At 40.9% G+C, this 115,343-nt stretch carries 81 protein-coding genes and 2 pseudogenes; 18 read left to right on the top strand and 65 right to left on the bottom strand.

Translation table 11 applies throughout. From position 1 onward, the window contains the following. Positions 1-87 precede the first annotated feature (87 nt). From ACYQ28_RS16355 to ACYQ28_RS16335, 5 genes are all read right to left on the bottom strand, one after another. The gene (locus ACYQ28_RS16355; protein ID WP_460051815.1) at positions 88-648 is read right to left on the bottom strand and encodes a WG repeat-containing protein; all 561 of its coding nucleotides are present in this window, start codon (positions 646-648) and stop codon (positions 88-90) included. Between the two features lie 116 nt (positions 649-764). Further along, on the bottom strand, positions 765-1,154 hold the full coding sequence (locus tag ACYQ28_RS16350) for a hypothetical protein (protein ID WP_460051814.1): 390 nt from the start codon (positions 1,152-1,154) through the stop codon (positions 765-767). A gap of 77 nt (positions 1,155-1,231) precedes the next feature. After that, a complete protein-coding gene (locus ACYQ28_RS16345) occupies positions 1,232-1,738 on the bottom strand; it encodes a hypothetical protein (RefSeq protein ID WP_460051812.1) in 507 nt (168 codons plus the stop codon). A 124-nt stretch (positions 1,739-1,862) separates the two neighbouring features. After that, complete coding sequence (locus ACYQ28_RS16340) at positions 1,863-2,105, bottom strand: hypothetical protein (protein WP_460051811.1); 243 nt, start codon at positions 2,103-2,105, stop codon at positions 1,863-1,865. A gap of 3 nt (positions 2,106-2,108) precedes the next feature. After that, positions 2,109-2,474 (bottom strand): hypothetical protein, encoded by a 366-nt coding sequence (locus ACYQ28_RS16335; RefSeq protein WP_460051809.1) that lies wholly within the window; start codon positions 2,472-2,474, stop codon positions 2,109-2,111. Between the two features lie 684 nt (positions 2,475-3,158). Between ACYQ28_RS16335 and zigA the strand changes: the two genes are divergently transcribed. The 6 genes and pseudogenes from zigA (at position 3,159) to ACYQ28_RS16305 (ending at position 9,349) form a co-directional block, all read left to right on the top strand. Further along, a complete protein-coding gene (gene zigA / locus ACYQ28_RS16330; protein ID WP_460051807.1) occupies positions 3,159-4,370 on the top strand; it encodes a zinc metallochaperone GTPase ZigA in 1,212 nt (403 codons plus the stop codon). A gap of 74 nt (positions 4,371-4,444) precedes the next feature. Then, a pseudogene (locus ACYQ28_RS16325) lies at positions 4,445-5,041 on the top strand (DUF1826 domain-containing protein). Between the two features lie 252 nt (positions 5,042-5,293). Beyond that, positions 5,294-5,743, top strand: a complete 450-nt coding sequence (locus ACYQ28_RS16320) for a Fur family transcriptional regulator (RefSeq protein ID WP_460051806.1) — start codon at positions 5,294-5,296, stop codon at positions 5,741-5,743. A gap of 73 nt (positions 5,744-5,816) precedes the next feature. Next, complete coding sequence (locus ACYQ28_RS16315; protein WP_460051804.1) at positions 5,817-6,833, top strand: CobW family GTP-binding protein; 1,017 nt, start codon at positions 5,817-5,819, stop codon at positions 6,831-6,833. 269 nt (positions 6,834-7,102) lie between these two features. Further along, complete coding sequence (locus tag ACYQ28_RS16310; RefSeq protein ID WP_460051803.1) at positions 7,103-8,086, top strand: site-specific integrase; 984 nt, start codon at positions 7,103-7,105, stop codon at positions 8,084-8,086. Between the two features lie 18 nt (positions 8,087-8,104). Continuing rightward, complete coding sequence (locus ACYQ28_RS16305; protein ID WP_460051801.1) at positions 8,105-9,349, top strand: tyrosine-type recombinase/integrase; 1,245 nt, start codon at positions 8,105-8,107, stop codon at positions 9,347-9,349. Positions 9,350-9,503: 154 nt separating this feature from the next. On the opposite strand, the gene ACYQ28_RS16300 is transcribed toward ACYQ28_RS16305, so the two are convergent. The 7 genes from ACYQ28_RS16300 to ACYQ28_RS16270 all read right to left on the bottom strand — a co-directional run bounded on the left by ACYQ28_RS16300 (position 9,504) and on the right by ACYQ28_RS16270 (position 17,388). Then, the gene (locus ACYQ28_RS16300; RefSeq protein ID WP_460051800.1) at positions 9,504-11,681 is read right to left on the bottom strand and encodes a response regulator; all 2,178 of its coding nucleotides are present in this window, start codon (positions 11,679-11,681) and stop codon (positions 9,504-9,506) included. Between the two features lie 33 nt (positions 11,682-11,714). After that, positions 11,715-11,915, bottom strand: coding sequence for a DUF2788 domain-containing protein (locus ACYQ28_RS16295; RefSeq protein ID WP_460051798.1), 201 nt, complete (start codon positions 11,913-11,915; stop codon positions 11,715-11,717). A 443-nt stretch (positions 11,916-12,358) separates the two neighbouring features. Next, positions 12,359-13,045 (bottom strand): tRNA (guanosine(18)-2'-O)-methyltransferase TrmH, encoded by a 687-nt coding sequence (gene trmH / locus ACYQ28_RS16290; protein ID WP_460051797.1) that lies wholly within the window; start codon positions 13,043-13,045, stop codon positions 12,359-12,361. A 24-nt stretch (positions 13,046-13,069) separates the two neighbouring features. Further along, positions 13,070-14,125 (bottom strand): protease SohB, encoded by a 1,056-nt coding sequence (gene sohB, locus ACYQ28_RS16285; RefSeq protein ID WP_460051795.1) that lies wholly within the window; start codon positions 14,123-14,125, stop codon positions 13,070-13,072. 16 nt (positions 14,126-14,141) lie between these two features. Then, the gene (locus tag ACYQ28_RS16280) at positions 14,142-14,795 is read right to left on the bottom strand and encodes a cation/multidrug efflux pump (RefSeq protein ID WP_460051793.1); all 654 of its coding nucleotides are present in this window, start codon (positions 14,793-14,795) and stop codon (positions 14,142-14,144) included. 10 nt (positions 14,796-14,805) lie between these two features. After that, the gene (gene nudC / locus ACYQ28_RS16275; RefSeq protein WP_460051792.1) at positions 14,806-15,675 is read right to left on the bottom strand and encodes an NAD(+) diphosphatase; all 870 of its coding nucleotides are present in this window, start codon (positions 15,673-15,675) and stop codon (positions 14,806-14,808) included. A gap of 15 nt (positions 15,676-15,690) precedes the next feature. Next, on the bottom strand, positions 15,691-17,388 hold the full coding sequence (locus ACYQ28_RS16270) for a pilus assembly protein (RefSeq protein ID WP_460051790.1): 1,698 nt from the start codon (positions 17,386-17,388) through the stop codon (positions 15,691-15,693). A 609-nt stretch (positions 17,389-17,997) separates the two neighbouring features. On the opposite strand from ACYQ28_RS16270, the gene nhaB reads away from it, so the two are divergent. After that, on the top strand, positions 17,998-19,530 hold the full coding sequence (nhaB, locus tag ACYQ28_RS16265) for a sodium/proton antiporter NhaB (RefSeq protein ID WP_460051788.1): 1,533 nt from the start codon (positions 17,998-18,000) through the stop codon (positions 19,528-19,530). A 133-nt stretch (positions 19,531-19,663) separates the two neighbouring features. Here nhaB and sthA read toward each other — a convergent pair whose 3' ends face one another. The 10 genes from sthA to ACYQ28_RS16215 all read right to left on the bottom strand — a co-directional run bounded on the left by sthA (position 19,664) and on the right by ACYQ28_RS16215 (position 30,405). After that, positions 19,664-21,067, bottom strand: coding sequence for a Si-specific NAD(P)(+) transhydrogenase (gene sthA, locus ACYQ28_RS16260; protein WP_460051787.1), 1,404 nt, complete (start codon positions 21,065-21,067; stop codon positions 19,664-19,666). A gap of 246 nt (positions 21,068-21,313) precedes the next feature. Continuing rightward, positions 21,314-21,541, bottom strand: coding sequence for a (Na+)-NQR maturation NqrM (nqrM, locus tag ACYQ28_RS16255; RefSeq protein ID WP_460051785.1), 228 nt, complete (start codon positions 21,539-21,541; stop codon positions 21,314-21,316). Between the two features lie 11 nt (positions 21,542-21,552). Continuing rightward, on the bottom strand, positions 21,553-22,620 hold the full coding sequence (locus tag ACYQ28_RS16250) for an FAD:protein FMN transferase (protein WP_460051783.1): 1,068 nt from the start codon (positions 22,618-22,620) through the stop codon (positions 21,553-21,555). Beyond that, on the bottom strand, positions 22,586-23,803 hold the full coding sequence (gene nqrF, locus ACYQ28_RS16245; protein WP_460051782.1) for an NADH:ubiquinone reductase (Na(+)-transporting) subunit F: 1,218 nt from the start codon (positions 23,801-23,803) through the stop codon (positions 22,586-22,588). Before nqrF ends, ACYQ28_RS16250 begins: the two co-directional genes overlap by 35 nt. 12 nt (positions 23,804-23,815) lie before the next feature. After that, the gene (gene nqrE, locus ACYQ28_RS16240; RefSeq protein ID WP_460051780.1) at positions 23,816-24,424 is read right to left on the bottom strand and encodes an NADH:ubiquinone reductase (Na(+)-transporting) subunit E; all 609 of its coding nucleotides are present in this window, start codon (positions 24,422-24,424) and stop codon (positions 23,816-23,818) included. Between the two features lie 2 nt (positions 24,425-24,426). Continuing rightward, positions 24,427-25,083 (bottom strand): NADH:ubiquinone reductase (Na(+)-transporting) subunit D, encoded by a 657-nt coding sequence (locus tag ACYQ28_RS16235; protein ID WP_460051779.1) that lies wholly within the window; start codon positions 25,081-25,083, stop codon positions 24,427-24,429. Positions 25,084-25,085: 2 nt separating this feature from the next. Further along, on the bottom strand, positions 25,086-25,847 hold the full coding sequence (locus ACYQ28_RS16230; RefSeq protein WP_460051778.1) for a Na(+)-translocating NADH-quinone reductase subunit C: 762 nt from the start codon (positions 25,845-25,847) through the stop codon (positions 25,086-25,088). After that, complete coding sequence (locus ACYQ28_RS16225; RefSeq protein WP_460051776.1) at positions 25,840-27,036, bottom strand: NADH:ubiquinone reductase (Na(+)-transporting) subunit B; 1,197 nt, start codon at positions 27,034-27,036, stop codon at positions 25,840-25,842. Before ACYQ28_RS16225 ends, ACYQ28_RS16230 begins: the two co-directional genes overlap by 8 nt. A gap of 4 nt (positions 27,037-27,040) precedes the next feature. Then, positions 27,041-28,384 carry a Na(+)-translocating NADH-quinone reductase subunit A gene (locus ACYQ28_RS16220; RefSeq protein ID WP_460051775.1) on the bottom strand — a complete coding sequence of 448 codons (1,344 nt, stop codon included), beginning with the start codon at positions 28,382-28,384 and terminating at the stop codon, positions 27,041-27,043. Between the two features lie 572 nt (positions 28,385-28,956). Continuing rightward, positions 28,957-30,405, bottom strand: coding sequence for a glyceraldehyde-3-phosphate dehydrogenase (locus ACYQ28_RS16215; protein WP_460051773.1), 1,449 nt, complete (start codon positions 30,403-30,405; stop codon positions 28,957-28,959). A 266-nt stretch (positions 30,406-30,671) separates the two neighbouring features. Between ACYQ28_RS16215 and mfd the strand changes: the two genes are divergently transcribed. The 5 genes from mfd to arsB all read left to right on the top strand — a co-directional run bounded on the left by mfd (position 30,672) and on the right by arsB (position 37,660). Beyond that, a complete protein-coding gene (gene mfd, locus ACYQ28_RS16210) occupies positions 30,672-34,112 on the top strand; it encodes a transcription-repair coupling factor (RefSeq protein WP_460051772.1) in 3,441 nt (1,146 codons plus the stop codon). A 437-nt stretch (positions 34,113-34,549) separates the two neighbouring features. Beyond that, positions 34,550-35,617 (top strand): CsiV family protein, encoded by a 1,068-nt coding sequence (locus tag ACYQ28_RS16205; protein WP_460051771.1) that lies wholly within the window; start codon positions 34,550-34,552, stop codon positions 35,615-35,617. 125 nt (positions 35,618-35,742) lie between these two features. After that, entirely contained in the window at positions 35,743-36,090 is a 348-nt protein-coding gene (locus tag ACYQ28_RS16200; RefSeq protein ID WP_460051769.1) for a metalloregulator ArsR/SmtB family transcription factor, read from the top strand. Between the two features lie 68 nt (positions 36,091-36,158). Beyond that, positions 36,159-36,632: an arsenate reductase ArsC gene (locus tag ACYQ28_RS16195; protein ID WP_460051768.1), complete on the top strand. Its 474-nt coding sequence runs from the start codon at positions 36,159-36,161 to the stop codon at positions 36,630-36,632. Continuing rightward, positions 36,632-37,660, top strand: a complete 1,029-nt coding sequence (arsB, locus tag ACYQ28_RS16190; RefSeq protein WP_460051766.1) for an ACR3 family arsenite efflux transporter — start codon at positions 36,632-36,634, stop codon at positions 37,658-37,660. Before ACYQ28_RS16195 ends, arsB begins: the two co-directional genes overlap by 1 nt. A gap of 115 nt (positions 37,661-37,775) precedes the next feature. Here arsB and pepN read toward each other — a convergent pair whose 3' ends face one another. The 6 genes from pepN to ACYQ28_RS16160 form a co-directional block, all read right to left on the bottom strand. After that, positions 37,776-40,436 carry an aminopeptidase N gene (gene pepN, locus ACYQ28_RS16185; protein WP_460051765.1) on the bottom strand — a complete coding sequence of 887 codons (2,661 nt, stop codon included), beginning with the start codon at positions 40,434-40,436 and terminating at the stop codon, positions 37,776-37,778. A gap of 132 nt (positions 40,437-40,568) precedes the next feature. Further along, positions 40,569-41,369, bottom strand: coding sequence for a DUF2797 domain-containing protein (locus tag ACYQ28_RS16180; protein WP_460051823.1), 801 nt, complete (start codon positions 41,367-41,369; stop codon positions 40,569-40,571). A 38-nt stretch (positions 41,370-41,407) separates the two neighbouring features. Next, positions 41,408-41,665 carry a YeaC family protein gene (locus tag ACYQ28_RS16175; protein ID WP_460051763.1) on the bottom strand — a complete coding sequence of 86 codons (258 nt, stop codon included), beginning with the start codon at positions 41,663-41,665 and terminating at the stop codon, positions 41,408-41,410. A 58-nt stretch (positions 41,666-41,723) separates the two neighbouring features. Further along, positions 41,724-42,632 carry a rhomboid family intramembrane serine protease gene (locus tag ACYQ28_RS16170; protein ID WP_460051761.1) on the bottom strand — a complete coding sequence of 303 codons (909 nt, stop codon included), beginning with the start codon at positions 42,630-42,632 and terminating at the stop codon, positions 41,724-41,726. 99 nt (positions 42,633-42,731) lie between these two features. Continuing rightward, positions 42,732-43,730, bottom strand: a complete 999-nt coding sequence (locus ACYQ28_RS16165; protein WP_460051760.1) for a metallophosphoesterase — start codon at positions 43,728-43,730, stop codon at positions 42,732-42,734. A gap of 398 nt (positions 43,731-44,128) precedes the next feature. Beyond that, the gene (locus ACYQ28_RS16160) at positions 44,129-45,040 is read right to left on the bottom strand and encodes an NAD(+) kinase (RefSeq protein ID WP_460051758.1); all 912 of its coding nucleotides are present in this window, start codon (positions 45,038-45,040) and stop codon (positions 44,129-44,131) included. A gap of 257 nt (positions 45,041-45,297) precedes the next feature. Between ACYQ28_RS16160 and ACYQ28_RS16155 the strand changes: the two genes are divergently transcribed. Next, positions 45,298-46,272, top strand: a complete 975-nt coding sequence (locus ACYQ28_RS16155; protein WP_460051757.1) for a DUF1853 family protein — start codon at positions 45,298-45,300, stop codon at positions 46,270-46,272. Here ACYQ28_RS16155 and ACYQ28_RS16150 read toward each other — a convergent pair. From ACYQ28_RS16150 to ACYQ28_RS16050, 21 genes and pseudogenes are all read right to left on the bottom strand, one after another. Then, the gene (locus ACYQ28_RS16150; RefSeq protein WP_460051756.1) at positions 46,233-47,399 is read right to left on the bottom strand and encodes a cyclic nucleotide-binding domain-containing protein; all 1,167 of its coding nucleotides are present in this window, start codon (positions 47,397-47,399) and stop codon (positions 46,233-46,235) included. The genes ACYQ28_RS16155 and ACYQ28_RS16150 overlap by 40 nt on opposite strands. Positions 47,400-47,494: 95 nt before the next feature. Next, the gene (locus ACYQ28_RS16145; protein WP_460051754.1) at positions 47,495-48,454 is read right to left on the bottom strand and encodes a 1-aminocyclopropane-1-carboxylate deaminase/D-cysteine desulfhydrase; all 960 of its coding nucleotides are present in this window, start codon (positions 48,452-48,454) and stop codon (positions 47,495-47,497) included. 879 nt (positions 48,455-49,333) lie between these two features. Further along, complete coding sequence (locus ACYQ28_RS16140) at positions 49,334-49,951, bottom strand: hypothetical protein (protein ID WP_460051753.1); 618 nt, start codon at positions 49,949-49,951, stop codon at positions 49,334-49,336. A 595-nt stretch (positions 49,952-50,546) separates the two neighbouring features. Then, on the bottom strand, positions 50,547-50,864 hold the full coding sequence (locus tag ACYQ28_RS16135; protein WP_460051751.1) for an antibiotic biosynthesis monooxygenase family protein: 318 nt from the start codon (positions 50,862-50,864) through the stop codon (positions 50,547-50,549). A 330-nt stretch (positions 50,865-51,194) separates the two neighbouring features. Then, entirely contained in the window at positions 51,195-51,698 is a 504-nt protein-coding gene (locus ACYQ28_RS16130; RefSeq protein WP_460051749.1) for a hypothetical protein, read from the bottom strand. Between the two features lie 393 nt (positions 51,699-52,091). Further along, the gene (locus ACYQ28_RS16125) at positions 52,092-52,616 is read right to left on the bottom strand and encodes a LysE family translocator (RefSeq protein WP_460051822.1); all 525 of its coding nucleotides are present in this window, start codon (positions 52,614-52,616) and stop codon (positions 52,092-52,094) included. 827 nt (positions 52,617-53,443) lie between these two features. Next, positions 53,444-53,845, bottom strand: coding sequence for a contact-dependent growth inhibition system immunity protein (locus ACYQ28_RS16120; protein WP_460051747.1), 402 nt, complete (start codon positions 53,843-53,845; stop codon positions 53,444-53,446). A 384-nt stretch (positions 53,846-54,229) separates the two neighbouring features. Then, positions 54,230-55,051, bottom strand: a complete 822-nt coding sequence (locus ACYQ28_RS16115; RefSeq protein ID WP_460051746.1) for a hypothetical protein — start codon at positions 55,049-55,051, stop codon at positions 54,230-54,232. 81 nt (positions 55,052-55,132) lie between these two features. Beyond that, on the bottom strand, positions 55,133-55,807 hold the full coding sequence (locus ACYQ28_RS16110) for a hypothetical protein (protein ID WP_460051744.1): 675 nt from the start codon (positions 55,805-55,807) through the stop codon (positions 55,133-55,135). A 186-nt stretch (positions 55,808-55,993) separates the two neighbouring features. Continuing rightward, on the bottom strand, positions 55,994-56,239 hold the full coding sequence (locus ACYQ28_RS16105) for a hypothetical protein (RefSeq protein ID WP_460051742.1): 246 nt from the start codon (positions 56,237-56,239) through the stop codon (positions 55,994-55,996). Between the two features lie 238 nt (positions 56,240-56,477). Then, positions 56,478-56,852 (bottom strand): hypothetical protein, encoded by a 375-nt coding sequence (locus tag ACYQ28_RS16100; RefSeq protein WP_460051741.1) that lies wholly within the window; start codon positions 56,850-56,852, stop codon positions 56,478-56,480. A 73-nt stretch (positions 56,853-56,925) separates the two neighbouring features. Next, positions 56,926-57,432, bottom strand: a complete 507-nt coding sequence (locus tag ACYQ28_RS16095; RefSeq protein ID WP_460051739.1) for a hypothetical protein — start codon at positions 57,430-57,432, stop codon at positions 56,926-56,928. 94 nt (positions 57,433-57,526) lie between these two features. After that, positions 57,527-58,105: a hypothetical protein gene (locus tag ACYQ28_RS16090; RefSeq protein WP_460051738.1), complete on the bottom strand. Its 579-nt coding sequence runs from the start codon at positions 58,103-58,105 to the stop codon at positions 57,527-57,529. Between the two features lie 40 nt (positions 58,106-58,145). After that, positions 58,146-59,219 (bottom strand): annotated as a pseudogene (locus ACYQ28_RS16085) (IS3 family transposase). A gap of 560 nt (positions 59,220-59,779) precedes the next feature. Next, on the bottom strand, positions 59,780-77,953 hold the full coding sequence (locus ACYQ28_RS16080; protein WP_460051736.1) for a CARDB domain-containing protein: 18,174 nt from the start codon (positions 77,951-77,953) through the stop codon (positions 59,780-59,782). Between the two features lie 348 nt (positions 77,954-78,301). Beyond that, positions 78,302-78,634 carry a hypothetical protein gene (locus ACYQ28_RS16075; protein ID WP_460051735.1) on the bottom strand — a complete coding sequence of 111 codons (333 nt, stop codon included), beginning with the start codon at positions 78,632-78,634 and terminating at the stop codon, positions 78,302-78,304. An 867-nt stretch (positions 78,635-79,501) separates the two neighbouring features. Then, positions 79,502-80,536 (bottom strand): transposase, encoded by a 1,035-nt coding sequence (locus ACYQ28_RS16070; protein ID WP_460051821.1) that lies wholly within the window; start codon positions 80,534-80,536, stop codon positions 79,502-79,504. A 159-nt stretch (positions 80,537-80,695) separates the two neighbouring features. Continuing rightward, the gene (locus ACYQ28_RS16065) at positions 80,696-80,923 is read right to left on the bottom strand and encodes a hypothetical protein (protein ID WP_460051733.1); all 228 of its coding nucleotides are present in this window, start codon (positions 80,921-80,923) and stop codon (positions 80,696-80,698) included. Between the two features lie 165 nt (positions 80,924-81,088). Next, complete coding sequence (locus ACYQ28_RS16060) at positions 81,089-81,433, bottom strand: hypothetical protein (RefSeq protein WP_460051732.1); 345 nt, start codon at positions 81,431-81,433, stop codon at positions 81,089-81,091. Between the two features lie 1,017 nt (positions 81,434-82,450). Then, positions 82,451-83,521 (bottom strand): site-specific tyrosine recombinase XerC, encoded by a 1,071-nt coding sequence (gene xerC, locus ACYQ28_RS16055; protein ID WP_460051730.1) that lies wholly within the window; start codon positions 83,519-83,521, stop codon positions 82,451-82,453. 2 nt (positions 83,522-83,523) lie between these two features. Then, positions 83,524-86,544 carry a CHC2 zinc finger domain-containing protein gene (locus ACYQ28_RS16050; protein ID WP_460051728.1) on the bottom strand — a complete coding sequence of 1,007 codons (3,021 nt, stop codon included), beginning with the start codon at positions 86,542-86,544 and terminating at the stop codon, positions 83,524-83,526. Positions 86,545-86,724: 180 nt separating this feature from the next. Between ACYQ28_RS16050 and ACYQ28_RS16045 the strand changes: the two genes are divergently transcribed. Both ACYQ28_RS16045 and ACYQ28_RS16040 read left to right on the top strand, forming a co-directional pair. Continuing rightward, on the top strand, positions 86,725-87,057 hold the full coding sequence (locus ACYQ28_RS16045) for a helix-turn-helix domain-containing protein (protein WP_460051727.1): 333 nt from the start codon (positions 86,725-86,727) through the stop codon (positions 87,055-87,057). Between the two features lie 85 nt (positions 87,058-87,142). Beyond that, positions 87,143-87,409: a SymE family type I addiction module toxin gene (locus tag ACYQ28_RS16040; RefSeq protein ID WP_460051725.1), complete on the top strand. Its 267-nt coding sequence runs from the start codon at positions 87,143-87,145 to the stop codon at positions 87,407-87,409. A 44-nt stretch (positions 87,410-87,453) separates the two neighbouring features. On the opposite strand, the gene ACYQ28_RS16035 is transcribed toward ACYQ28_RS16040, so the two are convergent. The 3 genes from ACYQ28_RS16035 to ACYQ28_RS16025 all read right to left on the bottom strand — a co-directional run bounded on the left by ACYQ28_RS16035 (position 87,454) and on the right by ACYQ28_RS16025 (position 92,970). Beyond that, on the bottom strand, positions 87,454-87,819 hold the full coding sequence (locus ACYQ28_RS16035; RefSeq protein WP_460051724.1) for a hypothetical protein: 366 nt from the start codon (positions 87,817-87,819) through the stop codon (positions 87,454-87,456). Positions 87,820-88,876: 1,057 nt separating this feature from the next. After that, positions 88,877-89,947 carry a site-specific tyrosine recombinase XerC gene (xerC, locus tag ACYQ28_RS16030; RefSeq protein WP_460051730.1) on the bottom strand — a complete coding sequence of 357 codons (1,071 nt, stop codon included), beginning with the start codon at positions 89,945-89,947 and terminating at the stop codon, positions 88,877-88,879. A 2-nt stretch (positions 89,948-89,949) separates the two neighbouring features. Then, a complete protein-coding gene (locus tag ACYQ28_RS16025) occupies positions 89,950-92,970 on the bottom strand; it encodes a CHC2 zinc finger domain-containing protein (protein WP_460051728.1) in 3,021 nt (1,006 codons plus the stop codon). Positions 92,971-93,150: 180 nt separating this feature from the next. Here ACYQ28_RS16025 and ACYQ28_RS16020 point away from each other — a divergent pair, with 180 nt between their 5' ends. Together ACYQ28_RS16020 and ACYQ28_RS16015 are read left to right on the top strand one after the other, a co-directional pair. Further along, complete coding sequence (locus tag ACYQ28_RS16020; protein WP_460051727.1) at positions 93,151-93,483, top strand: helix-turn-helix domain-containing protein; 333 nt, start codon at positions 93,151-93,153, stop codon at positions 93,481-93,483. Between the two features lie 85 nt (positions 93,484-93,568). Continuing rightward, complete coding sequence (locus tag ACYQ28_RS16015) at positions 93,569-93,835, top strand: SymE family type I addiction module toxin (protein ID WP_460051725.1); 267 nt, start codon at positions 93,569-93,571, stop codon at positions 93,833-93,835. Positions 93,836-93,879: 44 nt separating this feature from the next. Here ACYQ28_RS16015 and ACYQ28_RS16010 read toward each other — a convergent pair whose 3' ends face one another. Together ACYQ28_RS16010 and ACYQ28_RS16005 are read right to left on the bottom strand one after the other, a co-directional pair. After that, positions 93,880-94,245, bottom strand: coding sequence for a hypothetical protein (locus ACYQ28_RS16010; protein WP_460051724.1), 366 nt, complete (start codon positions 94,243-94,245; stop codon positions 93,880-93,882). 3 nt (positions 94,246-94,248) lie between these two features. Next, a complete protein-coding gene (locus tag ACYQ28_RS16005) occupies positions 94,249-104,655 on the bottom strand; it encodes an RHS repeat-associated core domain-containing protein (RefSeq protein ID WP_460051722.1) in 10,407 nt (3,468 codons plus the stop codon). Between the two features lies 1 nt (position 104,656). On the opposite strand from ACYQ28_RS16005, the gene ACYQ28_RS16000 reads away from it, so the two are divergent. Beyond that, positions 104,657-104,839, top strand: a complete 183-nt coding sequence (locus tag ACYQ28_RS16000; RefSeq protein ID WP_460051720.1) for a hypothetical protein — start codon at positions 104,657-104,659, stop codon at positions 104,837-104,839. A gap of 265 nt (positions 104,840-105,104) precedes the next feature. Here the strand turns inward: ACYQ28_RS16000 and ACYQ28_RS15995 are convergent, their stop codons facing one another. The 11 genes from ACYQ28_RS15995 to ACYQ28_RS15945 are packed head-to-tail and all read right to left on the bottom strand — an operon-like array spanning position 105,105 to position 114,506. Further along, a complete protein-coding gene (locus ACYQ28_RS15995; protein ID WP_460051719.1) occupies positions 105,105-105,536 on the bottom strand; it encodes a hypothetical protein in 432 nt (143 codons plus the stop codon). 46 nt (positions 105,537-105,582) lie between these two features. Beyond that, positions 105,583-106,011: a type II secretion system major pseudopilin GspG gene (gspG, locus tag ACYQ28_RS15990; RefSeq protein ID WP_460051717.1), complete on the bottom strand. Its 429-nt coding sequence runs from the start codon at positions 106,009-106,011 to the stop codon at positions 105,583-105,585. 10 nt (positions 106,012-106,021) lie between these two features. After that, on the bottom strand, positions 106,022-106,396 hold the full coding sequence (locus tag ACYQ28_RS15985) for a type II secretion system protein (RefSeq protein ID WP_460051716.1): 375 nt from the start codon (positions 106,394-106,396) through the stop codon (positions 106,022-106,024). Continuing rightward, positions 106,390-106,881, bottom strand: coding sequence for a type II secretion system protein (locus ACYQ28_RS15980; RefSeq protein WP_460051714.1), 492 nt, complete (start codon positions 106,879-106,881; stop codon positions 106,390-106,392). Before ACYQ28_RS15980 ends, ACYQ28_RS15985 begins: the two co-directional genes overlap by 7 nt. Continuing rightward, on the bottom strand, positions 106,859-109,192 hold the full coding sequence (locus ACYQ28_RS15975; protein WP_460051713.1) for a secretin N-terminal domain-containing protein: 2,334 nt from the start codon (positions 109,190-109,192) through the stop codon (positions 106,859-106,861). Before ACYQ28_RS15975 ends, ACYQ28_RS15980 begins: the two co-directional genes overlap by 23 nt. Next, a complete protein-coding gene (locus ACYQ28_RS15970) occupies positions 109,189-109,695 on the bottom strand; it encodes a hypothetical protein (RefSeq protein ID WP_460051712.1) in 507 nt (168 codons plus the stop codon). The genes ACYQ28_RS15975 and ACYQ28_RS15970 overlap by 4 nt, the downstream gene beginning before the upstream one ends. A gap of 5 nt (positions 109,696-109,700) precedes the next feature. Further along, positions 109,701-110,231 (bottom strand): hypothetical protein, encoded by a 531-nt coding sequence (locus ACYQ28_RS15965; RefSeq protein WP_460164730.1) that lies wholly within the window; start codon positions 110,229-110,231, stop codon positions 109,701-109,703. A 2-nt stretch (positions 110,232-110,233) separates the two neighbouring features. After that, positions 110,234-110,743, bottom strand: a complete 510-nt coding sequence (locus tag ACYQ28_RS15960) for a hypothetical protein (RefSeq protein ID WP_460051709.1) — start codon at positions 110,741-110,743, stop codon at positions 110,234-110,236. Continuing rightward, positions 110,740-111,669 carry a hypothetical protein gene (locus ACYQ28_RS15955; protein ID WP_460051708.1) on the bottom strand — a complete coding sequence of 310 codons (930 nt, stop codon included), beginning with the start codon at positions 111,667-111,669 and terminating at the stop codon, positions 110,740-110,742. Before ACYQ28_RS15955 ends, ACYQ28_RS15960 begins: the two co-directional genes overlap by 4 nt. Next, positions 111,650-113,305, bottom strand: a complete 1,656-nt coding sequence (locus tag ACYQ28_RS15950; RefSeq protein ID WP_460051706.1) for a GspE/PulE family protein — start codon at positions 113,303-113,305, stop codon at positions 111,650-111,652. Before ACYQ28_RS15950 ends, ACYQ28_RS15955 begins: the two co-directional genes overlap by 20 nt. A gap of 7 nt (positions 113,306-113,312) precedes the next feature. Further along, positions 113,313-114,506, bottom strand: a complete 1,194-nt coding sequence (locus tag ACYQ28_RS15945) for a type II secretion system F family protein (protein ID WP_460051705.1) — start codon at positions 114,504-114,506, stop codon at positions 113,313-113,315. Positions 114,507-115,343: the final 837 nt, after the last annotated feature.

The following is a 115,343-nucleotide window of genomic DNA, read 5'->3' as shown; positions in this document are numbered from 1 at the left end:
CGATAATTTTTTGTGCGGATTGACGTAATTTCTTGGATTTCTTTGAATTGATTATTGAATTGATTTTTGATGTGCTTGTTAGAAGTTTTACTTGCCAGGAACATCGGAAGCTTTGTATTTGACTGGGACAACTTCTACACCCTCCTTGTTTATATACCCCCACAAGCCACCTTCTAAGGCTTTGTGACCATCCTCAGCTGGAGTTAAAACACAGCCCTTGCAGACAAGTGCCTTGCCCTCGTGAAAGGGCCACGCCCAATCGTAACCCGGCGAAAGCACAAGCTCAAAATCGGAATTGTAATATTCGATTTTGCCGCTGTTTAATGAACGGGTCAGCCCCTCTTGAAAGTAATCTGCGCCGCTATCATAAAATATTACCGGAAGAAACCTACCATCCGGTTTTACGTAGAAGTATTGACCTGAAGTAAAAAAGCTAGCCATGCCAGTTTTACCAAAATTCAGATTACCCATATGGTCTTTGGATATTTGCAAGACATCATCTTTGTAAGAAGCGCACTTTTCGAATACCTCCCACTCAGGATATTGGTAATGTTCGGTCCTCTTCGGAATGTACCCGCACGGACCAAAGTCCTGTGCCACCACAAAGCCAGAAGAAAGCATAACGAGTATCGCGATGTATCGATTCATAGTACTTCTAATAACGTCCGCATAACGGGCAAAAATACGCAGGCTATAATAACGAGCGAAGCGAGGGAGCCTACGTTTTTTTCCCCAGCGAGCGCAGCGAGTGGTTAATGCGCTTGTTAGAGCCAATCGCCTGAAACAGCCATAGAGCCAATAAACCATGCCCACATAATGGCGGGTACTAACAAAAGATATAACCAAAATAACAGTTTAGTGCCGGAGTGGCGAAACAGGCTATAGATAATTGAAAGCATTGGCAAAAGGCAACTAACTTGGAAAGCATTAGTAAATGCAGAAATGCTCCAACCTGACGCAAAGAATAATAATGGAATACCGATTACAAGTAGGGTTAGAAAACCATGGCAACTGATAAATAATCGCTGACCTATATTTAAACTACTGATCGCTACCCAAAAGCTTACTGAACTACCAATACAAATTAATATGTAACTGGTAGCAAAGGCAATCTCGGGCAAGTTATTTAGGTGCTCTGAAATTGTAATCAGCATTCCTTGGCTCTAACGCTTTGCTTTGCGGCGCGCGTTAGCTCGTCCAGTCAAAGGCCACCTTGATTGACTTGTTAACATTAGATATATAGTAAAATGTCATTCCCTTTAATTTTGAATTTCACTTTTTTCATATCGTCGGTTAAAGTTCCGAGGTTAGTACCATCAAGACTCCATACATTTTCGGTCGCAAGCCACTCATTCAATTCTGGATCGTGGCACTTAAAATGACTATTTGGAACAACCTTACCATTAAATATAGTGGGGCCAAAATTTTTGCACTTAGGACCCCTGCGCCACCACCTTAAATCGGGCATATCTACAAGCCCCTCTCTCAACGGAACAACAAAAACAGATATTTCTGAATTATAGTTTTTAAATATTATATATCTGACGTTCCACCAACCTTCGTAACCAGCATCTTGCGTGATTATACCTCCTGGCTCTAGCGCACTAATATTAATTCGAGGAAGATTCTCTCCCGCATTCGCTGGCGGATTTAATGCGCCGCCAAAAAGACTAAGCAGAAACCCGATTCCTACGAATGAAATTATTAAAACCGCTGACCAAAGTAATTTTTTACGCATGACTTAATGATGTTAACGCCTTGCTCACTTGCACATACTGCGGAGAGCGTTTTTGTGTAAAATTGGAGTACAGCGACAAACACAAAAACGAGCGTAGTAGTATGTGTCAACGTGAAGCAACTTGTTATGACTTTTTGCTGATATAAATAATTGAAACGTCATCTTGGAGACTACCAATATCTTGCTTTGCAAGTTTAGCTATTTCTTTAGCTGTAGTTTTTGTCGAAAGTAACAATTTCATTTCTTCTAGTTTTATATACTTAAAAAGACCATCTGAGCCAAGCAGGATCGATTTGTCTGCATCCATTGGGCCAAAACCAATAGGTGTCGTGCTACCACTTCCCAATAGGGGCTTCAGGTTTTGCATAGATCATAGTTCGTAATCATATTCTCTATTAAATAACCAAGCTTCTGAGTCGCCAACACTTGCGCCTACAACGGTTGTATCATTAAGCTTTCCGACGATTGCAGTAGCTTCGCCGCAACCAGATTCGTTCGCTAGCTCTAAATCTACTTTTCGAAGAAATGACTCAAAGTCATCTGAAGAATCAAAACTGTCGATATTTGTTAGATCCTTAAAAGCTTCAACAACATAATTGCTTGCTTGTGCTGCCCCAGCCATTCCTCCCGCTCCATCGCATATACAAAACCATATAGAGTCGCCAATTTTCGTGACATATAAGGCATCATCACCTTTTAAATTTTGTTGTTCTAAATAACTACTGAATTCGAACATGGTTTAGTTATAACAGCTTAACAGATGTATTAACGACGCTTTTTGTCGAGTTTACCATCATTGTAACTCTATCTCGGGTGAGTTTTTCTGAACGCTATCTCGAAAGTTTTGTTACGTCAATATTTCAGTCAATTTGGCACAATAATCATCACTGAGAGTCACATTGTTGTGGTGCGTATCTTGTAAATATGGAGTGGAGCAGCTGTGCTCGCTCTATAAACAATCAACCATAAAATCGGAATTATTTAATAGAGGCATTTTTAAATAGTTAAAATTTAATCGCAGGATATTCTTTACTAAGATATTTATTTTTTACGATTTATTTTAATTTTGTTTGCCAAAGCAATTTTAAAAGATAATTTCTCTATTAAAATATCAGCGATAATATTCCACAGAGATTTAGCTTCTTAATTTTATCAAAATTATTTTCTATAAGTGCTCCTTGATTACACTCCCTTTTAGCACTGAAGAAATGTTCACTACCAGCACTAACACAAACTATCGCACCGATTAGTTTTGTTCGAATGTACGGTGAGATATTGCTGGTTTTGATTTTTCCATTTATGATATGTTGTAACATATCATATAAAACAATCATTAATCAAACAGATCTATTGTTTAAGCAACTTCTATTTGCGGTAATCTTAGTAATGCAAATGGATAATTCCAACAAGGGATGCATTCATGACAAATACCATTCGAAAACTACCAGTTACAGTACTTTCTGGCTTTCTTGGCGCTGGCAAAACTACTGTGTTAAGCCATGTTCTCAATAATCGAGACGGCTGTCGCGTTGCGGTGATTGTTAACGATATGAGCGAAATAAACATCGATGCTGCTACTGTACAAAATGAGGTAACGCTCAACCGCAGTGAAGAAAAACTAGTCGAGATGAGTAATGGTTGCATTTGTTGTACGTTACGAGAAGATTTGTTGTTAGAGGTTCGAAAACTTGCAAATGAAGGTCGCTTTGATTACTTATTAATTGAATCTACCGGTATTTCTGAACCGTTACCGGTGGCAGAAACGTTTACATTTGCGGATGAAGACGGTATTAGCTTGTCTGATGTAGCCACATTAGACACCATGGTTACCGTCGTAGACGCGGTCAATTTTTTAGTGGATTACGATGAAGCTAAATATTTGCAAGAAACTGATGAGCACTTGGGTGAAGATGATGAACGCAGTGTTGCAGATTTATTGGTTGATCAAGTGGAATTCGCCGATATTATTTTAGTTAGCAAAACCGATTTAGTGGACAACAATACGTTAGATCGTTTAATTGCCGTTTTAAAAACATTAAATACTGAAGCCGAAATCATTCCAATCAAGCATGGTCAGATATCAATTACCAGTATTTTGGGTACGGGTAAATTCAGTTTTGAACGTGCCCAACAAGCGCCCGGTTGGCTTAAAGAAATGCGAGGCGAACACGTGCCGGAAACCGAAGAATACGGTATTAGTAGTTTTACTTACACAGCTCGACGCCCATTTCACCCAGAGAAATTTTTTAATTTTATTCATCAAAAAGACCTACAAGGAAAGCTAATTCGCTCGAAAGGTTATTTTTGGTTGGCGACTCGTCCCGAATTTGCATGTCAATGGAGTCAAGCCGGTGGTATTGCACGCTATGGTTTTGCAGGAATGTTTTGGAAAGCAGTGCCAGAAGATCATTGGCCAGATGATGAAGAATATCGACAATCTATTAAATCTAAATGGCAAGAACCTTTTGGCGATATGCGTCAGGAGTTGGTTTTTATCGGCCAAGGTCTTAGTAAGCATCAATTTATTGAAGCTCTTGATAGCTGCTTATTAAATAACGATGAACTATTAGCCGGGCAAGAAGTGTGGCAATCACTGCCCGATCCCTTCCCTGCTTGGGGCGAAGAAGCATGATCGAATCGCACCTTCACAACCAAGTACTATCTCGTCGAGTGGTAATTAGCGATGATTTATAGGCGCTTACCGAAATATATAAAAGCGATGTTAATTTATCGGTTTGGCAACGAATACTTTGCCCAGATGCAATATCACAAAGTCAAATATTATTGACATCTGATAATGTTAAAAGCTATTCCGGTAAGCTCGCTATAAGTCAATTAGAACAGTTGCAAAAAATCATACCATCACTCATGCAATTACCAAATTTGTGTTCTGATGTTCAACTACTGGCAAATATATTCTACTGTCTTTTTGAGTTGAAAAATGTTGGCTTGCGTTTAGGAATACTATCGAAAGCAATGTGCCGAGATTGCATGTTGCTTGAGTACTCTTTCGGTTAATTCACAGTTATTTTGGCAATGGTACCCGATGGCTTCACCATCGTAACGTTCGCGTCAATATATCAATGAACAATATCAATGAAAAACATTGAATATTCAGAGCAAGCCGTTCATACATTAAGCACGGGTGACGTTGCTCTGTTAAAGGATGAGCCTTGGGAAGGAAATAAAGGTGCAGATTTTGTGCAGCGCTCACCTGCTGTAAACGCACGCCAAAAACGACTTTTATTAACGTTGGATTTTGTTTGTGTTGATTGTGTTAAAACCAGCGCGCACCAATATTAAATACTATTAAAACTTTGAGTAACTAATCTGCAATTAGCTTAGAGCTTATCATTCACTGCTTGCCACACAAGAGTTGTAATTTATAGAATCTACAATACACATCGAAAATTATCTTGGCGCAGTTAACTTTCTGAGCAATTTTTATAAATTTGAACGATAAAAATTTCTTTAGAATTTACTCAATAATTTTGCAATAATGTTATAAAATAACATTTTAAAACCTAATGAAGGCAATACCTGAGTAACATAATCATGGCTTCTATCACGCAGATTATCGACCATGCTGAAAACACCTGCCGTAAAAATGGTGCCAAGTTAACCGAAAAGCGCAAGCGAGTTTTAACAGGTTTGCTTATATCTAAAAAAGCATTATCAGCTTATGAATTGATTGATTTTATGCAAAAGGAGTTCAATGAATCTCCGCCTGCAATGTCGGTTTATCGTATTCTCGATTTCCTTGAGAGTGAAAACTTGGTGCATAAACTTCATTTAGCCAACAAGTACATTGCTTGTTCACACATTAGCTGCGCACATGAACACGAAGTACCACAATTTTTAATCTGTGATAAATGCGGTAACGTTAAAGAAATAGGCATCAAAAAATCATTAATCAACACGCTAAAACAGAATGTCGAGAAATCGGGTTATGTACTAAAAAGTCCTCAGTTGGAATTGCACTGCCTATGTCATGAATGTGCGTAAATATAAATAATTTACAAATAGAATAAGAAACTCTGATTAACTGAGAGTTTCTAGCAACACAAGGACTTCTTTCGTGACAGAGTTTAAAGCGATTCCAACAAACGTTATCACCGGATTTTTGGGTGTTGGTAAAACCACAGCTATTTTAAATTTACTGAAACAAAAACCAAACAATGAGCGTTGGGCGGTATTGGTTAACGAGTTTGGTGAAGTAGGAATTGACGGCAGTCTATTTACCGGTAATGAATCTGATAGTGAAGATGTATTTATCCGCGAGGTTCCCGGTGGATGTATGTGTTGCGCCGCGGGTTTGCCCATGCAAATAGCGCTTAATAGACTGCTTACTAAAGCGAAACCTCACCGGTTGTTGATAGAACCCACGGGCCTTGGTCACCCTGAAGAGGTTCTGACGACATTACGTTCTGAACATTACGCCGATGTTTTAGATTTACGCTCTACTATTACGCTCGTTGATGCACGTAAAATAAAAGATGAGCGCTACATCAAGCACCCTATTTTTAATCAGCAGTTATCTGTTGCCGATATTATTGTCGCTAATAAATCGGATTTATATCGGTCCGATGATATTTCAGCACTGCAACATTTTCTAAAAAATAAAGATGAACTCAATAAAATACCTTTACAGGTTGTGAGTCAGGGAAATCTACAATTGTCTTGGCTTGAGCAGCCATCAAGCTATACCAATAATGCTCACAAGCATCATCACCTACACGACGATAAAAATTTTTCAGCTCAATCCTTCGAAATACCCAGTTCGGGTTATTTAACAATTAATAACGAAGGCGAAGGCTTTTACAGCCAAGGATGGATATTTACACCACAGTGGATATTTGATTCACAAAAACTTTGGGTATTTTTACTGGGCGTAAATACAGAAAGAATTAAAGGTGTATTCATAACCAATGAAGGCATTGTCGCTTTCAATAAAGCCGACGGTGTTCTAACTTCTACCACTCTCGACGAATGTGAAGACAGTCGTATTGAGTTTATTACTAGTGATAAGGAATTATTAACAACCCTTGAGGAAAAAATTATGGAATGCGTAATAAATAATTTAGATGCAAACTGAAGATTTGATGGGCATGTATTATTTATCGAAATCTCGGATGAAATTACCAAAGAGTTGATCTGAGATCCAAAATAAAAAATACGATATTCGGTTTTTTCAGAATTTTATTCATTTACGGTTCTTGATATTGGCTACGTTTTCTTATACTGCTAAAAGCACGATGCCAGTTTGAGTTTCATTTGTGTAAGTGAAGTCTTAATTGATACCTGCTGCTGAGTTATACTCAAAACAAGCATAAAATAGAAAGCTCACGAGAAGTATTCAATGAAATGAAGCACAAGCCAACGACGCACCCAAACCACTCAAATGTTGACCAATATTTGAGTGCTGCCAACCGAGTTAACACCACCAAAAGTTATCTCAGTGCCGTGGAACACTTTGAGGTTCACTGGGGCGGTATGTTGCCTTCTACTTCTGACCAAATTGCTCAATATCTCGCCGATTTTGCGCCAACACTTTCGGTTAATACGCTAAAACAGAGACTGTCTGCCCTAGCTGTTTGGCATAAAGAACATGGCTTTCCCGACCCAACCAAAGCTCCTCACGTTAAAAAAGTGCTTAAAGGCATTAATCGAATACACGCAAAACCAGTAAAACAAGCTCGCCCACTACTGCTGGAAGAACTGCAAGCGGTTATTGAATATTTGGATGATGTTATCCAAGCCGAACGTGCCTCAAGCAATACACAACAGAGTGCTGTCTTGTTACAGGCGACGCGTAACAAAGCGCTGCTGTTGCTTGGTTTTTGGCGCGCTTTCCGCAGTGACGAGCTGGTAAATTCATTCGTTGAGCATATTAATGCGCGTGCCGGTGAAGGGATGGAAATCTATCTGCCTCATTCAAAAACGGATCATAAAAATGAGGGTAAAACCTTTAGGGTGCCAGCGTTGAAAATGCTCTGCCCGGTTGATGCGTATTTAGATTGGATTTATACCGCACAACTAAATAGTGGCCCGGTATTTAGGTCAATTGATCGCTGGGGTAAAGTCTCTGAACAAAGTCTGCATTCGGCTAGCGTCATTAATATTATTAAAAACTGTTGTGCCAATGCCAATATTGAAAATGCACATTTTTTTACCAGCCATTCATTGAGACGAGGTTTTGCAACCTGGGCTAACGAGCAAAACTGGGAAATGAAAGCGTTAATGGAATACGTAGGTTGGCGTGATATTAAATCGGCATTACGATATATTGAATTGAAAGATCCATTTGGTAATTTGTCGATCAGTAATCAGCATTTGCTAGATAATTAATTCGAAATACAACCTTATATGAAATTACCCGATCCAATACCTCTGTTCCCAACTTACGCCGAACTGAAAGAGTTTGATGCTCGGCAGTACCCAGAATTAAGGAGTTTTTTAGACTCGGGCGAACAATGGTGGCTGAAGCTTTGGCACTGGGGCGAAGAGTTTTTATTGTATATTGGCCGCAATAAATCTGAGCATACGTTCACGCGTTTTCGTAACGAGGTAGAACGTTTTTTGTTGTGGAGTTTTTTAGTAAAAAAGGCGCCTGTTGATCAATTAAGAAAAGCCGACATTTTAGAATATATAGATTTTGGCTGGCAGCCACCCACGCACTGGATTTGCTTTGCCAACTACGAAAAATTTTATTTTCATAACGGTGTATTTAAAGTTAATGCCGAATGGGCACCGTATAAATTAAAACTTCCTAAAAACTCTTCTGAGCAGCCGACAGAAAAACAAAAAGCCAAATATAAGCCATCACAACAAACTCTTTCGGCAACTTTTACCGCTTTAATTGCGTTTTATAAATATTTAATGAACGAAGAATACGCGTTTGGAAATCCCGCGCAAATCGCTAAAACGGACTGCCGATATTTTATCAAAGATGCCCAAGTCAAAGAAATTCGTCGCTTAACGCAGGAACAGTGGCAATACGTATTTGACGTTTCGTTAAAATTGGCCAATCAAAATCCAATTTACGAGCGCAGTTTATTTGTCATTTGTGCGTTAAAAACGCTGTTTTTGAGAATTTCAGAATTATCAGAACGAACTCACTGGGTTCCTATGATGAGTCATTTTTGGCAAGATGCCGATAACAATTGGTGGTTAAAGATTTTCGGTAAAGGTCGAAAACTGCGCGATGTTACTGTACCCGAGGATTTTATTGAATATTTAAAACGTTATCGAAAATATCGTGGTCTGCCGTCGCTACCCACTCACAACGAGCAAGAACCCATTGTGGAGAAAATACGCGGCCAAGGTGGCATGACGTCCCGCCAATTAATCCGAATTGTGCAGCAAATTTTTGATCAGGCATACGAGATTATGCTTGCAGAAAAAGGCGCCGACGAAGCAAGAAAGCTTAAAGAAGCCTCAACCCATTGGTTGCGTCACACAGGCGCGAGTATGGAAGTGGAACGAGGACGGTCACTCAAAGATTTATCGGAAGACTTAGGCCACGCCAGCATGGCAACCACCGATACTATTTATATTCAAACGGAAAATCGAATTCGTGCTAAAAGTGGTAAAAATCGGAGTGTTCATTAATTGCATTAACACAACCCACCCCACTCTATTTATTTCACTCGCTTAATTCTCTCTTTTATTTTACTTTTGAATGTCGAAAACCCATTAGTAAATCGATAACTATAAGTACATCTGATTAACTCATTCCTGATTTAATCAGAGGCTCCTATCGGTATTAATGGGTTTTAACCAGCCAATGGTCTAGGCATTTTTTTAATTCTTCTTTTCGTACCGGTTTTGCAACGGTGTCGTCCATACCAGACGTTAAACATAAACGATCTTGATGATCATTTTTTAAGGTGGTTAAACCAATAATAGGTGTTCGCTTTTGATCTTCCGGTGTTTCGGCATGAGCTTTGGCAACAAACTCTAAGCTGTCGGCGGCGTCATCTCGACCATTCAGATGGCAGGTAATAAACACCATATCGTAATCGCGCTGGGCCATTTTTTTCAAACCAGCCTCGGCGGTGCTGGTTAAATCGACTGAAATACCCAGCTTTTCAAATATATTGGAAATCACCAACTGGTCGACATTACTGTCTTCAATCAATAGAACTTTAATATTGATATTATCGGTAGGATCGGGTTGATTTAATAAAATTTGGGATAATGCTAAATACAACTTATCTTGCGTAAGTGGCTTTTGCAAAATACGAATAGAATCTTTTTCGTTGCTGTGTTTTAACAGTAATTTTGATTCTGCTTGTAAATGACTAACCACAATCAACTGCGGAATTAACTTTAAGCTGTTTGATGTTAAAAACTTTTGTGAAATAGGAATTGCCGTAAGACTTTCTTTTTTCGAGAAAATAATGATGGCACTGACCATGGGATCGTTGATTTCTTGAAAGAAATCACTTTGGTCTAGATCTGATATGGCATCAAACCGATCATCAACTGCTTTAAAAATAGGAACTAAGCCCCACGAGATAAGAATATCTTTAATTTCTTCTTGAACTTTACTTGGCGTATCAACCAACAAAATTCGCTCGGTATCAAATTTACTTTCAAACTGTTTAAAGAACGACTGGGAATTAACCGGGGTTAAGGGTAAATCCAACAAGAACATCAGTTTAAAGTCGTCATTAATACCGATATTCCCGCCCATTGCTAAAGCCAAATGCTCGCTCATATTTAAGCTAAAACTTCCCGCTTTGGCCCCTAAAACCTTACTCTGTCCTACTCTTGCGCTCGATGATTCATCGACAATGCATATTTGAACAATTAATTCGCTGCCGCCATTGTCTTCACAGTTGATGTTAACTTTTAAATCTGGTCCGGTACTGAGAGAAATCGATTGGTCGATAAGGCAATTAATCAGCTGCGCCGTACGCACCGAGTCGCCACGTACACGTGATGGTACATTATCACCGTAATTGATTGAAAATTCTTTACCGTTAATTTCTGCTTCAATTTCTTTTTCGTTAAAGCATTCTTCGACCAATTTTGGGAAATTAAATACGGTGTTTTCTAAAACCAATTTTTGCGACTTAATTTTCGAGTAATCAATAACGCTGTTGACTACCTGCAACTGGCGTTCACTGGATTTTTCGGCAATCGATAACAAGTAACGTTGCTTCTCGTTGATGCCGCTTTCGTGAGCAAGAACAGAAAGAGCGCCGACAGTATCGTTAAGTGCAGATCGCAATTCATCACTAAGAGAAACCAGAAATTCGTGATTAACCTGTGCCGCGGCCTGTGAATCGCGTTTTTCTATTTCTAAAGAATCGGCTCGCTGGCGTAACACATAGTTTGCTTCTAGGCGCTCCCAATAAGAGTCGCACATCATCAAGCCTTGATTGCGCAGCATCCAGAATAAAAAGATAACAATAGAACTGTGTAAAACGCCTTCAACGGTGTTGGTCGATAAACTCGCCAAAATAATAGGAACTAAACCAGAGAGAAGATAAACCGTTAGGAAACGACGATACGGTGATAAGACTCCTGTCATGCCGGAGTAAAAAACGATGGTGTACAACCACAAGAAATTGGTTTCGGTATGAAATCCGCTGGTGTAGGTGATTACGGATATGATGATTCCCCACCAAAAGGAACCTAGAATTGAGCCAAAGAAAAAAAGATTACGCCAACGTCCTGGTGCTCTGGGATAAAAAGACTCAAAGCCAAAAACCAAGTAACCCCGAAATATGGTGGTTACCAATAAGCCCGATGCTAAAAAAAATGCGATGCTTGAATTTTCTTTAAAAAAACCACCCAACCACATTGTAAAAGAAAATACCGCCAAAGTGAGCAAAAGACCACGGCGACTGTATTTTGAAATACGAGAGTCGGTCTCGTAAATAAGCTTTCGATCTTTTTGGACTTTTGATTTTGGGGTATAAAATTCGAACATGTTTTTAGTTTACATTACCGAATGGGTATTTGCTTACAGGTTAAGATACTCGACGAGCACAGTTTTAATAACAAAACCCAATAATCCAAGGCCTAGAGCCCCAAACAGAACAAACGTACCAAACTTACCCGCTTTAGATTCTTTGGCTAAATCCCACATGATGAAACCCATGAATAAAATTAACCCACCGATTCCCACATAAAGAGAAATAGTTTCGAACAGCTCTATATCCATGGATACCTCTTACATCTGTGACTTAAACGTATTCATTTTTCGATTTGATGATTATATGTGAAAACCTTTCGTGTTTCTCACATCTTTCTAACCAGAATGTTTATTACAGACCTATTAATTAGGTGTGATTTAGATTAATTCACCACAAAAACTATCAAAAAAAGCGCTTATATAAGAATGATGTATAGAAGTTTTCTCATTGAGATCAACAGCAATTATGAAGAAATTGTTTAACCTAGGCCGCCTGCACGATGGACAACTCAGCAATATGGTTAATACTTAAAAAGCAGCTGGCTACATGCCCCAAAACTGTAGTCAGTCGGGTCTTGTGCCCGGTGTTAAGGATTGTTCCTTAATGTTTCACTCCTAATGGTCTTGGCCCGACGCTCTCCCCCCAGGTCGTCGGGCTTTTTTATGCGCCTAATTCTCCGAGCTTTGAATTATCACCGGTGTTCGCGAACCGATTGATACCATGTCGATGCATTAATAATTTCTCCATCTTCTGAAGATACTGGAGGATAAGGTATACGGTTGTTGTCGCAAAACTCGGCCACTTTGGGATGTGCCCATTGGAAAAATCGTCTTACGCGGTGTTCTTCTGGTAAACGACGGGTGCCAATGATTCCGGCTTTATTGCGTTGAAGTAATGCTTCTTGAAGAATAATCGCAGTGGCGACAGAGACATTCAGTGACTCGACCATACCAATCATTGGGATTTGAATGAGTTGATCACAGAAGCCCTTAGCCTCGGCACTTAAGCCATTTTTTTCAGCACCTAATACCAATGCTGTGGGTTTGGTGTAATCAACATCACGATAATTGACCGAATTTGCACCAAGTCCTGCTGCAACAACTTGATAACCCAATTGCTTAAGTGTTGCTAATGGTTGACAGATGTCTGCGTGAGTTTCTACCTCAACCCATTTATTGCTGCCAGATGCGGTTCCGCGATAATCGCGATAGCCCATTTTGGGTGTCACCATGTGTATTTTATCAATACCCACAGAGTCACAGGTGCGAATGATAGCGGAGAGATTACGACCTTTATGGACTTCATCAGCAACAACGGTTAAATCCGGTTGCCGATTATTCAGAACGGTCAGCAGGGTGTGATAACGCTCTGGCGTCATAGAAACTGCTACTTTACCAACGAATTAAGCTTTTGGATGAGATTGAAAAAGTCGGCTGATCCACTTAACGGCGAGCTGATCGACACCAACGGAAACCGAGGAGCCAAAGCGCTCCATCATGTTTTTCTTGATAACGTAATCAACGGCAATGACATCGCAACTATCAAGATGATCAGTAATGTAAGCATCGCTGGTGCTAAGCTCATCAATTAAACCAATTTCTTTTGCTTGCGAACCGTACCAAACTTCACCGGTAGCAACTTCTGAAATATTCACGCTAGCCCGGTGGCTAGAGACAAAGTCTTTGAATAAAACATGGGTTTTATCTAAATCTTCGAGAAACTTCTCGCGACCTTTATCGGTATTTTCACCAAACATTGTCAAAGTACGTTTGTATTCACCGGCAGTGTACATTTCGAAGTCAACATCGTGTTTTTTTAAAAGTTTATGAAAGTTAGGAAGTTGAGCAACTACACCAATAGAACCAATAATTGAAAAAGGCGCAGCGATAATTTTGTCGGCAACGCACGCCATCATGTAACCGCCACTGGCTGCTACCTTATCAACGGATACGGTAAGTGGAATACCTTTTGAGCGAATTCTATCGAGCTGACTGGATGCCAAACCATAGGAGTGCACCATGCCGCCACCGCTTTCGAGCTTTAACAAAATCTCGTCCTGAGCGGTAGCTACGTGTAATACTGCGGAAACACAATGTTTAAGTTTTTCAACATCGGATGCTTTGATATCACCGTCGAAATCGAGAACAAAAAGGCGTTTTTTAGTGGGTAATTTATCGCCGGCTTTTAGGGCTTTTTTGTTGGATTTTGACTCTGCCTTAAGACGCTTTTGCTCTTCTTTAAATTCGTTTTTTACTTCTTCGGGTGACAATACGGTTGCTCGAATGGTTTCGAACATATCTTTGTATTGATCGTTAAGATTAGTGGTTTCAATTCTGCCTTTTGTGTGCGATTTATTTTTGCCGGTGAGCGATGCAACAATGGCAACAGCTACGATAACAACAATAGCGACTGTCACAATTTTCGCTATAAATAATCCATAATAAAAAAGAAATTCCAAAATAGTCTTCTCCGACCTAATTCCAAGAGTTTATTGCATTTTCTGCGGCATTATTAAACGGCCGCGCTACTAATCCGGTATGACTTAAAGAGACTTCGTACAATGCTCCATCAGCCATAGGCAAATAGGTTGCGCTTCCGTAGGTGGCATCAACACCGATGGCGTTCAAACTCAGACGCTTACACCACTGCCAAACATCAATGGTGTAATTACTTTCATATATAGGATACACGGATCGAGGTTCGGTTTGTTCTTGTTCCCAAGAGTAGTAGCGGCCACTTATGCGCTCTAGTTTAAAGGCAGGCTTAACACCAAGTGCGGCCAAAAACCCTGGCCACTTTATGATTTTTGCGTCTAATTGCCATTGATCGCCGTTAATATCAAAGTTCATTTCTTGACCTTCGGTGGTCAGTAGACGAGCTTGAAACTTCTGACTTTCGAGCTGACGAAACTCCAGGGTACCAACCGACTTTTCTGCAATAACCTGTTTGTAACTGAAAAAATCTAAGCCAACTAATGCGATAACTATGGCCAAGCCCAAAGCAGTTAAACCGATGGTGCCTTTTATCCAGCCCATAAGCCAACTGGTTTTAAACAAATAACGTAACGATAAAAATGCTACGAACAGTGCCAGACCAACTAGGATTATGGTTAATAATGTATAGAACATAGTAAGTCCATCAACGTTGTCTTTGAACAAGAAATTCGATCATTTGCCCAGCAATAGAAGTCTTAGGTGGTGTAACCGGCAATTGTTTTAACGAAAACCATTTAGCATCAATGATTTCGTCGCCATCAATGATAATTTCACCACCATTGTAGCGAGCAAAAAAACCAATCATTAATTGATTAGGAAATGGCCACGGTTGACTGCTGAAGTATTGTAACTCATCAACATCAACGCCAACCTCTTCTTTAATTTCACGCCGTGCAGCTTGCTCTAAGGTTTCACCGGACTCCACAAAACCGGCAATACAGCTATACATGTCTGATATGTATTTACCGTGTTTCGCGAGAAGAACTTCGTCATTATTTTTATGTATAAGTACAATAACGCAAGGCTGAATACGCGGGTACCAAAATCGTTTACAGCGGGAACACATTAGGGCGGGCTCTGTGGTGTGTGAGCGAGTTTTACCTGCACAAACTCCACAATATCGATGATCTTCTAGCCAATGGTACAGCTGTATTGCGCGTGACAATAAATAAAACTGTTCGCTGAATTCTTCGACAATTAACGAACGAAGTGTTAGCCAATTGAGAGCATTCTCAGAAGTGTTGTAATGATCAAGCAGCGATTTAGCAACCTTCTTGGAAAAGGCAACTAAACGAACTTCAAAATCGTCGCTACGGTTGACCAGCACGGATTGATCAATAGCAACCGTTAGAGATTGTGTAGTCACAATACCCTGCCCAACCGCAGTGTTTAGAGCATCTTCAATTTCTAATCGGCCAAACAGTACATCGCCAGGAGACTTTGCTAACACTTGCGCGTCACAAACCAGCAAATAATGAACGCTGTTGATTTGTGTTTTTTCTAACGGGCTCAAACTCACCAATCCTTTTTAACTGGCTAAGCCCAAAGAGGCCAAGCTTTCTTCAGCAATTTGCAAAATGCTGTCGTCGGTATTTTTATCAGACTGCAAAGCAGAAACATAGTATTCGAGACTGATGACACAATCGGCAAATGGCTCCAACAATTGCTGCAACACAGCAGGATGCTCGCCAGACATTAATTCAACTTCAACAAATCGATCACACAACTCGAGTACTTTTGCACAGCGAGTACGATGCATTAATGTCATACCGCCACGAATACTTTGAAGCGTTTTGCTGACATTGCGAATGTGGCCTTGATCGAATCCGGATTCGGCGAATGAACTCAGCGCTCGTTTAATAAGCACTAAACCGTTTTCAGCCTCTTGGAGGACGATTTTTTCGGCTTCGGCATATTGATTATCAGCGATGGTTAATTCGGAATCGACGGATTGATAACCCGCTTGCATTTTGTACTGCGAAACGAAATTCTCTACGCCCAATAAGGCATGAGCAACTTCTGAAAGCGCATGAATATCAAGACCTGTGGAGTCGTCTTTTAAAGTCTCGATAATTTTTGCCTGTTGCTTTAAGACAATACTCGGTTGCCCCAAGCCTACCACAGAAAGAATTTCTGCAAGCTTGGCGAGTTGCTCAACTAGCTGGTCAAATTCGTCGGTTGAATGAGAGCTGGCGCTGTTTTCTAAAATGTTTTTGGCAATGGCGATTTCTTCTTCAAATACGGCAATGACCGACTGAATGGTTTTTGCACTGGGCCCTCTGAGTAATTCTGCTTCGCGGGCCAATTGTTCGTCGTCGTAACCTAATCGAGTACAACCAAACTGTTCTAAAAATAGATCAACGTTTTTGGTTTGATCGCCATGCTTGCCAATCGCAGCCCAATATACAAGCTCTTTGGTCAAGGCAATTGGCACATTGGTCTTAACACCTTGAATATCAAATTTAACGAGTTGTTTGATCTGTTTTTCTACTTCCATTAATAGACGCTTGCGGTACTTAGATAAAGGCAAGGAACTATTAATGGCGGCATCGACGGCAAACTGTATGGAAAGCCAAAATGCAGCTATAGGTTTATGGGCATATATGCTCGATAAACGCTCTGCGGCGTTGTACATAATTTTCAGTGGTGCTTTTTGCGGTTTACCTTGCAAGATCGCCAATAATCCGACTTGGAACATGTGTCGAATACGTCCTACCAACGATGGATAATCTTGTTTTTCAACTGTACTTGATCGTAACCAACTAAAACTGCTCACATCTTTAGTAAAACGTTTAATGGAGAAAAAAAAGCTATCTGGAAGTGCTGCTTGATTGGAGATTTTTCTCAAATCATTAATAAACGGCAGCAATATTTCTGGGTGATATAGCTTGGTATTTTCTAAAAACTCTAAGTAACGAGGAAGTGTGAAAAACGCCGTTGTGATTGCTTGCAAATCATCGTCATCTAAGCTGTGCTCACCGGGAGTAATTTCTTGGGCCACAGAGAGCAAAGATTGAGCGAGCAGCTGTGGACCTTTTAGCTGTAATAGGTCTAAGGTGCCCGATATTTGATGTAAGCCTTCGACACAGGCTTGTAAACTCTCAGCATCGGCCGTATTTTCGAAAAAATCTTCAAGTTTTTTGGCAGATTGCTCGATAGTAGAGACAAGCTCTTCTCTAACTACCTTTAAAGAGCTGATTGAATTTGCCGGTAATTGATTTTCCACGAAACGATACCTTAACTATTTGTAGGGCTTTAATCTTGAGCCACGTAGGGATCAAACCTAACGTTGTTTGAGTTAAATCTTTGTTATCTCAATAACTTTAAGCAAAGTCTGACATAAATTTTCGAAAATATGTGTGGCATAAACGACGAATAGACGAAAACCTATCGACAATGTCACTTAAAATAATCAATTGCGATCGTAATTTGCTCGCAGGTATCAAGATTGCTTTCAAGATTGCATTAGTGACTTGTCGTAACGACTACAATAAACATACCTGAATAATAATTTTGTTAGCATCTATAGCCATTAAGCCAATGATTTTGGTTATAATTCATCGAAGGATCAAGATAAGATCCATACAAGTGGCATTGCCTTAATCGCCTAAGCATATACTTAAGCCATTGAAGTTGTCACTTTAAGATTAGTCGAAATGTAATTGAATTAGCTCTATTTTTTATAACTACAATAACGTGAATTGCACACGTAAAGGCTCAACTATCGAGATTTGTTTCCGGTTAGTTGGTTTTCATCATTTCACGGTTACAACTCCTGCAACTCGTACCGATGATTTTTTAAATTTAATAACTTTTTTTAAGTAAGGAAGCAGGCATGGAATTAACGCTATCCCAGGCATTTGGGAAAAACTTTCTTGGCTCGTCACCGATCTGGTACAAGCAGGCAATCATTGCTTTTTTGATTCTTAATCCATTAGTTTATTTTTTCGGCGGAGAATCCAGTGCGTTTATATGCGGCTGGTTATTGATCGCCGAGTTCATTTTCACTCTTGCAATGGCACTCAAGTGCTATCCCCTGCAACCGGGCGGCTTGCTCGCTCTCGAAGCTGTTGCGCTCGGACTAACCGACGCTCATTCCGTCTATCATGAAGTTTCTGCGAACTTACAAGTGATCTTGCTCTTGGTCTTTATGGTCGCGGGCATTTACTTCATGAAAAACCTACTGCTGTTTTTGTTCACAAAAATTCTGATTACCGTACGCTCAAAACTGGGCCTATCGCTGCTCTTTTTGTTGTCGTCAGCGTTTCTTTCAGCCTTTTTGGATGCGTTAACCGTAACCGCGGTACTTATCAGCGTTGTGGTTGGGTTTTACTCGGTCTACCACAAAGTGGCCTCTGGTAAACAAATTACACACACAGACGATCACGACCACGGCGATGACGCCACCATTGTGGATATTCACAGAGAAGATTTAGAGAGCTTCCGGTCTTTTTTACGCAGTTTAATTATGCACGGTGCCATTGGTACGGCATTAGGCGGCGTATGTACCTTGGTGGGAGAGCCACAAAACCTGTTAATTGCTGATGTAGCTGGTTGGGATTTTGCTACCTTCGCTCTTAAAATGGCGCCGGTAACTGCACCGTGTTTTGTTTTAGGTGTGTTAACTTGCGTGTTTTTAGAGAAGACCTCTATTTTGGGTTATGGCGGGAAACTTCCTGATCCAGTGCGAACAATTCTGGAAGATTTCGAGTTAAACGAAAGTAAAAAACGCAAGACCAAAGAAATTGCCGCATTAATTATTCAAGGTATTACCGCGATCTTTTTGATTGTTGCTTTGGCGATGCATTTAGCAGAAGTGGGGATTATCGGTTTAACTGTAATTGTACTGATTACCGCCTTCACAGGTATTACCGATGAACACCAAATTGGTCACGCCTTTGAAGAAGCCCTGCCATTTACAGCTTTATTGGTAGTTTTCTTTTCAGTGGTTGCCGTTATTCATGATCAACATCTGTTTTCACCCATCACTCACGCAGTCTTAAAGTTAGATGCCGATGTACAGGGACCCATGTTCTTTGTTGCCAACGGTATTCTGTCGATGATCAGTGATAATGTGTTTGTAGCGACTGTTTATATTAATGAAGTAAAAGCCGCATTGGATAACACAGATCCGAGCCAAATCACGATCACACGGGAACAATTTGATAAGCTTGCCGTGGCAATTAATACAGGTACAAACCTACCCAGTGTTGCCACACCCAATGGACAAGCAGCGTTCCTATTTTTATTGACCTCGGCGCTTGCTCCGCTGATTCGATTATCTTACGGGCGCATGGTAGTCATGGCGTTGCCCTACACCATTGTACTGTCGATTGCTGGTGTACTTTGTGTTGCTTATCTTTTGTAGCAAACTTTTGCAGAAGATTCTTGTAGGAGACTCTTGTAGGAGACTCTAACTAGCTCCCGCAAAATTTAATTGGAAGACAGAAATAAAAAAGCCCAACCAATGTTGGGCTTTTTTTGAGCTGAAAACTTGTATATTAGGTTCTCATGCGCTTAACACGGTTAATTCCGTTAAGAGCCGCCTGACGATAGGCCTCAGCCATGGTTGGGTAGTTAAACGTCGTTGAAACAAAGTAGTGAATGTTATTAGCATCACCTTTTTGTTTCATAATAGCTTGGCCAATGTGAATAATCTCGGAAGCTTCCGCTCCAAAGCAGTGGATACCAAGAATTTCGTAGGTATCTATGTGGAAGAGTATTTTCAACATACCCACATCTTCACCGGAAATTTGGCCCCGCGCGACGTGTTTAAAAAACGCTCGACCTACTTCGTAAGGGATTCGCTGCGCGGTTAATTCACGCTCGGTTTTACCTAATGAGCTGATTTCAGGTAAGGTGTAAATACCGGTTGGAACCTCAGTTGCGTAATCGGCACTTTCGCCCAACATAATTTTCGCAACCGCTCGACCTTGATCGAAAGACGCACTGGCGAGGCTTGGCCAACCGATAACGTCACCGACCGCGTAAATATTGTCGGCTTCGGTTCTGTAATCTTCATCTACGGTAAGTTGACCACGGTGATCCGCACTTAGCTCTACAGACTCAAGATTCAATAGATCGGTGTTACCAGTACGACCGTTACACCACAACAGCGCATCAGCACGTAATCGCTTGCCTGATTTCAGCGTCAGCGTTACACCGTCATCATCAGCTTTCACGCCCGCGTATTCTTCGTTATGACGTACCATAACCCCACCATCACGCAGATGATAACTAAGGGCATCGGATATTTCGTCATCCAAAAATGAGAGCAGTCTGTCACGGCTGTTGATTAGATCTACTTTTATACCCATACCCACAAAGATAGAGGCGTATTCACAACCAATCACACCCGCACCGTAAATAATTAAACTGATCGGCGAGTGTTTCATCTCAAGAACAGTGTCACTGTCGTAGATGCGTGGATGATCAAAATCAACGTCGGCTGGACGGTAAGGACGCGAGCCAGTACCGATAATAAATTTCTCAGCGGTGAATGTTTCTGTGACACCGTCTTGCAGCTTAACTTGAATGGTATGTTTGTCTATAAAATGGGCGATACCGGTAAACAGTTGAATTCGATTACGTGCATAGTGTGATGCATGCATTTCAACTTGCTTTGGGATTACGCGGTTCGCGGCTTGTAGCACTTGTGGATAGGTTAATGTCTTGTGCTCACCGATTGTTCTAAACAACGGATCGTGGTTAAAACGAATCAATTGCTTAACAACATGTCGCAACGATTTTGAAGGAATGGTGCCTTTATGAGCACAGTTACCACCAACCATAGAACGCGCTTCAATCATCGCCACGCGTTTGCCGTTTTTGGCCAAAGAAATAGCCGCGGACTCTCCTCCTGGTCCGGAGCCTATTACAATTACATCAAAGTTATAGTCACTCATAGTGATACAAAACTGCCCCTGTATTGAGTCTAACTAGGTTTATCGTTGGAGTACGGCAGTTTTTTGAGTCGATAGTAATCGAAAACCGAGTGGTCGAGTTAACAGCACACCTTGATTAGTCTCCAATACGGCTACTGATCCCTCAACTGCCTTTTAACTCGAGTTTAGAGTCGATAACACTGTTCACGGCTTTGAAAGGACAAAACCTGTTGTATTAAGCTCTCAAATTTTTATAGTTTTGTCGGATTATTTTTTTACTTCGTAGGCAAGATCTGTTTTAGCGACAGTGCCATTTTTACGCTCTTCACACTTACTTTCGTCGCCGCCACAAAAATCACAAACGTAATCTTTTTCGCCCAAAGCAGCGCCAATACCGCCACAAGAGCCAGTAATGGGTTTTCTACCCATAATTACACCAACTGACATTGCTGCAACTACAGTTAGTAGAACGAGTAACGTTACAAGAAAAGTCATGGTATTACCTTTCAGTTCATATATTGTTCAAATGTTTCGGAAGGATATTCCGCAAACTTGTCGTGTTCACGCACAATAAAAAAACAAGGAATCTGATTGTCATTACACACTTTAATAGACTTCTCATAACCCAAAACATTCAAACCAGTTGCCAGAGCATCTGCCATTGCACTGGATTTATGTAACACGGTTATAGATGCCAGATTGTGAGTAATGGGCTTACCTGTACGTGGATCTATTGTGTGAGAATAACGAACTCCGTCATCGTCGAAGTAGTTTCTATAATCTCCAGAAGTAGCCATGGCAAGATCTTCTACCTCGATGGCTTGTGCTGGATCGTTTCTGCCGAGAGTAGGAGCTTCAATACCAATACGCCAGCGAGAGCCGCGATTATTGTGGCCCTTCACACGGATCTCACCACCAATTTCTACGAGATAATTTTCAACTCCGAGCATTTCCAGATAATTCGCTACCTTGTCGACAGCGTAACCTTTCGCCACAGATGACAAATCAACGCTTACATCAGAATTGCGAGTTGCGGTGGAGTTTGTGGCGTCCAAAAGTATTTTTTCGAAACCGACCTTAGCCAGTGCATCACTAATTTCTAGATCACTGGGCACTTCTCTGCGGTTATCAGGGCCAAAGCCCCAAATATTTACTAACGGTGCCACTGTGACATCGAATGCGCCGTGTGTTAACTGATAGACATCAGAGCTTACCTGCAAGATCTCTGTTAATTCTGAAGAGAGAACCACCGGTTCGCCAATGGGCGAGCGGTTAAAACGCATAAGTTCAGAGTCTTTAATATAGGTAGATGCGGCTTGATTGATGTCGCCAAGCAAGTTCATGATTTTCATTGCCACTGTATTAGGGTCAGTCGACAACTCATCATCAATAATGGTGATGTTGTATGTCGTACCCATGGTAGGGCCAGACAAATACAGCGGAACATTCGAATCCGAACACGCAGAAATAAAACCAACTAATACGAAACAAAGTAGGGCCCGATAAACGAGCCCCACTCCATGATTCGAACTTGTCTGCTTAACCACCGAAGTCGTCAAGAAGAATGTTCTCATCCTCTACTCCAAGATTTTTCAGCATGGAGATCACAGCAGCGTTCATCACTGGAGGTCCACACATGTAGTACTCACAGTCTTCTGGTGCTGGGTGATCTTTCAAATAGTTTTCATACAACACATTATGGATGAAGCCTGTAAGACCAGTCCAATTATCTTCTGGTTGAGGATCTGAAAGAGCGATGTGCCAATCAAAATTCTCGTTCTCAGAAGCTAAAGTGTTGTAATCATCTTCATAGAAAAGTTCTCGAAGTGATCGAGCACCGTACCAGAAAGAAATCTTACGTTTAGAGTTCAATCGGCGTAGCTGATCGAAGATATGGGAGCGCATAGGCGCCATACCTGCACCACCACCGATAAATACCATTTCGTTATCGGTATCTTTCGCGAAGAATTCACCGAATGGTCCGAATACAGTAATTTTGTCGCCTGGCTTCAAGCTAAATACGTATGAAGACATTTGACCCGGTGGAATACCTTGAGAGCCAGGAGGTGGAGTTGCAATACGGATATTGAACTTCACTACGCCTTTTTCTTCAGGATAGTTGGCCATCGAGTAAGCACGAATGATCGGCTCATTAACTTTCGATTCGATGTTAAAGAAGCCAAAGCGCTCCCAGTCACCACGATATTGCTCTTCGATGTCAAAGTCAGAGTATTTAACGTGATGAGGTGGCGCTTCTAACTGCACATAACCACCAGCACGGAAGTCTACGTTTTCACCCTCAGGAAGACGAAGAGTCAATTCTTTAATGAAGGTAGCAACGTTCGGGTTAGATTCAACGGTACATTCCCATTGCTTAACGCCAAATACGTCTTCTTCAACGTGAATTTCCATGTCTTGCTTAACAGGAACCTGACAAGACAAACGCCAGCCTTCACGAGCTTGACGCTTATTAAAATGCGCAGCTTCCGTTGGCAGCATTGAGCCGCCACCGCTGTTAACCACACATTTACACTGTGCGCAGCTACCACCGCCACCACAAGCAGAAGGTAAGAACATTCCACTTTCGGCTAGAGTTTGTAGCAATTTACCGCCCGCTGGAACGGTAAGAGTTTTCTCACCGTTCACAACAATGTTCACATCTCCAGTACTTACAAGCTTGGAGCGTGCGCTAAGAATGACTACCACCAACACCAATACGATGGCGGTAAACATTCCTACACCAATTACGATTTCCATGCTCTACCTCACTTATAGATCGATGCCGCCGAAGGACATGAAGCCTAAAGACATCAAACCTACAGTAATGAAGGTGATGCCAAGACCTTGCAGTCCTGCTGGCACGTCGCTGTATTTAAGTTTCTCGCGAATAGCAGCAAGTACGGCAATAGCTAGAGCCCAGCCAATACCAGCGCCAATTCCGAAAACGGTACTTTCTGCAAAGTTATAATCGCGCTCAACCATGAACAATGAAGCACCCATGATGGCGCAGTTCACAGTGATCAAAGGAAGGAAAACACCAAGGGCGTTGTATAGTGCAGGAACATACTTGTCCAACACCATTTCCAATATCTGCACAAGCGCTGCAATTACACCAATGTAAGAAATTAAGCCTAAGAAGCTTAAATCTACATTAGGTAAGCCAGCCCATGCCAAAGCACCGTCAGCAAGAAGGTAGGTATAAAGTAAGTTGTTGATTGGCACAGTTAAGCCCAACACCACAACCACCGCAACACCAAGACCGATGGCAGCATCAACCTTTTTGGATACGGCCATGAAAGTACACATACCCAAGAAAAAGGTTAACGCCATATTGTCGATAAAGATCGAACGAACAAATAAGCTTAAGTAATATTCCATGACTACACCTCTTTAGGCTTAGTATTCGCCGCGATCTTGAATTCCGCTTCTTCGGCTTGTTTAGGTTTCCACGAACGTAGACCCCAAATAATTAAGCCGATTAGGAAGAATGCACTTGGCGGAAGCAACATCAAACCGTTAGAAACATACCAACCACCATCGGTAGTTAATGACAATATTTCTACACCGAATAATTTACCTGAGCCTAGCAGTTCACGAATGAATGCCAAGGTTAAAAGCAATACGCTATAGCCTAAACCGTTACCAATACCGTCTAAGAAACTTGGAATTGGTGGGTTTTTCATCGCGTAAGCTTCGGCACGCCCCATTACGATACAGTTGGTGATAATCAAGCCCACGAATACCGATAGCTGCTTACTGATATCGTAAGCAACGGCTTTTAGGATTTGGTCTACCACGATTACCAGAGACGCAATGATGGTCATTTGCGCGATGATGCGAATACTGCCTGGAATGAAGTTACGCACCGCAGCAACGAAGAAGTTTGAGAAAGCGGTTACCAAAGTCAGTGCAATACACATAACAATGGTTACTTTCAAACTACTGGTTACCGCCAAAGCAGAACAAATACCCAAAATTTGTAACGCAATGGGGTTGTTCTCAAAGACGGGTTTAAAGAGTAACTCTTTTACCTTCATGATTAGGCCTCCCCTTCTTTAAGGTTGGTTAAAAACTTACCAAAACCTTCATCACTCAACCAAAAACGAACTAGGTTGCTGACACCTCGGCTGGTCAAAGTAGCACCAGACAAGCCATCAATTTGATGAGCAGCAGAATCAGCAGCTTTACCCTTGATTACGCGAACAGCAACGTCACCACTGTTGTCGAACATTTCTTTGCCAATCCAACCGGCTTTCCAAGCTGGATTATCAACTTCACCACCGAGTCCTGGAGTTTCACCATGCTCGTAGAAGCCGATACCGGCAACCGTGTTCATATCAGATTCCAAAGCAAGGAAGCCGTATAACGTTGACCAAAGACCGTAACCTCGGATTGGAAGAATCACCTTATCAACATTGCCGTCTTTCTCAACAATGTAAACTTCAGAGCGATTTTCAAGACGCGAAATTTTCGCCAGGTCTTCTTCGGTACTTAACTCACGAGATTGAGATGGATCTTTTGCGGCTGCCACAGGATCGTATGAGTCTGGATCGCCATCGGTGAACTTGCCAGTTTCTAATTGAACAATACGTGTATTGATCTGAGAAAACTGCTCTTCAACAGATTTAGAAGTATCAAGTAAACCTGCTGCCGCAAGAATATTGCGTTTAAAGTCTAATTCTTTGTTAGCAACCTGAGCCGGTTTCAGCATAACTGCTGCCGCAGAAACAATAACGGAGCAAACAATACAAAGAACCAAGGCGACTGTAATAGTGCCAGCTGTAGAGTCTTTATTAGCCACGAGCTAATCTCCTCTTAACATTGCTCTGAACAACGAAATGGTCGATCAATGGAGCAAATAGGTTCGCAAAGAGAATTGCCAACATCATACCTTCAGGGAATGCAGGGTTCACAACGCGAATCACTACCACCATGAAACCAATCAACGCGCCGAAATACCATTTGCCTGTACTGGTCATAGAAGCAGAAACCGGATCGGTAGCCATGAAGACCATACCAAACGCGAAACCACCAAGAACCAAGTGCCAGTACCAAGGTACAGAGAACATTGGGTTAGTATCAGAATCGATGAAGTTAAATAAGGTAGAGGTCGCAACCATACCCAACATAACGCCGGCCATGATTCTCCAAGAAGCAATTTTGGTTAGCAGCAATACTGCACCGCCAATAAAAATTGCCAAGGTAGAAACTTCACCCATCGAACCTTGCATATGACCAATGAAAGCGTCATTCCAAGTTAGAGATAGAGAAGTTTGCATAGCCTCTAAACCATCAACAGCCGCTACCGAAAGCGCAGTCGCACCTGTAAAGCCGTCTACCGCAGTCCAAACTGAATCACCCGACATAAACGCAGGGTAAGCGAAGAATAGAAATGCACGGCCAGACAATGCTGGGTTGAGGAAGTTTTTGCCGGTACCACCAAATACTTCTTTACCGATAACCACACCGAAGGAAATACCCAGCGCAGCCAACCAAAGAGGTAGGGTTGGAGGACAAACTAATGCAAAAAGAATGGAAGTTACAAAGAAACCTTCGTTAACTTCGTGGCCACGTTTCATGGCGAAAAGTACTTCCCAAAAACCACCAACAACGAACGTTACTGCGTAAATGGGTAAAAAGTACAAAGCGCCGTGCCAAATACAATTAAGCACACTGCTGGCGTCAAACGTTCCAATAAAAGCATCGCGCCAGTTACCAATTTCGGTAAGGCCCATAGTTGCCATAGTGGTGTTTGCTTGCCAACCGATGTTGTACATTCCGTAAAAAACTGCTGGGAAGGTACACATCCACACAGTAATCATGATGCGCTTAAGGTCAACGCCATCACGAACGTGTGAAGTTGTCTTAGTTACAGAACCTGGACGATAGAAGATGGTATCAACTGCTTCGAACAGTGCATACCAGCCTGCCCATTTTCCACCTTTGTGGAAATTAGGCTCTATGCCATCTAAAAATTTGCGTAATGACATCAGATTAACCCTCCATCTCAATACGAGTTAAGTTGTCGCGAAGAATCGGGCCATACTCGTATTTGCCAGGGCAAACAAAGGTACAAAGAGCTAAGTCTTCTTCATCCAACTCTAAACAACCGAGTTTTTGAGCGGTATCTGTGTCACCTACGATCAAAGAACGTAATAAATGAGTCGGAAGCACATCAAGTGGCATGACTCTTTCATAGTTACCCACAGGAACCATTGCCCTTTCACTACCAGCGGTCGTGGTATCGAAGTCGAACTTTTTGCCCGAGAACAACTTCGAAATATAAATTCCCATTACCGAGAAGTAATCAAACCCAGGACGCAAGTAATGAACGGGTGGACGATCATCCCCTTCTGCCAACAGAGAAACCTGCAAATGGTAACGCCCAAGGTACGCCAATGGGCCGATCGCTGTACGTCCGCCAAAAACAGAGCCGCTGATAATACGAACTTTGGCTTTGCTGTATTCGCCAGCACACAACTCTTGCAAGTTGGCGCCAAGACGAGTTTTGATCAAACGAGGCTTTTCAACAACTGGACCACCAAGAGCAATCACGCGATCGGTAAAAACTTTACCAGTGGTAAAGAGCTTGCCAATTGCAACAACGTCTTGGTAATTAACCGTCCAAACGGTCTTCTTAACTGATACAGGGTCAAGGAAGTGAATGTGTGTTCCCGCATTACCCGCTGGGTGAATGCCAGAAAACTCTTCAACTTTAACTTGGCTATTGGTACCAGTAAAAACATCGGCGCCAGCTGCTTTACAAACAAACAGAGTACCTTCAGTCAGTTTGGACAAAACGCTCAAACCGTCGGCAAAGTCTTGTTTGTACTCTTGCAAAACTACTGCTGGATCTGCTGCCAATGGATTGGTGTCCATGACATTAATGAAAATAGAATTCGGTTTCGAATCTACGGAAGGAACTTTGCTATAAGGACGTGTACGAAGAACAGTCCAGACGCCAGATTCAATGAGCGTAGAACGAACTTGTTCTTCGGTCAAAGACGCCAACTGGTCACTGGAAAATGACTCGAACGACTCACTGTCGTCACCATCTATATCAATTACGACGGATTGGAATACTCGCTTAGCACCGCGGTTAATAGCCGCTACAGTGCCCGAGGCAGGAGAGGTGTAACGAACACCTTCAGATTTCTTATCGGTGAATAATAATTGACCGACTTTAACCTTGTCACCCACTTGGACCGCCATGGTAGGCTTCATACCATGATAATCCGATCCGATTACAGCTACGGAAGTTACTCGCGATGAGCTGTCAACGATCTGCTGGGGTGCCCCTGTAATGGGTAATTCCAATCCCTTACGGATCTTTATCATACACCTTGCCTAATCACTAGTTGAACAGTGGACAGCTACCAATGTGTGCCTTTAGCAAACTAAAGACTTGGTTTGCTGCATGCTTCTTTGTTGAGGTTGCCATTTATAAAATCTATTAAAGACATTCAAGTTAAAGCTTTTCAGCTACCAGATGTCAATAAGTAAAAAGATCAATAGCAATGTTTATCGAGAAATGCTCAAAGGCAAATCTGCTTTTACCAGCACCCAGCAAAACTTATGCAATAAAAGAGCACCTGTAACGCCAATGTGGCTGGTTAGGTTAAATTGAGAACCCAACGGACACGATAAACCCGTACCGTCACCAAAAAATCCGCGCAATTATAGGATCGTATGGTTTTTCTTTCCAGCGTGGCGCGTAGTTTTTTATGAGAGCTTTGAAGAAAACTATTGTAAAGTCAAAAACTTAGCTCGATATTTCGACAACTAATAAAAACTTACAGGTGAGGTATTAGGCGTTATATGAACAAGAAAGGCATATGACATCCAGCATTATCAGGGGTTTACCCTAATAATGCTGAAGAATAAGGACTGGAATAATCAAGCTCGGCTAATTAGTTAGCGGGATAACTCAAGTACTCAGCACCTGCAACTTTTTCTAGGCAGCGAACAACTTGGCAGCTATAACCAAACTCGTTGTCATACCACAAGTAAAGTACTGCACTTTTGCCATCAACGATCGTTGCTTTAGCATCGAACACACATGCATGGCGAGAACCCACAAAATCACTCGATACTACCTCTGGAGAGTTGGTGTAATCGATTTGCTGAGCCATCGGGGAATGCAATGCGATATTGCGCATGTATTCGTTGATTTCTTCAACTGTGGTTTCTTGTCCCAACTGTAGATTCAATATAGCCATAGAAACGTTAGGCGTAGGAACTCGAATCGCATTACCGGTTAACTTACCTTTCAATTCTGGCAAAGCCTTAGCAACTGCTTTAGCTGCGCCGGTCTCAGTGATAACCATGTTCAAAGACGCTGCTCGACCGCGACGCTCACCCTTGTGATAGTTGTCGATCAAGTTTTGGTCATTCGTGTAAGAATGAACTGTTTCAACGTGACCATGAATAATGCCGTATTTCTCGTTAAGAGCTTTAAGCACAGGAACAATTGCGTTGGTAGTACAAGACGCAGCAGAAATAATCTTATCGTCTGGAGTGATATCGTTATGATTAATGCCGTAAACGATATTTTTTAGATCGCCTTTACCAGGAGCGGTTAACAACACTTTTGCAACGCCGTTGCTCTTAAGATGCTGGCTAAGACCATCTTCATCACGCCAAACACCTGTGTTATCAACGATTAGCGCATTGTTGATACCATAATCGGTGTAATCAATCGTAGCAGGGTTGTCGGCATAGATAACGCGAACTTCGTTACCATTAACAACGAGGGTATTGGTATCTTCATCGATGCGAATGGTACCTTTGAAAGAACCATGCACGGAATCACGACGCAGCAAGCTAGCACGCTTGACTAGATCGTTTTCAGCCTTACCTTTACGAACAACGATTGCGCGCAAACGCAAAGATTCGCCACTACCCGCTTTCTCAACCAATAGACGAGCAACCAAACGGCCAATTCGACCAAAACCGTATAAAACGACATCTTGCGGCTCACTCAGAGGCGCATCACCACCAACAAAGTCAGCTAACTCTTCGGCAACAAACTTATCTGCATCAATTGGCTCACCGCTCGTCATTGCTTTTACGGTTAATTTACCCAGATCAATGCGCGACGCGCTTAGATTAAGTTTTGCAAGAGCTTCAAGAATTGGGAAAGACTCAAACTCTGATAATTCGTTGTCTTCAACCTGGCGAACGAAACGGTGCGCCTTCATAATATCGATAACAGATCGGTTGATCAGCGGTTTTCCGTACATGCTGATGACGACGTTTTTCTCTCTGTACAAGGTCCCAATCGTTGGGATCATAGATTCGGCTAGAGCTTCTCGTTGTTTCCAGTCCTTGAAATAGTCATCCGGCTTTGGTCGATTCACGTGAGTACACCTTCCTGAAATTAGCTTGATGTGGCACAGGCGAGCCTGTGTTGCCCATTTGGGCGGCGATATTATCCAGACATATCTACTGGTTCGCAACAATGTGACTTTTTAAAGCGTGTAAATTTATGCAGCATTGACGTCGTCAACTGGAAACTTTGCGAACAAAAAACACGGTAATTCCAAATATTACGTCTTAAGGTGTACGCATTTACGAAACCAAACGCTACAATTGCGCGCATTTTGTCAAATGCCCGAATTTATTTATGTTTTCTGTTCTGAATCCGCCTAAATACGAAAAAAACCAGTCGCTATGGAGCAACCTGACTCCATCGGCCTTCGCACTCAGTTTAGTGGCTTATGCCAGTCGTGAACCGGGCAAGTACATCATCCTAACACCCGACACCACCTCCGCCGCCCTGCTAGAGCAAGACATTAAAAGCTTCGGCACGTCAAATCCAGACTGCCCGGCGATAATCCATTTTCCAGATTGGGAAACACTGCCCTACGATCACTTCTCTCCAAACGCCGATATTATTTCTGAACGTTTGGAAGCTTTGTACACCATAGGAACCTCAAAAGCCGTTATCGTTATTTTGCCTATTACTTCGCTAATGACGAAACTAAGCCCCAAAGGATTTCTCGAAGGCCGCAGCCTCATCATCGAACCAGGTATGGATTTGGATGTAGACGCTTGTCGCTTGCGATTGGATAGCGCCGGATACAGGCGAGTCGATACCGTACTAGAACACGGTGAGTACGCTATTCGCGGCTCCATCGTTGATATTTTTGCAATGGGTGAAGACGAGCCCTTTCGAATCGACCTCTTCGACTCCGAAATCGACAGCATCCGCACCTTCGATCCCGCAACGCAAATCACCGTAGAAAACGTAAATCACCTTAAGCTGCTACCTGCGCACGAATTTCCTCTCGACGCAGATGGCATTAAACTGTTTCGCGATCACTGGCACACTCGCTTTGATGTCGATCACAAGAAATGCCCAATTTACCAAGATGTTTGCGATGGCATATCGCCACCGGGCATTGAATATTACATCTCGTTATTTTTTGAGGAAATGGGCAGCTTTTTAGATTATTTCGACGAAAATAGCCACATATTCACTTTGGGAGATATTGCCAAATCGGCTCAAGCGTTTTGGCAAGAGATCAGCAGTCGTTATGAAAACTTAAACGTCGACCCTACCCGGCCTCTACTAAAACCAACGTCCATATACAGCACCGTTGAAGAAGTTTTTGCCGCGCTCAAGCGCTTCCCAACCATCGGCGTTAATCAGAGTGCTAAATCTTTAGAAGCCAACACCAAACCAGTGTTAAACATCGCCATCAATCATCAGCTTGAAGATCCGTATGGCAATCTAAAAATTGCGATAAACAACTCGCCTGGACGATTTATATTTTGCGCAGACACCTCAGGAAGACGAGAAATTCTGAGTGAACAGCTGCAAAAAGCAGGTATAAAGCCCAAATTGGTTACGTCGTTTTGGGAGTTTTTGCACGCCAAAGCAGACGTCGCAATTGCGCTTTGCCCAATACTTTCTGGATTCGAACTGACCGATGACTCGGGAACGATAATCACACTCATCGGTGAGTCCGATCTCTACGGATCAAGAGTTGCCGCCACGCGTCGCCGTAAAAAATCCGTCGACGCCACCGAACAAGTCATCAAGCACTTAACCGAACTAGCCATTGATGCCCCTGTGGTTCACATTGATCACGGCGTTGGCCGATACCGCGGCTTACAATTGATTGAGACGGATGGACAGGCCAACGAGTTTTTAACGCTGGAATACGCCGATGAGGCAAAACTCTATGTTCCCGTTGCCAACTTGCATCTCATCAGCCGCTACAGCGGCGCCGATCCAGATTTAGCGCCCTTACATCGGCTAGGTACCGATACCTGGAGCAAAGCCAAACATAAGGCCGCTGAAAAAGTACGCGACGCGGCAGCTGAGTTACTGGCTATCTACGCACAAAGAGCTGCCAGAAGAGGTTCCGCATTCCCAGACCCGGCAGAGCTATATCAACAGTTCGCCGCAAGCTTTCCCTACGATGAAACCGAAGACCAGCAAGCCGCCATTGATGCCGTTGTTGCCGACATGCTTACACCCAAACCCATGGATCGCTTGGTTTGTGGCGATGTTGGATTTGGTAAAACCGAAGTTGCCATGCGCGCCGCTTTTATCGCGGCAATTGCCGGTAAACAAGTCGCCGTGATGGTGCCCACCACCCTACTGGCTCAGCAACACTTTGATAACTTTAATGATCGCTTTGCCCAATGGCCCATTCAGGTTGGCCTGCTATCGCGCTTCCAAACGACCGCTCAAACCAACAAAACGCTCAAGTCTGTTGAAGCAGGTACTATCGACATCATCATCGGAACGCACAAACTGATTCAGTCCGATGTGAAATACAAAGATCTGGGATTGGTGATTATCGACGAAGAACACCGCTTTGGTGTGCGTCAAAAAGAACGTTTCAAGTCACTGCGGGCCGAAATTGATGTGCTTACATTAACGGCAACACCAATTCCAAGAACCCTGAACATGTCAATGCAAGGTGTTCGCGACCTATCCATCATCGCGACGCCTCCGGCAAAACGCTTAGCGGTAAAAACCTTTGTTCAAGAAAATCAGCCAAGTTTGGTAAAAGAAGCGGTCTTGCGGGAAATCCTTCGTGGTGGTCAGGTGTACTATCTGCATAACGAAGTGAAAACCATTGAAAAAATTGCTCAAGAACTTGAAGAGCTGGTGCCTGAAGCCCGGGTTACCTTTGGTCATGGCCAAATGCGCGAGCGCGAACTCGAAGTGGTTATGAACGACTTCTACCACAAACGCTACAACGTGTTGGTCGCGACGACGATCATTGAAACAGGCTTAGACATCCCTAACGCCAACACCATTATCATTGATCGCGCCGATAAATTCGGTCTCGCACAGCTCCACCAGTTACGTGGTCGCGTGGGTCGATCACATCACCAAGCCTATGCTTATTTGCTAACACCGGGACAAAAGAAGCTCACGCAAGACGCGGTAAAGCGCCTGGAAGCCATCAGTCAGGCCACAGAGCTTGGTGCAGGCTTTACCCTCGCCACACACGATTTAGAGATTCGCGGCGCCGGAGAGTTGTTGGGCGAAGAACAAAGCGGACAGATCCAGCACGTGGGTTTCTCGCTGTACATGGACATGCTTGATCGCGCCGTAAAATCCATCAAAGCCGGAAAGCTAGAAGTTAACGCCATTGAAAATCGCGAAGAAACCGAAATTAACCTGCGCATTCCGGCACTCATTCCCGAAGATTATCTGCCAGATGTTCACCTCAGATTAATGCTGTATAAACGACTGGCGAGCACATCCAATGAGCAAGAACTTAACGACCTACAGATTGAGATTATTGATCGATTTGGTTTATTACAGGAACCGACCAAAAATCTAATACGAGTGAATCGGCTTCGCTTTAAAGCCGACCAACTTGGCATCAAAAAAATGGAAGCCAACAATCAGCAAGTTAAGGTCGAATTCAAATCCGATACCCAAGTTGATCCGTTAAAAATTGTTACGTTGGTTCAAAAATTTCCATCCAAATATCAAATGGAAGGCGCGAATAAGCTCAAGTTTATTGACACAATAGAAACCCCAGAAGCAAAACTGCGAGCCGCAGAGCAGGTATTACAAATGCTTAGCCCTTAATTTTTGACGATCAAAACACAAGGGCAAGCCAACTAAAGCGTCAAAAAAATTAAACAGTGCGCTACCAATGGAATTAGTGAAAGCTCAACATAAGTAAAAATTATTTATAGAAAACTCTGATTAACCTAGAGATTCCCGCGACGCAAGGATGTGTCGTTAATACCAAGAACGGTAAATGATTGAAATTGTGAAGAAATTGAAAATCGCATTGTCAATTTCTGCTCTCCGATTAAATCATGGATGAGTTAATCGAAGATTCCTATTGGATAAATACACGTTAAAATATTTAGTGTTTAATGGAACACTTTTTAATTTTAATACCCTAAACCCCTGCCAATTTACTTGAAATACCGGTGAGTTGAGTGCAATCGACCCATTGAAAGAATTGCTTCTACGAAAGCGTGTACAAAGTTGGCAAATAGTATCGATACGAACTTATGAATTTATCCGCAAAATTACGCGCTAACACCCAAAAAATAGCTCAGGCGACGCTACTGACTGCCGCCTTCTTCTGTGCGTCACAAGGTTTTGCACAATCCTCCGCAGATGATCGTTGGTATCAAGTCGAAATTATTGCTTTCTCGCAAACGCTTACGGCACTCGATACCAGCGAAAGCTGGCCCAACTCCATTGCGCTCGCCTATCCACCAGGAACGGTTACATTAAATTCGTCTGAATCGGGTAATCAGGATTCAACTGATTTTCAATCAGAAATTTCCTCTACCTCATCAACGCTGCAAGAGCCGAACAGTTCGTTCTCACACAATGGTGAAAATTCACCGTCGAATCTCACCGAAACCACGGCGAATATCGGTAATGATATAAGCGTAATTCATTCCGCAGAAGCGCCCAACAATTCCGCAAATCCGTATATTAAAAATCTGTTTAAAACCGTTCCAGAAGAAGAATTAAATCTTAAAGAAGAGAAAAAACGCCTCGAACAAAACAATCGCTATCGAGTACTAAGACACGTTGCCTGGCGCCAACCCATTGGCGAGCGAACTGATGCTAAAGCCGTTGTTCTTACCGGAGGCGATAAATACGATAATCACTTTGAATTAGAAGGCACCGTCTCACTCAGCGCGGCAAGATATTTACATATTCAAACAAATCTTTGGCTGACGCAGTTTTATCCAAATCTTGGCGACCAAACAGTTGCGACAATTTGGCCAAGTTTGCCAGAAATACCCAAAAGTAGTGGTATTAATAACTCTGGAACCGATATTAATCGGCAATCTGGTGCAATTAATTTTGGCTCAAATTCCGACAACTCTGCCATAAGTTTTAATTCGCAAAAATCGACAAATAGTTTCAGTCAATTTTCCGATCAATCATTTTCTCTGGCAAACTTTAAACCCCAACGAAAATCCTATTCAGTGGATCAAATTGTGCTTTTGTCAGAAACTAGAAAAATGCGCAGCAATGAACTCCATTACATCGATCATCCCACCATGGGATTACTTGTAAAAGTTACACCTTGGAATCCAGTTAACAACGGCATTTAAATCTGATACAAACTCAGATTAAATGACAATTTAATGACAGAATTTTGAATAGTTGCAAAGAAATATCCGAAAAAATGCGTAAAGTACTTGCCATTGCACGGATGCGTTAGTCTAAGGAGCTAACTGTGGATAATGTAAAGTTTTTTAAATCATTGGCAGACGACACTCGTTTACGTTGTGTGTTGCTAATTCACCAAGAAAAAGAATTGTGCGTGTGTGAGTTAACAGAAGCACTCGACACTATTCAGCCAAAAATTTCTCGCCATCTTGCCCAACTAAGAAGTAGTGGTGTGTTGCTTGATCGCCGCCAAGGCCAATGGATTTTTTATCAGATCCATCCCGAACTTCCACAATGGGCAAAAGACGTTATTGAACATACTTACCAGAACTCAAAAGAATACATTGCTACCAGTAGCTCTCGATTAAAAATCATGGGTGAACGTCCAAATCGTCAAGCGTCTGTTTGCTGCTAAGCCATTAGACAATATACGAAAAAACGTATACATTGGCCCAACTTTGAAAATTCAATCAGGTTGGGCCAATGAAAATTCTCTTCATATGCACTCATAATCGCTGCCGTAGTATTCTCAGTGAAGCCATAACAAATCACCTAAGCGATGGCACCGTTACCGCTTACAGCGCCGGCTCCAGTCCCAGTGGCGTTGTTCACCCTCTTTCCATTAAATACCTTATTGAAAATGGTTACAGCGCAACTGGTTTACGCAGCCAATCGCTAAACGATTTCGAAGAAAACCTCCCAGATTTTGCCATTACCGTTTGTGATAACGCGGCCAACGAGCCCTGCCCGGTTTGGTTCTCACCGGTACCTATGATTCATTGGGGACTATCGGATCCATCGAAGGTGGAAGGCAGCGAAGAAGAAATAGCCGAAGCGTTTAACTCGACCATCAGAATTATCGAAAATCGAGCAAAGGCGTTATTAAATCTCGATTTAAATGCAACCGCCAAAGAACAATTGAAATCCGCTCTGGAACAAATAGCCGAGATACAATAATGGGTATTTTTGAACGATATCTAAGCGTTTGGGTGGCCGCATCGATCGTTATTGGTGTAGCACTCGGAAGCTTATTCAGCCCTGTTTTCCAACTCATCGCCAAACTCGAAATCGCCCATGTAAATCTACCCGTGGCGATATTAATTTGGATCATGATTTACCCAATGATGGCTCAAATTGATTTTTCCAGCATTAAAGACGTGGGTAAAAATCCTAACGGCCTACTCTTAACCTTGGTAATCAATTGGTTAATCAAACCATTTACTATGGCCGGACTTGGCGTACTCTTCTTTCACGGTTTATTTGCCGATTGGGTAGATCCAAAAACCGCAGAAGAATACATCGCCGGAATGATACTACTCGGTACCGCGCCCTGTACCGCCATGGTGTTTGTTTGGAGTCAATTAACCAAAGGTGATCCCAATTACACGTTAATTCAGGTATCTATTAACGATGTTATTATGATTTTTGCATTTGCTCCTATCGCCGGCGTATTGTTAGGCGTTACCGATATCAGCATTCCGTGGAATACCTTAATTTTCTCGGTAGTTCTTTACGTAGTTTTACCGTTAATTGCCGGTGTAATGACGCGTAGGTACTTCAAAGATAAACCCGAAAAACTCAATGCTTGGCTTGCAACCTTAAAACCATTTTCAATTTCAGGCTTGCTATTAACAATAATCTTGTTGTTTGCATTTCAAGCAGAAATAATGCTTCAAAAACCCATCGATATAGTTTTAATTGCAATACCGCTGTTATTACAAACTTACGGAATATTTTTTATCGCGTACTTTATCGCTCGATATTTAAAACTGCGACACAACATCGCCGCACCCGCTTGCATGATTGGAACCTCAAACTTTTTTGAGTTGGCTGTCGCAGTAGCAATATCTTTATTTGGACTGAACTCCGGCGCAGCTTTGGCGACAGTTGTAGGCGTGTTAGTTGAAGTGCCTGTTATGTTATCGTTGGTCGCAATTGCCAATAAAACTAAGCATTGGTTTGAAGGTGATGCTGATACAGTCTAAAACTTATTTAAAAAATCACTTATGAATTCTTCCATAAGTTAACCAACACTTTTTAAATCTTAAAAAAAAGCCCGTTTTAAAACGGGCTTTTTTTAACCGTAACAAACTATCTAGTTTACTTAACAAGACTTTTGCTTACTACCTCAAATACATCTTTCGATAAATTGGGGGTTTCAACAATGCGTTTTAATTGCGCTTGCATTAGTTCTTGTCGATCGTCAGTTTGTTTTTTCCAGCGCGTTAACGGTGTTAATAATCGTGCAGCGATTTGCGGATTAAGTTCATTTAGCTCAATAACTCGGTCGGCTAAAAACTCGTAACCTGCCCCACTTTTATCGTGAAAACAGACCGGATTACCATTAGCAAAAGCACCAATTAATGCACGCACCTTATTTGGATTTTTAATGGTAAACGCCGGGTGCTGCATTAACGCCTTAACATTATCTAAGGTCGCGTCGTTACACACACTGGCTTGAACACCAAACCATTGATTAACAACCAAGGCTTCGTTTTGCCATTGCTCATAAAAACTTGCCAATGCTTGTTGCGCTAAACTCTGGCCGTAGTGAGTTTGCGAGTGAACAAGAATCGATAATGCACCGAATTGATCGGTCATGTTATTTGCGCGTTGGAATACCGCGTAGGCTTCATCGGCCCAGGCGTCTTCACCGCTGGTAACCAAATACGATAAGCACACATTTTTAATGGCACGCAGTGCAATCTGCTCAGCATTCGCTTGGTATTGCTTGGTTGCCGGAGTTTTTGCGTATTTTTGTTCGAACTCGGCTTTTAATTCTTGCGCTAAAGCGTTACGCAAATATTTTCGTGCAAAATGAATGGCATCGACATCAATCTTAGCGTTCAACTCTGCCAAATAACTTTCCGATGGCAAGGTCAACATATGAGCAACCATTGCAGGGTCAAGAGTGTCGTCGAGCAATAGCGATTTAAATGCTTCGATTAATTGAGGATCAACCGTAATTTCTGCATCTTGAGGTTGTTCCATAATTTCGGAAATAACCTGTACGCATAATTGTTGGCTTGCATCCCAACGATTAAAACCGTCTTCGTCGAGAGACATAATGTTAATTAATTGCTGACGAGAATACGGGTACTTTAATTTTACCGGTGCAGAAAAACCTTGTAACAAAGACGGTACCGGTTTTTCGGAAACATTATTAAAGGTAATGGTTTGAGTGGTTTCGGTAATTTCAAATACGGCGCTGGTTACACCCGAAACGTCATAATCACTTGAATTTAAGGTGATAGGACCATCACCACCTAACAAACCAATCCTCACCGGAATTAAATAAGGCTTTTTATCAATCGCTTTAGATTCTGGCGTATCGACACCGGTTTGCGTAAATATCAGCTGATAAGTTTGCGTATCGGCATCGTACTTGTCTTCTGCCGATAAAATGGGCGTACCCGCTTGGTGATACCAATTCATAAATTGGCTAAAGTCACGTCCACTGGCTTCTGCCATAGCGCCCACAAAGTCTTCAATGGTTGCCGCTTTACCGTCGTTTTTCTCGAAATAAATGTCAGAACCTTTACGGAATAATTCTGGCCCTAACAAGGTGTGAATCATTCGTACAACTTCGGCACCTTTTTCATAAACGGTTAAGGTATAAAAGTTAGAAATTTCAATAAACGATGCCGGTTGCACAGGATGAGACATTGGGCCTGAATCTTCCGCAAATTGCATGGTGCGTAAAACGTTAGAATCTTCTACCCGTTTAACCGTGCGCGAACCCATGTCGGCGGAAAATTCGCTATCGCGAAATACCGTAAAGCCTTCTTTTAAACTCAACTGAAACCAATCGCGACAGGTAACACGGTTACCGCTCCAGTTGTGGAAATATTCGTGAGCAACAACGGCTTCAACACGCTGAAATCCAGCATCGGTGGTGGTTTCGGGTTTTGCGAGAACACAAGAGGTGTTAAAAATATTTAGACCTTTATTTTCCATCGCCCCCATGTTGAAGTCGTCAACAGCAACAATCATAAAAATATCGAGATCGTATTCACGGCCATAAACCTCTTCGTCCCATTTCATGGAATTTTTCAAAGAAGTCATAGCGTGATCGCATTTATCAAGATCTTTAGGTTCAACAAATATTTTTAACGCAACTTCTCGTCCAGAACAGGTCGTAAAAGAATCTTCTAATACCGACAAATTACCGGCGACTAGGGCAAATAAGTAGGCAGGCTTTTTAAAGGGATCGTGCCAAGTCGCAAAATGACGACCATTTCCTAAATCGCCAGACTTAACCAAATTACCGTTACTTAAAAGCACTGGGTATAAAGATTTATCGCCAATTAATGTCGTCGTAAATTCACTCAAGACATCTGGACGATCTAAGTAATAAGTAATTTTACGAAAACCTTCTGCTTCGCATTGCGTGCAAAACATAGATTGCGACTTATACAAACCTTCTAAAGACGTGTTTTCTTGCGGATTAATTTTGCCAACGCATACAAATTCAAATTCATCCGGCACATCGGCAATGGTTAACTGCTCGTCGTCTACCTGGTACTGATCGGCACTAACAACTTCACCATTTATTGTTACGCTTTGCAGTTCTATTTCTTGGCCGTGCAAAACCAAAGGTGCTTTTTGATGCTTAGAATCTTTATTGCGGCGGAATTTTAAAGTACTGGTAACAATGGTCGCGGTTGGTTCTAGGTCGAAATGTAATTGCGTTGATTCAATTAAAAAATCTGGAACGGTGTAATCTTGTAGACGTATCGCTCTTGGTTCTGCGTCTCTCATTTTAGCCTCCAATTAATATACGGTTGGTGTATCATACGGCTGACTATTTACAATGTTATGCGTGTTTTTTTGAGCATTTTTATCAAACAAGACAATACAAAAAATACTCAAGCTTCCATAGGGTATTTAAAATTAATTCAGCGCTATTTTAAGTTGATAGCCGGTGTATTTACGCAAATTGATAACCCCGGTATCTAACATCAAATACTGACCTTTAATGCCACGCAAAACACCTTCAGCACGCGGTATTTTATCAAGATTAAAACTGGTTATTTTTTTGGGATACTCTAAAACTGGATATTGAATATTAACGACTTCGGCCTCTAATTTTTGTACGGCCTGAAGACCAAATTGAGTTTCTAATTCGGTTAATTTTTCACTGGCTTTTGCAAATAAAGAATCGCGCAAGGCAATTAAATCGATGGGCTCGGCATTGCTTTTTAGCATGTTGCGCCAATTGGTTTTATCGGCAATATGCTCTCGCAATACATCTTCGACAAATCCAGATTGCTGTCGCGTACTGACGCGATAGATAGGCAGCGCCTGCTCGGCACCTTGGTCAATCCAGCGTGTAGGAATCTGTGAAATTCGTGTAATTCCCACTTTTGGCGCCGTAGTATTGGCCAGATAAACAACATGATCGGTCATGCAGAATTGATCGGCCCATTGTGTATCTCGGCAAGTTCCTGCGTGATAATGACATCGCTCAGGGCTCATTATGCATTGATCACACTGCGGAAGCGTTTTCATGCAACCGAAACAATAACCTTGTGAAAAGCTCTTTTTGGTTTTTTTACCACACTCAATGCAATTAATAGCACCTTCAAATTCGATGGTAATGGATTTTTCTAAGAACTCATTTAAAGGCAGCTGCTCGGCCCCTAATTTTAAACTGTAACTAACCTGCCCTTGCTCATCGAGCTGTGCGGGCATTTTCACGCACTGCCCTGTTAAGTTAACCGACATTGGCATTAAGACCATTTCAACGGCTGATCTTCGTCCACCGTGTCGTGCTTATGACTCGCACAACTGGGTTTTGGCGGTACATAGCCGGTGCGCTCTTCAGTCGGAACATTGAATTGCTCGTAGGCGATAATGGCTTGTAAACAGTTTTCTCGCTGCTCCTGAGTCACCACCTGCCCGTTTGGCCAGCGGCCAATTTCAACGGCACGCTTGAGGTTTTCGAGTACTTGAGGGGTAATGTTACTGATTAAATCTGAAATGTTCATAAAATCTACATCTGCCATATCAATAAATTTTAACTGTACGCCGCTTAGAACTTTGCCGTTATTTTAGATAATAACGTATACCACGATGAATTCCGGCAGCAATAACACCCGCGATAAAACCGCCCAGATGGGCGCCGTTGGCGATATTTGATCCCGAGATAATGTTCAAAACGGGTGTAAAACCAAGTATTAGGCTGAAAATCATCATGCCTATCAGCGGTTTGGGTATTGCAATAGCGGTTTGAGAACTTCGGTACTGCCAGACCAACACATAGCCAACAAGCGCAAAAACAACGCCCGATAAGCCACCAAAGAACGCAATACCGTCCCATTGCGCTTGCACAATGTTTGAAATAATCCCGGTAAAGACCACCAAGATCAAATACGACCGCAAACCAATAGCTCTCTCAATTCTGCTACCTAAAAACCACAGCATCGTAGCGTTTAGGGCAATATGCAATCCACTAAAATGAATAAAAACAGGTGTAAATAGCCGCCAGAACTGGCCTGCCGCAATATCTTGATACACAGAGGCAATCTGGCTTTCAGGAATAAAAACCTGATGGAATGAAATGGTGTTTAAAATTCGAACCGAAAAATGGCTGGGGAACAGTACCAACAGGCACCCTAGAATGCCTAGCACCACTAAGCTTAGGGTTAATGGAGCAGCAGTAAAAGCTTTAGCGATAGAGTGCTCGATTCGGCTAAGTTGCTGAACGCCACTGGAAGTTGTCGTGCTTTTAGCTGAAGGAACGGTGTTTGGCCAAGATGCGGCACCACTAACCAGCTCGTCGATAATTGTTTTTACCTTGGGAACATCGCCTTCGTTGAACAACCACAGCACCTGCAGATTTTGGCTCTGCTCTTCTATAAAACGGTGAGTAATACCAACCTGCGTTAAATGTCGATCTAGATGACTTAAATTCTTAGATAACGGAAAACCTGCTGCAGGAAACCAAGCGCTCATAAATTAGCCAAATTCGACATTTTACAGGAAGATTTTTTTACAATAAGACTAAGGTTGCGCCTAAGTTATAGAGTTCAACCGATTCACGCAGCATTTCGATCAATCTGGCTCCGGTTCACGCCATTCAGGAGGGTTTACGTAGATCCAAGTGAATTTATCGGCCTGCAGCTTTGATTCACCGTCAAACCGATACGCAGCAAGACGCCCATATTTTACCGCACTGTAATCCATGCAGGCGATGTTCGATGTAATTGGACGAGGCTTGCCTTGCAACCAGTAGTGACCAATAAACAGTGGCGCCGCAGAGCGTGGGTAAAACAGCAGATTTTCTCGCTCGTCGTCGCTGAGCTTACGATCGACCAAGTCTTCGGGTAGCGGATCGGGCTGAAACACCACATCGCCGTAGGTTTCTGGATCTTCCGCCCAAAACTTGGTTCTGAAAAAACGGCGTTGGTATCCGTCTCGACTGGTAATCACACGCCCGGCAGGAAGTTTTAAGTCTGTACCGCGAGTGAGTCGATCCATCAACTTGCCTTCAAACGACTCGCGATCAACGGATTTGATGATGAATTCTAGTGATACTCGGTTGGAGTGATACCGCTTTAGGTATTCACTGATTAAAAAATCGTCCCAACAAGCATGAACAACCCGAAAACTGCCGAAGTCATAGAAAAGTGGCAGTGAACGAAACCACTCAATATAGTTTTTCCATTCTTCTGGATAAGCAGCAAACTGCTCTAAGGTTTCGGCAATTAAGCGATTGTGGTGGTTATTGTGCTCGCGAAGGTATTCTTGCCCCATGATCGCGGGCGCGGGAGTGCAGTAACCAACAGCATTGTATTCATGGTTACCCATAATGCAAACAGCGCTACCGGATTCGACCATAGAGTGAACAATCGCTAAAGCCTCACGGATATGAGGTCCACGATCGACAATATCACCGAGAAAAACAGCCAGACGAGTTTGATGGCGCCAAACCCCCGACTTAAGAGAGTAGCCCAGTTTCGCTAGCAATCGTTTCAACGTCTCGGCACATCCGTGGATATCACCGATAATATCGAAACCTTTAAAACGATCGAGTTCGTGCTCCGCCAACATGGCAACTACTTGGTTATTGAGTGTTCACAAAATGCTGTGTGTAATTTTTAGGCTAACTTAAATAGCCATCACCAGCGCGTATAAAAAAACGACAACTCTATTGGCCAGACACATTAATAGTGAATCTAACAATTAATCTAGAGTGGCCTACGGCACAAGCATGTGTCGCGATTTTCAAGAAAACGTCGCTAATTTCAAGAACAATAAGTCATTGAAATTGTGAAGAAATTGAAAATACTGTTTTCAGTTTCTGGTCTTTGCTTAACGCATAAGGGAATTAAGCAAAAATTCCTATTAGTAATTATTGACGTCAAAATTACTGAAGTCGAGCAAATAAAAGACGCTATTTTGTAAATACTTGTTTTGACTCCAACAAGTGCTTACCGGTTAAGAAATCTTTACGCGTCTTCTTCGAAATCAACATCGTTATCCGTCGGTAAATGGCTACCCCACCCTAATTTTCGTCGGCAGGTTTCATAAAAATCGTGACCTAACGGATGAATCAACGTTAGTTCATGTTCATGCTTACGAACAATGACTTCATCGCCTGGCTGAGTAACCAGATGAATCTGACCGTCACAGGTCGCGTAAGGAAAAGCGGTATTTTCAGCGCCAATCACCATCCGCACCTGACTTTTACCGGAAATAATCATCGGGCGACTGCTGAGCGTATGCGGACTGATTGGCACAATTTCGATGGCATCTAACTTAGGATGCATCAAAGGTCCGCCACCACTTAATGCATAAGCCGTAGAACCTGTGGGTGTTGAAATAATAATTCCATCCGATCTCTGGCTGTAGACAAAATATTCATCCACATAGAGTTCGAATTCGATCATACGAATAAACTTACCGGGATGTAATACCACGTCATTTAACGCAATGCCGTCGCCAACTTGCTCACCGTTACGAAGAACTTCCATTTCGAGCAGAAAGCGCGTTTCCGAAAGATAAGCGCCACCAAGTACTTCCAACACCTTGGTATCAATATCGTTCGGTGAGATATCCGTAAGAAAGCCCAACCGACCCCGATTAACACCCAGCAATGGCGTTCCGTATTGACAAACCGCGCGCGCAGCGCCGAGCAAACTGCCGTCACCGCCTACAACAATAACGATATCAGCAACTTGTCCGAGCTCGTCTAAATCTTCGCATCGAACCTCTAAGCCGGGTAAACTCGCCGCCGTGTTGGTATCCAACAGAGCCGAATACCCTGCCTCAACAAGTAAATGAAACAATCGTTTCACCGTTTGCGAAGCAAGCTCACTACCAGGACGCCCTATCAGGCCAATTGTTTTAAAGCCAGTCATTGTTTAGGGAAACCCTGAAAGCCATAATTAAATTCATTGACATTAACTACACCTGTCAAACAAGCCCATTCCACCACAGGAACCGATTTTACAGCAAAGGAATTAAAAGCCCAGTTTTTAGGACCAGCAATCGCATCAAGACATGACATAACGATCATTATTGTGTGAAATATCCTATTTTTCCGGCAAAAAAGCACTCGAAAGGTATAAATTTCATCCAACCTGAAGTTTAGGTTAAATAAAAACGGTCGTCATACATGCTACAACTTAGAATTAAACAACTTATTTGGAGCCTTACTTCACCTAACCTTTTAACGGAATGGGTTACAGATGATGCGCAACCGTTTTGCTACCCCATCAATGAAGATATCTTAACCGAACTTACCCGTACGCTATTTCTCGATGACTCAATTACTTCTCTTAAAAATCACAATCGTTTGGGTAAAACCTTTGAGCAACTTATTTTTTTCTGTTTAAAACATTTAAGCCAAAGCTCACCCAAACCGGCAATTACTAACCTAAATCACGGCGTACAAATTAAAACGTTCGGTAAACACAAAAGAACATTAGGCGAAATTGACTTCTTATTTCATGATTCATTAAATAACCAATCAATACACCTAGAAACCGCCGTTAAATTTTATCTCGCCGATGTTAATCAACTCGAACAATTAAACGAGCAAAAAGCGTGGGTTGGCCCCAATCGAAAAGACCGTTTAGATTTAAAAATTAATAAGCTCTTCTCAAACCAACTCACACTAACCAAACAACAAGAGAGCGAGCAAACAATTAAAAATCTAGGGTTTGATCGTGGTGAATTTGCGCAGCAGTTTTTAGTAAAAGGCGTGCTGTATCTCCCACACTGGGTAACAAAACATCCTAAAGAAGAAATCAATAAACACCTGCCCAAAGCAATAAACACCAACAACGAATTTGGGTATTGGATTGCACAAAGCCATCTACCACAGCTATTAAACAACAGCTTTGCAGCGCGAACTTTGTGCAGAGATGAGTGGTTAACTGTACCGGTGGCACAAGATCAGCTAACCGAGTTCAACAACCGCCATCGGTTAGATTCGAACAATAAAGAAAACTTAGTGACTGAAATTCAACAACATTTCGCAACCTACGCGCGCCCAATTCAAATTATTATCAGCACAATGGATAACCCACAGAATGTGAAGATATCACGCTATTTTATTGTTGCTGACGATTGGTCCGCCACTACTTGACCGCCTCTCAACCAATACGATTGATCAGAAATTAGTTTTTGCCATTCGGGATTGACCAAGCACTTCGACAGTACTTTTTTAAATCCCCCGGCTAACGACATGGCTTTATAGCCAAGCTTAGACAATACCAGCGCAGCCGCATCGCTTCTAAATCCTGTGTCGGAGTAAAAGACATATTCTGCACTGGTGTCTAAACGTGGTAAGTGCAATGGCAATAAATCTAAAGAAATATTGACCGCATTACGCAAATGGCTCACTTCATACTCGGGTGAGGTTCTGACATCAACCAGTATTTTAGTGCTTTCTTCAGCAGATTTGGCCTCCGATAGACCGCGAATAAGAGGCAACAAATACTTTAATTCAACCTTAGGTGACGATTCTTCTTCCATCAGAGGTAGAAAGTCATCTTTAGCTAAACACATTAATACGCCATTTTCGATCATAGTAACCGTTGCATTACGCTTGGTTTTATTAACCAAGGCGTCCTCACCAAAGCAACGTCCCGCGGCAATTTCCGCAACCGTCGCCGAAATTTGTGTCATTGGATCATAAATATCAACACGAGCACGGCCTTCTTTTATAAAAAAGCACGCATTGCCAATTTCACCTTGACGAACAATCACATCGCCGGCACTAACCACTTTTGGAGTAAGTTTTGAAAAAATATCGGCAACATTGGTGGGTGGAACTTTAAAAAATAGATTTGAATCTAGAATAAAATTAATCCACTCGGCATCTTCATCGCGGGTAGGATCACCGGCAATCTGCACACGCTGGAACTCAGCCATCTGGCTCCAGCACAGCTGTTTACGAAGATCGTCAACTGGAAAGATCAATAATTCAGAATCGCTAACCGCGGTTAACTTAACGGTAGATTGAGCTTGGTAGGCTAATGGCAATAAATTGGTATTAGCGTTTACATTTTGCAACTCACCGTTTGGGTAGGTAATTTCAACTTCACCCGAATATAAATAAACGATGACCTCAGAACCAAACTGGTCAGTTTCGACGGAAGCGCCCTTTAGCACAAAATAACTACTGGCTTTATCCAATAAGAACTCTAAGTGCTGCTGAGGAATGCCCTGAAGCGGCACAAATGAGTGAAGGCCATCGATTTTTCTGTTCATACCCTGTAGCGCCACAAACGCTTTAATGTGTTTTGCCAGCGTTAATAACTAACCAAAACTGACTAAATTAACCAACACAAAAACGGTGCTGTCCCTTAAAAAGTCGCCATCTTATCGAAATGTTTAAATCCGCGCCGCCCTTGGATTCCACCAGTGTGAACCGCAATAACATTTTCGCCGGCTTTGATTAGACCTTGATCAATCATTGCGTTAATAGCGAACAACACTTTAGCCGTGTATACAGGATCAAGCAAGACAGGAAATTGGCGTTCAAAATCATCTATAAACGACAAAAGTGCTTTTGAGACCTTGGCATAACCGCCACAATGATAATCAAAGAGGATTTTCCAGCTAGGAACCTGCTCAGCGCCCACATTTACCAACAGTTGATCAACAAATGAAGTCAGCGTATCAACGCCTTTAAGAACACTAATGCCAGTGACTTCATAACGATGTTTAGGCAAACCCGACACCAAACCCGCAAGTGTAGCCCCTGTTCCACACGCCACAAAAATCTTGGTCGGTTGCGGAAATATCGGCATCGTGCTTACCTGCCGATCAATGGATTGACCAATAAGCTGACAACCTTTAACGGCCAGCGTATTTGCACCACCTTCTGGAATTAATACATAACGCGGGAAATCTTGTTGAAATTCTAGTGCAAATTTGTCTGTATCACGCTCCTGCCAACGAGATTTATCCAAAAAAACCAAATTCATTCCCAAAGATTTACAATCTTTTAACGTAGGTGTTAGTTCAGCACCGTAATTACCCCGTACAAAACCAACCGTTGGCACAGAAAGTAGATGCCCTACGTGCGCTAAAGCGTGAAGATGATTTGAAAACCCTCCACCAAATGAGGCAACTCCTTCTAAATCGTCACAATAAAATGCGCGAATATTCTCAAGCAACTTGTACCATTTATTGCCCGAACAGTCAGAATGCACCAAATCCTCGCGCTTTAACCACACGCCCACACCTGAAGATTTCGCACTTGCCCAGGAAACATCCTCTAACGGCGTATCGGAATAAAAGTTGAAAAAATCGAGAGACATAATGCGCGTAATTTAAGTAGGTCGTAGAGTTAAAAGAACATTGAACGAAAACAATACCACAACCCTAAGAAATTACGCACAAATTAGAAGAATCAGATCAACGGACTTAAATCTCGTAAATTACAGAGAAAACATTGAAATAAGAGAACAATAAGAACAAATCTATTAGCTGCAAATAACTAAGTACCAATAAATGATCGAAACGCACACAGCGACCAAGACAGGTCCCGTAAGAGAGCAGTCATTTAAAAAACAAATGAAAACAGCCATAAAATCACAAACAACAGCCCTTTAAAACAAAAGTAAGTTTTAATAAAATTAAAAAACCAATCAAATTTCTTAACAATTAACTTTACCTAGGCAATGCTTTTGAAAATTTATCAGGCTGAGGTTAGAAAATAATTTTGTAAGAATTAATGAGGACACTTTACAACCATCAATAGCGAACAGCTCGTTATCAATTAAGCCTTATTTCTGAAAAATTAAAATTATCAGCCTGAATATTTCAACGATCTCTTTTGGATAGCAACACACAAGATTAACACCCGTTGTGAAGTGAGGAATTGAATCTTACGATAAGATTTAAAAATAATATTTTTACTGCAACACCATTCAATTCCTCAGTGTGTGGCAATTATCTTGCGGTAAGCAAACAAGATAATTTTTAATAATATTGCTGAATCTTAAACCGACCTACCGCCAGGTTCTGTCTCGTTTTTATAATCAGGATAAAAAAGGAAATACGAGCACACTATTGATTAAATAATGAAAACCGTGCACAAAAGCACCTGCTGGTAATTGCCTCTTAAAATTAATATAACCCGTTTTATTGAAAGGGATGCATTTAGGGTCAAAGCCGCCAGCAACGTATTGTTAGGCTTATGCGCCGCCATACGTTGCCCTGTATTCGCTGGGAATTTCCACGGGAAATAGACCACCAGAGAAAGCCAGCATGATTAGGAACGATACCAAGACACCAACAAAAATAATTGAGTAACCAGCTAGATCTCGCGCTTGTAGCGATAGTCGTCCCTGCAACAACCAATGAGCCGCACACGCCACATGACAAAACACCGCCACAACAGCAAGAAAATAATACGGAATAAAATAAAACTGAAACGGATCCACATATATTCCTGCTGCTGCAAAATAGAAATTGGTATCAAGATCAAGTTGAGCCCTGCCAAAAAGCACAGCCCCAACATGGTTAACGAGAAAGAACGCTAGATATCCGCCAGAAATGGCCTGTAACCGCTCAAAGAAGCCTTTTCTCTGTCCCCAACGACGCTTAATGAACAGCAATCCTGAGCCGACCTGAAATGTCACACATCCAAGCAGCACTATCTCCACAAGTTGTTGGCGATAGACCTGCCTCAAAACATCCATCACGGCAATATGAGTGTCTACTCCTCCCAACGCAAACAAATGATTGCATATGTGGACCACAATAAATCCGCAAATAAAGCATGCGGATATTCGATGAAACATATGAAGCATTAAATTTCTCTCGTAAGACTAACGACCCGCTAAACAGCGAGCCGCACAGTGGCGAATCCAAAGTAAAAAACGTGTTTTTACCTGATGTTTTAGCAGCTCGTTATAGGTTTGAAATACAAACAACCATCACCAACATTGATGAATCTACCACTTTAAAATACCGGCTGATAAACCAAAAAAAATCTAACACAATTTAACGCAGAATATGAAGAAAGAACGAGATTAATTTTAAGATTGTAAAAACACAGAATAATGGTTACCACGTTAACCCCTATTCTGTGTTTTAGCTTACCGAAGTTTCAGTCACCAAGAATGACGAAATAATGACAAAGCAATGATTAAACTCACCAAGAATATACAAAGAAAGGCATATAACGCTAAGCCAAGTGTACGCAAACACCACTAAACTCAAAATAACCAGCGTAAACACACAAACCAATTTTAATCAAAACCACCAGGTGCTTGCAGTCCATCTTAAATGTTCTGAATGTGAATCTTTCGCGCGCCTACCTAAAAGAGGAAATCTCTTATGTTGCTGATAGGTTAAAGTTAACTTGAAACAAGACTTGTTTGCGGCAAATACGCGCTTGATTGGTTATGCTTTAAACTCAACTGATTGTAGATAGTCATCAGTGACTTCCATCTCGTAAATTGTTTTTGACGAAACGAGACATTTTCTCATCTCATTTCGAGCCGCAAGATAGTCTTCGCCAGTTAGGTTTCCGTTGTTCCATATTTCTTTACTCGGCCACTGAGCATACCCCACATAAATATTGAGTTTATTCGTTTTATGTAACCTCGAACCGAGACTCCCGCACTCTTGGTAAATACCCTGCGTCGTCTTTAACCAATATTGCCTAAAAACTTCTTCTTTCCCTTCTATAACTTCAAACTCGTAGACAGCTATAAACACTTGCATCTCCTAATAAATATAACACCGTAGTCTGGAGCGCACGTTAGCGCGTCCGATAGAGATCACATTTTGTGGTCGAAACGAATAACAGCAGCTTGTTAGAACAACCACGAAAATAAATATTTAGCAGCCCCAAAGGCGCACCACCAAATACATAAGCCACCTTACCTTCTATTACTCAATTATCCAATTTAAACCACGAAGAACAAAACTGCACAACGTAAACCTAACTTTCACTAAAAATTAGCTGCCACGATTTCGCGTTAGTTCTGAGGCCACAATAATTTGACAAAAGAAGCGCAGCGTATTGATGTCAAATAAATTATTTTGTTAAGGCTTTTTTGCACGTTCAAATTTAGAAACACGGACATAGCGCCCTTTGAATTTTAGTTTTGCCAGCTCCGTTAATGCAATAATTGTTTCATTTACCACTAATAGATCATTGGCAGTAGTTGCATATTCATTTGATTGTGGTTGTTTCTCAATTTCAACGAATTTAATCTGCAATTCTTTTTTTGAGACTTTAACGTAGCAATATATTGCGTTAGTACCAGGATATCTTAAACCTAAATTTTTTGTGTGCCCAGTAAGCGGTTGCAACCCCCAAGATATGCTTGAATTAAGTAGTTCAAAGCCTTCGCTTTTTAAAAAGTTTTCAATTTCGAGTGCGAACTGATCAACCTCTTCGTCGCTGGCCAATATTTTTGATGTGCCATCCACGCCTAAACCAGCATCAATGCGCTGGATATTTTGTTGTTTTAACATTGCACCTTTAGGTGGACAGCCACATAAAAGCAACGATGTAACGATAATAGCTATTGCTCGAATTTTCATAGTTTCCCTAGCGCCCCACTAAACATCCAGCCAAGCGGTGGCGAGTCCAAAAAAGCCGCGCTTTTACCTGATGTTTAAAATGCTGGCCAAAAATTCAACACAAATTCACGTAGACTTTGAAGAACAAACGCGATTAATTTTCAAACCGTAAAATACAAAAATATAAGTTACCACGTTAGCCGCTCAACGCTTTAGTTTACATAGGCTTCAGCTACAAAGAAGGACGAATTTCAATAATAACGCGACAGTTAAACTCGCAAAGAATAATACAAAGAGGACGTATAACACTGCCATAAATGGTGGTTTTTAATTTACACTTTTGACATAAAATGAAGTGAAGCAGAATGGCAAAAGTGCGACTTAAAAGCCATCCGCTTGATTGTTTTGTTATACCTACTTGCTTGAGGCGGCAAGACCAATACCAAAGCCAATAAAAACCCCGCCACTTACTTTATTAAGAATAGAGTTTGCATTTTTAGACGATAGCTTTGATCTGGCGAAAGACGAAAAAACAGCATACAGAGTATGAATTACTACCACCAAAACACTAAACGTAGCAGCTAATAGAAAAAATTGCGGAACATATTCCTTAGACATGTCAATAAATTGTGGGAATATAGACATAAAGAAGATTACTGCTTTGGGATTAGATACGGAAACTAAAAAGCCTTCAATAAAACATTTGACATGGGAAGTCTCTTGCTTTTTGATTACGGCCTCATTCGTGACTTTTTTAAAAAACATCTTGATGCCTAAATAAATCAAATACGCAGCGCCAGCAATTTTTATTACGTTAAATGCAAGTGCAGAGGTTGCCAAAACAATTCCTAGGCTAGTGGCAGACACAAATGCAACCAGTAGAATTGCCAAAGCAATACCAAGAATCCCAGCAAAAGATTTAGAAAGCCCTCTTTGGATAGAGTTACTTATAGGAAACTCTGATTAACCTAGAGTTTCTCGCGACACAAGGATGTGTCGCCAATTTCAAGAACGGTAAGTGATTGAAATTGTGAAGAAATTGGAAATCGCATTTTCAACTTCTGTCCTCTGATTAAATCATGGATGAGTTAATCAGAGGTTCCTATAGTTAACATTACTGCTGGGCCTGGCAATAAAATAGTTGCCATTGCGACGCTAATATAAACGAAATAATTTTCCATCTTTGTTCCCCCTGTATAACGGTGACATACAAGCCGAAGCGCCAGCGACGTCCAGCGCAACGTAGTGAAGCGATTTTTGATGTATTTGTTATGTGTTTTATACTTCCAAATCATTTAAATATTGTTCAATGCTTGACTTTAGCAATGATAAGCCAGCTTGACTAGCTTTAACGCCAAACCTGCCAAGTGGCAACCAACCCCATAAATAACGAGTAATATAGACGGACGTCTTATTGTCACTTTCTCTTGTATGTAATTTATAAATGCTTGCTCCTTGAACTATTTGAACCTCTGTCTTGGAGATTTGAGTGATTTCCGAGTTGTTGAGGTTGATTAGATAATACTGGGAAGCACCTTCACCGCCATAGTTGAACCGGTAGATTGTAAAGTATTGAGATCTATTGTTTTCAAAGAACTCTATCTGATATGAACCAGATGCAACAAACCTGATATTCTTCTTGTTCCTTGAATTTATTATCTTAATGGCACGAAACATGATCACAAGTTACACATAACGCCGTAGTAAGGGGCGCAAAAAGCGGGGCTTTTGGCGTCCTGCGCAGTGGCGGAGTGAACTTGACCGCCTTATGGCTCATTTTTAAACTCGAAGTGCTGTAGTGACGACCATATGTTTTTAGACATTGTGCTAAAAACACCTTCAAATTCAATTCTGACTTCGACGAGACGATTATTGAGTTCAGGGTGCTGATTCCAGAAGCTTTCAGGAACATTAACCACGTTTTCCAAAAGGTCACCACGGTAAAAGTCACCGCTTACCAGCGGGTCGCTTTCTAGTAGGTCTAGTGCAAGGGGAATAAGAAACTCTAGCGCAATTCCTTGCCCGATTAGCATTCGTAAGTTTTCAACATTTAAGTCAGCAACAGGTGTTTTAACAAGAGAAAAACACTTTGTAGATAGAGAGGACTGTAGCTCTGGAGAGCTGAAAACGTTCCCTGTTAGTTCTTCAATCGATTTCGATTTATCCATAAATACCCGTAAAGCCATAACACTGCGTTAAGTGGTGAGCAACGCGAACAACCAACCTAAACCATTGTGCCGTAAACACTTAAGTCAATTCAAATCGAAAATGCCCAGCGTTGTGAATCTGTCTTAAACGCTTTGTTATGGCGCTGAACTCAACGTTAGTTCTTGTATATCAACTAGGTCGACGTCCCTACCCAATATTCGCTTGTACTCCACCGATGATGAACTGAGATAACGGGCAACTCCAGGCTGCTTTCACTTTCTCACTTATCTAGTTCCCTTAGCCAAATCTTGCCCTGCGCCATAACGTCGCTTTATTGCGCAGCATTGAGAGTCTAATGGAAGCTGAGAAGCAGCTGGAATGCGTATTAAAAGTCTTGTTATGCATTACTCACCATACGCCAAGAAATTTAATTTTTCTGGCCCAGACCAAAACAACCTCGGCCAATCAATTAGATATAGACCATGTTTTTCTGTGAATTTATCGATCTTATCTGCTATTCCAGCTATATTAGATTCTTTTGTTTGGCCGATATTCAACGCTACGATTTTACCTGACTCATTAACTTGGCCCCATAGCACCCAACCAGATTCAGTTTGCATAGCAAAACCACCAACAATCGTTGCTGCTGCATTATTAAAGGCCACACCTTCGTATTTTTTAGCAATTTCAAAGGACTCCTCTAACATATTAAGAGTTAGTGGGTTACTCTCTAGTGGTTTTACAATTTTTTCTCGAAGGTGTAACTTCTTAAAGCCAACTCCTTTCCTTTGATTTTCATATATATTCTTTATGTGACCCAGCTCTTCATCAATAGTTGATTCATAGCTTCTCACCACAAACTCAAACTGCCTCCAATCGTCTTCATGGAAAACTGCAATATTTTCTAGTGATTCGGCGTTCTCAACGCCTGCAATATCGTTGTTTATAGTGGGTAAACTATAAAGTAACTCATTTGGATCCATTTGAGTTATCTTGCTTTTGGCCAAATACAGGTTTAACTTGCCAATTTTCCTGAATTTAGTTTTTTCGGCTGGTTCAGCCTCTAAGACCCTCCAGTCATCCTCACCTAAGTGCATAGTTGTATCGATTTCAAAAGTGTCAGGCAGTTGCTCAATTGGTACATTCGAAGCCGCGAAAGGAGTCTCGCTCTTTCCTTCGTAGAATTTAACCTCGATTACACTTTTATCTCTTCCAAAACCTAACATTGACACTCCCATGGCTAAAAAATAAGTATTCTATTCATACTGCTTTCTCAGAGTGTAACGCCAAATTCAGCGGTTTGTCTGCTATAATGGTTTGTTAACTGCCTTGGACTCAATCCATTGCCTAACAGGGGCAACCCATCCTTCTAAAGGTTTGAAAAACGCGCCATGTCCCTTCCCAGTTGAAATACTTATCTCCTTGAATGAAATTAGGCGCTTACTTTTCCTGGCGATTTCCTTGCAAGACAAAGCCTCATCAGTAGTTTCGTATACGGATAGGAAGTTTCCTCCAAAGGCCACTGTAGGTTTACTTTGGACTGACCCAGGCCAACATGTTGCTAGCAGTACCGTATTTATATTCAGCTCATCCAGTTCACTTGAAGCAAAAGCAGTTAGCTCTCCTCCTCTTGAAAAGCCCACAAGAGTGATATTTGAAGGCTCAACCCCTGCTGAGATTAACTCTTTCACCCAAGAAGCTAATTTTCTAGCGTATGGAATGATTTCAGTATTTCTAGGTCGATGCTCTGCGATAACATTAAAGTCATCATCGATAACTAAAGCGTCTTTTATTAAATCAAACTCATACGCTCCAAATTTTGGATGCACCGGTCTGGCGTTGCTCCCCTCGACAATCAAGCCATGCGAGTAGATGATATATTTTTCATCAGTCTTTATTTCAGAAGGAAAGCCACTAAAAACCCCTCCAGCCATAGAGTGCTCGATTAAACACAATAAAAAAACAGCAAGGTACTTTTCCAAACTCACCCCTCTTATTCGATGGTAGCAGTTAACGCCCGCATTTGGGGCCGGAGTGAAGGTCCCAGGGCACATAGTGTGCCGACCAAGATGCGCTTGTTAGCATTATTGTTTACCATAAGTAATTACTAGTGACCATTTGCGACCTACCTGATTCATTGCAAGTTCAAGATTATTGTATTTAGAGCCCTATAATTCAGCTGCATGCGTACCAACCACACCCGAACTGCCAGCCAATAAAAACGTCATATAATATGATTCCGCGTATTTTTGACTTAATAGATTATCTGCTTTTCCAAATTTCAATTGTAATTCTTGATTAATTGACTTAAAGAGATATGAAGCCTCTTCTTTTGTTTCTGGCTGGAACAAAATGGTTGATTTTATAAAGGTGGATTCTTGACAGAATACTAGTGCATAACCTTCATAACCCAAAAACTTTATCGTCCCACCCTACTCACCCCGTTCTTGATATTCGAACGAATTAACAACTTCATCACAAGATCCATCAAGTTTATTCATAAGTGGATCTGCAACCGCAATGGAAGAAAACATAACTAATGGAAGTAAAAATAATCTCATATTTGACTCATGCTAATGCTTTACTTTGCGGCGCGCCTTAGCGCGTCCGGTGAAGGCCGTCTTTTGGACGGAACGATTTTTGATAGCGTTGTTAAATGTTTTCACTAAATGCCACAGGAAATATGCCATTTTCACCTGACCAAAATTTGAATGTCTCCATTTGTAGAAAACCTAAAATATCATTTGAATACTTCGCTCTCAGTTTAGGTTTCAAATCGCTAGGGATTAACTTCTGAACTTCATTAAATACCTGATCCTCGTAGTATTCATCAATAGACGGGCTACCATTTCCTTGCTTCCTAATCTCAAAGAATAGATCTTCAATTTGGGGGGTAGACCTAACCGATACTTTAAACTTGGCTAACAATGGTGCTTCCCTTTCACACCTCTCCACACCAATGACAGTTTCCATATAATTGGGTAGATCAACTTCTTCTATTGATATTATCTCGATGCTCATAGACATTTAACGTCCAAAGCAGCGGCGCGCATTAGCACGTCCTGCTCGAAGGGCGATGCTGCCTTTGCTTGTTAGGACTTTATGCATTGATATAGAGACAACCCTGAACAATCTCATATTTGAACTTGATAATATCCGGGACCCAACTCTTTGAGAACTTACCATCAATGGACCGCTGCCATTGACCATAGCCCTCCGAGGCATTTTCATCCAGGCAACGTATAACTGCACCGTCTTTTAAGTGCAAACCATCGTTACTTTCAGGACCCAACTTATTGCAAAGATGCCAACCCCACCAAAACCAATACTTAGGTAAGATAAATTTATTGTCTCTGATTGGTAGGCTGTAGACCTTTAACTCCGACTCACTTACTTTGGGAATAAGAACCTTCCTTTCCCAAGGACTTTCCCTAGTGAAATCATGCATTACATACTGACCCACGCCAAGATCAGAAATATCATAAGAGGCCCGTTCTGACTTGGCTTTTAATAAAGACGTCCACGAGCTTATGAAAGATGTGCATACAAACATAATCCCTGTCAGGCCAATGAGCACGACGATCATCTTCAGAGCTTTTCTAAGCACATAGCCTCCGTGCGCTAACGTTAAAGGGCCGCCACGCGGCGGTCCCGCGGAGCCAGTGATTGCTGGCAGAGTACACTTGAGCAATTTGTTAGGCTCATTTTCTTAAGTGCTCAAGATTAGTCTGTTTAGTTACTATTTCTTTCGCTAGGAATTCAGTCATGCGGATATTCCCTGAATCTAGATAATCTTGGAGAAGCTCAATGTCCACCGCTCGCCGTGGATATTCCAAGCGTGTATCGTTTACTGCACGCAAAAAACTTACAAGTTCAGGAAAAGAAGATAGATCCAGGTGTGCGTACTTAACCTTTCCGTCTCTTTTATATGTATTAAGCGTCTCAGATGTAGATCCTGCAACAGTAATATCAGAAGTATCTACGGAGGAAGCCTTGGTGTTCTCGACATAAGCTTCTAGTTTATTTATTTCAAGACTTGGCAAATGGTCATAAATAGCAACACCCATAGAAACAAAAGCTAGCAACAAGCCAATCGCACTATACTTACTGGGTAAAGACCATTTTTTCCACTGATACTTCGACGGGATCATAGACTTGCCTAAGAGCTTAACACCGTCATATGCGGCAAATTTGGAGTGGAGCACTTTTACGCTAGCGTAGCTTAAAGCGGAAAAACGAGCCACGGAAAGTTTGTCCAGCCCTCGAAGCGGGCGATGCATTGTAAATCCCCCCTTATTAATACAAATCACTCATAGAGAATCAGGTCGCTAATCGGTATTCTGCCGGAGTCATATTATTTAAAGAATCAGGAGGTCGTTCGGTATTGTAGAGCTTGAGCCAGTTTTCTGTCATTTCAAAAACTTCATCCAAATTTCTGAACAAATAAAGATCCAAAATGTCATTACGATAAGTTCGATTAAAACGTTCTATGTACGCATTTTGATAAGGGCACCCCGGTTTAATGTAATCAATGATCACTTGTGCGTTCAGCCCATTGCATAAATTCACCTGACGTAAATTCAAGACCGTTGTCGACACGGACTTTATCCGGGTAACTGAGCCAAGCGCCAATTGATCAAGATAACGGGTGACTCTTTTTGCTGGTATTCCTGTGCCAATATCAAGACCAAGTGCCTCACGATTAAAATCGTCGATAACATTAAAAGTGCGAAAACGCGTTTTGTTATGCAGTGCATCGCTCATAAAATCCATCGACCAGGTTTTTCCAATGCTGATGGGCACCGTTAGTGGGGCAGGATTTCTTGGCGGTAAACGTTGTTTTCGTTTACTTCGGATATTCAACTTCATATCGGTATAAACACGATAAACACGCTTGTGATTCCAAGGTCTTTTTAGCTTGCGAAGTCGATGGAAGCATTTGAGAAATCCTTAGCGAGAATGTTTTTCAATGAGCTGATTCACGCATCCCTGATTTCACTGTCGTCTACAGGCTGTGGCTCATAATAAAAAGCTGTTCTACTGATGCCAGCGGACATCGCAACAGGTTGTGATGCTAACGCGGTGCTTGATCTGGAGGCTCTTCGCCCAGATTCTTCGCTCGGCAACAGAGATTACGGCTTTTTTTATAATCTCTTCCTGTAATTGCGATTTGAGGGTTAAATTCGCATACATTTGCTTGAGTCGACGATTTTCTTCTTCTAATTCTTTCAGGCGTTTAACATCGGATGCTTCCATGCCGCCATACTTTTAGCGCCACTTATAAAGCGTCGAATTTCCAATATTGTGCTTTCGGCACAAATCCTTAATTGAGATACCAGTTTCGGCCTTTTTTAGCACAGCGACAATTTGGCTTTCAGTCATTCGTTTGCTCATGGGTAAAATCCTCTTTGTCTGAGTTTAGAGAAAATTCTACGTTTGAACTGTATTATTTTAGGGGGTAGTTACAGCTTAAATACTGCGAAGTATCAAAAACCACACTTGTGCCAATAACTGTAAATATGGGGGTGGGTATTTACACCACTAAACTGTGACTACTCCTCAGCTGAGCTGCATTCAATTTAAAGCTAGATTTGGCAAGGTAGAGTTCTTTCAGCTAATCTATCCGGGACTAAAATAATCGTTAATGTCGTGTTTAGAAAAGATTCTCAAAAAAATTTAACTAAACGTTTAAATGGAGAACAGTTCTCAGGCTCATCGAATTTTCGCCGCTGAGACTGAAGCTAAAATCCTGATTTATATAGGAGCTTCTGATTAACTCATCCATCATTTAATCAGCGGGTAGAAATTAAAAATACGACTTCCAATTCTTTCATAATTTCAATCACTTACCATTCTGGAATTGACAGCACATCCTTGTGTAGCTGGAAGCTCTAGGCTAATCAAAGTTTCCCATACATTTAATATTCCAAAATATGTTAACTAAAGTAATTCAATTAATGCTTGTACTTACCGTAGTTTTGATACTCTGGAAGCTCATACCATTGTCGTTGATAAATTTTCAGTAATTGCCCAATTTCGGATATAAGTTGATCTTCCTCTAACAGCTTCAACTTAAAAGTCGCCAACAAGAGATCATTAATTGCCTTATCTATATTCTTGCGATTGGATTTATCTATTACTATCGCTTGCTGAACATAATTTAATGCCAATTTATATAAACCTTTTTTATTCCAAACAGCATTCTGTAGAGCGTTTTCTAAATTAGACTCAAGTCCTAACTCTATATCTTCAACTGCTAACGGAGACTCGATTATGAAGATATTAGAGGTCGTTAGTGAACCATTTATAATTAAATCAGAATTAACTTCGAAATTGCCGGGTTCATCTGGAAGATTAATTAACGCATTAAATTCGAGGTTACTCGCTTCAGATAAAGTCGTATTCCAAATTGCTGCTCGATCAGAAATCAAATTGCCATCAATGACAGTGTCGTAAATGAGACCCGGTTCAAGTGTTTGCTCGAAATAAATATTAACTGGAGGTTGAAGTCCTTCAACAATCCAATTCAGCTCAATCAAGCCGCCAGGCAAAATAATTGGTTGATCAGGTCTTACGAATTCGATTAGGTTATTAGCAATGACTTTACCCGCTTCAGCATCATTAATACCTGCTGGATTAAAGCCAAGAACTGCAACATCACCTTTACCATATCTATTAATAACCAACGCTGAATCTTCACAACGGCGACTAGTAAGCCTATGACATTGGTGTTCAATACTCCCCACGGATAAGCCACCAAATCCATCTAGTTCAACAGCTCTCCGATCAGAAAAATCCCAAGTACCTACTTCCGTAGCAACGCTATCTTGTAAAGTGACACTTTTCGGATCAATTAAAATTCGATTCAGCTTCGCACCTAATACGTCTCTCCATACCCCAAAACTATTGTGTGTATTAGTTATAACGATTGCTCCAGTTCCTGCAGCAATTGATGCTCTTAACTCAAGCAACGTATCACCCTTAATCACTAGAGGTAAGTTATAACTTTCATGAAGATGTGCAAGTAATACAGAGTTGTATCGTTGTGATCTCAAGGCTTCGATAAAGTCGTTTTCGTTACGTACAACTTTATAACGAATGTTGCTCTCCTCAAAAGTTTCTACAAGCAATTCAAATAAAGCCTCTGTGTCTTCATGTGCATGTGCGTATCCAATCGGATGATTTCGATGTATCCAGAGATCACAATCTGGATGATTAATCAAATTTTTAGGTGGTAGCAACACGAGCACACTATTACCAACGTAATTCTGTGTTGCAACAATATCAGCAGTCGTTGCAACTGATCTATTTAAAGTCAGTTGTATGCTTGGACTACGATTACCTGCACGATCAATTGAGGTTATCTCAAATGAATTATTACCTACATTTAGTGGAACTCCGCTGAACGTAAAGTTACCAGAAGAGTCAGAAATTACTATCAATGCTTCATTACTATTCTGATTAACTAGCGATACTTGGCTATTTACTTCAGCAGTACCAGAAATGTTAACCATTTCCTGATCAACACTTTGATTATTAACATGGCTAGTAATACTAGGCACATCTGGGGCAGTTAAATCAATTCGAAATCCGATTATTATTTCAGATTCGTTCCCCACACCATCAACCACATTAACTAATAATTGATAATCACCCTCGTTACCGATAGTTGTTCCGAGCTGATACGTTTCTCCATTTAACTGAGATATAAACGATAAAGGGGTTTCTTCATCAGTTTCAATTAATGGCGTAACCGGCGTATTGTAGACACCATTATCATCAATACCATTAACGATAATCGAAGGTGGTGTTGTATCTATACCAAATACAATAACTGTTTGATTAATATTGCCAACCGTATCAATGGCAATCAGATTGAAAATATGCTCTCCTTCCAACGAGACAGATGTATTTTCAATATACGGTTCATCATCTAACGTAATCACTAATGACACAAAATGAGGATCTATAGCTGTGAATGTAGGTGTAATGAACTCATTGTAGAATCGACCGTTAACAACTCCCTCAACAACAATTTCGGGAGCTGTGTTATCAACTGTAAATTCACGACTTACAATATTACTTCTATTACCGGCGTCATCTGTAGCACGAAGGAATAAATGTTGAGTACCATCGATTAATTCATCAAGTAACAGTCTGTAAGAACTATTATTAGTATCGTTTCTATTCACAGGGAACCAGTTTTCACCATTAATACTGTATTCAACTAAGTTAATTAATGAATCTTCGTCAATTGCTTCAATTAATGCAAAACTAGTTAATGAATTAATAATATCTCCATCCAGCGGATTGAGTATTTCTATTTCAGGAGCTGTGGAGTCTTGCAAAACAAAAGGTTCAATCGCCAATTCAAAATCAAAGTCTTGGTTCTGTTCAGTAACGCTTGCAAACAAACGAATTTGATAGGTTCCCAACTCTAGCAGATTGGTTTCAAATGAACTTGTGAAGTTAAGTGTTTCACCTAATAACAAATCTATATTCGTCGTGTAGTTATTCAGAACAATATTCGTTTCTGGATCAATCAACGCCGCTGTTAAAGAAACATCAACTAAAGTTCTGTTTGATAAATTGGTAAGACTATATGTAGATTCAACCAGCCGCCCCTTAGATAGAATTGACTCAGATATCGAAAGGTTACCACTCAAATTAGGTTCACCGGCTCGAATATTAAATAAATTAGTACTTGTTGAACGAATATTATTATTACTATCTATAACATTCAACGTGACCAAATAATCCCCCGGAGCTTGCGCCTGTGTATTCCAAACTTCTACTACACTCAGACTAGTACCCGGCAATAATTGACCAACTTCAGAACTAGATTCAAAAACAACAAGATTAGACGAGTTACGAACAATAAACTCCACACGACCGCGATTAAACAATGTATTGCTGTTCTGGCTTACAACGGTACCTCTCAAATTAACCGAATCGTAAGCAGAATAGGTTGCACGATCAGAAGTCACACCCGAAATTAAATTTAAAGTAGGAATAATAAAAAATTCGAAATTTTGAGAATTCACTAGCTCGTCTGAAATATCATAAAGCTCAGCTACAATTTTATAAGAATCTGCAAAATAAGATGCCGTAGACCAATTAAAATTAATATCTGAAGCATTTTGACTTAATTGACCTTCTTGCAGAATTTCGACCACAAAATCATTTAGATCTTCAACTCTAATGCTATAACGACCACCAATCTGCGAACCAGGATTAATAACTCTAAATGTACCAATTAAGGTCTCATTTGCAACAAAGTTAACACCTCCTTGAGCCGAAGGGTTTATTAGAAGATCACCATATGGCAGCAGCTGATCGAGAACAGTTAAAACATTACTAACAATATTATTAGAGTAATTTATTTCATTAGCTCTATTCGAATTATTAACCGATGCCACAATGCTGTATTCACCAGTAACGGTAGTAGTATTAATTTTTACTGTGTAAGCTTTCACTTCATTAGGAGCTAAAGAAGGTATTTGTTCGATCAATAATTCCACTTCCTCTCCCGTTGGCAAAATAGCTATGACGACAAGATCCGTTGGATCAGAAATGATAGTTCCTCTATTTTGCACAGAAATTTCAGTAGTACCTTCTACACCAACAGTAATTGCATTTTGAAGAATATCTACCGATATACTTAAGTCGGCAATATTATCGATTCTATTCAGAATAATATTGTCTGCCGGCTCACTTACGTTTTGACTCCCATCCACAGACAAGACAGTAAGGGAGTTAGAACCCAATTCTAATGGCACATTATCAAAAGAGAAAACACCGGCCAAATCGATATAATAAAAATTATCAAAACCACTTGAAAGTACGATTCTATTTAAACCAGCGCCACTAATCGATAATTCATTGCTCTCGTCAATCGAGGCCGTGAATAAAGTAATTTGATCACCTTCACTAAAACGGTGGTATTTCAATGTCGCTTGTGCATCACGATCAATAAAATAAAAACCTTGCTCGGAAAATGACCACGTTAAATCAGTTGGACGATTGATAAAACCAGAATCTAAAACCGAAAGCTCTTGAGTCAAAAGATCGTACATAACAAGATCAAATGTACCTTCTGAATTTTGTTTTGAATACAAAATCCTAGTCCCGTCGCGACTAAAACTGTCCGCCTCAATTTCATCTATACAGCATAGAGAGCTGACCGTATATATCTGAGCCACCTCTGAAAATCTATCCCAAATAGTAATTTGAACATCGTCATTTACGTTAAACGTATCTATAAAGAAGCGACCATCACGACTAATAAATCGCCAGTTGAAATAGTTAAATACTCTAGCTTCACCGCTCTCGATATTTATTGCATATAAATCATAGCCGCCTAATTGCGGTATATCCGCATAAGCTAAAAGCTCATCGGTATCTTCAAAATATGCCAAGGGCTCAGTCCGGAAAAAAATCTGATGTTCCCACTCTGAGCTCAATTGAGTAGTTGTATTATCATCAAAAGTACTGTTAGTGAGTAAAATTCTTGAGAAGATAAATCCGGCATCTACGAGAATTAATTGATCACCACGCCAAAACGTTGGAGTCGCAAGGTTACTTACAGCACTTTCTTGTGACCAACTATCAACCTGCTGTGAATATGCATGGTTTCGTAAGATACCAGAGTCATTACTGCTATAAACAACTGCTGCACGACCGTTTTTCGAGATGGAAGTACTAATTAATGTCCCATTTGTTGAAACCGCCTCCGCGTTTTGAATAGGTAATTTCACTCCCTCCGAGATAATGTTTCCATTTGCGGCTAAAAATACCTCTGTACCTAATTCAGCTTCACCAGCGACAAAAATAGAGTTGAAATCTACATCTAAAGGAACATCTGAAGTAGTTGGTAAATAAATTATCGGTTTCATGGGTGCTATATCATCGTTCACCGTAATTTGAACAGAATTGGATTCTATGCTCAAATTTCCAATGTTATCGATAGCCCGCACAACATAATGATAATTTACTCCCGCAATAATAGTGTTATCAATAAAATTCAGACCTGACGTATTTCCAAGAATCGAGAATTCACTTTCGGAGCCCGATCGTCTATAGATTTGATAAGATACTGGATTTGATCCGGGGGCGGCCAACCAATCTAAACTCACACTAATATTAACTACATCTGCCGTTGCGGATAATTCAACAGGTGGCGAAATTAAGGGTTCAGCAACAGTCAGAGTCACTGAGTTCGATGGCTCACTGATATTACCTGCTACATCTACAGTTCGAATAAAATATGAATACGTGCCATTAATCAACGGTCCATCAACATAATCAACACTTGTTACCGTAGCAATTAATTCATTGTTACGATATATGCGGTAGTCACTGGCATCGGAAGAAACACTAGTTTCCCAAGATAATTCAGTAACAGGCCCAAGCAGGCTCGCAGATAGAACTACTGGTTCTGGGGCTACAACATCTCCCACAACAACGGAGATAGGATCAGACAACGGACCTTCTCCGACAGCTAAATTGAACGCCGAAACTTGATAATTGTGAATAATATTAGTTTCTTCAGGAAAATCAGTAAAATGCGTATCCTGAATTAAGGGTATCTCGAAAGTTTCAATAGAACTAATTCGATAGCTTGAAGAACCCGTAAATCTTAAGGTAATTGCATCGGTAATATAACGAGTATCTAACGTTAATGTTGAGCCAACTCTTGTAACTGGAATTAAAACACCATTAGCGGTAGACATTACTTCAATATTTGGCACGCTACCAGAAACCACAATGGAGGTTAAAGCTGCAGTACGACCAAACGCTAAGGTAACCAATGTAGTAGCAGCATTCGAGACCCAAACTTGTCCTGGTCTTACTATATTTCCCACCGGGAATCTAGATGAAGAATTATTCGCACTAATATCAGAGTACTCAATAGAAGAGTTTTGATGAATTGGTACTCCATCTCGAATCACAGAATAAGCATAAAAATCGGAATCCGTATTTTCCTGCCATTGTAAATTAACAGAGAAATCTTGATCGTTATAAGTTGCCAAAAGGCCATCTACTTTTGACGGTGGCGGAATGTAAGTAATAACCTGTTCAGAGATATTGCTAATCGATCCATAGATTGGATGTCTTACATAAATAACAAGATTATTTTCACCAGGTAAAAGATATTGCCCTTCAACAGAATAATCTCCATTTACATCTGAGAATCCAAGAGAAGTAATAATCTGTTCGTTTGAATCAGTTGAAGACAATAAAAAAATCTCTGCATTAGCAATAGTATTGCCACTTAATCTAAGAACATTACTTGGTCGTGGACTAAGAAGATAGGTAAACTCTGGCGTAAATAGTTCAGTCTTAACAGGAGTTAATATCGACTCATTTCCCTCTAGATCGATAACACCAACGCTATATCGCATCTCACCTAAATCGTGATTTATATGAGTGAAACGAGTTTCGGTAACATTGGAAGAAAGTAACAACCTTTGTGGATTTGCTTCGGATAAATTTTCGACATAAACGGAATATGACGCAAAATCCGATTCAACATTAGTATTCGTCCAAGTTAATGATGCCTCAGAGCCTATCACTGAAACGTTTAACGTATTGATCTCCGAAGGCGGTGTTATGTCTGATTGAATAACATTTAAAATTTCAGGTGATGGATCGATACCAGCAAAATTATCAATCGCCAGGGCTCTAATTTGATAATTAGCAAACGGTAAACTGGAGCTATCCCACTCAGTTTCAAATGGGGCCAATGCATCAACAGAAATTAGCTGCCAAGGCTGAGTCGCATCTACTCGATAAGAAAATTCGACCGACGCTAGATCATTATCCTCAGAATCAGCAATAAGATATAAACTATTCTCAAACCGTTGACCGTCCTCTACATTGACAATCGTCGCATGAGGTAGATTGTTATTTAAAACTACACGAGCTTCATCGGATGGCAAACTAATATTGCCGGTCTCATCTAAGACAAAAACCGAATAGAAATACTCATCATCAACTAATCCAGCATCTGTATAAGATGTCTCGGAAATAACATAAGGGGATAAATCTCCAACAACAGTTTCGGGAGCATTTAAAAGCTGGCCATTCCTATATAGAAGAAAACCCTCGATGCCGTTCAGTTCACCTAAAAAATCCCATGTAATATTAATATCACCGTCGATAATCGTTGCCTGTACATTAGTAACTGGCTGTGGAGGGTCGTTATCAACTTCTATATTAATTTCCGTAGTGCTTATGTTTCCTTGTTGATCTTCGGCTTGTAATCTTAAAATATATTGTTGATTACTATTAACTAATAGAGAATTCCACTGCGCTAGATTAAATCCGCGCTGCGGCAAGGTTGACTCGGTAATCAATTGCATTGAATTTTCATCAACACCAACAAACACCGAATAACGAGCGAAATCTGTTTCACTATACGCTGTTCCATTAATATCCACTAAACCGCTAACTTTCTGATTTAATAATGGGCTTGTAATAACTACTTCCGGCCCGGTTAAATCAACACGGAGATTTCTCTCATTAGAATCTAAACTTTCTAAATTTGCATTATCGACGGCTAAAACAACATAGTGATAATCTCCTTCAGAAAGATTAACGTCCTCATAGTGTGTCTCTGTCAGTAAGTCCTGAGAAATTAATTGACCATTTCTAAAAACTCGATACCCAGCTAAGTCACTAACCTCTACTGCAGACCAGCTCAACACAGCCGTTAAATTATTATTGAATACAATATCACCTAAGACAGGAGCTTTAGGAGGTGTAGTATCGATAATGATAGATGTAAATTCACTCTGGATATTATTTGCTAAATCAGCAGCAGTAAAACTCAACGTATATTGACCATCTTCAGGTAATTGGCTGAAGTTAAATACCTGACCATCAATTATTTGATTATTACTAACAAAGATTTCTTCAAATTGGCCATTATCAGAAGTGGTTACGCCAGAAGAGATAGCGACTTGATAATTACGTAAATTTTCGTCAACTATTGTTCCATTAATTACATCAGACGCCATTAAGAAACCATTATTGCCAATCGAGTCAATAGATACAGTTGGAAGAGTATTATCAATAGAGAACTGGATGTTCGCACGAGTGGTTAATCCAGACAGATCTCTAGCAATTACAGATACAATATACTCTGCTTCAGCTAGAGTAGATAAATCTATACTTGCCAAAAGATCACTTGGAACCGAGCTCTGGTCATCGATAATAGTTATGGGTAAAGCTCCTTCTATATTTTCGATAAGTTCTACGGAATAAGTATTGAAAAATTCATCGACTATTTGCCCGTGAATATTCAATACTTCCTGCTCAGAACTTATTACTAAATTGGTTCTAGGCTCAGCAAGGACAATTTTTGGCGCTGTGTTGTCAATTAATAATGAAGCCGAGATTGTTTGTCTGTTTTGAGCAAAATCTGTAGCACTAATCTCTATTCTATAAAAACCCTCGACATCAAATGTTGCAGAATCAATAACTAGTATTTGTCCTGCTGGCACGACTTGAGAAGACACAAGCTCGTTATTAACATTACCATTGGGTGTACTTATTAATCTCACAGAATAATTATCGAACAGCGCATCAAAAATACTACCGCTAATAATATTACTACCCGATAATTCAATACGCTCATCAGTAAAATTATCAAGCACAATGGCAGGTGCTGTTACATCTAATACAATTGTAGTTTGTTCTTGCTGAGTTAAACCAGAAGACACAATAGAACGTGCATCTACAACAAGAGTGTAAGGACCATTAGGTAATAGATCACCAGAATCACTTCTACCATCCCATGTAAGAGACGCGAAAGTAGCTTCGTAATTAACATCAGAGCTAATTGTCCTCACTAAATTCCCTGCTGAATTCAACACAGAGAAACTTGCAATCGACGGGGCCTCAAATCGTGTACGAATAACGGCCGCATCCAACAAGCCATCATCGTTAGGTGAAGTATAGGGTTCAGTGACGCTAAATTCTGATATTAAGTCGGTAACTAAAGCTAGGTCGAGCAACTCGGATACCGTTGTTTTATTACCAGCCAAATCTGTCGCTTCAATTTCTAGAGTAAAATTACCAGATAAACCAAACGTATTCCAACTCGCTAGATAACGACCCGCTGCTATATCATCAATGGTAAAATTACGTCTACCAACATCAACCAAACTTCTATTTCCTGAACTAACCTCAGTAACAAAGACTTCATATCGAACTATATTAACATCATGTACAGAACCTGATACCTCAACATTTAATCCTAATAAATCGGAATTTCTTGGATAAACTAATTCGACATTTGGTGCAGAATTATCAATAGTCAATATTAACTGCTGGATCGAAAACAACCCACAGCTGTCTTGTGCTTTAAATTCAAGAATATAAGTACCATCTGCAGGTATTTGACCGCTTTGTAACTGACCGTTCCAGGTAAAGTTGTGATTTCCAGCGTCTAACTCCAAATTTGTTGTAATCAACCCCGATGACAATCCCTTTATTAATGAGTTCGTATCTGGATCAATTATCCCTTGGAATAACTCAACATCGACAGAAATAAACTCCTCAGTCCGGATTGTTGCAGCAATCTGATCTTGGATACCATCTTGATTTGGTGAAAAAAACCGACTAATTGATCCATCGATGGCAACTTGAACAACCTCAAAACCTTCTACCTCAGCATCAATCTCAAACTCCACTACGGCACAAGAATTTTTACCACTCCAATTATATGCGGATAACGTGACGGTACTTCTCTGGCTATTAGCATAAGTCGCAAATCCAGCTGTACCGGCAAATTCATGAACACCAGTGAATAAATTAGAGCGTATATTGTCAACAAAGAAATCTTGCTGATTTGAAAATAATGTTAAGGAAGAAATTTGATTTTGACGAAACAATTCTATCTCTAAATCCGAGTCCTTCTCGGCAGTACTATTAATACATACAAAATTCTCTAGAATGGATGCGTTCGCCTCACTATTGCAATATATAGACTCATCTGTATTTTCTGGACTAGCACTGTCTCTTTGTTGTAAACGGTAGAATAAAGAATCTCTCCCTGAGATTTCAGCCGTTATTTCAACAGCATTTAATAAGCTCGAAGCATCACCGGCAATAAAACTATTTGCACATATCTTTTGATTATTAAGCGGTGATAATATTTCTACAGACGGCGGTGATGTTTCGTAAGGAATTGTTTGCGACTCTAAAGAAAGTATCTCACCACTGCTATCAAACAAAGTAGTACGAAATTCGTAAATGCCATCAACTAAGTTCCTTGCATTAAAAACACTTGAGTAAGATGTATTTAATCTAGGAGCATTTACGTTTGCAAATATCTCTTCATTACCATTTTCATCTACCATTGAAAAAGTTAATACAGAATAATCTAATTCGTCTTCTACAGCATTAACACCCTCTGGAAGACTGATAATAGAAATCACTGTCAACTCTGGCTCAGCCGAAATTTCGCAACTTTCCGGTATCGGAGGTATAACAGAGAAATCTATTTCACCACAATCACTTACAACTGTATCTGAGTCAGTTAATACGCGACCATCCGATAGTTGGAATTCGACTGTAATATCGTAACTACTACAAGAATCCAACAAAGAAACATCAAATGGGAAAACCCGAACCTGTTCTACAGATAATGAAGGGCTAACCGATAATCCATTTGTAGATCGGATAAAGCTAACTGAACCGTCTACCAGATAAGAATCTAGTCGTCGACGTTGTGAGAATCTAGCGTCAGCTGAAGATTGAGCAAATAGCGAAACCTGCTGAACAAATTCCAAATCTGTATTTGTAATAAAACTACGGATTGTTTTCCTTGGGGTAGGTTCTGAACGGTCGACCAGTACACCATCAAGAAGTCCGTAGGAAAATTGTCCTGGAGGTAAAATAAACGATTTTGACAAATAATGAGTATCTGAAGAATCGGTTATTCTTGCGCGAATATAATATCCAACTTCAGGATTCAAACCGTTAGCTGATCGGTCAAATATGGCGACAAAATTTGAGTCAATTAAATTGTAATCAAATAAACTCACTGGCGATAATAGAGAAGATGTTGGAATAAATTGATCAGCACGCAAGCTATCAGGAGCAATATTTACATTAAGAGGGGCAAGCGAATCGATAAATATCGGAAGGAACGACTCAGGTAAAGGCTCAAGATCGTTGATAATTGGAGCAAATAATAATTCAATAGACCTAATGTCTTTTTGTATGGACTCAGATATTTCTACTACAACAGTATTATTATCACCCGAAATAATAGTTCGATCTAAATCAAAAGTTTTTGACGAATATGCTAATGCATCACGCGATCGCAATACAATCTGCTCACCAGCTCCAATAGTAACAGCTCGCACAGCTTCAACTTTATTCTGATTTTCTTTTCCAACAATCAATACAGATTCATTACCCGATCTATCACGAGCGACTATACGGTAATCATTTAGTGCTAATAACTCATAGGAAACCGGAATTAAGAAGTCAGTAGTAGATTCTTCCGCTAGCAGAACAGGAATCAAGTCCGTAACCTGCCAATTAGCTCTGCCAGGCTCAGATACTTCGACAATTTGTTGACTTAAATTAGCATCTGATAAAACGTACCCAACCATCTCACTGATATAGGTAGCGCATAGCTCGCCGTTGCTAGTTAACGGCGTGAAACATCGATTTGTATAAGGAGCTTCAACAATCGATCGAACACCCCAAGAAAATTGATTGTTTAATTCGGTTAATAAAGGATTAGTTCGATCTAGGGTTACAAAAAACTCGAAGTTCTGAATTAGAACCCGATAAATACCGTCCGGCAATAGTGCTCCAGAATTATTTCGTCCATCCCAGCTCAGTTGGGTCTCTATACCAACCTCATCATAACTTTGAGATATAGTCCTGACTACTTCACCACTTTCATCCTGAATCTGAATGGAAATATTTACAGGCTGAAGTACACGAAAGTGCACCTCCAAGTTATCTTGAATTCCATCACCATTAGGTGAGATATAAGCTGGTTGTCTAAAAACATTTGTAATACTTGTATCTTCAGAATAACTCACTTGAGTGATATCAGAGCGTGAGTTTCCCGCTTTATCAGTTGCAGTTAGACGAATAAAAAAACTGCCTCTAGAAGGTGGTACCCAAGTTGTCAATTGTTCGTCGATTACCAGTTCATTAGACGCCGGAGAAATTAAGATCCAATCATTAGGTGTCTGGCTGGATGCATATTCCAATATCCAACTATCGAAATTTTTATCTACAGCGGTACCGTCAATGATTATACCACCTTGAGTTCGAGATACGCGTGCACGCAAATCAACCGATAAATTCAACAAAGATTGAAATTGCTCATAATTACCTATCGTTACCGAGCACTGGCGAGTACTCCTAGTATTGAAATAGGTTAAAAACCGACCCGTATTCGAGCTGCGAATTGCATTTGTATAACCACCAACCGGAAACCTAGAAGTGAGATTATCTTGATTCACACTAGGGTCATCTACATTTATCAAGGATAATTCAGACCCAAACAGTCCAAAATCACTGAAGATTGGAAATCGAAATAATTGGCTATCGAAATTATTTTCAGGACCAGCAGTAATTAATATTGATCGAGATCCTGGTAACCATTGGAAATTTCCATCGACCGAAAAACCAAAATCAACAAATCCTGAAAACTCTGAATTAAAAAACCCAGAGGTTGCATTTCGATATATCCAACCTCGACTCTGTACCCACGTAATAAGCGGAAGACCATTATTCCTAATTATATCAGAATTAAAAATTGGGAAATTTTCCAGTTGGTCGAAATAATTACGACTTCTTTCAAATCCTAAAAGACTTCCAGAATTAGAAAGATCATCGCCATCAGAGATTAATTCACCATCAAATGAAGCAGGTGGCAATGGTGCTACCTCAGCTATTTTTTTCAGACTAGAATCTCGAGTATTAAGGGTATAAACACCCTGAAGTCGATTATAATTTTCGACTAATTGAGTAGGAAAATCTTGGGTGGCGCATAGATAGCAATACCGCAAATGTACATCTAAGTAATCTTCGATCAGGACACCCAATTCAATTCCATCCGGTGACCAACTAAGCGCTGCAAATCGGCCATACAACATGTCGGTAGATGGATATCGTGACGGATTTAAACCTGTATTCTCCAACAACTCTATAGACAAAGATTCAGGGAATTGTCTAGAAAATGAAAATTTTTGAATAGCTCGATTGTTCTCACCGCGTACTTCTACTGTACGATTAATACCATTACCAAAAGCAAACCTTCTTCCATCGGGTGACCATTCAAAAACCGAACCTCTAGGAGTAAGATATTCCAAATTAGAAGTATTTAAATCTAACCAAAAAAGATGATTATTTTCTCTCTCAAGTAACAAATTCACATAAGCAAATCGGTTAAATTCTTCCTCAGTAAAGCCAGTAGTTTCAAATTTTATTAATGCTTTAGTACCATCATTGTTAAAAACAACCGTTGGTGATAACTCTAAACCAATATCTGAGTATAAATTTAAATCAATCGTATTTATTAATAAAACACTAGGAAACTGATCACCAAGTTGTTGCGAATAATTAACTTCGTATAAATCCAGTTTAGAATTGCTTTGATCATAATTTGTTAAAAGTAACGAAGTACCTGAACGTGCAAACGTAGTACTTATAATACGTCCGCTAATTGATCCAACTTGGCTTAAGAAATCTGATTGATTAAATACCAATCGTCGATTACTACCATCCGAATTCAATAACCAAATATTTTCAGCGGACGAAGAAAATTGACCTCGAGTGGAAACAGCAACCTGTCGACCGTCCGGCGATACGATAATATTGTTAATCCGACCTGCTTTGAACTCGAAGGTATTTCCCTGCACTTGTAAGGAAAAATCATCTGGAACTAATTGAGTAACATTGCTGCCATCGTTAAACGCACGGTATAAACCAGATCGAAAACGCGTGCGGTCATCGGTTAGCAATAAATTTCCTGATTGTGGATCATTTACACCTTCGAAAAAAGTCGCGAAATAAATAAACTCGTCATTTGAATCATATATTGGCCCCGGTAAACCACCGGCAGGAACACCTCTCGAATTTATACTATTATTTGCCTGAAAATCCAAAATTTCACCAACAGCACAACTCAAATTACGGGTAACGCCAAACTCAGAGTCAATCGCTTCAAACAGAGGACTTCTGTTGGTATCTACAACCACTTTTGCCGACCCTAATGCAGCACCAGTAGCTTTATTTCTTACAGTAAACCAATAATCACCGTCAGCTACTACCGCACCGTTAGTACGACGACCAGTCCATACAGCACTTCCCGCCGTATTACTCGGAAAGTTATTATTAAGAGAGGCAACAAGATCGTTATTTTCATCAAGAATAACAATCTCAAAAAACTCGGATTGATCTAGAGTGAAGTTAAATTCACTAAAATCTTTTTCGCCGTTGCCATCAGGAGAGATGTAACGCTCAGAAACATAAAAATTACCATTTTGAATGTTTATGGTCCGCTCAGCTTGGTTATTGGTAACTTGCAATTCTGGAATTGTGTTATTAGGGTCAATCGTGACGGAGATTCTGTGCTCACCTTCACTGTTAAAACTAATCGGTACTTGAATAGACGCGTCACCATTACCTTCAATTCGATTAAATGCAAAATCACCAATAAGGGCAATACCATCAATAAAAACAGAAACAGGAATATTTTCTGCGGATTGATTTCCTATATTGGTCGCAGTAATCGTTAATGTGGCTGGTTCGTTGGGAACAGGTAATACAGGAGCTAACACTAAAGACCCTGAAGAAACTTCGATATCGGGAAGACTTAAAATGGTGAGACTATCGAAAGCTATGTTGTCGTCTTCGTTAATTTCAACCACAGCATTACTAGGATCTGCAACAACATAAAGGGTTGTTGAGCCAAGCTCTGGCGTCGCCTCCCAAACAAGAGTTACTAAGGATTCTTCACCAACATCAATGTCTGGAAGAATAATCGTATCTAAAACACGACCACCATTATTCGGATTATTATCGAAAAGTGAAACCTCAAGACCAGAAAGAATCTCAGTGCCTGAGTTACTGACTTGAGCTGTGACAACCGTGTCTAACCCTTGCAGGGCCGGTTCGGGATTAAAATCGATTGTACGGAAGTTAACACTAGCGTTAGCTCCAGTTTGTACATTAACTAATATAGATTTTACAACATCGTTATTACTTTCATCCAATTCGGCAATTAGATTACTTGGATCTAAAATGACTTGGAAATTAGTTTCACCACTGACATTGGCACGCCAAAGAACTTCTCTGGTGACCGATTGACCTGCAGGAACGTTAATAGTTTGTGTTTCAAGCCGAGTAGTACCTTCAACGTTAATTACATTAAAAACAACCTCAGCATCCACTGCATCAATGGTAGATCGGTTATAAATAGTAACGATGAAATTAACATCATTAAACAAAATCGAAGTATCGGGAGATACAATCGCACTCTGTGTAATTTCCAAGTCAATGCCCGGTTGAGTAACAACTGTTTGCAACGCCGTATTGTTGGTCTCATCTTCTTCTGCAACAGAATCACTTGCGTCTAGAATAATTCGATACTCGTGAATACCTGGGCTTGCCAATTGATCAACAAAGTTCAACGCGACTGAGCCGCGAGCAGGGACGTCAATCAGAGATTCAGCAACTAATTCGTCATTACGTAGTAATTGTGCAGTAATACCAGCGGCGGGAATTAAACCAAGATTACGGGCAGTAGAACTGATGGCTATATCCACCGGTAACCGATTAGGCTTATTAGGTGTAACAATAAAATCCGCATTAGAAACTGCAAGTTCTACCTGAGTTGCAGGAGGTGAAACTGTAATATTAAGCGTTTGACGATTATCGTTTTCACTACGCTCTAGCACTGCGTTGTTAACATCAATTACTGCGATTAATTCATAACTGCCAGCAGCTTCAAAGGTGTTCCAAACAGTATTTACCGCCACCGAAGAATACGCAGGTAATTCAGCAATGGTAATTGGATCGTTAAGCGAAATTCGGCTGCCATTATTATCGGCAAAGAATTGTACCAATACGCTACTTACATTTTGCGACGAATCATTGTTTACAATGGTAGTAATAGAGACTAACTCTCCATCAACCGGATCCGTGTTATCGACGGAAATATTTAATGCGCGCAAATTAGGTAAATTAACCGATTGTAAAGCACTAATAGCCAAAGCAGTTGAATAAACACTACCTTCCCAATGGCCGCCCAAACGTTGCCGTTCGGTAATAAACGTCAAAGCAGCAGTAAAATTTATCGATTCAAGCTGCTGTAATCGAGCAAATGTTCGAATAACAAGTGCTGTTTCATGAACACTGGCATCTGCATCACCAAAACCGCCACTGGAATCGGTTTGTTGAGATAACCAAGATAAGCCCGCATTCACCGCTGAAGAGTCATCGATATTTACTAATGCGTTCAACACTGCAACAGTCGCACGCACAGTACTTTTTGAACCGGAAACACTAGGCCAGCCGCCATCATCATTTTGTTGAGATAACAAAAAATCAACAGCTGCCGATTGATTAAACGAACGATTTGAATTAACTAACGAAGTATATGCCAGAGCAGTATCTAGCGCGTTGCTATCGTAGCCGGGTAATAAACCCCAGCCACCATTGGTATTTTGTCTCTCTAATAACTGCTCAGAGAAAGTCTCATCTAATAAAACTGATAATAAACGAGCTAAGCTATCAGTATTATTGACGGATTGATCTCGTAGAAAGCGCAAAACCTCTGGATCAGAGCTATATCCCGACACCAACTCTCGCAACGTCTCAGTAACTACTAAAGTATCACGCAAACGAGTAGATTCTTTATCTTGCCAAAAAGGATTACTGCCACGTTGTGTCAATAGCCAATCAATACCGTCATCGATGCTTATACCATCAACCCGAAATGCCTCATCTGATACAACTAAATCTAACTCTCCTAATTCAACCGGCTCTGGCTCAGGGAAAATTGTAGCGATACCTTTACCACCAGTAGTAATAGCGAATCGCTCTGCAAAATGTCTACGAATATCACGCAAGCCATTAAAGACTTCTTGGGCAGGTTCTTCATTAGGCGCGACTATATAAATAAAAGCAAAACGGAAATCTTTTTGAGACTCCACCTCATTGGGAATCCTCGGACCTTCCTCAGCAATTATTTGATCTATAGTTACCGTACGAGGTGTAGCCGCAATAGTAACGCCGCGCACCGGAATATTTGTACGATTAAACTCTTCAGTTGTGCTGTTTAACAAGGTTAACGGCGGCACTTGGTCTGAACCGTAAAAGCCCATTAGATATAAATCTAATGGGCTATAGAAAAAATCCGTGGCTACAGCGGTATAGGTACCATCGCCATTATTGCGCCAGTCACTACCGTATTCCACGGAAGCATCAGAATCTAAGAAGAAGCTCCAGTGTGCATTTTGCCTACCTAACAACGAATCATCTGATTCATTATTTTCGTTTCTGAAGTTGACGCGTGTACCCCAACGGTGCAACAGCTCATGGCTTAAAGTATTAATAACTCGGTTAAACGCAAGCTGAGTGGGATTTATTTCGTAACGACTGAGTGCCGCCATATCGATATAACTTTGCAGCCTGCCGTCGCTACCGTACAAAGCGGAGTTATCAAAAAGAGGAATGCCTAAACCTTGAATATCGTTACGCACACCAGCGTGAAAAGCCAAAGCATCACCGGTATCGTACTCAAATGAACTAAAAACCACTAGAAAATCATACGTATCAGAATGATGTTCATAAAACTCTTGAGCAATAACCGCGCGAGCAGCCGCATTAAACTCTCCGCCCGATAAACTACGATCTAAATTACCGGTAAACTCCATAACCGTGACTTGGTCACGATCTCGAATAAATTCTGCGCTGTAAGCTCCCTGAGGAATATCAAAAGGTGTTATGGGTAAGGGCTCGCCCGCTTTTATTGATGTGGTTAACACCAACAACGATAAACCAATTAATGTTTTTAGAGATCGTAACATTCCTTTTACTCCAAAATCCTGAATAGCTAATTGCGGGCGAGATATTTTTTGCATAAAACCAAAGACTTTACATTTAATTTTTTTACAGAAGACGCTTTAAGACTATGAATAAAAAACTATTCATCACTTTTTAAAAACGCGACTAATCGAATACATTTTCAAACGGAACGATCCCACATGATCAAATACCAACGTGAGACTATAAGATATTCACTCTCATTAAATATCTATAAAAAACGAATCCTTACAGACATTAAAAACTTGCTCAACTAAGAGTAAATAAATATATAAAAATAGACTATTAACTTTTACAAACAGGAAATAAAATCCAAAAAATATAAGCAGAAAACTCACTAAAAAACTGGTTACAGAACAACTAAAAGCTTACATCAAATAAACGAACTACTGAGCAATTTGATAACCAATGGTTACTTCAGACTCCGGTAATGTGCGATGAAAACGCTGAACCCTAGACAATTGATCATTTTCTGATTTAAACAGCCAAATCAATTCGCCATTAAAATCTTTTAATACAATTTTATCTGACAACACCTGAACAACCGTTGCATCGAACAATACAGCACCAACATCGATTATTTTCGTTGTCTTATCGGTTAAGCGAACAACTGCACGACCATCTTGAGGGGACAGCGCGATAATAAAAAGATCATCCACTGCAGCATGAGAAAACGTGTTTGCAAAGAATAATAACCAAACGAGAGACCATTGCTTCATCGTATAAATACTTCCAAAATAAAGTGACAACCAAATCTATCTTGGAGTTAACCTGAAGCCATTATTGATACACCTTCAATAAATAAGCTAAAACGCCGAAGACGCGGCAGTATACAAATTACAAAATCTCTCTTCAATAAACTATCGACTTAATTTCAGCGAATAAAAAACTTATTTTCATAGTATAAACTTTAGCATTAATATGCTCATTTTTTTTCATTAATAAAACAAACTTATAAAGCAAAAATAAACCCAAAAAAAATTAAGCACACAAACAATAAAAATAGACAGCAAGATGAAATCAATATTTACTATTTGTTTACACTGTGAATATTAAAAATCATAAAGACCATTATCTAAACTTTTAATACGAATACTAATGAGGAATAAAAAGGCAAAGTTTCACACTCATAAAAGCCATTTAACAATGCAAACAAATTAAATAATTATTAACCAACACAGCTTAAAACTTAAAATTGACTATAAGATATCTAAGAGGAGATTCATAACTATTTATGCTCGGAGAGGGGATTGTTTTATAGATGTTAGAGGTACTGCCACGAAATGCATAACGAAATCTATACCCGTTGAATGTCTACAAATTTAAGGTAATCTAGAAGAACCCAAAACATTGATTTAAAAAATCACCAAAAAAACCTATAACACTCCCATATTCGACCAAAATTTAGCTTTCAACACTAATTTCATTAGCGTTACAAGATACCTAATTTTTATTTACTTAAAACCTAATTAAAATCGGAATATTTAGGAGATATTTTTTAAAATATAATCAGTCTAATATTTACTCGGACAATAGTAAGAAAAATTACTAGTATGAATAATCGTAATTTTTTGACCCATTGTATATTAAGATACTAAACCAATACCTTTATACCAAGATTTGTTGTCTTTTTCGGATTTAGTCTTTAAGGTTTCTTTTGAACCAGCATTTGAAGCGTACAAAGAGGAGAAATTTTTAACGTGTGTAATCCACTGTTCTGGATTAAGCCCAAGAGTGTGAATAGCTTTTTCAGATATGTCAGAGATAAAACCACGTTTGTCATCACGAATGCAACGCCCGGTGATTTCGACTAACTCTAGATAATCAGCAAATGTGATTGGAATTGCTTCGGCAATATCAGTGTGCACACTGCCATGAAGTGGTTTTAGATGAGATTTTGGTAGGGATTCTAGTTGAAGTAATTTTTCTATTTTCTGTTGTTTTTTAACTTTTGATTGGATTCGTTTTTGATTGCTTTTTGTTAATTTGAGATTGATTTTTTCCTCATGAGTATCTGAATTTTTTTCCTGTTTTGAATTTTTATCAGCTGTACTTTTAGCAGTGACGAAATCGAAAATACGCTGCTGGATGGAGGTAAAATCACTATCAATTAAGTCGTCAGCAATACCCGCACGGACTGGATTTAAATCGACATAAGCCATACAAGTGAGCAATGCCTGCTCATCCAACAATGCCTGAGATTTAAAGCGCCCCTCCCAAAATCGACCTTTGCAATTGTCTTCCTCGTTAGCCATGCGCGCAATAGTTTCATTCACGCCGCGCATAAACCAACTAATTGACGTTAATCGCTCGCGCCATTGCTCGATAATTTCTTCGGCTTTTTTAAGTTCCGCTTTCGACATTTCAGCACGAAAAGCGATCCATTTTTGAATTAACTTATCGCCTTTGTACAACTGCAACCAACGCTCAACAACCTCATCCAAACTCCAGTTTTCGGCACGACTTTTATCCACATGCAAAATTACATGGTAATGATTGCTCATCACCGCGTAAGCACAAATATCGATGGCATAAACGTAGGATAAAAAACGAAGACGGGAGACCAACCACTGCTTGCGGTGATCGAAATTCCCACCGGTTTCATAATCATCACCACACAAAAAAGCACGGCGCACACAGCGAACCATGCAGTGATAAAACGGCGTGTCTTCGATTGAGACTTGTTCGGAACGAGGTTTAGTCATGGTTTGGGATTATGACAGAGGAGAAAAGTGAAGTTAAATTTATGGATGTCCTATTTATTTCCTCAACGTGCAAAATCACGTGGTAAGGTAATGATTACTCATCACCGCGTAAGCACAAATATCGATGGCGTAAACATAGGATAAAAATCGAAGGCGAGAGACCAACCACTGTTTGCGGTGATCGAAATTCTCGCCGGTTTCATAATCATCGCCACACAAAAAAGCACGGCGCACACAGCGGACCATGCAGTGATAAAACGGCGTGTCTTCGATTGAGACTTGTTCGGAACGAGGTTTAGTCATGGTTTGGGATTATGGAAGAGGAGAAAAGCAAAGTCAAATTTATGGATGTCCTTTTTATTTTCTTTTTTCGTGGTAGAGAATAAAAGTTAAATCAAATTTATGGATGTCCTATTTTCTCTTTATAACTGCGGGGCATTATTCATTGCGGGGCATTATTCATTGCAGCTAAATCAGTTCAGCAAAAAACTCTTCGCAATAAAAAGAAAATGCATCTTCTTCTTGCTCCGCAATTTTGTATGTACCACCCTCAAGCTGTCGGACACGAATGTCTTCTATATTAACAAGTAAGCCTGGCATTCCTTCAACATTTGCAATTTTGATATCAAAGGCATTCGTACAACGCACTCGTAAGTCAGTAGAATCACCATCGCCGAGATTACTTAAAATAATTTCCACTTCATACAAAGAACAATTATCTTCACTTATATTTCTCTTTAAATTTATAGATTTTAAAAATCTATAATGCCGAGGCGTTAAAGCAGCAAACTCTTCAACACTATTGTATATCATGGTTGATATTCTCCTGGAATATGATCACCAGTACTCCGTCCAAGAGGGAATTCAGCATTATATTCTTTGGTATGGTGATGAGTATCTGGAATGCCATCAGTTTTATTTCCAGCATTGTAATCTGTTCGACCTATTAGGCGACCGTACTCATCATAATGAGCCTTCCACGGTTCAACTCTGCCCTGATCATTAATATGTTGCCCTTCTAGAGTCTCCGTGCCGGGAGCTGTTTTCTTTGGAGCCTTAGATTTAAAGACTTCATCAGGGAAGGTTCCCTTCTTTGTAACATCAAGACACCCTGATGTTCGTCGTAGACTAACCCGCCACTTTTCCTAACGCCTTCAACCACTTAAAGAGCCTGCACCCCAGGTGCGCAACGATTCTAGCAAGTTAAAAGCCCCGACGCACTTTTGCTTTTAACTGAGCTGCCGAGGATGGACAGCTTGCGCGCTTTTTGCGCAAGGTGGCCACCGCAGGGAGCCACGTGCGGCGGTAACTGGCGGGAAGAAGCGCGGACTAGACCCGCACGTAACTTGCTGAACCCAGCTTACAGCGACATGCTTTTGCCCTTAGTGGCTTTTGTTTTTAGCAAGCACTAAGCACCGCCAGGTGCTTATGTGGCCAGCGTTTTTTTGCTGGCCATCACGGGGCAGCGCGGCGGAAGATGGCTGGCATGGAGTGGCGGGAGCATTGGCGGCTTTTGGCCAATGCGGACAGAACGCAATGCAAGACACCTGAAGTGCGCTGGGCAAGGTGCGCGCAGGGCTGCGGGCTATGGAAGCTGCGCGCTTAGAGACTGGAAGGGTTTGGCGTGACCTTTGCTTTTTTTTGCAAAGGGCATGACAAGCCCTGGAAGGAACGGGCCGCAACATTATTGCAAGCTCTCTTACGGAGTGATTCACTTTCAGGTTTGCACCAGGGTAGGCTGGCGCCTGACCTTGCTGGTCTTTTTAGCAAGGGCTGTGACAGCCGGAGGAAGAAGTCAGATGTCCGCCATAAACAAGCGCTTTTGCTCTTTTAGTCTTTTTCTTCTTCCGCTTCTTCGGCGGCTAAGAGGGAGAGTAATGTCTCTTCGTCTGGTTCCGTTTCTTGCTCTGGCTGCTGTGCTCGCATCATCTTGGCGGGGTGTGTTGCGGTGTGGATGTCTTTGAGTTTTCGGATACTGACTTGGGTGTAGATTTGCGTTGTCTCAAGGCTTACGTGTCCAAGCATGGCTTGGATAAAGCGAACGTCTGCGCCGTTCTCCAGCATCAAGGTGGCCATCGTGTGGCGGAACAAGTGACAGCTTCCACGCTTGCCAATGTCGGCCATGTCGATGTATTCCCGCACCATTTGCGTTAATCGGTTTGCGGTAAAGGCTTGGCTCAAGTTAGTCAGGAACAAGGTGCCCTCGTCGTCTGGCATCGTTAAGCTTGGTCGCACTTCTACTTGGTATTTTTCGATCCATTTTAAAGCGCGTTCGCCTATTGGGATCATTCTGTCTTTCTTCCCTTTGCCCTGCCTCACCATCACGGTTCCGCGTTCGGTATCGATGTCGAACAACTTCAGGTTTATTAATTCCATTCGACGCATTCCTGTTGAGTAAAGCGTTTCTAATATCGCTCGATCTCTCACGCCCGTTGGTGTGTAGGTGTTGGGCTGGTTGATGATGGCTTCGGACTCGGCCACCGTTAATATATTTTTAGGCAGTCGTCGTTCAAGGCGTGGCAAGTCCAAGTCACTGGCGGGGTTGTACAAGATATAGTTTTGTCTTGCTAACCATTTGAACCAGGCTTTAATCGGTGCAACTCTTACGTGCTGGCTTCGCGTTGATAATGGCTCACCGTCACGCTCTTTTCGATACATAAACAAGTAACGCTGATAGCGTTCGATAATCGGCTTGGTAATTTCGGGCGGTTTTGTGAGTCCGCGTTCATCACACCATTGGATAAAGTAACGCAGATACACTTCGCGGTTTTCAATCGTCTTTGGTGAGTAGTTTTTTTCAGCTTGCCAAAGTAAAAAGCGGCGCATGTAATTAAATAGGCTTTCTGGGTCGTTGGGATCGCCTATCGGTGGGCGTGGTGTTTTCTCTCCTTTCTTCGGCATTGCTACACATCCATTGTGATGGTGTCGTTACGATGCGATGCAACTAACTTTTCTACGGGAACAGTGCTTTTTAAGTCACTTTTACTGCTATTGCCGTTTAAGCCTTTATTTGTAGTATTTTTTTCATTTTCATCACCACAACCACTATCCAACTTAGCACCAACTTGGGGGCAACTTGAGTCCAACTTATTCTCTTTTTGCCCCAACTTATTTTCATCGTAGCCTTGGTTTCGTAATGTATTTACGTCCACCAAGCCAGCAAGTTGGGGCTGATTTGATTCTATGTCGCCAGTAAATAGCAGCTCATATTCCATTGATTGACCACGGCCACCACGATGAACCAACAAGTACTCTAAGTCTTGTAAACGTTGGCAATGCACCTTGAGTTGATTATCACTCCAGCCTGTTGCATCGCGTATTTCTCGGCGGCTAAAGCGGTAGTCTTGTTTTTCCAGTTTCAACTCGGTGCAACGCTGGCTCACCATATCGTTAATCAACATGAGTAAACGCCGTGTTTGCGGCGGTAGCTCATCCAGGGTGCGGCCTAGTATTTCATTGGCTAAACGGTTGGCGGTGTCGATGTCTTCTAGCGTGACCTCAATGTATTTCAGTTGCTTGCCGTTATGCGTCACGGTTTTTATTTCACGCTGATATTGGTGCAATAAAGCAATGGTGCGGATTAAGGTTAAGTACTTCATGTGGTCGCGCCGGGTGCGGGTTTTATCGCTTAAGAAGCTCAACTGATTGGCAAAGGGATTGACTACCTTTAGCGGTCTTAACAGGCGCTGTGCGTTTCTGTGCAAGCTTATGATGTGCTGTTTTTCTTCATTGGCTAATAAGCCTTCCAGCATTTCACCTAAACGCTGTTGTGAGTGGATCGCTTCGGTTTGTTCACGGTTTTCATTCACCGTTAACACTAAGCAGCGGTTCATTAACTCTTCGTCAATGTCGATTGCAGTGGTGGTTAGGAACAACATCACCGGCCCTTCAACACGGTATTCCTGGGTAGTCAGATTCCCTGTCGTAGCATCCTTGCCTGTTGACGCAATCGTCACTTCCCCTTCGGATTGCAGAAGCTTTAAAGCGTAACTCGCATTCTCTGCGCCTTCTTCTTCAGCAATGGCCAGTATTTTATGTTTGAGGTTGGTTTCACCCATATAAAACAGGCTTTGGCCTGTCATCGCGGAGTATTGCACCCGCTCTTCTTCGGGCATTAAGTTTAGGACGGCATCCATTAGCGAGCTTTTACCGGCAGCGCTTGAGCTTTGGATTATTACAGCCAAGGGCTTATCCAGTTTTCGTGATACACCAGCCAGATATCCAACAAGTTTATTGGTTTCTTCCCCAACCACACCGGCACGATTAAAGTCTTCAAGAATACGGCTAAGAAGTGATGGGTCTTTCAGTAATTCGAGGGCGGCACTTTGCTCTTCATCGCTCAGACTTACCTTTTTTTCTTCCGACTCCAGTGCGCCTTTGATTTGTTTTTCTTGCAGCTCTTCTAGTTTCAATAAGACTTTGCCCAGGTCTTTTTTAATCGCATCATCTTTTAAACCCAGTTCGATACTGGCTTGCTTGATGTAAGCCGCTCGATGTCTTGCGCTGTAGATGTCGAGTGTATCCACGTAAAAATTATCATCACGGCTCACCAGTACATTAACTTTGAGTTGGTCGTAACTCATATTTTTTGAGATACCCCGAACACGATAACGGCGGTCGCCTAGTTCGATTATGGTTTCATGTTCGCTAACTTCAGCACTTACGTTATCGGCGGGTTCTGGTAGTGGTGAGGCGTTGGTGGTTTCTGGTATTGCCGCAACTTCGGGTTGTTCTGGCTCGAAGATTTCGCCGGTGTCAGGATCGAAGGCAGGCTCAACGGTATTTATTTCTAATTGCCTTTCGGGAGCTTTACCGCTTCCCATCCATTCCGCATTACGGATCACTAAGCCCAATGTTTTTTGAGCTGGGGTAACTTGTTGGGCATACTCGTTAACATCCATACCTTTGGGCAACAGGATTCTAAAACAGTCGATGCCTTCGGCTTGTAATTCCTTTGCTAGTTTCTCTGCTGCGTTATTGCCTGCTTCGTCTCGATCATAAGCAATGAGTACACGTTTAATGTCGTACTGTTTAAAGGCGGCTAAGTGGGAAGAGGTAAAACCGGATGTACCATAGCTCGCGGTGACATTTCTAAAACCGTGAACCCAGAAGGTCATGGCGTCGATTAAGGCTTCACACAAGATAATTTCATTTGAAGCTTTAAAGGCTTCGATATTCCACACACCTTCATGCGGCCCAGGTAAGTACAGGTGTTGGGCTGTGCCTTTGCGTAATCGGCTGCCTAATATTTTACGGCCATACACTTCAGTGATTACGCCGTTTTCATCGATGATGGGAACGACCAACGAGCCGTTAAAGTGTTCATGGCCGCTATTTCTAAGAATGCCTATTTCTTGAAGCTTACCGCGTAATTCAGCACCGGCTTTTCGATTCTTTTCTGGCAAGCGATAACCCAAGGTGCGATTGGCAAAGCCTAATTTAAAACGGTCAATCAGTTCGGGATTATCCAAACCTCTCGAACGTAAATACTCTTGTACCTCTGGGGCTTGTTTGAAGGTCTCGTGATAGTAGTCAATGACTTGGCTTAAGGCGGTCTGACTATCCGCATTGGCGGCTAAGGGTGGAGTCAGTTTTGTGGTGGTGTTTTTAGTCGGTGCCTTGCTCGTAGTTTCGGTGATTAGTCCTAAGTCTTTCTGTAGTAGCTCGCAGGCAAAGCGGAAGCTGACACCCTGTGTTTTCATTACCCAGTCAATGACACTGCCACCAGCACCACAGCCAAAGCAGTGGAACAAGTTGGTTTTAGGACTGATCACACAAGAGGCGGTTTTTTCTTCATGGAACGGGCAACTCACCACATAGTCTTTGCCTTGCTTGGTCACGGTGTAGCCTTGGCTTTCGACCAATCGCAATAATGAGACCTCGGATTTCAGTCGTGCGATCTCACTTTCTGCGATTCTTGCCATTTTTTTCACCTAATTTTTTAGTCACCTATGGGTGACAAACAATACGGATGCGTGCTAATCTTGTCAACACCTATCAGTATTGTTTATCACCGACACGTCCTATAAATTCGCACTAAAGCGTGCTTTCAGCGGATTAAAAGAACGGTTAGGTGATATTTGATGAGTAATAGCGAGACGACTTTGGCTAAACGACTACACGACTTACGCAAAGAGAAAGGCTTATCTCAGCCTGAGCTGGGACAGTTGATTGGCACATCCGGTGCGATTATCGGTCGCTATGAACGCGGCGAGATGTCACCGTCTGTTGAGGTGGCCAAGAAGCTGGCTGATGCTTTAGAAGTCACAATGGATTATCTAGTGGCGAATAAGGCTTTACCAACTGCTCTCCATGACAAAGCCATGATGGAACGCTGGCAGCAAGTTGATGCACTTAACCCAGCAGACAAAGAGCGGATTTTATTTGTCGTAGATAGTTTGGTTCGGGATGCCAAGGCACGGCAAGCATACTCATAAGCAATGGCGATAGGCATAAAGCACTGACCTGAAGGGCGGCAACCCAACAGGCCAGCTATCACAACAACCTATACACGAGGTTATCATGAGTAGCTACGATTCTAACTGCCTGTGGCAGATTCAGGAACCAGCAACGTCGTATTCATCCGACAATCAGCAACACATTACTAAACAAGTCACCGTTCAATCCACTGGCTACCCGCCTTTAAAAAACGATAACGGCGCTGGCGCTTGGCGTAAAATTCCTTGGATTAATTTACGGGGGTTTTGGCTTGAACAAGCCGGATTTGAGATTGGGACGCCTTACACCATTGAGGTGTATGACAAGAAACTGGTTTTTACTGTGGTTTAAATAAGTAGCCCCGCATTTGCGGGGCTAATTAACAAGTTTGGTTTTTATCCTTCACTCAAAATACTTTCTTTTTCTGAGTTAAATACATCAACCGCATCCGGCTCCCCATCAAAATAGGACTCCCAAAACCCAGGTTCGACCCAAAGTTTTGGAGCCAATTCAAAATAAGATTCAGCCTCATAATTCGCCACCCAACTTGATGGTAACTTCTTATTTACCAACTCAAATTGATCAGCTTTATACATGCCAGGTGTTCGGCCATCATCAGAGAGCAATCGATATTCGGCTGGTTGGCTATCCGCAATAAAAACAGATAAAACATGATATTCCTTACCAACCGTTAACCAGGAGCTATTCTTCAAAGACTCTCCTGTTTGTGCGTCTATCAATTTAATACATTTAACTTTCATGCATTACCCGCCTGACTTTGAATTAAAGATAGCCTTGTAATCTTGGCCATAAAACACTTCTCCAGTCTTATCATTCTTATAAAAATGCGTCTGGAAATTACCTGACGGAGACTGGAAAGTCTCTGTTGTATATTTACTGTAACCTTTAGGAATGGCTGAGTTTTTAATCTGAGACGAATCAATAATTTTTGTAGAGTTTTTAATAGTCCCTTCAGTGAGACCACCACTAGCATTGAAAGGAGATCTCGCAGATTCATTAGTTAGCTGTTTCGCTAACTTCGGGCCATTAGCAATATTATCTGCTTCTCTAAGTCCACTCTTTGTAACATCAAGACACCCTGATGTTCGTCGTAGACTAACCCGCCACTTTTCCTAACGCCTTCAACCACTTAAAGAGCCTGCACCCCAGGTGCGCAACGATTCTAGCAAGTTAAAAGCCCCGACGCACTTTTGCTTTTAACTGAGCTGCCGAGGATGGACAGCTTGCGCGCTTTTTGCGCAAGGTGGCCACCGCAGGGAGCCACGTGCGGCGGTAACTGGCGGGAAGAAGCGCGGACTAGACCCGCACGTAACTTGCTGAACCCAGCTTACAGCGACATGCTTTTGCCCTTAGTGGCTTTTGTTTTTAGCAAGCACTAAGCACCGCCAGGTGCTTATGTGGCCAGCGTTTTTTTGCTGGCCATCACGGGGCAGCGCGGCGGAAGATGGCTGGCATGGAGTGGCGGGAGCATTGGCGGCTTTTGGCCAATGCGGACAGAACGCAATGCAAGACACCTGAAGTGCGCTGGGCAAGGTGCGCGCAGGGCTGCGGGCTATGGAAGCTGCGCGCTTAGAGACTGGAAGGGTTTGGCGTGACCTTTGCTTTTTTTTGCAAAGGGCATGACAAGCCCTGGAAGGAACGGGCCGCAACATTATTGCAAGCTCTCTTACGGAGTGATTCACTTTCAGGTTTGCACAATGGTAGGCTGGCGCCTGACCTTGCTGGTCTTTTTAGCAAGGGCTGTGACAGCCGGAGGAAGAAGTCAGATGTCCGCCATAAACAAGCGCTTTTGCTCTTTTAGTCTTTTTCTTCTTCCGCTTCTTCGGCGGCTAAGAGGGAGAGTAATGTCTCTTCGTCTGGTTCCGTTTCTTGCTCTGGCTGCTGTGCTCGCATCATCTTGGCGGGGTGTGTTGCGGTGTGGATGTCTTTGAGTTTTCGGATACTGACTTGGGTGTAGATTTGCGTTGTCTCAAGGCTTACGTGTCCAAGCATGGCTTGGATAAAGCGAACGTCTGCGCCGTTCTCCAGCATCAAGGTGGCCATCGTGTGGCGGAACAAGTGACAGCTTCCACGCTTGCCAATGTCGGCCATGTCGATGTATTCCCGCACCATTTGCGTTAATCGGTTTGCGGTAAAGGCTTGGCTCAAGTTAGTCAGGAACAAGGTGCCCTCGTCGTCTGGCATCGTTAAGCTTGGTCGCACTTCTACTTGGTATTTTTCGATCCATTTTAAAGCGCGTTCGCCTATTGGGATCATTCTGTCTTTCTTCCCTTTGCCCTGCCTCACCATCACGGTTCCGCGTTCGGTATCGATGTCGAACAACTTCAGGTTTATTAATTCCATTCGACGCATTCCTGTTGAGTAAAGCGTTTCTAATATCGCTCGATCTCTCACGCCCGTTGGTGTGTAGGTGTTGGGCTGGTTGATGATGGCTTCGGACTCGGCCACCGTTAATATATTTTTAGGCAGTCGTCGTTCAAGGCGTGGCAAGTCCAAGTCACTGGCGGGGTTGTACAAGATATAGTTTTGTCTTGCTAACCATTTGAACCAGGCTTTAATCGGTGCAACTCTTACGTGCTGGCTTCGCGTTGATAATGGCTCACCGTCACGCTCTTTTCGATACATAAACAAGTAACGCTGATAGCGTTCGATAATCGGCTTGGTAATTTCGGGCGGTTTTGTGAGTCCGCGTTCATCACACCATTGGATAAAGTAACGCAGATACACTTCGCGGTTTTCAATCGTCTTTGGTGAGTAGTTTTTTTCAGCTTGCCAAAGTAAAAAGCGGCGCATGTAATTAAATAGGCTTTCTGGGTCGTTGGGATCGCCTATCGGTGGGCGTGGTGTTTTCTCTCCTTTCTTCGGCATTGCTACACATCCATTGTGATGGTGTCGTTACGATGCGATGCAACTAACTTTTCTACGGGAACAGTGCTTTTTAAGTCACTTTTACTGCTATTGCCGTTTAAGCCTTTATTTGTAGTATTTTTTTCATTTTCATCACCACAACCACTATCCAACTTAGCACCAACTTGGGGGCAACTTGAGTCCAACTTATTCTCTTTTTGCCCCAACTTATTTTCATCGTAGCCTTGGTTTCGTAATGTATTTACGTCCACCAAGCCAGCAAGTTGGGGCTGATTTGATTCTATGTCGCCAGTAAATAGCAGCTCATATTCCATTGATTGACCACGGCCACCACGATGAACCAACAAGTACTCTAAGTCTTGTAAACGTTGGCAATGCACCTTGAGTTGATTATCACTCCAGCCTGTTGCATCGCGTATTTCTCGGCGGCTAAAGCGGTAGTCTTGTTTTTCCAGTTTCAACTCGGTGCAACGCTGGCTCACCATATCGTTAATCAACATGAGTAAACGCCGTGTTTGCGGCGGTAGCTCATCCAGGGTGCGGCCTAGTATTTCATTGGCTAAACGGTTGGCGGTGTCGATGTCTTCTAGCGTGACCTCAATGTATTTCAGTTGCTTGCCGTTATGCGTCACGGTTTTTATTTCACGCTGATATTGGTGCAATAAAGCAATGGTGCGGATTAAGGTTAAGTACTTCATGTGGTCGCGCCGGGTGCGGGTTTTATCGCTTAAGAAGCTCAACTGATTGGCAAAGGGATTGACTACCTTTAGCGGTCTTAACAGGCGCTGTGCGTTTCTGTGCAAGCTTATGATGTGCTGTTTTTCTTCATTGGCTAATAAGCCTTCCAGCATTTCACCTAAACGCTGTTGTGAGTGGATCGCTTCGGTTTGTTCACGGTTTTCATTCACCGTTAACACTAAGCAGCGGTTCATTAACTCTTCGTCAATGTCGATTGCAGTGGTGGTTAGGAACAACATCACCGGCCCTTCAACACGGTATTCCTGGGTAGTCAGATTCCCTGTCGTAGCATCCTTGCCTGTTGACGCAATCGTCACTTCCCCTTCGGATTGCAGAAGCTTTAAAGCGTAACTCGCATTCTCTGCGCCTTCTTCTTCAGCAATGGCCAGTATTTTATGTTTGAGGTTGGTTTCACCCATATAAAACAGGCTTTGGCCTGTCATCGCGGAGTATTGCACCCGCTCTTCTTCGGGCATTAAGTTTAGGACGGCATCCATTAGCGAGCTTTTACCGGCAGCGCTTGAGCTTTGGATTATTACAGCCAAGGGCTTATCCAGTTTTCGTGATACACCAGCCAGATATCCAACAAGTTTATTGGTTTCTTCCCCAACCACACCGGCACGATTAAAGTCTTCAAGAATACGGCTAAGAAGTGATGGGTCTTTCAGTAATTCGAGGGCGGCACTTTGCTCTTCATCGCTCAGACTTACCTTTTTTTCTTCCGACTCCAGTGCGCCTTTGATTTGTTTTTCTTGCAGCTCTTCTAGTTTCAATAAGACTTTGCCCAGGTCTTTTTTAATCGCATCATCTTTTAAACCCAGTTCGATACTGGCTTGCTTGATGTAAGCCGCTCGATGTCTTGCGCTGTAGATGTCGAGTGTATCCACGTAAAAATTATCATCACGGCTCACCAGTACATTAACTTTGAGTTGGTCGTAACTCATATTTTTTGAGATACCCCGAACACGATAACGGCGGTCGCCTAGTTCGATTATGGTTTCATGTTCGCTAACTTCAGCACTTACGTTATCGGCGGGTTCTGGTAGTGGTGAGGCGTTGGTGGTTTCTGGTATTGCCGCAACTTCGGGTTGTTCTGGCTCGAAGATTTCGCCGGTGTCAGGATCGAAGGCAGGCTCAACGGTATTTATTTCTAATTGCCTTTCGGGAGCTTTACCGCTTCCCATCCATTCCGCATTACGGATCACTAAGCCCAATGTTTTTTGAGCTGGGGTAACTTGTTGGGCATACTCGTTAACATCCATACCTTTGGGCAACAGGATTCTAAAACAGTCGATGCCTTCGGCTTGTAATTCCTTTGCTAGTTTCTCTGCTGCGTTATTGCCTGCTTCGTCTCGATCATAAGCAATGAGTACACGTTTAATGTCGTACTGTTTAAAGGCGGCTAAGTGGGAAGAGGTAAAACCGGATGTACCATAGCTCGCGGTGACATTTCTAAAACCGTGAACCCAGAAGGTCATGGCGTCGATTAAGGCTTCACACAAGATAATTTCATTTGAAGCTTTAAAGGCTTCGATATTCCACACACCTTCATGCGGCCCAGGTAAGTACAGGTGTTGGGCTGTGCCTTTGCGTAATCGGCTGCCTAATATTTTACGGCCATACACTTCAGTGATTACGCCGTTTTCATCGATGATGGGAACGACCAACGAGCCGTTAAAGTGTTCATGGCCGCTATTTCTAAGAATGCCTATTTCTTGAAGCTTACCGCGTAATTCAGCACCGGCTTTTCGATTCTTTTCTGGCAAGCGATAACCCAAGGTGCGATTGGCAAAGCCTAATTTAAAACGGTCAATCAGTTCGGGATTATCCAAACCTCTCGAACGTAAATACTCTTGTACCTCTGGGGCTTGTTTGAAGGTCTCGTGATAGTAGTCAATGACTTGGCTTAAGGCGGTCTGACTATCCGCATTGGCGGCTAAGGGTGGAGTCAGTTTTGTGGTGGTGTTTTTAGTCGGTGCCTTGCTCGTAGTTTCGGTGATTAGTCCTAAGTCTTTCTGTAGTAGCTCGCAGGCAAAGCGGAAGCTGACACCCTGTGTTTTCATTACCCAGTCAATGACACTGCCACCAGCACCACAGCCAAAGCAGTGGAACAAGTTGGTTTTAGGACTGATCACACAAGAGGCGGTTTTTTCTTCATGGAACGGGCAACTCACCACATAGTCTTTGCCTTGCTTGGTCACGGTGTAGCCTTGGCTTTCGACCAATCGCAATAATGAGACCTCGGATTTCAGTCGTGCGATCTCACTTTCTGCGATTCTTGCCATTTTTTTCACCTAATTTTTTAGTCACCTATGGGTGACAAACAATACGGATGCGTGCTAATCTTGTCAACACCTATCAGTATTGTTTATCACCGACACGTCCTATAAATTCGCACTAAAGCGTGCTTTCAGCGGATTAAAAGAACGGTTAGGTGATATTTGATGAGTAATAGCGAGACGACTTTGGCTAAACGACTACACGACTTACGCAAAGAGAAAGGCTTATCTCAGCCTGAGCTGGGACAGTTGATTGGCACATCCGGTGCGATTATCGGTCGCTATGAACGCGGCGAGATGTCACCGTCTGTTGAGGTGGCCAAGAAGCTGGCTGATGCTTTAGAAGTCACAATGGATTATCTAGTGGCGAATAAGGCTTTACCAACTGCTCTCCATGACAAAGCCATGATGGAACGCTGGCAGCAAGTTGATGCACTTAACCCAGCAGACAAAGAGCGGATTTTATTTGTCGTAGATAGTTTGGTTCGGGATGCCAAGGCACGGCAAGCATACTCATAAGCAATGGCGATAGGCATAAAGCACTGACCTGAAGGGCGGCAACCCAACAGGCCAGCTATCACAACAACCTATACACGAGGTTATCATGAGTAGCTACGATTCTAACTGCCTGTGGCAGATTCAGGAACCAGCAACGTCGTATTCATCCGACAATCAGCAACACATTACTAAACAAGTCACCGTTCAATCCACTGGCTACCCGCCTTTAAAAAACGATAACGGCGCTGGCGCTTGGCGTAAAATTCCTTGGATTAATTTACGGGGGTTTTGGCTTGAACAAGCCGGATTTGAGATTGGGACGCCTTACACCATTGAGGTGTATGACAAGAAACTGGTTTTTACTGTGGTTTAAATAAGTAGCCCCGCATTTGCGGGGCTAATTAACAAGTTTGGTTTTTATCCTTCACTCAAAATACTTTCTTTTTCTGAGTTAAATACATCAACCGCATCCGGCTCCCCATCAAAATAGGACTCCCAAAACCCAGGTTCGACCCAAAGTTTTGGAGCCAATTCAAAATAAGATTCAGCCTCATAATTCGCCACCCAACTTGATGGTAACTTCTTATTTACCAACTCAAATTGATCAGCTTTATACATGCCAGGTGTTCGGCCATCATCAGAGAGCAATCGATATTCGGCTGGTTGGCTATCCGCAATAAAAACAGATAAAACATGATATTCCTTACCAACCGTTAACCAGGAGCTATTCTTCAAAGACTCTCCTGTTTGTGCGTCTATCAATTTAATACATTTAACTTTCATGCATTACCCGCCTGACTTTGAATTAAAGATAGCCTTGTAATCTTGGCCATAAAACACTTCTCCAGTCTTATCATTCTTATAAAAATGCGTCTGGAAATTACCTGACGGAGACTGGAAAGTCTCTGTTGTATATTTACTGTAACCTTTAGGAATGGCTGAGTTTTTAATCTGAGACGAATCAATAATTTTTGTAGAGTTTTTAATAGTCCCTTCAGTGAGACCACCACTAGCATTGAAAGGAGATCTCGCAGATTCATTAGTTAGCTGTTTCGCTAACTTCGGGCCATTAGCAATATTATCTGCTTCTCTAAGTCCACTCTTTGTAACATCCCCCTCTTCAGATAACAAGATCCCATCACCAAGTAAACCACTTTGATCCGGTCGAGCCGTCTGAGTCAGCTGCTGATCAACTGCATCCAAGCCAGGAGTGCCACTTACTATACCATTAGTAATCGATTGGTTCGGTGTAAAGGTGGAAGAATCAATAAGCCCAGGCGCTTCTAAACCTGGTATATTAGGTATTTCATTACGATCAATGATTGGGTTAGCGTAAGTAGTTGAACTGGATTCTGATTCTGTAGAAATAAGCCTATTCGCCCTGAACTCCAATTCTTTAAGCTCCTGTAATTCAACAGAAGTGTCTAATCCCGCTTCGGTACGGAGCGAAAGCACCCTTTTTTGGCCTTCTATCAACCGCTTTATGTGCATTTCGGGATCTGAGGCACCCCAATACTTACTGCTGGCTGAACTAGAGACATTAGTATTTAAGGTCGGAGCAGCAACTTCATGAGGACGAATTTTACCGACTACATTATTGAAACCATCTATAGCTCCTGAAATACTGAAGTGATTTAATAGGTTATTAATTAAATTTGCCCTGTTATCGGAAAAATCTATTCCTGTAACATTGCTCGCTATTGCTTCAGTTGCAGTTTCAGAGCTCTCATATATCTGAACTCCAACCCCTAAAGGCGCAAGTGGTCCAGGAGCTGTCGTTATCGTCTGATTCCCATCAGGATCAACATATACAGTCGGATTCTGATAAGCATATAAATACTTATGCAAACTCGGCGGTGTATTGATATCACCTTCGTAGGCATCTTGGCTTAAGAAGCGGCCGGTATCTGGGTCGTAAAATCGGGCTTTGGCATACAGCAAGCCGGTTTCGGTATCTTCTTCGTGGCCGGTAAAGGCAAAACGGTTCCAAGAATCTCCCACTTGGTTGCGGCGATTACCCCAAGCATCATACTGGTAGCGCGCCTGAATGGAGCCGTCGTTGTGGGTGAGGTTAACAACACTGCCGAGTACATCGGTTAGGTAGAATTGTGGCCCTTCGGTGATGTGATTGAGGCTTAATAATCGGTCTGGGCCCCAGTCAAATTTGGCAACGGTGTTATTATCGCCGTTGTATTGCAGTAATACGGATAGATCATCGTAGGTGTAGCGCTCTACACCGCGATCACCGATTTTTTCGATACGTAAACCGTGCGGATCGTACAAGAACTGCCCTACCGATGAGCCGCCTACCAATACTTGGCGAATATGATCGCGGGCATCAAACAAAAAATCTGTGGTGACTCCCGCTTGAGTTTTACTGGTTTGGTTACCATTGGGGTCAAAGGTGTAGGTGATGTTTTGATTGGTATCGAGCTGATCAAGAATATTGGTTAATTGATGGCGTTCGTTATATTGGTAATCCCAATCTTTCAGGGTTGTATCAGCATTATCCACAACCCGCTCGCCTAAACGGTTGTAAACCAAGTCATAGTCGTAGGCCACCGTTGAATCTGGGTAGACAACATTGGTTAACCGGTCGAAATCATCGTATTGATAGGTGGTTACTTCTGCCAAACCACCGTTAACTTCAATTTGCTGGGTACGATTACTGTTTTGGTCATACGAATACTCGTAACTAGATACCACAGCGCTGTTTTGCAGATTGCGAATGGTGCTGGTACGGCCGACCCGGTCGTAAGTGTAGTTCGCTTCAGTGTTATTGGGATATTGCACCCGATTCATGCGGCTGTCGCGGTCGTAGGTGTATTGGGTAACGCCTTGGAGCGTGCGAACCGATTGTACGCGATTCAATTCATCGTAGACGTAATTTGTAATTATACCGTCTGGGTCGGTAATTCGAATTCGATTTCCGTTTAGGTCATAACTGAAGTTGACTGTTTTGTTATGGGTATCGGTTTTGCGAATTAATCGATCGAAATCATCGTAGACGTAACTACTGCTACGATTAGCACGCACGCGATAACTTTCTGTTTGCGCAACCATGTTGTTATTGGCATCGTACAAGCTATCGACTTGGACGATATCGTCTTCCACTGCACTTGTATTCGTGAAAGTACGGCTTGTCTCGCGGTTAAGCTCATCGTACGCATAACCCATGATAATGCCACGAGCATCGGTGGCTTGGGTTAAATTACCATTACCGTCGTAGTCGTCATAGGTCATTACCGCGCCGTCAGGATAAGTCATGCTGGTGCGTAAATCCCGTGCATCGTAGGTAAACCTACTGGTGCTATTTTCTGCGTCGGTTTGGCTCAACAAGTTATTGTTTTGATCATACTCATACTTAGTAACACCTCCAATACTGACCGGTGCCTCTATTTCGGCCAAACGGTTAGCGCTGTCGTAACCGTAGCTCCAGGTATTACCTTCCGGCAACTGCTGGGTCAATCTTTGGTTATTTAACAAATAGGTGTAACGCGTCGTTTCATTGAGATCATTACTGGATTCAATCATGCGACGGCGTTCGTCGTATTCGCTTGGGAAGTTTCGGCCTTCTGGATCAACCACTAAAATTCGATCGCCCATCGAGTCGTATTCATAATTGCTGATGGCAGCAAGCGGCCGACTTTCTGTGATTAATTGGTTGCGCTCGTCGTATTGATAGGCCGTAATATTATCATTGGCGTCGGTGGTAAAGGTGATATTCCCCTGAACGTCGTATTCATTTTCTAAAATAGGAATACCAATACGGGTAGTAATTAACGGTCGGTTTTCTCCATCGAAGGTGTAACCGGTGACAAATCCGCGTTTATCGGTGGTACTGATAAGGTTATCGTTGAGGTCATACTCAAAACTGGTATCTCTTGAGCCAGAACCATCAGAACCTGCTATGGGGTCACGCTGTAATGTGCGTCGGTACAGGCCATCGTATTGCCATTCGGTGGTATTGCCACGACCATCTGTTTGGCTCAATACATTGCCGACGATATCGTAGATCGTTGAGCTTACAAACCCTCCGCGATCGGTCAGGCGAACCAATCGATTTTGCAAATCGTATTCGGATAAGGAGCTACCGCCATTGGCATCTTGCTGGAAGGCAACGTTGCCGCGAAGGTCGTAACCCATACGCAAAATTTGCTGGCTGTAACCGTCTCCTAGATCTTGATATGGCAAGCGTTGCTCAATTTGACGCCCCCACGAATCGTATACATTTTCTGAAATAAACCCTTCACCATCAGTGATGGTTAACACTCGATCGTCGGCGTCGTAGGTGATTGTAGAGACAACACCTACAATATCGGTAACGTTAACAACACGAGCATTATTATCATAACGATATTCTATGGTGTTGCCGTTCGGCCACGACTCGGTTTGTTTTAGTCCAGAAGGAAAATACGTATAAAAGGTTTCGAAGTTTCGCGGATCACGCATACCTGTCTGTCGGTTTGCATTGTCGTAGGTATAAAAGGTCACATTATTTAACGCGTCCGACTGAGACTCTAATAAACTGTTTTTAAAGTAGGTGCGCAAACGACTGCCATTGGTGCGATCAACTTCTTGCACCAAGCGATTTAATCCATCATATCTGCGGCGCGTTTGGTTACCTCGATAGTCTGTCATGAGCGACATATTACTGTTGGCGTCGTAATCGTAACCCATGGTTCGACTTAAACCGCCAATAGCTGTTTCCGTCATGGTGCGACGTTGATGCAAAGCGTCGTAGCCATATTCCATGACCTTACCTTGAGCATCAATTTCTTGAACCATATCGTCTTGATCATAAATGTAGGTGGTAACACGCTCTACATCCGAATCTGCCGCTACTGTAGCGGTAATTTGACGATACAAATTGTCATAGGTGAATCGTGTGGTTTGGCCGCTATCAACAATGGTTTCAGACTCAATTTGCCCAGTTGGCAAAAAGGTACGCGCCATGCGAACAATTTGATCGACAGATGTGTCACTACCAGAGTCATAAATAGGCGTTAGTGGATAAGCAACTTCGACTTGATAATTGCGATCGTCGTAACGGTAATTAGTCTCAAAGCCTCGGTAGTCGGTTTCGGAAATTAAATTACCAGCTTCATCGTATTCTAAAGTGCGAGTCTCACCATTGTTTCTTCGTTCGAAAATCAGCTGGTCGTTAATGGTGTATTCACGGGCGTGTACTCGACCATCGGCATCTTGTTCCAAAATAATGCTGCCGAAATAATTGTATTCGCGTGTAATGGTGCCAAAGGCATTCGTGCTTTCGAGTAGAAAACCCTGTAAGTTGTTTACGAACTCAAAAGTACTACCCTCTTCGTCAACCTCTTTAATTTTATAACCGTAATCATCCCACTCGTATGAGCTTCTGCTGCCAAATGGGTCAATCATTGTTTGCAAATAGCCACGACTGTTAGGTACAAATGTAGAAACATTACCCGCGCGATCTTTCTGCCCTAGCAAAAAACCGCGATTGTCGTACCAAAAGGTTTCAATTAAGCCATCAGAACGAATAACAAAATTTTCGGTATACGGGAATACAGGATAACTAATTTCTAAAAGATTCCCGCGACTATCGTATCGGTAATCGGTTTTATGACCATTACGATCAGTACGGCTTTTTAGCAGAGTTTTATTAAAACGGAAGTCCAAAAAGTTCTGAAAATATTCGCTAACTATTGGTTCAAAGCCCGCAACAGTTTGCTCAATAACATTACCGAACTGGTCATAAACATAATCTGTACGAACACCACTTTCATCAATGGAATACTCCATTAAAATATCGTCAGTTAACCATCTCATTTGTTGAGTACCGGTTGGTCCTTCGATATTAATGGGGGCACCATAGTTATTCATGGTGTAGGTAACGGTAGCTCTTCTACCTTCTGTTCGAGGCTCTAATACCTCACTGACATAGGTTTGCTGTGCTGTTGCCCGAGTACTCAGATAATTAAAATCAACCTCTCCACCCCAACGACCACTCATAGAGTCTACAGCACCAACCTCTATCGGCGAGCTGTTAGAATTTGGATTTTGTAATTCGAAAATTTCCCAGTTAAAGGTAAAGTTACCTTCAGGTCGCTCTACCGAGCGCATTGCATTTCGCAGAGTATAGTCATCACCTGCAAAAATAATGGTCTCATCAGCGGTAATTGGAGGAATAGCGTCGGAAATTAAATAAGTAAATGTTTCATCACGAACGGGCCCTCTAACTTGCGTTAAACGTCCAAGATCATCGTGATTAAAGTTTACCGAGAAATTTAGATCGGTATTCTCAGTACCAACGAAATTAACGGCAGTAATTAACCTACCCTCACTACGCCGCTTGATAGCACCTACGCCAGTATCATAATCGTATTCGAACTCTAAGCGTCGACCGGCGTAATCTTCAACCAAACGTAATTCTGGAGTAAGCCCAGCTGGGTTGTAAGCAAGGCTGGTGGTATTTCCGTTTGTATCCGTAATAAATTCTAGGTGCCATTGATAATCACTGTAGCCTAGGTTGCGATAGTGATAGCGAGTACCGTCTTTTGCGTAAAAATCGAACTCACCATTTTCATCACGCACCAAAGAGCTGTGATAACCAAGAGACGCTCTAAAACCGGTTGGTTCTGCTGCATCTACAAAAAATCGTACACCGCCACCATCGCCCCCCACAACAGTGAAAGCCCCACATCCCACATCCTGAATAAAGGAATCGTAGTTATGGCTCCAGCCACGCCCCATGGGAGAAGGTTCATCACTGTTACTTGTGTAGGAGCGAACAAAACGTAAATCGGGCCCTAAACCTGGAATCGAAAAATCTTCGCTACTAAACGCTAAATGACCGTCAAATAAATCAACGTTTTCAAAATTCGCGTGGCCTAATGGCAGAGAATCGCGCCAAGTTACTCGATACTGATAAACACCGTTATACACTTCAACATCGCCGGTTGCTAACGATGTAGCAGTTAAGGTGTATTGATAAGTTCCTGGTATTAAGTTTGATGTAGGAAAATCTACTAACTGGCCACCTTCTGTTAAATTCTCATCAGTGACAACTTCATCATTTAATAAGCCGCCATTTAAAACAATATTAACGTGGGCATCTTGTGTGAGATTAAAATATATTTCAGCTGCTGAACCACAGAAAAAATTATTTTGAATATCGATATCTAGGTATGCACTCAAGTTGGTATTGTATACACCTTGCGCAAAAGACAGAGGGAACCATTCACCTTCTAATTCTGGTGGAACATCATTAGCCGACTCGATATTAACAACGATAGGTTGCAAAAACTCTAAGGCAACTTTGTCAGATCGCACTTCAGAGAAGAAACTTCCGTTGACAACAAGCTGATATTCGTAATTGTCCTCAACATTAAATTGAGTTCCTTTCGGAATAACAACAGATCTTTCGTTTCTACCAATTTGAAATACATAACGCCTTTCACCATTTTCAAATACTTCTAATACTTGTGAGAAAATATGTGAGTTGCTAGTACCATATTCGATTGGTGAGAATAAAAATTTAACGGGTGTATGATTTAAAGTTTGACCAAGAGGAGAAAGTTCTACCGGGTTTTCCAACGGCTCCAGAGTAATTTCGACTGCATAAATAGAGTCTGTTTCTGAAACGTTATTGCCTGAAACGCGTAATTCGTCAATACCGGGAGAGCTTAGAGTTGCAATAGCGCCAAGTTCGTACACTCCGGGAGAAGTTACTTGCACAGGAACAGTGGAGCCACTTTCTGTTGAAAAAGTTAGATTTAGAGGCGTAGATCTATTTTCATGCTGATAATCTACAAACTGATAAATCGCAGGGAACTCCGTTCCAACTCTTGCCGCCGCTTGAGGTCCCGGACGAAAGAATCGGAATGATCTGTCAGCACTGTATGTAACAGAAAATGGGGTTTCGTTTCCTATAGCAATATTAAAATCAAAAGCGCTTGCGTTCTCTCCTAAAATGGGAAAAAAGCCCGCATTCCCAAAGCCATTAGTGTAATCTAAAAATGGTAACTCTTCTTGACAGCCCGACGACAATTGAACCGGAAATTCATGACATATATCGCCACCATAAATTTGGGAATTATTAGGAACACTATCAGCACCGCTAAATGCTGAACCGATACTAAACACCACCGGAACGTTTGCCACAGGATTGTCAAATTCATCAACAACGGTAACTGTCTCAGGCCCGGCTAAATGACCATTAGCACCAGATCTTTCACCACCAAATGAAGCAAAATTAACTGCCTCCCCAGGTTTATTGAATAACTCCAGAGTGAATGGAGCAGATATTGATCGACCTTCGTTATCAATAACAAAAGCAACATCAACATAACTTAGACCTAACTTTGTTGCTCTAGGATCGTTCGGATTTAACCTTAAAAATAACTCATTGTGAGAAGTTGTTAGGCCAGCTCTATAGTAGACTTGAGCAACACCAAATTCATTTGTGAAGGAACTTAACTCTGTAATTTCTCCTCCATTTGTATCCGGCTCGCTCTGAAGTGTACCGTCACTATTAAGAACTACGGAAAAAATGACTTCGGCACCAACCACCGGATTTTTTCGGTCATCATACACACGTATTCTAAGAGGATTTTCCGCCACCTCACCTACCGTTGCAACTTGCAGACTACTATCAGGTAGCAGTTCAACAAACGCACCAGCAAAAGGGTTTAAATTAGGTGGATTACCGTAGGGTTGTTGTAAAGCAAAACCCGGTTCTGCGGGCCAACTCAAAGAAGCTGATGATCCACCAGCTAAACCACGGGTAATATAATATCCAGATTCACCGGTTAATTGACTGGTAACGACCCAAACAGAACCAAACCAATCTTTATATGTAAACTCAGATTCCGTAGTAACAACGTTAAAACCTTGGCCAATCCAAGTTTGAATTTGATCAATTACTTCGTCAGGATGGTTTAGCCGAGAAATTTCTGTGGATAGATTGGCTTGGGTTAACTCAATAAGCTCTAATCCAAGACCTAAAGCAATGGCCAAACCTTTATCTGCTGAAATACTAGGTACTTGGAAAAGGTGTTCGAATGTTCTGTGTTCTAAATAAGAGCCATGAAGACCAGAGAGTGACCTCCATTGAACCTCCGAAATGGAGTTGTCTTCTACACTCTGAACTACCGATGCATGGCGAAATATTGCATCTAGGTTTACCCCTCGCCAACCTAGTTCTTGAACCTGCCCAAATAATAATTCCGGTACAATATCGTTACTTGCTATCGCTATTGAGGGCCATGGACGAATAACTTTTAGTCCCGATAAATTCGCTAATTCTTGTTCCGCATCGTACCAATCTCGGCTATAACGTAATGCGATCTGACTTAGAACACGAGCGGCAAGAAATTCGGTGTCACCGGAAGACTCTGCACCCAGAATGGCTGCGTTGATCAGCGTCCTTTGTGCTGAAATACCGAACGCATGATAACCACCGGAAATAAGATTTTTTTCTAAATTACGTGAGCCAAAAGGAGCTATTAACGTTAATTCTGAACGATGGCTTTGACCCGACGCTACCGACGAATTACCCGTGGCAACAACCAAACCATTAATTTTAAGTTGAGGCGTTAAACTGACAAGAAAAGATGGCGTATAAGCCAAACCACCAAACTGCTGAACAATTTTTTGTTCATCTACAGTAGAAGGAATATAGCTTAAGGTGACTCGCTGACTTGCGAGCTGAGCTAACGGCAAAGTAACATTCAAGCTTTGAGAAACGCCTACATCATCAGCATATACAATAAAATTAATTTTATGAATTTTTTCATCGGACAGCCGCGATGACTCGCTAGTAACCTTGATTACAGGAATGGGCAAACTATTAGGTAAATAATCAAACTTAACAGAGTCGATAACTAAACTACGAAGATTATCTTGATAGATACCTAGACCATTTTCATTTAGATACGATGTTGTAAGTGCACGAATTTCGTCAACGATAGATTCTGTATTGACCGTTTGTAAAAATTCAGATCTTAAATTATCTAAATCAACACCAAGATTCGTTAACAAACTAGTGTTGTTATTTACTGATACAGATTTTAAAGATGGAAAGAGAGCCAGCCACTGTTGACCAGTATTATCAACAGTTGCGCCTCGATAATTTGAATAAGGTAAATAGGCAGAAACCCAAACATAATTTAGACGTATTGCGTGAACCGTACCACCACGAATTTGAACTTCAAAAGGATAGCCTGCGGAACGTAGAGCATTTAAAACCTCATCGTCGCGCACAATTCCAACCTGTTGCTTTAGTTCGTTAAGGCTTAATTCAATCACACCCTCAACAAATCTAGACGCGACACCACTGGCACGTAAAAGAGCTATCAATAAAGCGCTCTGATCAGCATCGTTACCAGAGCCCTGCATTAGAGTCAACTCTGCACCCTTCATAGAGCCATAATAGAATTCCGGAACAATATTATTACGAACAAACTCAAAAATTCGAATTGGATCGTGATCAAGCTCCTCCGCCTTATTCCTAATTATTGAGCCAAAATCTACCAACTCAGTTTCTTGCCGGTCTTCAGCTAAAGGTGAAATTGGATTAGATAACTCATAACTCGGAATAATAGATTCACGAGAATCAATATTAAGTACAAATATAGGTTCAGAACTATAGGCTATGGATTCACCTAAAATATCTACTTTTGATTCATCTAGAGAGGACAACTTACGAAGCTGGTCAACAACTTCAATTAAATTAATAACTTTATTGGAGTCTTGCCAAAACGATTCTAACCAATTTGCGTTTTCTACCCGTGAATCAATAGCGCCATATACTGTATCTAAAGAAAATAGAAATTCACGAATTGTGGACTCGTAATGAAGAAGCCCACTCTCAAAACGGGCATTTATTAAATTAGATCCTGATTTATTTACTACAGATCTGGATTCAATTAATTTTCTAGAGAAAAGCAGATCATATGCTTGTAGCTTTTCAAAAGAGGGTCGCAATGAAATTAAACTTTGTTCGTCTAGAGAAGATAAAGCGAAAAAATTTACCTTAGACGTATTTGCTGAAATACCTACCTCTTGCTCCAGATCACGTATAAAGCCATCAAGAACAATCCGCAATTGACGAGCTGTTCCATTAACATCGATATCATACTTTGCAAAAGTCTTATTTTCTAAAGCGTGTAAAATGGGATCGACGTCTTTTCCAGATGAGAAATCAGAGAGCATTTTGTTCCAAGAAAAATCTGCATTATTTTCTGCAGACGAGTATACCAAACCAGAAAATAAACAAAAAATTACTGCAGTAAAAAAATTTGGAACAAAACGCTTGATATCCATACAATCAAATAATTTCCGTAGACTAATAAATTTAATTAAACGCGTTACAAAACCTGTGGCAAAAACACCATAAAAAGTCAAGCCGACAAACCTTCAGAAAAGTCACAAAAAAACAATACGTTAAAATATAAGCACCAATTACCAAAAAAAGACACTCAAAGGAAAGAAAGTATATAAACAACAATCTCAGCGCTCAAGACATATATTAAATTTGAAAAACAACAATCATAAAAAGCAAACTATTTTATTAAAAACTAATACCTTCTCATGATCAAAGAAGGTAAAAAAACAACTAAAAAGAAAGAAATACAAGAAACAGAGCACCAAAAAAACAATATTTATCGATTCAACTTAGGACGATAGATAAACTCCCAATCTGAATATTTTTCCGAATTATCAAAATCTATAAAAAAAACTTGAAAAGCAGCCTGTTTAATTGGCCTCAAATGCGATTGACTAGCCACTCCGATAATGAAACCTCCATCATCTCTAATCAAACGCCAGCCAAGATCATTAGAATTATTATTTGGATCTCGAAAGGGATCCGCATATAAACGCCTAATATGTTTTTCCGAAACAGCTCTAGAATCTCGCAATAAATCATCTAGAGTGCGAGGATAGACATGAAAGTCTCTATATTCGTAGAAAGATTGAATAGCATTTATATATTGAAGCCCACGAAATAAGAGTTCAGCTTCTTTCTCTCTTAGCAATTGATGAGAAACATATCGAGAAGTAATAGTAGAAGTAATCCCTGTTACCAGAGCCATTACTAGCACCATCGGGTATGTAAAACCTTGCTGATTAAAGTTAATTTTAAGTCGCATCCCAACTTACAACATCTTTATTATTACCCTCACCGCCTTCCGAATTATCCTTACCAAGGGACAATATTTCATAACCACCATTACGACCTGGTACACGATAAATATATGGATTCCCCCATGGATCGTTGGGAACTTTTTTCTGTAAATAAGGCCCCTGCCAATTATTAACTCCGCTAGGACTTTCCCTCAAGGCATTCAAACCCTGTTGTGCGGAAGGAAACTCTCCGGTATCTATGAAATAAGAGTCTAGAGCAACGATAAAATTTTCTATCTGAGCTCGTGCCGTGGATTGTTTAGCCGGGCTAATTTTTTTATACAAAGTTGGTCCCACTAGCGCAGCTAGCAATCCGACAATAACCAACACAATCAATAATTCCATTAAAGTGAAACCAGACTTTTTACGAACATTTACTTCCATATTTCAAAATCTACCATTCATTATAAGTTAACCCGGAATTGGATATTTTTTGTGAACTACTTTTAACATCAATAATTCCGTAGCTATCAGAATCATCATTTTCTATCCAATCCCAATCATTTGTATTTGTCATAGGGTCATTTGGAATAAATCTAAGGTATCTCTCGTCAACCAAATCAATTTCCGATTCAGGATAAATCCCTTTGTCTGCGTAATATTCATCTATAGCAACGCGAATTACTTGCAAATTTTCTGACAATGCTGATTCTTTCGCTCTAACTATAGAGCTGGTAACTACTGGAGTTGCTAACCCTGCTAACAAAGAGACCAGGATCAAAACCAATAATAATTCGATTAACGTAAAACCTCGCAATTTAGTTACCAACCCTTATAAACTCCATTATCTAGTGAAATTAAGTCATGAGTCACAGAGATATCGTAAACATCTTCACCATTCCAAAAAGAAGAATCTACGTCATCTTGATAACCTCGAAAATGCCAGTTATCATCAATATCTACATCGGAAGATAAAAATGGATCCCGAGGAATTTTTCGTAAATAACGTATCTTTGTTCCATTAAGATCACCAGAATCAATACCCAATACTAAAACCTCTAGTGATTCCGGATAGCAATACCGGCTAACACCTATCGTATTAACACTTATTCTTCCCTGATTACAATCATAATGAAATTTATCTATTGCTGAACGCACAGATCTTAAAGCGCGTCTTAATTCGACTTCTTTCGCTCTAATAGCGCCGTTTTGCGCATAGGGAATCGCAACGACGGATAGAATAGATAACATAGAAACAACAACAAGCATTTCTAGCAGGGTGAAACCTAGATTAACGGATTTTAATGCGCGCATTACTAGAATCTAAACTCAGAGTACCGTCAGCCGAAGTTTCTACTTCAACATTTTTAGCAACAAGAAAGGTCGCTCCTTTCCTTTTTGAAATAAATTGCAAACTTAAAACTTGATTGTCCGACTCAGAATCACCTTCGTTGACTCTTTGGGCGGTTATGCGTACAGAACTGCTATCATCAGATTTATCAACAGATACAATTTCAATTGAAGAATCCGCGGAAAAAATGTCATCAAGATCAACGATGTTAGAGTTATATGCAAGGTCAAATATGATTCTATCGCCTATATCAAGATTAAGATTCATACCAACAATTGAATTAACTCGTTCTTCTGAACTATAGTTAGTCTGCGAAAACATCAAGTCTCGCTGACGTAATATGCTGCTAGGATCAGAAGCAAATTTTTCCTCCGTACTTTTCAAGTTATCAGCTTTTTCAGAGAATATATTCTTACTATCTGATTGAATATTTAACGCAGCTGAATTGAGAGATAAAGATTTATTCTCTCTTATTAAAGACGAACTCTCATCTTCATAAATTAAACTAAATTCTTTTTTATCGGCTGAATCAGATAGCTGAGACGCAGCATTGATAGGTTTGACTTTCAATTTAAACAAACCAAATTCATCAGAATTTAACTGTGTAATTTTCTCTAAATGTGTCAGTGCCTTATCTTTACCACGAATAATTCTGGGTGATATTGTCAATAAAATATCACTCCTATTCTCAGATTCATCCTTATTCTGAAATGGCCATGAGAGACCCAGTAAACGAGCAATTCTTGGTACAGACGTATTAGTCGACCTAGACTCATCTCGGATTAAACCGCCCAAAATAGCTATATCGCCGTCATTTACTAACATTACAGTTTCAGCATTTCGAGTACCAATTCGAAATACTTGTTGCTCGGAGTTCCCCAAGTTTTCGCCTAAAGATGATACTTCTAATGCAATCTTAATTGTTACCTGAGAATCATTGTGAATTTTTGATTCGACATCCAACCTAATCCCTACATCTTGGTACTCAAAAGTGGTTCTAGTCTGACCTGTAGCATCTAGAATATCTGAACTACGAAGTGGCACTCTTTCACCTATATGAATTCTAGCCTTCTCTCCGTCTATTACTCGAACCTTGGGGTTAGCGAGAATTTTTGCGTTAACATCCTGTTTAAATGCACTTAAGGTAATGCTTGGTATATTAAATGCTCCCTGAGCTCTAATAGCATCAGAAATCGAACCAGAAAATGGAATTGCAGGAACCGACGCTGATATTTGATAAGCACCATAATCTATACCTAATAATTCGGAATTAGATAAGTTAACCTCCATAATTTCAACATCAAAAAAAACTTCGCCTTTCGGTTGATCATTATTGACAATCACATCCGCGGCCACTTCAATTAACTCAGGTGTATCAACCACTGTAATACTATTGGCGCTATCATTGATTGTTACTTGACTTATTCCGAGCACGCCTTTTAATAGAGCCGAGATATCTTTAGCATCGGCATTGTTTAAATAAAATGTCTTAATAATTTTATCAGAAAATTGATCTCTACCTCCTTTAGCATCAGCAAAAACCAATAATGTATGTTCATCAATTAATTTATAACTGTTATTCGTGGACTTTAATATCAACGAAAGAGCTTTATAAAACGAGATGTCTTTAACATTAATTGTAACTGGAGTATCCTTTACAGATTGATCCAGTATCAAATTAAATTGATAATTTTTTGACAAAAAATCAAGCGCAGATGGCAAATCGATTTTATTAAAAGACAAATCAATCTTAGGCCCTCTGTCGACATTAGGCGCAACTAACGATTCAATTTTATGTTTTAATTCTAAGCTTCCTTCATGCCCAGGATTCTCCTTTAAAATATCATTTAACAGCACCAGCGCCTTTGAATATTTTTTTTCTCTATAAAAAATTTGCGCAGCTTCATAATCGTTATAAATTAATTTTTCACGATTTATAAATTCTATTTTCTTTAACAACTTTAAATCATTAGGACTAAACTCTAGAGCTTGATTATAAGCAATAAGAGCCCCAGAAAGATTACCTTCTGTTAACGCAGAATAACCGATTCTCGTAAACTTTATTATTGCCTGATGCTTTGTATTTTCCAAAGCTATTTTAGCTTCTACATCAGAAGGATTTTTAGACACACGCTCTTCTAATAATTTAATTTTCTCAGATATTGTATAATTATCAAATGATGAATCAGTAATTGATTTGGAATCAAAAGAAGTACAAGATATTTGCGCACATGTGAGAATTACTATAAAAACTAATAAAAAATATCTATTCAAGGTAAGGGTGCCTTCCGCATTGTAAGATTCGTTCCATCGATCTTGCTAACTATATGATCTTCACCCAGCCTATCTCCTACACGGACGATATTTAGATGACCATCTATTCTAACAAGAGCAGTTGATCCATTTTTGTTATGATTAACAGCCAAAACTTCAACCTGAGATCTTTTTTGCAAATTATTCTCAGAAGCGTCAACCGCCGAAACATTGCCAGATATAGAATCATTAACCTCAACAACATTAGATTGTTGAACCACGTCTTCGACAAAATAGCTAAAAAGATCTTTTTTAGTTTCGAAGTTTTTTAAAGTCAATAATCCATCTACATCCGGAAGTAAAGACGGATCATTTTGAGAGGAAAAACTCCCAGAAAAAACTGATACAGGGTTGCTAACATCTAAATTCTGAGCATTTTCAGAAGGAAACAAAAAATCAGAATATTTATAAACATTTAAACCTACTAGAACCAAAATACCAAACAGGAACAACCATAGTCTCATAAAGATTATATCTCACTTTGATTACGGAAGACCTTTATCTGTATTACAGCCTCTAATGGTCCATTACCTTTCCTAGATAACTCCAATCTTTGAATATTTAAAGCGTAAGGAATACTGTATAAATCATCAACAAATCCACGCAACCCCACATATGAACCGGAAATAGATAATTTCACTAAAACTGAAAAATCTGATAAATTTTGGTAAGATTCATCAGTTATAATGACGCCAGAAGACGATACAGCTTCATATAAAAACGCAGAAAATTTCGTATTTTTGTAATCTTCTTTAACTTTTTTTACTATTCCCAAAACCAGAGGTTTTATCGAATTATACCTCGACTCTTGATCGACAAATTTTTCACGGGAATATATCTGATGCTTAAGATTAGTGTTGGTCAAATCAAAATAAGACTTTTTTGCCAGCAAAGGAGTAATTACAACCAGATAAAAAAGAGCAATAAGTATAATCAGCATAAAAAACATCAAATAAATATAAAAAACTCTGCTATCACCTCTAAGGGATTTTATAATCATAATTAAATATACAAATTAAAGTTATAATGAAACTCACCTTTTTTATCGAGATCTTTTTTATTAAGCTTCACACTTTTAAAAACTTCCGATGTTTCTAAATCGTTGAGGAATTTAGTTACAACCAAGTCGTCTCGAGAAGATACAACAGCACTTATCACACCATCAGAACGAAGATATTCAAGAGATTCAAACTTTATCTCATTAGATTTATGACGCTCAATTTCAAAAAGATAAAATGACGGATTATATAAATCATTTATTATGACTCTATATTCAGCCAGCAAATTGATTAAATCCACATCTATATTGCCGGACTGGTTCGAGTCTAAATTTTGTAACTTTTCAACAAGTGTTAAATTTAATTTAATATTTAACTTTATTTCGTTAGAAACATTAACTGCGTAAAAAATCAAAGAAATCAATAAAATCGTTAATAAAAAACAACCAATCACACCTATAACAAACAGGTATAACGGTTTATCACGAGGAGAATCAATAGCGCTTACGATCACAAATTTGGCACCTTGCCCAATACAGTTCCGATAAAATAAGAGTCTTCGAAAGATAAGTTATATTCATTTTGCTCAGCGTAAAGATCGTCTATTTTTCTCCATGGAAATTCTTGCAAGATACCTTCATCGACATAATCTGAGGAAGTTTTATAAAGAACATTACCTTCATTCAAAGAGGTACAAAAATATTCATACACCGTACAGCACGAAAGATATACACTTGATATCAGATTATAATCAACGAGTATCGCTCTAATAACACGATGAAAACAAACTTGACCCTGCAGATCGTAACAAACAATCGAAACGGAATTGTAATCAACGAATACAATTATTTTCTCTTTAGAAATATGCGACTTTTCATAAATTCGAAATTCTGGAAAAATTGCCTCCAAGGATACATTTGAAAATTTACTACAAATAGATTGAATTATTGACTTTTGGTAACCCGTTGCAATGGTACAAATGTCATTACTATCCAACCTTAATTCAAAGGAATCTTCTGAACAAATACTCTTACCTACTAACCACTTCAGATAAGATTTATCTTTTTTAATCAGTGCAGAATTTTCAATAACCGTAACTCTCACTTCTGACATTGGAAAAACGATGAATACCGGCACAACCTTATTCAATTGACTTAACAACAAACTGGGAATTCTTTCAGACCAACTATAATTTGAAATATCCAGAGAGCTAACAGAAGACACTTCATCTACAAGCAAATTATCTTGTAAGGCCGCATTATCAAAACCAAAAAAGTCATTTTTTACAAACCACCCAACTTTCTCACCGTAAGAAAATTTAGATAAAAGAATACCCTCTTTTTTAACTAAAATTCGATAAACACCAAATTTCTTATAGAAACCAGCATCAAACCAGGATCGAATACTGGATAAAAATCTCTTACTTATTATGGGTAACACGATTGACTTCCAACAAAGATGTTTCTCCAGCCAGATATTTTTTTAACGCAGACCTTCTTAAATCTTCACCACCAACAAACTGAGCACCAGAAATCGACTCATAAACATTCCTGCCGTCTAACACGGTCGATCTCATTTTTTCGGTAATAACTAGTAGTTCAGAAATCATTTTTCTACCTATGTATCCCGTCCAGTTACAGTCTGCACAACCATTCGCCTTATAAACTTTTACATTATTATCCAATGGTTCTTCCAAATCATTCGACGTGACATCTATTACCTCTTCTACCTTACAGCGATTACATAGAATTCTTATTAATCGCTGAGCCATTACTGCATTTAAGGCGCCCATTGCATTATTAACATTCACACCCATATTATTTAATCTGGCAAGTACGTCCATGGAATTGTTTGCGTGCACGGAAGAGAATACTAAATGTCCCGTAAGGGCCGATTGAACAGCTATGTCTGCGGTTTCTGAATCGCGAATTTCACCGACCAGTATTTTATCAGGGTCATGACGAAGTATAGACCTAAGACCTTTAGCAAAGGTCAATCCCTTTTTAACATTAACCGCTATTTGTGTTATACCGGATAACTGATACTCCACTGGGTCTTCAATAGTAATAATTTTTTCAGTTCCAATATTTACTTCTTTTAAAGCTGCATAGAGGGTAGTTGTTTTACCGCTACCAGTTGGCCCTGTAATTAAAATCATTCCATAGGGTTCGTTAATTAACGATCTAAACCTATCGAGTTGTGTCTTTGTCATTCCTAAATTATCTAAAGACAATTGATCCCAATCTTTACTGGCATTGCTACGATCTAATACACGAATAACTACGTTCTCACCATGCATACCCGGTAAAACCGAAAGTCTAAAATCTATTTCTCGGCCAGCTAAATTTAGCTTAAATCTACCATCCTGAGGAACCCTTCTCTCCGTAATATCAAGCTCAGCCATTACTTTCAGTCTTGATACAAAAGCGCCGTGATAAATTACATCCAGAGCCTCAGTTGCGGGATACAGCTGCCCGTCAATTCTATATTTTACAGTTATTATTCTCTCGTAACATTCTATATGGATATCGCTTGCACGCTTATTTAAAGCCGTTTTAAGTGTAATATTGATAAATGTTACTATAGGTGAATCACTTTCTTCCTTGTCATCATTACTGTCAACAAGACCTCCTTCAACATGAAGAAAACTCTCTGTGGCATTAGTAAGTTGATCAATATTTATTTCGGCATTCTGCAAAGCTTTATCGATAATTTCTTGGGTCGTTACGGTAAAATCAACTCTTGAGTTGCAAATAAACTCTAATGTCTGATGTTTCTTTATATCAGCAGGATTAGTAGTGAGAATCTCTATGGATTCATCACTCATTGAATATGGAAACACCTCTAATTCTTTTGCTTTTTCTAAATTTATTAAGCTAAAAAGAATAGGATTTAACTCATTATCATATTTTTGAATAAATTTTAACCGATACTTAGCAGCAATATTTTCAGCTAAGTTAAGCTTGTTAATGGAATCCGAGGAGAGTAATTCGTCGATTATATCGACTTCTCTCTGACCTGTATTAAAGTCAAAAACACCAGAATCTTGATACAGATCTTTAATATAATTCTTCACAAACATGCTATTGAACAACATCAGATATAAAAAATATTGGCAGGTACATGGATATTATGACAAATCCCATTAATAATCCCATAAATAAGATTAAAATTGGCTCCAACAATCTAGTAAAACTATCGATTTTTTCATCTAATTCGTCATTTTGATATAATGAAATATCTGTTAGAACCGGCTCCAGTTGAGAAGCTTTTTCACCAATAGACAGCATATTGAGAGAATATCCATTAAAAATTGAATAACGAACAAATGAGTCGTATACCGATCCACCTTCTAAAATAAACTTACTACTGGCTTTCAGCAATTCACCCAGATGAGTGCCATCAAATGAATCCCTTAATATCTGAACGGACTCAGATGCGGGAACACCGCACCTGAGTAAACTTGCGAATGAATTTGTTAGTCTAGCTATTTGAGAACACCTTCTCATTGGTCCAACAATGGGGATACCGGTAAAAATTCTATCCAGCCGGAGTTTTATCTTTTTGTTATTTCCAGAAAATTTAATGAACAAAAAAATACCAAAGCCAACGAGCAATAAAATCAAACCTATGTAATGTATATATTCTGAAATATTAATAATTAATCGAGTCGGCGCCGGCAGCTGAGCATCAAAACTTGCAAATAATTCAGAAAAATTTGGAACAACGTATACAAACAATACACCGATTACTACCACCAATGCAGAGGTCAAAAACAAAGGATAAGTTAAAGCCGATTTTACTTTTTTATTAATGTATAACTTTCTAACAAGATAATTTTCATAATTTTCAAGAGATTGAATAAGATCTCCTGACTTTTCACCAACACCAATAGCACTTACAAAAACATCATCAAATAAATTGCCGTGCTTTTTACAAGACAAAGAAAATGAAGCACCCTCAATAACGTCCTTGTGAATATTATCAACATAAACACTTATTTTTTTCGACTCAGCATTTTTTGAAATAATCTTAAGGGTATCAGAAAGAGGCAAGCCAGCGCCCAACAAAGAGCGTATAGATTTAATCAATCGAAGTAATTCTTTGCCACTTATTCCTGCACTATAAAAACTGAAACTCGAGTTTGATTTAATTTTTTGTACATATAAATTTTTATCTTTTAACTCACTATAAGCTGAAAGTTTATTTTCTGAATTTATCGATCCTTTAACGAACTCACCAGACTGATTAATAGCTGTATAAAAATAAATAGGCATGGAGAAATTGCATAACAAGAAAGAATAATAATGACAATGTACATAACACGGAAGAGATTCTATGGTATAGACGAGAATAAATATATAACACTTTTTTATTAAAAAAATAATACGTTTTTAGGAGTATGCCTTCTAACTACCCCCTAAAATACTACAGCTTAAACGTTGAATTCTCCTTAAACTCAATAAAAGAGGATTTTGCACATGAGCAAAAGCAAGACTGAAAGAAAAATTGTCGCTGTGCTAAAAGAGACCAAAACAGATATCTCAAGTAAGGTGTTGTGGTTGAATAATTTGGCCACCTAATTAGAAGTGATATTATCACTTCTTAAACATAAAGCTAATCAATGAAAACATGTACCCGAAGAAAATTCAGCACAGGGTTTCGATTGGAAGCTGCACAATTAGTGTCAATCAAGGTTGATCTGTTCGTGAGGCTGCCGAAACGGTAGGCGTCGGACACTCTACTATGGATTAATTGGGTACTACGCCAAGATCCACAGGGTAAATCCCTAAATCGACTCCCAAGACCACAGAGCAAGTTCGCATTCGATAATCAGAAAAACGCAGTTTCAAGTAATACTGTCATTATTTAAATTTAGCACTTTACTTGAAAGCACCAAGAACAAAAACTTCCAGTTTACGTAACACCTAACATTTACCCCTAATAAAACCAACGAATAATTATAACGTCCCCGCTAAACGGCAAGCGATAACGAGTTTGTAGTGGTCAATTATTTTCATACCACCCTGTAGAAGATTTTTATCATTTAAATGCTTTCTCAACTTCAGCTGGTGTTGCGTAGTTGTTGTAGCTGTGTCCGCGTATAAAATTGT

The organism is Sessilibacter sp. MAH1, assembly GCF_054658315.1.
This window is presented reverse-complemented; position numbering and strand designations above follow the sequence as displayed.

Excerpts from the sequence above, each read along its gene's own strand:
- ACYQ28_RS16155 (WP_460051757.1), top strand. The coding sequence starts at position 45,298 with ATGCTACAACTTAGAATTAAACAACTTATTTGGAGCCTTACTTCACCT.
- ACYQ28_RS16120 (WP_460051747.1), bottom strand. The coding sequence starts at position 53,845 with ATGGATAAATCGAAATCGATTGAAGAACTAACAGGGAACGTTTTCAGC.
- xerC (WP_460051730.1), bottom strand. The coding sequence starts at position 83,521 with ATGCCGAAGAAAGGAGAGAAAACACCACGCCCACCGATAGGCGATCCC.
- ACYQ28_RS16145 (WP_460051754.1), bottom strand. The coding sequence starts at position 48,454 with ATGTCTCTCGATTTTTTCAACTTTTATTCCGATACGCCGTTAGAGGAT.
- ACYQ28_RS16140 (WP_460051753.1), bottom strand. The coding sequence starts at position 49,951 with ATGCTTCATATGTTTCATCGAATATCCGCATGCTTTATTTGCGGATTT.
- ACYQ28_RS16150 (WP_460051756.1), bottom strand. The coding sequence starts at position 47,399 with ATGAACAGAAAAATCGATGGCCTTCACTCATTTGTGCCGCTTCAGGGC.
- ACYQ28_RS16225 (WP_460051776.1), bottom strand. The coding sequence starts at position 27,036 with ATGTCATTACGCAAATTTTTAGATGGCATAGAGCCTAATTTCCACAAA.
- ACYQ28_RS16115 (WP_460051746.1), bottom strand. The coding sequence starts at position 55,051 with ATGTTAGGTTTTGGAAGAGATAAAAGTGTAATCGAGGTTAAATTCTAC.
- ACYQ28_RS16035 (WP_460051724.1), bottom strand. The coding sequence starts at position 87,819 with ATGAAAGTTAAATGTATTAAATTGATAGACGCACAAACAGGAGAGTCT.
- ACYQ28_RS16280 (WP_460051793.1), bottom strand. The coding sequence starts at position 14,795 with ATGTTCTATACATTATTAACCATAATCCTAGTTGGTCTGGCACTGTTC.
- nhaB (WP_460051788.1), top strand. The coding sequence starts at position 17,998 with ATGGAATTAACGCTATCCCAGGCATTTGGGAAAAACTTTCTTGGCTCG.
- ACYQ28_RS16195 (WP_460051768.1), top strand. The coding sequence starts at position 36,159 with ATGAAAATTCTCTTCATATGCACTCATAATCGCTGCCGTAGTATTCTC.
- ACYQ28_RS16350 (WP_460051814.1), bottom strand. The coding sequence starts at position 1,154 with ATGCTGATTACAATTTCAGAGCACCTAAATAACTTGCCCGAGATTGCC.
- ACYQ28_RS16180 (WP_460051823.1), bottom strand. The coding sequence starts at position 41,369 with ATGCCCGCACAGCTCGATGAGCAAGGGCAGGTTAGTTACAGTTTAAAA.
- ACYQ28_RS16300 (WP_460051800.1), bottom strand. The coding sequence starts at position 11,681 with ATGTTCGAATTTTATACCCCAAAATCAAAAGTCCAAAAAGATCGAAAG.
- nqrM (WP_460051785.1), bottom strand. The coding sequence starts at position 21,541 with ATGACTTTTCTTGTAACGTTACTCGTTCTACTAACTGTAGTTGCAGCA.
- ACYQ28_RS16165 (WP_460051760.1), bottom strand. The coding sequence starts at position 43,730 with ATGTTGGCGGAGCACGAACTCGATCGTTTTAAAGGTTTCGATATTATC.
- arsB (WP_460051766.1), top strand. The coding sequence starts at position 36,632 with ATGGGTATTTTTGAACGATATCTAAGCGTTTGGGTGGCCGCATCGATC.
- ACYQ28_RS16175 (WP_460051763.1), bottom strand. The coding sequence starts at position 41,665 with ATGAACATTTCAGATTTAATCAGTAACATTACCCCTCAAGTACTCGAA.
- ACYQ28_RS16295 (WP_460051798.1), bottom strand. The coding sequence starts at position 11,915 with ATGGATATAGAGCTGTTCGAAACTATTTCTCTTTATGTGGGAATCGGT.
- ACYQ28_RS16050 (WP_460051728.1), bottom strand. The coding sequence starts at position 86,544 with ATGGCAAGAATCGCAGAAAGTGAGATCGCACGACTGAAATCCGAGGTC.
- ACYQ28_RS16170 (WP_460051761.1), bottom strand. The coding sequence starts at position 42,632 with ATGAGCGCTTGGTTTCCTGCAGCAGGTTTTCCGTTATCTAAGAATTTA.
- ACYQ28_RS16320 (WP_460051806.1), top strand. The coding sequence starts at position 5,294 with ATGGCTTCTATCACGCAGATTATCGACCATGCTGAAAACACCTGCCGT.
- ACYQ28_RS16005 (WP_460051722.1), bottom strand. The coding sequence starts at position 104,655 with ATGCTCTCTGATTTCTCATCTGGAAAAGACGTCGATCCCATTTTACAC.
- gspG (WP_460051717.1), bottom strand. The coding sequence starts at position 106,011 with ATGGAAGTAAATGTTCGTAAAAAGTCTGGTTTCACTTTAATGGAATTA.
- xerC (WP_460051730.1), bottom strand. The coding sequence starts at position 89,947 with ATGCCGAAGAAAGGAGAGAAAACACCACGCCCACCGATAGGCGATCCC.
- ACYQ28_RS16075 (WP_460051735.1), bottom strand. The coding sequence starts at position 78,634 with ATGAAGCAATGGTCTCTCGTTTGGTTATTATTCTTTGCAAACACGTTT.
- ACYQ28_RS16100 (WP_460051741.1), bottom strand. The coding sequence starts at position 56,852 with ATGTCTATGAGCATCGAGATAATATCAATAGAAGAAGTTGATCTACCC.
- trmH (WP_460051797.1), bottom strand. The coding sequence starts at position 13,045 with ATGACGCCAGAGCGTTATCACACCCTGCTGACCGTTCTGAATAATCGG.
- ACYQ28_RS16335 (WP_460051809.1), bottom strand. The coding sequence starts at position 2,474 with ATGTTCGAATTCAGTAGTTATTTAGAACAACAAAATTTAAAAGGTGAT.
- ACYQ28_RS16065 (WP_460051733.1), bottom strand. The coding sequence starts at position 80,923 with ATGACTAAACCTCGTTCCGAACAAGTCTCAATCGAAGACACGCCGTTT.
- nqrE (WP_460051780.1), bottom strand. The coding sequence starts at position 24,424 with ATGGAATATTACTTAAGCTTATTTGTTCGTTCGATCTTTATCGACAAT.
- ACYQ28_RS16080 (WP_460051736.1), bottom strand. The coding sequence starts at position 77,953 with ATGCAAAAAATATCTCGCCCGCAATTAGCTATTCAGGATTTTGGAGTA.
- ACYQ28_RS16160 (WP_460051758.1), bottom strand. The coding sequence starts at position 45,040 with ATGACTGGCTTTAAAACAATTGGCCTGATAGGGCGTCCTGGTAGTGAG.
- nqrF (WP_460051782.1), bottom strand. The coding sequence starts at position 23,803 with ATGGAAATCGTAATTGGTGTAGGAATGTTTACCGCCATCGTATTGGTG.
- ACYQ28_RS15945 (WP_460051705.1), bottom strand. The coding sequence starts at position 114,506 with ATGCCTATTTATTTTTATACAGCTATTAATCAGTCTGGTGAGTTCGTT.
- ACYQ28_RS15970 (WP_460051712.1), bottom strand. The coding sequence starts at position 109,695 with ATGAGACTATGGTTGTTCCTGTTTGGTATTTTGGTTCTAGTAGGTTTA.
- ACYQ28_RS15995 (WP_460051719.1), bottom strand. The coding sequence starts at position 105,536 with ATGGCTCTGGTAACAGGGATTACTTCTACTATTACTTCTCGATATGTT.
- ACYQ28_RS16130 (WP_460051749.1), bottom strand. The coding sequence starts at position 51,698 with ATGAAAATTCGAGCAATAGCTATTATCGTTACATCGTTGCTTTTATGT.
- ACYQ28_RS16205 (WP_460051771.1), top strand. The coding sequence starts at position 34,550 with ATGAATTTATCCGCAAAATTACGCGCTAACACCCAAAAAATAGCTCAG.
- ACYQ28_RS16010 (WP_460051724.1), bottom strand. The coding sequence starts at position 94,245 with ATGAAAGTTAAATGTATTAAATTGATAGACGCACAAACAGGAGAGTCT.
- ACYQ28_RS16250 (WP_460051783.1), bottom strand. The coding sequence starts at position 22,620 with ATGAGAACATTCTTCTTGACGACTTCGGTGGTTAAGCAGACAAGTTCG.
- mfd (WP_460051772.1), top strand. The coding sequence starts at position 30,672 with ATGTTTTCTGTTCTGAATCCGCCTAAATACGAAAAAAACCAGTCGCTA.
- ACYQ28_RS16090 (WP_460051738.1), bottom strand. The coding sequence starts at position 58,105 with ATGCATCGCCCGCTTCGAGGGCTGGACAAACTTTCCGTGGCTCGTTTT.
- ACYQ28_RS16310 (WP_460051803.1), top strand. The coding sequence starts at position 7,103 with ATGAAGCACAAGCCAACGACGCACCCAAACCACTCAAATGTTGACCAA.
- ACYQ28_RS16060 (WP_460051732.1), bottom strand. The coding sequence starts at position 81,433 with ATGATATACAATAGTGTTGAAGAGTTTGCTGCTTTAACGCCTCGGCAT.
- ACYQ28_RS15965 (WP_460164730.1), bottom strand. The coding sequence starts at position 110,231 with ATGATTATAAAATCCCTTAGAGGTGATAGCAGAGTTTTTTATATTTAT.
- ACYQ28_RS16340 (WP_460051811.1), bottom strand. The coding sequence starts at position 2,105 with ATGCAAAACCTGAAGCCCCTATTGGGAAGTGGTAGCACGACACCTATT.
- ACYQ28_RS15980 (WP_460051714.1), bottom strand. The coding sequence starts at position 106,881 with ATGCGCGCATTAAAATCCGTTAATCTAGGTTTCACCCTGCTAGAAATG.
- ACYQ28_RS16345 (WP_460051812.1), bottom strand. The coding sequence starts at position 1,738 with ATGCGTAAAAAATTACTTTGGTCAGCGGTTTTAATAATTTCATTCGTA.
- zigA (WP_460051807.1), top strand. The coding sequence starts at position 3,159 with ATGACAAATACCATTCGAAAACTACCAGTTACAGTACTTTCTGGCTTT.
- ACYQ28_RS16025 (WP_460051728.1), bottom strand. The coding sequence starts at position 92,970 with ATGGCAAGAATCGCAGAAAGTGAGATCGCACGACTGAAATCCGAGGTC.
- pepN (WP_460051765.1), bottom strand. The coding sequence starts at position 40,436 with ATGAGAGACGCAGAACCAAGAGCGATACGTCTACAAGATTACACCGTT.
- sthA (WP_460051787.1), bottom strand. The coding sequence starts at position 21,067 with ATGAGTGACTATAACTTTGATGTAATTGTAATAGGCTCCGGACCAGGA.
- ACYQ28_RS16220 (WP_460051775.1), bottom strand. The coding sequence starts at position 28,384 with ATGATAAAGATCCGTAAGGGATTGGAATTACCCATTACAGGGGCACCC.
- ACYQ28_RS16305 (WP_460051801.1), top strand. The coding sequence starts at position 8,105 with ATGAAATTACCCGATCCAATACCTCTGTTCCCAACTTACGCCGAACTG.
- ACYQ28_RS16040 (WP_460051725.1), top strand. The coding sequence starts at position 87,143 with ATGAGTAGCTACGATTCTAACTGCCTGTGGCAGATTCAGGAACCAGCA.
- ACYQ28_RS16355 (WP_460051815.1), bottom strand. The coding sequence starts at position 648 with ATGAATCGATACATCGCGATACTCGTTATGCTTTCTTCTGGCTTTGTG.
- ACYQ28_RS16015 (WP_460051725.1), top strand. The coding sequence starts at position 93,569 with ATGAGTAGCTACGATTCTAACTGCCTGTGGCAGATTCAGGAACCAGCA.
- ACYQ28_RS16235 (WP_460051779.1), bottom strand. The coding sequence starts at position 25,083 with ATGAAGGTAAAAGAGTTACTCTTTAAACCCGTCTTTGAGAACAACCCC.